Annotated in this window: 107 protein-coding genes and 1 riboswitch (2 of these 108 running past the window's edge); of the genes, 67 read left to right on the forward strand and 40 right to left on the reverse strand. The window is 68.9% G+C overall.

The window, feature by feature from the left end; genetic code table 11:
• A protein-coding gene (locus DBV35_RS27080; protein WP_108663543.1) for an SDR family NAD(P)-dependent oxidoreductase crosses the window boundary here: on the forward strand, positions 1-34 show its final stretch. The gene continues 722 nt to the left of window position 1, outside the view; 34 of the gene's 756 nt are visible here — the last part of the coding sequence; its start codon lies beyond the left edge, outside the window; it ends in the stop codon at positions 32-34.
• A complete protein-coding gene (locus tag DBV35_RS27085; protein ID WP_108663544.1) occupies positions 31-1,401 on the forward strand; it encodes a dipeptidase in 1,371 nt (456 codons plus the stop codon). The genes DBV35_RS27080 and DBV35_RS27085 overlap by 4 nt, the downstream gene beginning before the upstream one ends.
• 75 nt (positions 1,402-1,476) lie before the next feature.
• Here the strand turns inward: DBV35_RS27085 and DBV35_RS27090 are convergent, their stop codons facing one another.
• Positions 1,477-3,648, reverse strand: coding sequence for an esterase-like activity of phytase family protein (locus DBV35_RS27090; RefSeq protein ID WP_108663545.1), 2,172 nt, complete (start codon positions 3,646-3,648; stop codon positions 1,477-1,479).
• 206 nt (positions 3,649-3,854) lie between these two features.
• Between DBV35_RS27090 and DBV35_RS27095 the strand changes: the two genes are divergently transcribed.
• Positions 3,855-4,349, forward strand: coding sequence for a GNAT family N-acetyltransferase (locus DBV35_RS27095; RefSeq protein WP_108663546.1), 495 nt, complete (start codon positions 3,855-3,857; stop codon positions 4,347-4,349).
• Between the two features lie 39 nt (positions 4,350-4,388).
• Here the strand turns inward: DBV35_RS27095 and DBV35_RS27100 are convergent, their stop codons facing one another.
• The 8 genes from DBV35_RS27100 to DBV35_RS27135 form a co-directional block, all read right to left on the reverse strand.
• The gene (locus DBV35_RS27100; protein ID WP_108663547.1) at positions 4,389-6,119 is read right to left on the reverse strand and encodes an ABC transporter substrate-binding protein; all 1,731 of its coding nucleotides are present in this window, start codon (positions 6,117-6,119) and stop codon (positions 4,389-4,391) included.
• Between the two features lie 88 nt (positions 6,120-6,207).
• On the reverse strand, positions 6,208-6,489 hold the full coding sequence (locus tag DBV35_RS27105; protein ID WP_108663548.1) for a DUF2160 domain-containing protein: 282 nt from the start codon (positions 6,487-6,489) through the stop codon (positions 6,208-6,210).
• 63 nt (positions 6,490-6,552) lie between these two features.
• Positions 6,553-7,305 (reverse strand): carbohydrate ABC transporter permease, encoded by a 753-nt coding sequence (locus DBV35_RS27110; protein WP_245944131.1) that lies wholly within the window; start codon positions 7,303-7,305, stop codon positions 6,553-6,555.
• Between the two features lie 119 nt (positions 7,306-7,424).
• Positions 7,425-8,300, reverse strand: coding sequence for a carbohydrate ABC transporter permease (locus DBV35_RS27115; RefSeq protein WP_108663549.1), 876 nt, complete (start codon positions 8,298-8,300; stop codon positions 7,425-7,427).
• A complete protein-coding gene (locus DBV35_RS27120) occupies positions 8,297-9,364 on the reverse strand; it encodes an ABC transporter ATP-binding protein (protein ID WP_108663550.1) in 1,068 nt (355 codons plus the stop codon). The genes DBV35_RS27115 and DBV35_RS27120 overlap by 4 nt, the downstream gene beginning before the upstream one ends.
• Before the next feature lie 3 nt (positions 9,365-9,367).
• Positions 9,368-10,453: an ABC transporter ATP-binding protein gene (locus DBV35_RS27125; RefSeq protein ID WP_108663551.1), complete on the reverse strand. Its 1,086-nt coding sequence runs from the start codon at positions 10,451-10,453 to the stop codon at positions 9,368-9,370.
• Between the two features lie 158 nt (positions 10,454-10,611).
• Positions 10,612-12,135, reverse strand: coding sequence for a glycerol-3-phosphate dehydrogenase (glpD, locus tag DBV35_RS27130; protein WP_108663706.1), 1,524 nt, complete (start codon positions 12,133-12,135; stop codon positions 10,612-10,614).
• Between the two features lie 131 nt (positions 12,136-12,266).
• Positions 12,267-13,037, reverse strand: a complete 771-nt coding sequence (locus DBV35_RS27135) for a DeoR/GlpR family DNA-binding transcription regulator (protein WP_245944132.1) — start codon at positions 13,035-13,037, stop codon at positions 12,267-12,269.
• Between the two features lie 226 nt (positions 13,038-13,263).
• On the opposite strand from DBV35_RS27135, the gene DBV35_RS27140 reads away from it, so the two are divergent.
• The 12 genes from DBV35_RS27140 (at position 13,264) to DBV35_RS27195 (ending at position 24,503) form a co-directional block, all read left to right on the forward strand.
• Entirely contained in the window at positions 13,264-13,695 is a 432-nt protein-coding gene (locus tag DBV35_RS27140) for a Fur family transcriptional regulator (RefSeq protein WP_108663553.1), read from the forward strand.
• Between the two features lie 320 nt (positions 13,696-14,015).
• A complete protein-coding gene (locus tag DBV35_RS27145; RefSeq protein WP_108663554.1) occupies positions 14,016-15,074 on the forward strand; it encodes a sensor domain-containing diguanylate cyclase in 1,059 nt (352 codons plus the stop codon).
• Positions 15,075-15,339: 265 nt separating this feature from the next.
• A complete protein-coding gene (gene torT / locus DBV35_RS27150) occupies positions 15,340-16,413 on the forward strand; it encodes a TMAO reductase system periplasmic protein TorT (protein WP_108663555.1) in 1,074 nt (357 codons plus the stop codon).
• A 19-nt stretch (positions 16,414-16,432) separates the two neighbouring features.
• Positions 16,433-17,947, forward strand: a complete 1,515-nt coding sequence (locus DBV35_RS27155) for a sugar ABC transporter ATP-binding protein (RefSeq protein ID WP_108663556.1) — start codon at positions 16,433-16,435, stop codon at positions 17,945-17,947.
• Positions 17,947-18,942: an ABC transporter permease gene (locus tag DBV35_RS27160; RefSeq protein ID WP_108663557.1), complete on the forward strand. Its 996-nt coding sequence runs from the start codon at positions 17,947-17,949 to the stop codon at positions 18,940-18,942. Before DBV35_RS27155 ends, DBV35_RS27160 begins: the two co-directional genes overlap by 1 nt.
• A 14-nt stretch (positions 18,943-18,956) precedes the next feature.
• On the forward strand, positions 18,957-19,685 hold the full coding sequence (locus DBV35_RS27165) for a LamB/YcsF family protein (RefSeq protein WP_108663558.1): 729 nt from the start codon (positions 18,957-18,959) through the stop codon (positions 19,683-19,685).
• Between the two features lie 84 nt (positions 19,686-19,769).
• Positions 19,770-20,006 (forward strand): acetyl-CoA carboxylase, encoded by a 237-nt coding sequence (locus tag DBV35_RS27170; RefSeq protein ID WP_108663559.1) that lies wholly within the window; start codon positions 19,770-19,772, stop codon positions 20,004-20,006.
• Positions 20,007-21,368 (forward strand): acetyl-CoA carboxylase biotin carboxylase subunit, encoded by a 1,362-nt coding sequence (locus DBV35_RS27175; RefSeq protein WP_108663560.1) that lies wholly within the window; start codon positions 20,007-20,009, stop codon positions 21,366-21,368.
• 13 nt (positions 21,369-21,381) lie between these two features.
• Complete coding sequence (locus DBV35_RS27180) at positions 21,382-22,251, forward strand: 5-oxoprolinase subunit B family protein (RefSeq protein ID WP_108663561.1); 870 nt, start codon at positions 21,382-21,384, stop codon at positions 22,249-22,251.
• The gene (locus tag DBV35_RS27185; protein WP_108663562.1) at positions 22,248-23,219 is read left to right on the forward strand and encodes a 5-oxoprolinase subunit C family protein; all 972 of its coding nucleotides are present in this window, start codon (positions 22,248-22,250) and stop codon (positions 23,217-23,219) included. The genes DBV35_RS27180 and DBV35_RS27185 overlap by 4 nt, the downstream gene beginning before the upstream one ends.
• A gap of 9 nt (positions 23,220-23,228) precedes the next feature.
• The gene (locus DBV35_RS27190) at positions 23,229-23,813 is read left to right on the forward strand and encodes a biotin transporter BioY (RefSeq protein ID WP_205648908.1); all 585 of its coding nucleotides are present in this window, start codon (positions 23,229-23,231) and stop codon (positions 23,811-23,813) included.
• Between the two features lie 12 nt (positions 23,814-23,825).
• Positions 23,826-24,503 (forward strand): phosphoribosylanthranilate isomerase, encoded by a 678-nt coding sequence (locus DBV35_RS27195; RefSeq protein WP_108663564.1) that lies wholly within the window; start codon positions 23,826-23,828, stop codon positions 24,501-24,503.
• Between the two features lie 9 nt (positions 24,504-24,512).
• On the opposite strand, the gene DBV35_RS27200 is transcribed toward DBV35_RS27195, so the two are convergent.
• Positions 24,513-24,989 carry an Lrp/AsnC family transcriptional regulator gene (locus DBV35_RS27200; protein ID WP_108663565.1) on the reverse strand — a complete coding sequence of 159 codons (477 nt, stop codon included), beginning with the start codon at positions 24,987-24,989 and terminating at the stop codon, positions 24,513-24,515.
• Between the two features lie 147 nt (positions 24,990-25,136).
• Between DBV35_RS27200 and cysG the strand changes: the two genes are divergently transcribed.
• The 6 genes from cysG to DBV35_RS27230 are packed head-to-tail and all read left to right on the forward strand — an operon-like array spanning position 25,137 to position 30,477.
• Positions 25,137-26,534 carry a siroheme synthase CysG gene (gene cysG / locus DBV35_RS27205; protein ID WP_108663566.1) on the forward strand — a complete coding sequence of 466 codons (1,398 nt, stop codon included), beginning with the start codon at positions 25,137-25,139 and terminating at the stop codon, positions 26,532-26,534.
• Complete coding sequence (locus DBV35_RS27210) at positions 26,534-26,842, forward strand: DUF2849 domain-containing protein (RefSeq protein ID WP_108663567.1); 309 nt, start codon at positions 26,534-26,536, stop codon at positions 26,840-26,842. Before cysG ends, DBV35_RS27210 begins: the two co-directional genes overlap by 1 nt.
• A 15-nt stretch (positions 26,843-26,857) precedes the next feature.
• Complete coding sequence (locus DBV35_RS27215) at positions 26,858-28,525, forward strand: nitrite/sulfite reductase (protein WP_108663568.1); 1,668 nt, start codon at positions 26,858-26,860, stop codon at positions 28,523-28,525.
• Complete coding sequence (locus DBV35_RS27220) at positions 28,512-28,916, forward strand: DUF934 domain-containing protein (protein WP_108663569.1); 405 nt, start codon at positions 28,512-28,514, stop codon at positions 28,914-28,916. The genes DBV35_RS27215 and DBV35_RS27220 overlap by 14 nt, the downstream gene beginning before the upstream one ends.
• Positions 28,917-28,960: 44 nt before the next feature.
• Positions 28,961-29,743 (forward strand): ferredoxin--NADP reductase, encoded by a 783-nt coding sequence (locus DBV35_RS27225; protein ID WP_108663570.1) that lies wholly within the window; start codon positions 28,961-28,963, stop codon positions 29,741-29,743.
• A 29-nt stretch (positions 29,744-29,772) separates the two neighbouring features.
• Positions 29,773-30,477 (forward strand): phosphoadenylyl-sulfate reductase, encoded by a 705-nt coding sequence (locus tag DBV35_RS27230; RefSeq protein WP_108663571.1) that lies wholly within the window; start codon positions 29,773-29,775, stop codon positions 30,475-30,477.
• A 485-nt stretch (positions 30,478-30,962) separates the two neighbouring features.
• Here DBV35_RS27230 and DBV35_RS27235 read toward each other — a convergent pair whose 3' ends face one another.
• The 9 genes from DBV35_RS27235 to DBV35_RS27275 all read right to left on the reverse strand — a co-directional run bounded on the left by DBV35_RS27235 (position 30,963) and on the right by DBV35_RS27275 (position 39,156).
• On the reverse strand, positions 30,963-32,003 hold the full coding sequence (locus DBV35_RS27235; protein WP_108663572.1) for an alpha/beta hydrolase family protein: 1,041 nt from the start codon (positions 32,001-32,003) through the stop codon (positions 30,963-30,965).
• 86 nt (positions 32,004-32,089) lie between these two features.
• Complete coding sequence (locus tag DBV35_RS27240) at positions 32,090-32,536, reverse strand: DMT family transporter (RefSeq protein ID WP_157962009.1); 447 nt, start codon at positions 32,534-32,536, stop codon at positions 32,090-32,092.
• Positions 32,537-32,600: 64 nt separating this feature from the next.
• Positions 32,601-33,383 (reverse strand): glutathione S-transferase family protein, encoded by a 783-nt coding sequence (locus tag DBV35_RS27245; protein WP_108663574.1) that lies wholly within the window; start codon positions 33,381-33,383, stop codon positions 32,601-32,603.
• 2 nt (positions 33,384-33,385) lie between these two features.
• Positions 33,386-34,420 carry a branched-chain amino acid ABC transporter permease gene (locus tag DBV35_RS27250; protein WP_108663575.1) on the reverse strand — a complete coding sequence of 345 codons (1,035 nt, stop codon included), beginning with the start codon at positions 34,418-34,420 and terminating at the stop codon, positions 33,386-33,388.
• Positions 34,417-35,298, reverse strand: coding sequence for a branched-chain amino acid ABC transporter permease (locus DBV35_RS27255; RefSeq protein ID WP_108663576.1), 882 nt, complete (start codon positions 35,296-35,298; stop codon positions 34,417-34,419). The genes DBV35_RS27250 and DBV35_RS27255 overlap by 4 nt, the downstream gene beginning before the upstream one ends.
• Positions 35,298-36,026 carry an ABC transporter ATP-binding protein gene (locus DBV35_RS27260; protein ID WP_108663577.1) on the reverse strand — a complete coding sequence of 243 codons (729 nt, stop codon included), beginning with the start codon at positions 36,024-36,026 and terminating at the stop codon, positions 35,298-35,300. The genes DBV35_RS27255 and DBV35_RS27260 overlap by 1 nt, the downstream gene beginning before the upstream one ends.
• Positions 36,026-36,769 carry an ABC transporter ATP-binding protein gene (locus tag DBV35_RS27265; protein WP_108663578.1) on the reverse strand — a complete coding sequence of 248 codons (744 nt, stop codon included), beginning with the start codon at positions 36,767-36,769 and terminating at the stop codon, positions 36,026-36,028. The genes DBV35_RS27260 and DBV35_RS27265 overlap by 1 nt, the downstream gene beginning before the upstream one ends.
• A 62-nt stretch (positions 36,770-36,831) precedes the next feature.
• Positions 36,832-38,106, reverse strand: coding sequence for an amino acid ABC transporter substrate-binding protein (locus DBV35_RS27270; protein ID WP_108663579.1), 1,275 nt, complete (start codon positions 38,104-38,106; stop codon positions 36,832-36,834).
• A 72-nt stretch (positions 38,107-38,178) separates the two neighbouring features.
• Positions 38,179-39,156 carry an NAD(P)-dependent oxidoreductase gene (locus DBV35_RS27275; protein ID WP_108663580.1) on the reverse strand — a complete coding sequence of 326 codons (978 nt, stop codon included), beginning with the start codon at positions 39,154-39,156 and terminating at the stop codon, positions 38,179-38,181.
• 289 nt (positions 39,157-39,445) lie between these two features.
• Here DBV35_RS27275 and DBV35_RS27280 point away from each other — a divergent pair, with 289 nt between their 5' ends.
• From DBV35_RS27280 to DBV35_RS27315, 8 genes are all read left to right on the forward strand, one after another.
• Positions 39,446-40,492, forward strand: a complete 1,047-nt coding sequence (locus DBV35_RS27280) for a LacI family DNA-binding transcriptional regulator (RefSeq protein ID WP_108663581.1) — start codon at positions 39,446-39,448, stop codon at positions 40,490-40,492.
• Positions 40,493-40,679: 187 nt separating this feature from the next.
• Positions 40,680-41,978, forward strand: coding sequence for a M24 family metallopeptidase (locus tag DBV35_RS27285; protein WP_108663582.1), 1,299 nt, complete (start codon positions 40,680-40,682; stop codon positions 41,976-41,978).
• A gap of 11 nt (positions 41,979-41,989) precedes the next feature.
• Positions 41,990-42,997: a thiamine pyrophosphate-dependent dehydrogenase E1 component subunit alpha gene (locus DBV35_RS27290; RefSeq protein ID WP_108663583.1), complete on the forward strand. Its 1,008-nt coding sequence runs from the start codon at positions 41,990-41,992 to the stop codon at positions 42,995-42,997.
• A 278-nt stretch (positions 42,998-43,275) separates the two neighbouring features.
• Positions 43,276-44,271, forward strand: a complete 996-nt coding sequence (locus DBV35_RS27295) for an alpha-ketoacid dehydrogenase subunit beta (protein ID WP_108663584.1) — start codon at positions 43,276-43,278, stop codon at positions 44,269-44,271.
• Positions 44,261-45,352 carry a biotin/lipoyl-containing protein gene (locus DBV35_RS27300; RefSeq protein ID WP_108663585.1) on the forward strand — a complete coding sequence of 364 codons (1,092 nt, stop codon included), beginning with the start codon at positions 44,261-44,263 and terminating at the stop codon, positions 45,350-45,352. Before DBV35_RS27295 ends, DBV35_RS27300 begins: the two co-directional genes overlap by 11 nt.
• A 91-nt stretch (positions 45,353-45,443) precedes the next feature.
• Positions 45,444-45,920 carry a RidA family protein gene (locus DBV35_RS27305; protein WP_108663586.1) on the forward strand — a complete coding sequence of 159 codons (477 nt, stop codon included), beginning with the start codon at positions 45,444-45,446 and terminating at the stop codon, positions 45,918-45,920.
• A gap of 124 nt (positions 45,921-46,044) precedes the next feature.
• On the forward strand, positions 46,045-47,475 hold the full coding sequence (locus tag DBV35_RS27310) for an NAD-dependent succinate-semialdehyde dehydrogenase (protein ID WP_108663587.1): 1,431 nt from the start codon (positions 46,045-46,047) through the stop codon (positions 47,473-47,475).
• A gap of 5 nt (positions 47,476-47,480) precedes the next feature.
• Positions 47,481-48,368, forward strand: a complete 888-nt coding sequence (locus tag DBV35_RS27315; protein ID WP_108663588.1) for a 2-oxo acid dehydrogenase subunit E2 — start codon at positions 47,481-47,483, stop codon at positions 48,366-48,368.
• A gap of 46 nt (positions 48,369-48,414) precedes the next feature.
• Here the strand turns inward: DBV35_RS27315 and DBV35_RS27320 are convergent, their stop codons facing one another.
• Positions 48,415-49,017, reverse strand: a complete 603-nt coding sequence (locus tag DBV35_RS27320) for a flavin reductase family protein (RefSeq protein ID WP_108663589.1) — start codon at positions 49,015-49,017, stop codon at positions 48,415-48,417.
• A 51-nt stretch (positions 49,018-49,068) separates the two neighbouring features.
• Positions 49,069-49,632, reverse strand: a complete 564-nt coding sequence (locus tag DBV35_RS27325) for a nitroreductase family protein (protein ID WP_170135053.1) — start codon at positions 49,630-49,632, stop codon at positions 49,069-49,071.
• A 166-nt stretch (positions 49,633-49,798) separates the two neighbouring features.
• Between DBV35_RS27325 and DBV35_RS27330 the strand changes: the two genes are divergently transcribed.
• The gene (locus DBV35_RS27330) at positions 49,799-50,773 is read left to right on the forward strand and encodes a collagen binding domain-containing protein (RefSeq protein WP_157962010.1); all 975 of its coding nucleotides are present in this window, start codon (positions 49,799-49,801) and stop codon (positions 50,771-50,773) included.
• Positions 50,774-50,806: 33 nt separating this feature from the next.
• Here DBV35_RS27330 and DBV35_RS27335 read toward each other — a convergent pair whose 3' ends face one another.
• The 7 genes from DBV35_RS27335 to DBV35_RS27365 form a co-directional block, all read right to left on the reverse strand.
• Positions 50,807-51,478 carry a superoxide dismutase gene (locus tag DBV35_RS27335; protein WP_108663591.1) on the reverse strand — a complete coding sequence of 224 codons (672 nt, stop codon included), beginning with the start codon at positions 51,476-51,478 and terminating at the stop codon, positions 50,807-50,809.
• Between the two features lie 75 nt (positions 51,479-51,553).
• On the reverse strand, positions 51,554-52,255 hold the full coding sequence (locus DBV35_RS30390) for a hypothetical protein (protein WP_157962011.1): 702 nt from the start codon (positions 52,253-52,255) through the stop codon (positions 51,554-51,556).
• Between the two features lie 175 nt (positions 52,256-52,430).
• On the reverse strand, positions 52,431-53,276 hold the full coding sequence (locus DBV35_RS27345) for an ABC transporter permease (protein WP_108663592.1): 846 nt from the start codon (positions 53,274-53,276) through the stop codon (positions 52,431-52,433).
• A gap of 4 nt (positions 53,277-53,280) precedes the next feature.
• A complete protein-coding gene (locus tag DBV35_RS27350) occupies positions 53,281-54,573 on the reverse strand; it encodes an ABC transporter permease (protein ID WP_108663593.1) in 1,293 nt (430 codons plus the stop codon).
• A 233-nt stretch (positions 54,574-54,806) separates the two neighbouring features.
• Entirely contained in the window at positions 54,807-55,895 is a 1,089-nt protein-coding gene (locus tag DBV35_RS27355; protein WP_342752402.1) for an ABC transporter substrate-binding protein, read from the reverse strand.
• 76 nt (positions 55,896-55,971) lie between these two features.
• A complete protein-coding gene (locus tag DBV35_RS27360) occupies positions 55,972-56,997 on the reverse strand; it encodes an ABC transporter ATP-binding protein (protein WP_342752403.1) in 1,026 nt (341 codons plus the stop codon).
• 426 nt (positions 56,998-57,423) lie between these two features.
• Positions 57,424-59,181: an acyl-CoA dehydrogenase family protein gene (locus tag DBV35_RS27365; protein ID WP_108663596.1), complete on the reverse strand. Its 1,758-nt coding sequence runs from the start codon at positions 59,179-59,181 to the stop codon at positions 57,424-57,426.
• Between the two features lie 229 nt (positions 59,182-59,410).
• On the opposite strand from DBV35_RS27365, the gene DBV35_RS27370 reads away from it, so the two are divergent.
• The 12 genes from DBV35_RS27370 to DBV35_RS27420 all read left to right on the forward strand — a co-directional run bounded on the left by DBV35_RS27370 (position 59,411) and on the right by DBV35_RS27420 (position 69,302).
• Complete coding sequence (locus DBV35_RS27370; protein WP_108663597.1) at positions 59,411-60,427, forward strand: L-threonylcarbamoyladenylate synthase; 1,017 nt, start codon at positions 59,411-59,413, stop codon at positions 60,425-60,427.
• Positions 60,424-61,350 (forward strand): histone deacetylase family protein, encoded by a 927-nt coding sequence (locus tag DBV35_RS27375; RefSeq protein ID WP_108663598.1) that lies wholly within the window; start codon positions 60,424-60,426, stop codon positions 61,348-61,350. The genes DBV35_RS27370 and DBV35_RS27375 overlap by 4 nt, the downstream gene beginning before the upstream one ends.
• A gap of 11 nt (positions 61,351-61,361) precedes the next feature.
• Positions 61,362-61,640, forward strand: a complete 279-nt coding sequence (locus DBV35_RS27380) for an exodeoxyribonuclease VII small subunit (RefSeq protein WP_108663599.1) — start codon at positions 61,362-61,364, stop codon at positions 61,638-61,640.
• 71 nt (positions 61,641-61,711) lie between these two features.
• Positions 61,712-62,074 carry a PRC-barrel domain-containing protein gene (locus tag DBV35_RS27385; RefSeq protein WP_108663600.1) on the forward strand — a complete coding sequence of 121 codons (363 nt, stop codon included), beginning with the start codon at positions 61,712-61,714 and terminating at the stop codon, positions 62,072-62,074.
• A 199-nt stretch (positions 62,075-62,273) separates the two neighbouring features.
• A complete protein-coding gene (locus DBV35_RS27390; protein ID WP_108663601.1) occupies positions 62,274-63,680 on the forward strand; it encodes an MFS transporter in 1,407 nt (468 codons plus the stop codon).
• Positions 63,681-63,685: 5 nt separating this feature from the next.
• Positions 63,686-64,354 (forward strand): SCO family protein, encoded by a 669-nt coding sequence (locus DBV35_RS27395; protein WP_157962012.1) that lies wholly within the window; start codon positions 63,686-63,688, stop codon positions 64,352-64,354.
• Positions 64,351-64,482, forward strand: coding sequence for a hypothetical protein (locus DBV35_RS31340; protein ID WP_281262254.1), 132 nt, complete (start codon positions 64,351-64,353; stop codon positions 64,480-64,482). Before DBV35_RS27395 ends, DBV35_RS31340 begins: the two co-directional genes overlap by 4 nt.
• Before the next feature lie 3 nt (positions 64,483-64,485).
• Positions 64,486-65,205, forward strand: a complete 720-nt coding sequence (locus DBV35_RS27400) for a TlyA family RNA methyltransferase (protein WP_108663603.1) — start codon at positions 64,486-64,488, stop codon at positions 65,203-65,205.
• On the forward strand, positions 65,205-66,326 hold the full coding sequence (locus DBV35_RS27405) for a class I SAM-dependent RNA methyltransferase (protein WP_108663604.1): 1,122 nt from the start codon (positions 65,205-65,207) through the stop codon (positions 66,324-66,326). Before DBV35_RS27400 ends, DBV35_RS27405 begins: the two co-directional genes overlap by 1 nt.
• Positions 66,323-67,390, forward strand: coding sequence for a class I SAM-dependent methyltransferase (locus DBV35_RS27410; RefSeq protein WP_108663605.1), 1,068 nt, complete (start codon positions 66,323-66,325; stop codon positions 67,388-67,390). Before DBV35_RS27405 ends, DBV35_RS27410 begins: the two co-directional genes overlap by 4 nt.
• A gap of 130 nt (positions 67,391-67,520) precedes the next feature.
• Positions 67,521-67,844, forward strand: a complete 324-nt coding sequence (locus DBV35_RS27415; RefSeq protein ID WP_170135054.1) for a hypothetical protein — start codon at positions 67,521-67,523, stop codon at positions 67,842-67,844.
• Between the two features lie 174 nt (positions 67,845-68,018).
• Positions 68,019-69,302: an O-acetylhomoserine aminocarboxypropyltransferase gene (locus tag DBV35_RS27420; RefSeq protein ID WP_108663708.1), complete on the forward strand. Its 1,284-nt coding sequence runs from the start codon at positions 68,019-68,021 to the stop codon at positions 69,300-69,302.
• Between the two features lie 37 nt (positions 69,303-69,339).
• On the opposite strand, the gene DBV35_RS27425 is transcribed toward DBV35_RS27420, so the two are convergent.
• Positions 69,340-70,389 (reverse strand): COX15/CtaA family protein, encoded by a 1,050-nt coding sequence (locus DBV35_RS27425; protein WP_205648909.1) that lies wholly within the window; start codon positions 70,387-70,389, stop codon positions 69,340-69,342.
• A 59-nt stretch (positions 70,390-70,448) separates the two neighbouring features.
• Between DBV35_RS27425 and DBV35_RS30395 the strand changes: the two genes are divergently transcribed.
• From DBV35_RS30395 to DBV35_RS27445, 4 genes are read left to right on the forward strand one after another with little or no spacing between them, the layout of a single operon-like run.
• Positions 70,449-70,811 (forward strand): DUF2842 domain-containing protein, encoded by a 363-nt coding sequence (locus DBV35_RS30395; RefSeq protein WP_157962013.1) that lies wholly within the window; start codon positions 70,449-70,451, stop codon positions 70,809-70,811.
• Between the two features lie 52 nt (positions 70,812-70,863).
• Positions 70,864-71,193, forward strand: a complete 330-nt coding sequence (locus tag DBV35_RS27435) for a hypothetical protein (RefSeq protein WP_108663609.1) — start codon at positions 70,864-70,866, stop codon at positions 71,191-71,193.
• Positions 71,194-71,219: 26 nt separating this feature from the next.
• The gene (smpB, locus tag DBV35_RS27440) at positions 71,220-71,699 is read left to right on the forward strand and encodes an SsrA-binding protein SmpB (protein WP_108663610.1); all 480 of its coding nucleotides are present in this window, start codon (positions 71,220-71,222) and stop codon (positions 71,697-71,699) included.
• A 2-nt stretch (positions 71,700-71,701) separates the two neighbouring features.
• Positions 71,702-72,643: an SDR family NAD(P)-dependent oxidoreductase gene (locus tag DBV35_RS27445; protein WP_157962014.1), complete on the forward strand. Its 942-nt coding sequence runs from the start codon at positions 71,702-71,704 to the stop codon at positions 72,641-72,643.
• A gap of 114 nt (positions 72,644-72,757) precedes the next feature.
• Here DBV35_RS27445 and DBV35_RS27450 read toward each other — a convergent pair whose 3' ends face one another.
• The 3 genes from DBV35_RS27450 to DBV35_RS27460 all read right to left on the reverse strand — a co-directional run bounded on the left by DBV35_RS27450 (position 72,758) and on the right by DBV35_RS27460 (position 82,590).
• On the reverse strand, positions 72,758-74,146 hold the full coding sequence (locus DBV35_RS27450; RefSeq protein WP_108663612.1) for an aminotransferase class I/II-fold pyridoxal phosphate-dependent enzyme: 1,389 nt from the start codon (positions 74,144-74,146) through the stop codon (positions 72,758-72,760).
• Positions 74,143-81,486, reverse strand: coding sequence for a type I polyketide synthase (locus DBV35_RS27455; protein ID WP_108663613.1), 7,344 nt, complete (start codon positions 81,484-81,486; stop codon positions 74,143-74,145). The genes DBV35_RS27450 and DBV35_RS27455 overlap by 4 nt, the downstream gene beginning before the upstream one ends.
• A gap of 162 nt (positions 81,487-81,648) precedes the next feature.
• Positions 81,649-82,590, reverse strand: a complete 942-nt coding sequence (locus tag DBV35_RS27460) for a PfkB family carbohydrate kinase (protein WP_170135055.1) — start codon at positions 82,588-82,590, stop codon at positions 81,649-81,651.
• Positions 82,591-82,702: 112 nt separating this feature from the next.
• Here DBV35_RS27460 and DBV35_RS27465 point away from each other — a divergent pair, with 112 nt between their 5' ends.
• From DBV35_RS27465 to DBV35_RS27550, 18 genes are all read left to right on the forward strand, one after another.
• Entirely contained in the window at positions 82,703-83,557 is an 855-nt protein-coding gene (locus DBV35_RS27465) for a PaaX family transcriptional regulator (protein ID WP_170135056.1), read from the forward strand.
• Between the two features lie 77 nt (positions 83,558-83,634).
• Positions 83,635-84,633 (forward strand): 1,2-phenylacetyl-CoA epoxidase subunit PaaA, encoded by a 999-nt coding sequence (gene paaA, locus DBV35_RS27470; protein WP_108663615.1) that lies wholly within the window; start codon positions 83,635-83,637, stop codon positions 84,631-84,633.
• Positions 84,634-84,762: 129 nt separating this feature from the next.
• On the forward strand, positions 84,763-85,047 hold the full coding sequence (gene paaB, locus DBV35_RS27475; protein WP_108663616.1) for a 1,2-phenylacetyl-CoA epoxidase subunit PaaB: 285 nt from the start codon (positions 84,763-84,765) through the stop codon (positions 85,045-85,047).
• A gap of 6 nt (positions 85,048-85,053) precedes the next feature.
• The gene (paaC, locus tag DBV35_RS27480) at positions 85,054-85,827 is read left to right on the forward strand and encodes a 1,2-phenylacetyl-CoA epoxidase subunit PaaC (RefSeq protein ID WP_108663617.1); all 774 of its coding nucleotides are present in this window, start codon (positions 85,054-85,056) and stop codon (positions 85,825-85,827) included.
• Positions 85,827-86,348, forward strand: coding sequence for a 1,2-phenylacetyl-CoA epoxidase subunit PaaD (gene paaD / locus DBV35_RS27485; protein WP_108663618.1), 522 nt, complete (start codon positions 85,827-85,829; stop codon positions 86,346-86,348). The genes paaC and paaD overlap by 1 nt, the downstream gene beginning before the upstream one ends.
• A complete protein-coding gene (gene paaE, locus DBV35_RS27490; RefSeq protein WP_245944126.1) occupies positions 86,339-87,460 on the forward strand; it encodes a 1,2-phenylacetyl-CoA epoxidase subunit PaaE in 1,122 nt (373 codons plus the stop codon). Before paaD ends, paaE begins: the two co-directional genes overlap by 10 nt.
• A 155-nt stretch (positions 87,461-87,615) precedes the next feature.
• Positions 87,616-88,509, forward strand: a complete 894-nt coding sequence (locus DBV35_RS27495; protein WP_170135057.1) for a Gfo/Idh/MocA family protein — start codon at positions 87,616-87,618, stop codon at positions 88,507-88,509.
• A gap of 10 nt (positions 88,510-88,519) precedes the next feature.
• Positions 88,520-89,677, forward strand: a complete 1,158-nt coding sequence (locus DBV35_RS27500; RefSeq protein ID WP_108663620.1) for a DegT/DnrJ/EryC1/StrS family aminotransferase — start codon at positions 88,520-88,522, stop codon at positions 89,675-89,677.
• Positions 89,678-89,773: 96 nt separating this feature from the next.
• Positions 89,774-90,478 (forward strand): glutathione S-transferase N-terminal domain-containing protein, encoded by a 705-nt coding sequence (locus DBV35_RS27505; RefSeq protein WP_108663621.1) that lies wholly within the window; start codon positions 89,774-89,776, stop codon positions 90,476-90,478.
• Between the two features lie 344 nt (positions 90,479-90,822).
• Entirely contained in the window at positions 90,823-92,397 is a 1,575-nt protein-coding gene (locus DBV35_RS27510) for an arylsulfatase (protein ID WP_170135058.1), read from the forward strand.
• A 105-nt stretch (positions 92,398-92,502) separates the two neighbouring features.
• Entirely contained in the window at positions 92,503-92,841 is a 339-nt protein-coding gene (locus tag DBV35_RS27515; protein ID WP_108663622.1) for a hypothetical protein, read from the forward strand.
• A 174-nt stretch (positions 92,842-93,015) separates the two neighbouring features.
• A complete protein-coding gene (locus tag DBV35_RS27520; RefSeq protein ID WP_245944133.1) occupies positions 93,016-93,969 on the forward strand; it encodes an AAA family ATPase in 954 nt (317 codons plus the stop codon).
• A 32-nt stretch (positions 93,970-94,001) separates the two neighbouring features.
• A complete protein-coding gene (locus tag DBV35_RS27525) occupies positions 94,002-94,961 on the forward strand; it encodes a DUF58 domain-containing protein (protein WP_211100060.1) in 960 nt (319 codons plus the stop codon).
• Positions 94,958-95,440, forward strand: coding sequence for a DUF4381 domain-containing protein (locus DBV35_RS27530; protein ID WP_108663625.1), 483 nt, complete (start codon positions 94,958-94,960; stop codon positions 95,438-95,440). Before DBV35_RS27525 ends, DBV35_RS27530 begins: the two co-directional genes overlap by 4 nt.
• Positions 95,437-96,420, forward strand: a complete 984-nt coding sequence (locus DBV35_RS27535; RefSeq protein ID WP_108663626.1) for a VWA domain-containing protein — start codon at positions 95,437-95,439, stop codon at positions 96,418-96,420. The genes DBV35_RS27530 and DBV35_RS27535 overlap by 4 nt, the downstream gene beginning before the upstream one ends.
• Complete coding sequence (locus tag DBV35_RS27540; RefSeq protein WP_108663627.1) at positions 96,417-97,967, forward strand: VWA domain-containing protein; 1,551 nt, start codon at positions 96,417-96,419, stop codon at positions 97,965-97,967. Before DBV35_RS27535 ends, DBV35_RS27540 begins: the two co-directional genes overlap by 4 nt.
• The gene (locus DBV35_RS27545) at positions 97,964-99,226 is read left to right on the forward strand and encodes a BatD family protein (protein WP_108663628.1); all 1,263 of its coding nucleotides are present in this window, start codon (positions 97,964-97,966) and stop codon (positions 99,224-99,226) included. Before DBV35_RS27540 ends, DBV35_RS27545 begins: the two co-directional genes overlap by 4 nt.
• Positions 99,223-101,151, forward strand: coding sequence for a multiheme c-type cytochrome (locus DBV35_RS27550; protein WP_211100061.1), 1,929 nt, complete (start codon positions 99,223-99,225; stop codon positions 101,149-101,151). The genes DBV35_RS27545 and DBV35_RS27550 overlap by 4 nt, the downstream gene beginning before the upstream one ends.
• Positions 101,152-101,232: 81 nt before the next feature.
• Here DBV35_RS27550 and DBV35_RS27555 read toward each other — a convergent pair whose 3' ends face one another.
• The 6 genes from DBV35_RS27555 to DBV35_RS27580 form a co-directional block, all read right to left on the reverse strand.
• The gene (locus DBV35_RS27555; protein WP_108663629.1) at positions 101,233-101,916 is read right to left on the reverse strand and encodes an energy-coupling factor ABC transporter permease; all 684 of its coding nucleotides are present in this window, start codon (positions 101,914-101,916) and stop codon (positions 101,233-101,235) included.
• A gap of 53 nt (positions 101,917-101,969) precedes the next feature.
• A riboswitch (cobalamin riboswitch) is annotated at positions 101,970-102,181 on the reverse strand.
• 59 nt (positions 102,182-102,240) lie between these two features.
• The gene (locus tag DBV35_RS27560) at positions 102,241-102,897 is read right to left on the reverse strand and encodes an ABC transporter permease (protein WP_108663630.1); all 657 of its coding nucleotides are present in this window, start codon (positions 102,895-102,897) and stop codon (positions 102,241-102,243) included.
• A complete protein-coding gene (locus tag DBV35_RS27565) occupies positions 102,894-103,508 on the reverse strand; it encodes an ABC transporter permease (RefSeq protein ID WP_108663631.1) in 615 nt (204 codons plus the stop codon). Before DBV35_RS27565 ends, DBV35_RS27560 begins: the two co-directional genes overlap by 4 nt.
• On the reverse strand, positions 103,505-104,488 hold the full coding sequence (locus DBV35_RS27570) for an ATP-binding cassette domain-containing protein (protein ID WP_108663632.1): 984 nt from the start codon (positions 104,486-104,488) through the stop codon (positions 103,505-103,507). Before DBV35_RS27570 ends, DBV35_RS27565 begins: the two co-directional genes overlap by 4 nt.
• 3 nt (positions 104,489-104,491) lie before the next feature.
• A complete protein-coding gene (locus DBV35_RS27575; RefSeq protein ID WP_108663633.1) occupies positions 104,492-105,646 on the reverse strand; it encodes a hypothetical protein in 1,155 nt (384 codons plus the stop codon).
• A 34-nt stretch (positions 105,647-105,680) separates the two neighbouring features.
• Entirely contained in the window at positions 105,681-106,571 is an 891-nt protein-coding gene (locus DBV35_RS27580) for an ABC transporter substrate-binding protein (RefSeq protein ID WP_108663634.1), read from the reverse strand.
• Between the two features lie 122 nt (positions 106,572-106,693).
• Here DBV35_RS27580 and DBV35_RS27585 point away from each other — a divergent pair, with 122 nt between their 5' ends.
• Positions 106,694-107,932 carry a hypothetical protein gene (locus tag DBV35_RS27585; RefSeq protein WP_108663635.1) on the forward strand — a complete coding sequence of 413 codons (1,239 nt, stop codon included), beginning with the start codon at positions 106,694-106,696 and terminating at the stop codon, positions 107,930-107,932.
• 6 nt (positions 107,933-107,938) lie between these two features.
• Here DBV35_RS27585 and DBV35_RS30770 read toward each other — a convergent pair whose 3' ends face one another.
• Positions 107,939-108,130, reverse strand: a complete 192-nt coding sequence (locus DBV35_RS30770) for a hypothetical protein (protein WP_108663636.1) — start codon at positions 108,128-108,130, stop codon at positions 107,939-107,941.
• Between the two features lie 320 nt (positions 108,131-108,450).
• On the opposite strand from DBV35_RS30770, the gene DBV35_RS27595 reads away from it, so the two are divergent.
• A complete protein-coding gene (locus tag DBV35_RS27595) occupies positions 108,451-109,626 on the forward strand; it encodes a PepSY-associated TM helix domain-containing protein (protein WP_108663637.1) in 1,176 nt (391 codons plus the stop codon).
• Between the two features lie 78 nt (positions 109,627-109,704).
• A complete protein-coding gene (locus tag DBV35_RS27600) occupies positions 109,705-110,643 on the forward strand; it encodes an IS481 family transposase (protein WP_108663638.1) in 939 nt (312 codons plus the stop codon).
• Positions 110,644-110,718: 75 nt separating this feature from the next.
• Here the strand turns inward: DBV35_RS27600 and DBV35_RS27605 are convergent, their stop codons facing one another.
• On the reverse strand, positions 110,719-113,068 hold the 3' portion of the coding sequence (locus DBV35_RS27605; protein WP_108663639.1) for a heavy metal translocating P-type ATPase. Its footprint extends 8 nt past the window's final position; 2,350 of the gene's 2,358 nt are visible here — the last part of the coding sequence; its start codon lies beyond the right edge, outside the window; it ends in the stop codon at positions 110,719-110,721.

Raw genomic sequence — 113,068 nt, forward strand, 5'->3', positions numbered from 1 at the left:
CCAGATCCTTTCGGTCGACGGGGGCCGGTCGTGACCGATCCCGTCCTCGCGCGCCTCAAGGCCGACGAGGGGATCCTGCCCCGCCTCGTCGACTATGCGCGCCTCCCCTCCGTCAGCACGGACCCCGCCTATCGCGACGGGATGGCCGCAACGCGCGCCTTCCTGAAGGCCCGCCTCACCGAGATCGGCTTCAACCATGTCGGCGAGATCGAGGCGGGGGGCCATCCGGCCGTCGTCGCCGAATGGTGCGGCCTGCCGGGCGCCCCGACCTATCTCGTCTACGGCCATTATGACGTGCAGCCGCCCGACCCGGTCTCCGCCTGGCACACCCCTCCCTTCGAGCCGACGGTGCGCAACGGTCGCCTCTACGGACGCGGCGTCGCCGACGACAAGGGACCCGTCGCGACCGCCATCGAGGTGCTCGGCGCTTTCCTCGCCCTCGAAGGCGCGCTGCCGGTCAATGTGCGCATCCTCCTCGAAGGGGAGGAGGAGATCGGGTCGGCGACGCTTGGCGCGCTCTGCGCGGCCCATCGCGACCGCCTCATCGCCGACGCGGTGATCTCGGCCGACGGCTCGCGCTGGCGGGCGGACCTGCCCACCGTCAATGTCGGCACGCGCGGGAACATGGCGCTGGAGCTCTCGCTGCGCACGGCGGTGAAGGACCTTCATTCCGGCCGCTATGGCGGGGCCGTGCCGAACGCGCTCCACGTGATGGCGGCGCTTCTCGCGAGCCTCCACGACGCGGACGGGCGCATTACGGTCCCCGGCTTCCTCGACGAGGTGGAGGTCGCGACGATGGAGGAACGCGCCGCCATCGCCACCCTCCCCTTCGACGAGGTGAGCTGGTTCGACGGCATCGAGGCCGCGCCGCACGGCGAAATCGGCTACTCGACGCTGGAGCGGCTCTGGATCCGCCCGACGCTCGAGATCAACGGGATGTGGGGCGGCTATACCGGCGCGGGCGGCAAGACGGTGACGCCCGCCGAAGCCTTCGCCAAGCTCACGACGCGCCTCGTGCCCGGCCAGACGCCGGCCCATGTGCGCGACGTGCTGACGGCACATCTCAACCGGATGTGCCCGCCTTTTGCGCGACTCACCCTTCATCTCGACGATGCCGGGACGCCCGCCTATCTCGTGCCGCCGGACCTGCCGCTCCTCGGCGCGGTGGAGGACGCGATCGAGGCGACGCTCGGCAAGCGGCCGCTGCGGGTGCGGGTCGGGGCGACGCTGCCGCTCTCGCCGATCTTCCGCGAGACGCTCGGCATGGAGACGGTGATGTTCTCCTTCGCGACGGCCGACGAGGACTATCACGCGCCCAACGAGTTCTTCCGCCTCAGCGCCCTCAATGAGGGACTCGCGGGCTGGGTCCATCTCATGCGCCGCCTCGGGCGGGGCAGATAGAAAGGGCGCCCGGCGCACCGGACGCCCTTTGGGACGAGGGGGGACGAACGAGGGCCGAGAAGCCCCCGCGCGCCGTCAGTTCGTGAAGGCGTCGACCGACCAGAAGAAGGTCTCGCCCGAGGAATCGTCCACGCCGTCATTGTCGGTGACGAAATAGGCGGTGCCGTCGGCGTCGATCGTGAAGCCTTCGAGCTTGTCGACGACGTAGCCGTTCCAGGCCTTGAGGTCCGGGATCACGTCACGCACCAGCTCTTTCGTGACGACCGGCAGCGTGCCGCCGATCTCGGCCGGCTTCAGCTCGGCGACCGGGACGCGATAGATGCGCTTCACCTTCGCGGCCGAGCCGATCTGGTTGTCGCGCTCGATGATGTAGACGAAGTCGCCGAACGCGGCGATCTCGGAGAGGCCCATCCAGCCGGTCTCCGGGGTCTCCAGCGGATAGTGGACCGCGCCCCATGCCTTCGCCTTCGGGTCATAGCTCAGAAGCTTGACCATGCCCTTCGGGTCGTCGCCCCACTCGCGCTGCATCGCGATCCACAGGACGCCGTCGATCATCGTGATGCCCTCGGCGCCGAAGCGCTTCTCGCCGGCCAGCAGCGCGGGCGGGAACGGGATCTCGGCCTTGATCGCGCCGGTCTTGTCGAGGTGGTAGAGCGCGTGCGGGACGAGCTTCGCCGCGTTGCCCTCGGAGGCGACCCAGAAGCCGCCCTTGCCGTCGGCGACGACGCCTTCGAGGTCGAGCTTCTGTGCCGGCATCCCGTCGCGGGTGACGCGCAGCGCGTCGACGATCCTGGCCGGCTTAACGGTGGCGTCGATCACGAAGATCGAGGGCTGCATCGCGTAGAAGGAATCGTTGATCGCGTAGACGCGGCCCGGCGTCTCGGGGTCGACGGCGAGGCCGGAGAGCGCGCCCCAACCCATCGGCGCAGCGCCTTCGCCGGCGCCGGCGGAGGTGATCGTCGGATAGGCCGCCGGGGCGTCCTGAAGCTCATAGATCATGACGTGGGAGCGCACGCCGCCGTCCTCGATGAGGTCGGTCTCGTTCGCCGTCACGAAGAGGTTGCGCGAGGGGATCGCGACCGCGCCTTCCGGGCCGATGCCGGAGGGAAGGAGGCCGACGAGTTCGGGCTCGCCCTCGCCGACGCTGTAGACGCCGACCGCCGAGCCGCGCTCGGACATGACGAAGATGTAGGTGGTGTCGCCGAAGGTCGCGACCTCGAGGCCCTCGGGCTCGACGCCCTTGTTGCCCGAGCGCTTCTCCGGATAGTGGCCGATCTCGGTGAGCGCATACTCGAAGCCAAGGCCGGACTCGAAGACGACATTGCCGTCGCGGTCGAAGATGGTGAAGCCGCGCGAGCCGCCCTCATAGTCGCCTTCATTGGCGATCACGAGACGGTCCTCGCCAACCCACTTCACCGCGTCCGGTTCGCGCTTGGCGGTGATGGTGTTGTCGAAGGTGAGCGCACCCTCTTCCTCGGTGTCCACGCGCTCGAGCGTCACGCTGCCGGCCGGGAAGTGGCTCTTCACCGCGCCCGTGCGGTCGAGGATGACGATGTGGTTGTTCTCCTGGAGGGTGAGCGCGATGTCGCCCGCCGCATTGATGGAGACGAATTCCGGCTCAGGATCCTCCGGCGCGATTTCGGCCAGGCCCGTGACGTCGGCGGCGATCATCGCGTCGCAGTCGGGCGCGCCGTCCGCGAGCGGGATGATCACGAGGTTGCCTGCGGGCATCTGCGGGATCACGCCGTCATTGAGGTCCTCGTCGCGCTCGTTCTCGATCGCGATGGCGAGGAAGGTGCCGTCCGGCGCAATCGCGATCGAGTCGGGCTGACCGCCGAGATCGCAGCTCTCGGTCACGTCCTTGGAGGCGATGTCGACGAGCTTCAGGATGCCCGACGGGTTCGTGTAGCTCTCCGAGGTGTTGACGGCGACGAAGGCGGTCCCGCCGAGGACGCCGACCGAGGTCGGCTCGCCGTCCATCATGACCGCGCCGCCCGCGACGGGGTTCGCCGGATCGGTGATGTCGATGAAGCCGACCGCGCCGAGTGGGCTGTCGGAATAGACGAGGGTCATCCCGTCCTCGGTCGCCGCGATGATCTCCGACGATGTCGCCGTCTCGGGTGCGGTGCCTTCGGGCAGGTTGGCCGTCACCTCGAAGGCGGCGATCCGGTTGAAAGTCTCGGCGTGCGCCGTGAGCGCCGTGCTCGCGAGCAGGGCAGCCGAGAGCGCAATGTGGCGGATGGTCATGCGGTTCCTCGCAGGTTTTGGCTGCGAAGCTACCGGCAGTCCTTGATACTCTTGTGACACTTCAAACGTCTGTTAAGGCATCGAATCTCGGCGATGGACATTGTCGGGCAAAACCCGGCTAAGTCGTCTTCGTCCAACACGTGAACCGTGCCGACGGCGTCGCCGGCCGGGCGCCCCCACCGAGACCGAGCCCCCATGTTGATCCGATGACCATCCGGCACGCCACCCTCACCGACGCGGCGGCCATCGCCGAAATCTGGAACGCGGCGATCCGTGAGCCGCACATCACCTTCACCACGATCCTGAAGACGACGGAGGGCACCGGGGCGCTGATCGCCGAGCGGCAGGCCGCGGGCGAGCCCGTCTTCGTCGCCGAGCTCGACGGGAAGGTCGTGGGGTTCGCGACCTACAGCACCTTCCGTGCCGGGCCCGGCTACCAGCGCACCAAGGAGCACTCGATCAACCTTGCCCCGGCGGGGCGCGGAAAGGGGTTCGGCCGGGCGCTGATGGGGGCGCTGGAGGCGCACGCGGCTGAGGCCGGTGTCCACTCCCTCATCGCCGGGATCAGCGGCGCGAACCCCGACGGGATCGCCTTCCACGAGCGTCTCGGCTTCACCCTGGTCGGCACCATCCCGGAGGCCGGGTGGAAGTATGGGGAGTATCTCGATCTCGTGCTGATGCAGAAGCGCATCGGCTGGTGAGGAGACCCCGGCGCGGCGCGCCGGGGCTGGGGTCGCGGCTTACTGCCAGCGCTTGATCAGCTCTTCATAGGCGATCGTCTCGCCCTGCGGCTTCTCGTTGGCGAGCTTGGGCTTCGGCGCGCCGGGCTGCTCCAGCCAGTATTCGGCGTCGCGCTCCTCGTTGAGGCGCGGGCCGCAGCCGCCATAGACGTTGGCCTTTTCGTCGGCCACCTGCATGCGGGCCATGATCTGGTCCATTTCGCCGGCGAGACGGTCCATCGCTTCCTGCGGGGTGAGGTTCCCCGAGTTCACGTCACCGATATACTGCCACCAGAGCTGGGCGAGCTTCGGATAGTCGGGGACGTTGACGCCCGTCGGGGTCCACAGGACGCGGTCGGGCGAGCGGTAGAACTCCACGAGGCCACCGAGCTTCGGCGCACGCTTGGTGAAGCTGTCGTGGTGGATGGTGGAGTCGCGCACGAAGGTGAGCCCGACATGGCTCTTCGTCACGTCCACGGTCTTCGAGGTCACGAACTGGGCGTAGAGCCAGGCGGCCTTCAGGCGATCCTCGGGGGTCGACTTCAGGAACGTCCAGGAGCCAGCGTCCTGGTAGCCGAGCTTCATCCCTTCCGACCAGTACGGGCCGTGCGGCGAAGGCGCCATCCGCCACAGCGGATTGCCGTCATCGTCGACCGTGTTGTTGCCCTCCGATTTCGGCTTCACCATGTCGGCGGTGAAGGCGGTGTACCAGAAGATCTGCTGAGCCGTGTTGCCCTGGCTCAGCGCCGGGAGCGACTGGTAGAAGTCGTAGGACGCGGCCGCCGGGGGCGCGTACTCGCGCAGCCACTCGTCCCACTTCGCAATCGCGTAGACGGCGGCCGGGGAGTTCGTGCCGCCACCGCGCGTCACCGAGGCGCCCGCGGGGTTGCAGGAATCCTTCTCCATCCGGATGCCCCACTCGTCGACAGGACGGCCGTTCGGCAGGCCCGGATCGCCCTCGCCCGCCATGGAGAGCCAGGCGTCGGTCATGCGCCAGCCGAGGTCGGGCGCGCGCTTGCCGTAGTCCATGTGGCCATAGACGCGGACGCCGTCGACCTCCTTCACGTCGTTGGTGAAGAACTCCGCGATGTCCTCATAGGCGGACCAGTTCACCGGCACGCCGAGATCGTAGCCGTACTTCTCCTTGAACTTCGCCTTGTTGTCCGCGTCGTCGAACCAGTCCTTGCGGAACCAGTAGAGGTTCGCGAACTGCTGGTCGGGGAGCTGCCACACCTTCCCGTCCGGCCCGGTCGTGAAGGAGATGCCCATGAAGTCCTCGATGTCGAGGGTCGGGCTCGTCACGTCCTTGGCGTCGCCGGCCATCCAGTCGGTGAGGTTGATCGCGCTCTGGAGGCGGGAGTGGGTGCCGATGAGGTCGGAGTCGTTGATGTAGGCGTCATAGAGGTTGCGGTTCGTCTGCATCTGCGTCTGAACCGCCTGGACCACCTCGCCCTCGCCGAGAAGCTGGTGGTTCACCTTGATGCCGGTGATCTCCTCGAACGCCTTGGTGAGGGTCTCCGACTCGTAGGAGTGCGTGGGGATCGTCTCCGAAAGGACGTTGATCTCCATGCCCTGATAGGGCTTGGCGGCGTCGATGAACCACTGCATCTCCGCGACCTGCTCGTCGCGCGAGAGCACTGATTCCTTGAACTCGTTGTCGATCCAGCGCTCGGCGGCGGCGATATCCGCCATCGCCGGAACGGACGTCACCAGCGCGGCTGCGCAGGTGGAGGCCATCAAAAGGCGTTTCATTATTTCTCCCTTCCGTTTTTATGGCGGCCCTTTTCGGAGGCCGTCGCGTCACGCCGCGTCGTTGCGCGACCGTGATGGGGTGTCGCCTTCAGACGAAGGCGAAGACGAGGAAGGCGACGGCGATCGCGATCAGCGAGGCCCACCAAAGGGGTCCCGTCGCGAAGGCCAGCCAGCCGAGATGGATGTAGGCGGCGGCGAGGAGCGAGATGAACAAGCGGTCGCCGCGCGTCGTGAAGAGGCCGAGGACGCCGATCCGCGGGTTGCCGCCCGGCCGCGCATATTCCCAGAGCGACATCGCCCCGAGCAGCGCGGCGATCGACGCGAAGAAGAGCGCCGTCTGCCAAGTCCAGGCCATCCACGACAGGCCCATAACACCCTCCACCAAGCTCTGTTCGGCGCGATGCTGGAACGCTCGCGCTCATTTTGTTTCGAACTACACGCGACCGAGGGCGAATCCCTTGGCGATATAGTTACGGACAAAGTAGATCACGATCGCGCCGGGGATGATGGTCAGAACACCCGCGGCAGCGAGAAGGCCGAGCTCGTAGCCCGACGTCGAGGCGGTGCGCGTCATGACGGCCGCGATCGGCTTCGCGTCCACCGAGGTCAGCGTCTTCGCGAGCAGCATCTCGACCCACGAGAACATGAAGCAGAAGAAGGCGGTGACGCCGATGCCGGACGCGATCAGCGGCATGAAGATCTTCACGAAGAAGCGCGGGAAGGAGTAGCCGTCGATATAGGCGGTCTCGTCGATCTCCTTCGGCACGCCCGACATGAAGCCCTCCAGGATCCAGACCGCGAGGGGGATGTTGAAGAGGCAGTGGGCGAGCGCGACGGCCCAGTATGTGTCGAAGAGGCCCATCGACGAGTAGAGCTGCAGGAAGGGCAGCGCGAACACCGCGGGCGGCGCCATGCGGTTGGTGAGGAGCCAGAAGAAGAGGTGCTTGTCGCCGAGGAAGCGGTAGCGCGAGAAGGCATAAGCCGCCGGCAGCGCGACGCTCACCGAGATCACCGTGTTGATGACGACGTAGATGATCGAGTTGATGTAGCCCCAGTACCAGACGGGGTTCGTCAGGATCTCGACATAGGACGCGACGGTGAAGCGCTGCGGAAACGGGCTGAAGCCGGCGAGGATCTCGTTCGTCGTCTTGAAGCTCATGTTGATGAGCCAGTAGATCGGCAGCATCAGGAAGATGATGTAGAGCGTCGGGACGATCCAGCGCAGCTTGACGCGGCGCCGCGCGGGCGCGGCGGCAGCCACGGTGACGGCCTTGGCGCGCGGCGGCGTGGAGGCGATCGTGTCGGTCATCCCGCATTCTCCTTCGCGTCGCGCTGCGTCATCAGCGTGTAGAAGAGCCAGCAGACGAGAAGCGTCATCAGGAAGTAGATGATCGACATCGCCGCCGCGATCCCGAGGTTGAACTCGCCGAGCGCGGCCTTCACGAGGTCGATCGACAGGAGCGTCGTCGCGTTGCCGGGCCCGCCGCCGGTGAGGACGAACGGCTCGGTGTAGATCATGAAGGAATCGATGAAGCGCAGCAGGATCGCGATGATCAGCACCTGCCGCATCTTCGGAAGCTGGATGTAGCGGAACACGGCCCAGCGCGAGGCGCCGTCGATCTTCGCGGCGCGGTAGTAGGCGTCGTCGATCGAGCGCAGCCCCGCGAAGGCGAGGAGGACGACGAGAGAGGTCCAGTGCCACACGTCCATCAGGATGATGGTCGCCCAGGCCGACACCGGCTGGTTCGTGTAATTGTAGTTGAAGCCCAGCGCGTTGAGGCCCCAGCCGAGGAGGCCGATGTCCGGCAGCGCGAAGATGTTCCACATCGCGCCGACGACGTTCCACGGGATCAGCAGCGGCAGCGCCATGAGGACGAGGCACACGCTCGACCACACCCCGGCGCGCGGCATCGCGAGCGCGATCGCGACGCCGAGCGGGATCTCGATGAGCAGGATCATCCCGGTGAAGGCGAACTGGCGCAGCAGCGCGCTGACGAACCGGTCCGACATCAGCACCGAGACGTAGTTCGAGGTCCCCGCCCAGAAGAAGAGGTTGTCGCCGAAGGTTTCCTGGACGGAATAGTTCACCACCGTCATCAGCGGGATGATCGCGTTCATCGCCACCAGGAGGAGGACGGGGAGAACGAGGAACCAGGCGCGGTTGTTCTGTGTCTTCGTCATGACAGATACTCGATGCGCCAATCGTCGGCATAGAGGTTGATGCCGTCCTGCCGGAAGAACGCGCGCGGCATGTCGGGCACGGTCCCCTCCTCCGGCACGATCGCGGAGACGGGGCGGCCGGCGATGGTGCCGTGGACGATCCGCTCACGCCCGACATCGTCGACGCGGGTGATCCTGAAGGGCATCCCTTCATGGCCGAGGACGACGAATTCGGGCCGCACGCCGAGCTCGATCCGCGCCCCGCGCGGCGCGGCAACGGGGGCCGGCAGGGCGATCCGCTCATCGCCGAGGTGCGCCGTCGCCCCGTCCACGGTGACGGGCAGCACGTTCATGCCGGGCGAGCCGATGAAGTAGCCGACGAAGGTGTGGCGCGGCCGCGCGAACAGCTCCTCGGGCGAGCCCACCTGCACCACCTCCCCGCCCACCATCACCACCACGCGGTCGGCGAAGGTGAGCGCCTCGGTCTGGTCGTGGGTGACGTAGACCATCGTGTGGCCGAACTCGCGGTGGAGCGTCTTCAGCTGCGTCCTGAGCTGCCACTTGAGGTGCGGATCGATGACGGTCAGCGGCTCGTCGAAGAGGATCGCCGAGACGTTCTCGCGCACCATCCCGCGACCCAGCGAGATCTTCTGCTTGAGGTCGGCCGTGAGGCTCGCCGCCTTCTTGCCGGCGACCGCGCCGAGGTCGAGCATGTCGATGATGTTGGCGACGCGCGTCTTGATGTCGGCTCGCCTCACCCCGCGATTTTTCAGCGGAAAGGCGAGATTTTCGGCGACCGTCATCGTGTCGTAGACGACCGGGAACTGGAACACCTGGGCGATGTTGCGCGCCTCGGGCGGCAGGTGGGTGACGTCCACCCCGTCGAAGAGGATGCGCCCCTCGGTCGGCGTGATGAGGCCGGAGATGATGTTGAGGAGCGTCGTCTTCCCGCAGCCCGACGGGCCGAGGAGCGCGAACGCGCCGCCGTCGGTCCACACATGGTTCAGCGTCTTCAGCGCGTAATCGTCCGGGTCGCGGACCGGGCCGTAGGCGTGGCGGATGTTGTCGAGAGTGATCTCTGCCATCGGTCAGGCCGCGATCTTGGCGGGTGCGGCGACGGCGGCGCCGTCGGCATCGAACACCATGAGGTGGCGCAGCGGCAGGTAGATGCTGATAGGCGTCGCGGGCGGGAGGTCGTGGACGCCGTGGGTGAGGAGGACCCAGTCCTCGTCGAGGACGCGCATATGGATGAAGCTTTCCGAGCCCGTGATCTCGGTGATGGTGACGGTCGCGGCGAGATGCGCCGCGTTCGGCACGTCGGCGAGCGTCAAATGGTGCGGGCGCACGGCGACAGCGTAAGGCCCGTCGCGCAGCCCCTCATAGGGGGCGGGCACCGGGATCGGCGCGCCCTTGGCCGCGACCGGGTGGAACGCCGCGCCACGCTTCTCCACCCGCACGACATTGAGCGGAGGGTCGGAGAAGATGCGCGCGGTCTTCAGCGTGTTCGGCCGGCGGTAGATCTCGACGGTCGGCCCGAACTGGGTGACGCGCCCCTCCGACAGCGTCGCGACATTGCCGCCGAGGAGGAGCGCTTCCTCCGGCTCGGCCGTCGCGTAGACGAAGATCGCGCCGGACGCCTCGAAGATCTTCGGCAACTCGGCGCGCAGCTCTTCGCGCAGCTTGTAGTCGAGGTTGGCGAGCGGTTCGTCGAGGAGGACGAGGCGCGCATCCTTGGCGAGCGCGCGGGCGAGCGCGGTACGCTGCTGCTGGCCACCGGAGAGCTGGAGCGGCATCCGGTTGAGATAGGGGGTGAGCTTGAGGAGTTCGGCCACGCGCTCCACCGTCGCCTTGATCTCGGCCTTGGGCTTGCGCGCGATGCGCATCGGGGAGGCGATGTTCTCATAGACGGTCATCACCGGGTAGTTGATGAACTGCTGGTAGACCATCGCGACATCGCGCTGCTGGACGGGCACGCCGGTGACGTCGATGTCGTTGACGAGGATCTGACCGGCGGTCGGCCTGTCGAGCCCCGCCATGACGCGCATGAGGCTCGTCTTGCCGGACAGGGTCGGCCCCAGGAGCACGTTGAGCGTGCCCGGCAGGAGCATCATCGATATGTCGGCAAGGTGCACGGAGGCACCGACGCGCTTCTCCACGTCCAACAGCTCGAGCATTCGCCCTCCCCTGTGGCCTCTTCGGGCCGGCTGACCGGTGAACCCGGCCTAGTCGTGTCGTCGGCCCGTTCTTCGGGGCCGTATCGCTCTCGGGCCGGTCGTTGCCGGCCCGTCGTCCGCGCGGCCGCCGGGCGCTCTGCCCGCCGGGCCTTCGCCGCCTACTCGGCCGCCAGGCTCACCGCCGGGGCCGCCTCGGCCATGTAATTTTCGAGCGCCTTGACCTCGTCGGCGCTGAAGCGGAGGCCGAGCTTGGTCCGCCTCCACAATACATCTTCTGCTTTTGTTGCCCACTCAAATGCAATCAGATAGCGCACTTCCCGCTCGTAGAGATCGGCGCCGAAATGGCGGCCGAGATCGGCCATCCGGGTCGCCCCTTCGAGGATCGCCTGGGCGCGCAGGCCGTAGAGGCGCGCAAGGCGCCGGGCGAGCCTTTCGGGCAGGAACTGGTAGGTCTCGCGCAGCGCCGCGCCGTAGTTGGCGGCCGCCTCCAGCGGCATGTGGCCGCCAGGGAGCGGGGCGCCGGCGGTCCACGCCTTGCCGCGCGGGCCGATCAGCTCGCCGACCTTCGCCGCCGCCGCCTCGGCGAGCTTGCGATAGGTGGTGAGCTTGCCGCCGAAGACGTTGAGGAGCGCGGCCTCGCCGTGCCCGCCTTCGGTTCGCAGCACATAGTCGCGCGTCGCCTCCTGCGCCTTCGAGGCGCCGTCATCGAAGAGCGGGCGCACGCCGGCGAAGGACCACACGATGTCCTCGTGGCGGACCGGGCGCTTGAAATATTCGCTCGCGCTTCGAAGGAGATAGGCCGTCTCCTCCGGGGTGATCGCCGCCGCGTGCGGGTCGCCCTCATAGTCGCGATCGGTGGTGCCGATGAGGGTGAACTCCTCCTCATAGGGGATCGCGAAGATGATCCGCTGGTCGGCGTTCTGGAAGATGTAGGCGCGGTCGTGGTCGAAGAGCTTGCGCACCACGATGTGGCTGCCCTGGACGAGGCGGACATGGTGCGCGTCGGGCCTGCCGAAATCGCGCTTCAGCACATCGTCCACCCACGGGCCGGCGGCGTTCACCACCATGCGCGCGGAGACCGTGCGGCGCGCGCCGTCGCCGGTCGCGAGCGTCACCGTCCAGGCCGCGCCCGCCTGCTCCACCTTCACGACCTTGGTGCGGGGGAAGATCTCGGCCCCGCGGTCGGCCGCGTCGCGCGCATTGAGGACGACGAGGCGCGCGTCGTCCACCGCGCAGTCCGAATATTCGAAGCCGCGGACGAGATCGTCCTTCAGCGGGGCGCCGGCGGGGTCGGTCCTGAGGTCGAGCGTGCGGGTCGCCGGCAGGCGCTTCCGGCCGCCGAGATTGTCATAGAGGAAAAGGCCGAGCCGCAGGAGCCAGGCGGGCCGCAGCCCCTTGTGGTGGGGCAGGACGAAGCGCAGCGGGCGGATGATGTGCGGGGCCATGCCCCACAGGACCTCCCGCTCGATCAGCGCCTCGCGCACCAGACGGAACTCGTAATGCTCTAGGTAGCGCAGGCCCCCGTGGATGAGCTTGGTGGACCAGGACGAGGTGCCGGAGGCGAAGTCGTTCATCTCCGCAAGGGCGACCGTGTAGCCGCGGCCGACGAGGTCGCGCGCGATGCCGCACCCGTTGATGCCACCGCCGACCACGAAGACGTCCACCACCGCAGGCTCGGCCACCGCGCCCTCCATCACACGTTGAAACTGTTCATCGAAAGCAAATGAATGTCAAACGAAACATACAGGCAATTCGAGGGGAGTAAACGACATCGCGGCGAAAGCCTGCCATGCCGTGCCGGAGGGAGCGGCTCTCAGCGGCCCCTGGCCATCGTGCTCGTTTCGAGGAGACGCACCTCGTGCTCCCGGCAGACGGCGCGCAGAGGCTCGCTGCAATGGTCGGTCACGAAGGTGTGGACCTGGGACAGGTGGCCGACGCGCACCGGCGCGGCGCGGTCGAATTTCGTGGCGTCGGAGACGAGGATCACATGCCTTGCGTTCGCGATGATGGCTTGCGCGACTTTCACTTCGCGAAAGTCGAAATCCAGGAGCGAGCCGTCGCGGTCGATCGCCGAAACGCCGATGACCGCATAGTCCACTTTGAACTGGCGGATGAAATCGCCCGCCGCCTCTCCCACCACGCCGCCGTCCGAGCCGCGCACGACGCCGCCCGCAATCACCACCTCGAACTGCGGATAGAGGCGCATCCTGTTGGCGACATTGATGTTGTTCGTGATGACCATCAGCGAGGCGTGGCCGAGGAGCGCCTCGCTGACGGCCTCGGTCGTGGTGCCGATATTGATGAAGAGGGAGGCGTCGTCCGGAATGAGGGAGGCGGCGACCGTGCCGATCGCGCTCTTCTCCACGGACGCCATCATCCGCCGCTTCTCATACTCCACGTTCGCGGTGCCGGACGGGCTGACGGCGCCGCCATGGACGCGCATCACCAGGCGGCGCGCGGCGAGATCGTTGAGATCCTTGCGGATCGTCTGCGGGGTCACGTTGAAATGCGCCGCGAGCCCGTCGACGCTGACGCGCCCTTCCAGCTTGGCGAGGTTGGCGATCGCCTCCTGCCGCGCCAGCACGTCGACGGCCTTGCCGCCCTCACCCCCATCCGCTGCCACGTTCGCCCCGTCGCTTTCGTTTTCCAGCAAACTACCCCAGAATCGAAAACGACGAAATGCCCAATTCGCGCGCATCCGCCGGCGCGGCCCGGCGCGGGGGCCAAGAAAGTTGCCCGCCGGACGCGGCGTTGCTAGGCACGGCAGCCGATTTGTTCTCGGACGCGGAACTCTCTAATTTCAGGGCAACATGACTGACGCGATCGCCTCGGCCGAAAAACTGGAGCAAGCCCTGCGTGCGGACGGCGTCCGCATCACGCGCCAGCGCGCCGCGATCCTGAAGGTCCTGTCCGAGTCCGCCGACCATCCGGACGCGACCGAGCTCCACCGTCGCGCGCGCGAACTCGACGCCTCGGTGTCGCTCGCGACCGTCTACCGTACGCTCGCGGCGCTGGAGGCGCAGGGCATCGTCCACCGCCATTCATTCGAGGGGACGCCCGCCCGGTTCGAGACGGCGGACCTGCCCCATCATGACCACATCATCGACATCGACACCGGCGAGGTGGTGGAATTCCGTTCCGACAAGATCGAGCGTCTCCAGGCGGAAATCGCCAAGGAACTCGGTTATGATGTCGTGCGCCATCGTCTCGAGCTCTACTGCCGCCGCAAGGACCAGGATTGATCACGCGCCGCGCCGATCCCCGGCGCGCGGCCCGGCATCCGGACCGCAATTTCGCAAGCGTGAATTGAACCTCGTGGTTAAACTTTCAAAGTTAAAATAGTCTGCGCAGTGACAGAATCCTGACATAAAGTTGCCACAGTTTGCATCAATATCATTGCCAGTTCGCCGCCGACACCGGCACGATTTGAGCGACCGGCGGCGACCATCAAGGCCGATAAGACAACAGGCATCGTGGCTCTGGAGGGAGACCCGCGGCGCCGTCATAGAAATCGTTCGCCGCGGCGTGTTGGCCGTGGTTCTCGCAATCCCTGGGGTGGTGCGTGCTCGACGAAATCTCAGATGCCATCCGATCCCTCGACCAGTCTGCGCCGTCCCTCGCCGGTGACTCGGCCGACCATCCGTTCGCCCATATCCTCGACACGCTGAAGATCATGCTGAACGCGCCGGTTGCTGGCGTGTCGGTGATCGAGAGCTCCAAATACGGCTTTTCGGCGGCGCCCGGCCGCGCCGCCCTCACCGTCAGCACCGAGCCGACGCCCGAACTCTGCCTCGAGACGATCAAGCGGCGCGACCCGCTCCTCATCGAGGATCTGCGCGCCTTCCGCGACGGGTCGAGCGCGGTCGGCGCGCCGCCGATGCGCGCCTATGCCGGCGTCCCGCTGCTCGGCTATGGCGAGGCCCCGCTCGGCATCCTGTGGGCGATGGACACGCGCCCGCGCACGTTCGACGGGCCGTCCATCACGGTTCTCCAGAATCTCGCCCGCTGCGTCGTCCACGAGCTCCTGCTGCGCGAGCGCGCGGAACTCGACGATCTCACCCATCTCCTGCGCCGCCGTCCCTTCATGGGCCGCCTGCGCGTGATGGTCGACGACTTCCAGCGCCGCACCTCGCCCGCCGTCCTCGCGATCTTCGACCTCGATTTCTTCAAGTCTGTGAACGACCGCTTCGGCCATCAGGCCGGTGACGCGGTCCTCGCGCGCGTCGCCAAGCTCTGCCGCGACAAGCTCGGCCCCGATGTCGCGACCGCGCGCCTCGGGGGCGAGGAGTTCGCCGCCGCCTTCCACGAGACGAGCGTCGGCGACGCCACCGCGCGGCTGCGCGAACTGCGCAACGCCCTTGCCGAGATGCGCTTCCCGGACCTTCCGGGCCTCTCCATCACCGCGAGCTTCGGCGTCTGCGGGCTCAGCGACACGGTCGTCAACGCGTCCGTCTGGTGCAAGATGGCCGACGCCGCGCTCTATGGCGCGAAGGCCGCCGGCCGCAACCAGATCCTCGTCTACCATCCGACCACCGCGGTCGCCGCCGACGAGGACGTGACGCCCGTCGGCGATCCGGTGCGCACCGGCACCTTCGCGCGCCACCTGCGCGGCGCGGCCTGACACGCCTTGGTCCGGGTGGACGCCATCGAGCGCCCCCGGACGACGCCGCTCCCGCCGCGCCCGTCCGGCACGTCTGCGACCGCCTCACCCGCACAGATTTTCCCGTCCCGCCGCCCCTCGTGCAATGAACCTGCACGAGCAGGGATGACATGAGTAATTGAATTTGTGAAAACTTGAGTTAGCGCAATGATGTAGGAAAGCGGAACCGGCAACACTGATCAGAGACGAAAACACCGGTCCGTTCCACAGTGAGGAGCCACGCTCGATGTCTATTGCCTCCCGGTATCTGACGGCCACCGCGCTGGTGGCTGCGTTCGCGACCACGCCCGCCCTCGCCCAAGACTGGTTCCCCTACGAGGTCGAGGTCTGGGACCCGCCCTTCGACATGGCGAGCCCGCGCACCACGACCGACTACACGCCGCTCGAAAAGGCGAAAGAGGCCTACGAGATCTGCGTGTCCTTCCCGCACATGAAGGACGCCTACTGGCTCGGCGTCGATTACGGCGTCACCGAGGAGGCCAAGCGCCAGGGCGTGAAGCTCCAGGTCGTCGAGGCCGGCGGCTACACCGAGCTGCAGAAGCAGATCAGCCAGATCGAGGACTGCGTCGCGGCCGGCGCGGACGCGGTGATCATCGGCGCGATCTCCTATGACGGCCTCAACAATCTTGTCGCCGAGATCCGCGGCAAGGACATCCCCGTCATCGACGTCATCAACGGCATGTCCTCGCCGGAATTGTCGGCGAAGTCGCTCGTCTCCTTCGGTGAGATGGGCTCCAAGACCGGCGCCTATCTCGCCGAGCTGCACCCGGCCGGGTCGGACGCGGTGAAGGTCGCCTGGTTCCCCGGACCCGCGGGCGCGGGCTGGGTCGAGGCCGGCAACACCGGCTTCCAGGAGGCCATCAAGGACTCCGCCGTCGAGGTGGTGGAGACGAAATATGGCGACACCGGCAAGGAGGCGCAGTCCGCCCTCATCGAGGACACGCTCGGCGCCCATCCGGACCTCGACTATGTCGTCGGCACCGCGGTGACGGCCGAGGCGGCGATCCCGATCCTGCGCTCGCGCGGCCTGACGGACCAGATCAAGGTCCTCTCCTACTACTATACGCCGGGCGTCCATCAGGGCATCCGCCGCGGCCAGATCCTCGCCGCACCGACCGACTCCACCGTCATCCAGGGCCGCATCGCCGTGGACCAGGCGGTCCGGATCCTCGAGGGCGAGGACTATCTGAAGCATGTCGGCCCGGCGATCTTCGTCGTCACGTCCGAGTCCGTGAACGATTTCGACACCTCGTCGACGCTCGCGCCCGACGGCTTCCGCCCCGTCTTCCGCGTCGAATAGGCCAAGGGCCGACGCCGGGATGACGGAGGCGAGCCCCCTGCCCGCGCTCATCGAGGTGCGCGGGCTTTCCAAGCGTTATCCGGGCGTCCTCGCGCTCGACAATGTGAGCCTCGATCTGAAAGCCGGAGAGGTTCACGTCCTCTTCGGCGAGAACGGAGCCGGCAAGTCGACGCTGATCTCGATCCTCGCCGGCGCCAACCAGCCGAGCGCCGGCGAGATCCTCTTCCGCGGCGAGCCGGTCCGGATCGCCTCGGTCCACGACGCGCGCGCCCGCGGCATCTCGGCCGTGTTCCAGGAATTCTCGCTGGTGCCACAGATGAGTGTCGCCGAGAACCTCTTTCTCGGCTCCGAGATGACCTGCGGCGGCCTCCTCGCGAAAGGCGCGCTGAAGCGCGCCGCGCGCGAGATCATCGACCGCCTCGGCTTCCCCCTGAAGCCCAACGCCAAGGTGGAGGCGCTGTCGCGCTCCGAGCAGCAGATGGTCGAGATCGCGAAGGCCTTCCGCGCCGAGCTCAACGTCCTCATCCTCGACGAGCCGACCGCCTCGCTGACCGACCGCGAGACCGACCAGCTCTTCGCGCTGATCGCGCGGCTGAAGGCCGATGGCGTCGGCATCGTCTACATCACCCACCGCATGCAGGAGATCCGCCGCATCGCGGACCGGATCACGGTGCTGCGCGACGGCAAATTCATCGCGACCGAGCCGGCGGGCGTCGCCGAGTCGCGCCTCATCACGCTGATGACCGGGCGCGAGATCGCGGAGCTGTTCCCGACGATCCGCTCCGTGCCGGGCGAGACGCGCCTCACCATCGCGAACCTCACCACCGCGCGCCATTCCGTCGTCGACGCCTCGCTGGAGGTGAAGGCGGGCGAGATCCTCGGCCTTGCCGGCCTCGTCGGCTCGGGCAAGAGCGAGGTGATGCGCGCCGCCTTCGGGCTCGACCGGATCCAGTCCGGCACCGTGCGCCTCGACGGGGAGGACGTCACCGGCCTCGAGCCCGGCAGAATGATGGATCGCGGCCTCTTCTATGTCCCGCCCGACCGGCGCGACGAGGGGCTCGTGATGATCCGGCCCGTGCGCGAGAACATCACGCTCGCCGCCCTCGCCGAGCCGCCGCTCGCCAAGGGGCCGGGGCTCGACCGGCGCGCGGAGGCGCGCCTCGCCGCCGCCCTCGCCGAGCGCATGGAGCTGCGCCCGATGCGCATCGAGCGCGCCGTCGACCATTTCTCCGGCGGCAACCAGCAGAAGGTGCTGCTCGCCAAGTGCCTGACGCGCGAGACCAAGGTCTACGTCTTCGACGAGCCGACCGTCGGCGTCGATGTCGGCACGCGCGCGGCGATCTATCGCTTCATCGCCGACCTTGCCGAGGCGGGCGCGGCGGTCGTGCTGATCTCGTCCGACCTTCCCGAGATCCTCCACCTCTCCCACCGGGCCATCGTCTTCTATCGCGGCCGCATCCGGGCCGAGTTCACGGGCGAGGCGATCACCGAGGAAGCGCTGTTGTCCCATTTCTTCGAGCGTGAGGCGGCCTGATGGCAACGACGAGCCACACCCTGAAGCGCGTCTTCGTGACCGTCGGCGTCCTGCCCTTCCTGCTGATCGCCGCGCTCATCGTCTTCACGATGGCCTCGGACAATTTCCTCACGGTGCAGAACCTCACCAACGTGGTGCGCCAGTCGGTCTATCTGGTGATCGTCTCGCTCGGGCAGATGTTCGCGCTGCTGACCGGCGGCTTCGACCTCTCGGTCGGCACGATCCTCGCGATCACCTCCGTCGTCGGCGCGCTCACCATGTCGACGGTCGCGGGCGCGGTGCCCGACGCGCCGTGGATCGCGATCCTCGTCGGCACGCTCGGCGGCGTCGCGGCCGGGGCGACCATCGGCATCGCGAACGGCATCGGCGTCGCCGTCTTCGGCGTCTCGCCCTTCATCATGACGCTCGGCATCTCCTCGGTCGGCTTCGGCATCGCGCTCTACCTCACCGGCGGGACGCCCGTTTACGGGATGCCGCAGACCTTCGGCGACGTGTTCGGCTTCGGCACGCTCTGGGGCATCCCGGTGCCGATCTATTTCGCCGTGCTCCTCATCGTCGTCGCCTGGCTGATCGTGAACTGGACCCGCCTCGGCCGCTATTTCTACGCCGTCGGCGGCAACACGAAGGCGGCCGCCCTCTCCGGCATCAACACCAAGGGCGTCCTCTTCGTCACCTACATCATCTGTGCGACGATGACGGCGATCGCGGGGATGCTGCTCACCGCCCGCCTCGACACGGGCGAGGCCAATATCGGCGCCTCGATGCCGCTCGAATCCATCGCCGCCTGCATCATCGGCGGCGTGTCGCTGCGCGGCGGCGTCGGGCGGGTGGAGAATGTCGTGCTCGGCGCGCTCTTCATCGTGCTCGTGCAGAACGGGATGAATCTCGCGCGCATCGAGAGCTATCTGCAGACGGTCGTCCTCGGCGGACTTCTCATACTCGCGGTCATTGCGGATCGCATGAGGATCCGCATGATGGCCTCGCTGCAGGATTGATTGGAGGACCCCTCATGACCGTGATCAACTGCGACATGGGTGAGAGCTTCGGGCTCTACAGATTGGGCGACGACAAGGCGCTCATGCCGCTCATCAGCGTGGCGAACGTCGCCTGCGGCTTCCACGCCTCCGACCCGAACCACATGCGCGAGACGGTGCTGCTCGCCAAGAGGCACGGGGTGAAGGTCGGCGCGCACCCGTCCCTGCCCGATCTCCAGGGCTTCGGCCGGCGCGAGATGAAGATGAGCCGCGAGGAGATCGCGAACGCGCTCATCTACCAGATCGGCGCCCTCTCCGGCTTCCTGAAGGCGGAGGGCATGGAGATGAGCCACATCAAGCCGCACGGCGCGCTCTACGGCATGGCCGCGCGCAACGAGCACGTGGCGAACGCGGTCGCCGACGCGGCGGAGATCTTCAACCTGCCGGTGATGGGCATGGTCAACACGCTCCACGAGGTGATCTACCCCTCGCGCGGGCTGAAATTCATCGCCGAGTTTTACGCCGACCTCGATTATGGCGATGACGGCTTCATCATCATCACGCGCGAGCACGAGGCGATGGACCCTGCCGAGGCCGCCGACCGCTGCCTCATCGCGGTGCGCGACGGGGTGACGAACACCGTCACCGGGCGTGAGATCAAGGTGAAGGCCGACGCGATCTGCGTCCACTCCGACACGCCGAACGCCGTGGAGATCGCGGCGGCGGTGAAGGACGCGGTGACACCCTGGCTCGACGCCGCCTGAGGCCGCGGCGCCGCTTCGCCGCGGCGCCATCGGCTCGACACGATCCTCCCCCATCAACACATCAAGAAGACGCTGGACACGAAGATGGCTGAAATCCGCTCCCCCCTTCCGGGCACCTTCTACCGCAAGCCCGCGCCCGACCAGCCGCCCTTCAAGAACGAGGGGGACACCGTCGCGGTCGGCGACGTGATCGGCCTCGTCGAGGTGATGAAGACCTTCACGGAGGTGAAGTCCGACGTCGCGGGGACGATCACCAAATTCCTCGCCGACAACGAGGAGCCGATCATGGCGGGCATGCCGCTCGCCGAGGTCGACGCCTAAGTGGCGATCGGAACCCTCTTCGTCGCCAACCGGGGCGAGATCGCCGTGCGGATCATCCGCGCGGCCCGCGCGCTCGGCATCCGCACCGTGCAGGCCCATTCGGCCGCGGACGCGACGAGCCTCGCCGTGCAGATCGCCGACGAGGCGGCCCTCATCGGCCCGCCCGCCGCGGCGAAATCCTATCTCAACATCGACAACATCATCGAGGCGGCGAAGGCGGCCGGCGCCGACGCGATCCATCCGGGCTACGGCTTCCTCGCCGAGAACGCGACCTTCGCGGCGCGCGTCGCCGAGGCCGGGATGATCTTCGTCGGCCCCTCGGCGGACGTGATCTCGAAGATGGGCGACAAGGTCGCCGCGCGCGAGGCCGCCAAGGCCGCCGGCGTGCCGACCGTCCCCGGCAGCGAGGGGCGCGTCCCCACGCTCGAGGAAGGCCGCGCGATCGCCGATTCCATCGGCTATCCCGTCATCATCAAGGCGGCGGCCGGCGGCGGCGGGCGCGGCATCCGCGTCGCCAACGACGCGGCCGAGTTCGAGCGCCTCTTCGCCCAGGCGAGCGGCGAGGCCGCGGCCGCCTTCGGCGATGGCGGGCTCTATGTCGAGAAGGTCGTCTACCCGGCCCGGCACGTCGAGGTGCAGATCCTCGGCGACGGGACGCGCGCGGTCCACCTCTTCGAGCGCGAGTGCTCGCTCCAGCGACGCCGCCAGAAGGTGTGGGAGGAGGCCCCGTCCGCCGCCCTCTCGCCCGACGTGCGCGCCGCCCTCACCGCCTCCGCCGTCCGGCTTGCGCAGGACGTCGGCTATTCGGGCGCCGGCACGCTCGAATATCTCTATGACGAGGAGAGCGGCGACTTCTATTTCATCGAGATGAACACCCGCATCCAGGTCGAGCACCCGGTGACGGAGTTCGTCACCGGCATCGACCTCGTCGGCGCGATGCTGAAGATCGCGGGCGGATCGCCCCTCCCCTACCGGCAGGACGAGATCGCCCTCAAGGGACACGCGATCGAGGTGCGGCTGAATGCCGAGGACCCGGCGAACAATTTCATGCCCTTCCCCGGCAAGATCGAGGATCTGCGGGTGCCGGGCGGGCCGGGCGTCAGGTGGGACTCGATGCTTTTCACCGGCTACGACGTCCCGCCCTTCTACGATTCCCTTCTTGGCAAGCTCATCGTGTGGGGCGAGGACCGCGAGGCCGCGCTCGACCGGCTCGGCGCGGCGCTCTCCGAGCTCACTATCGCCGGCCTCAAGACGACGCAGCCGCTCTTCACCGCCCTCCTCAAGGCGCCCGAGGTGCGGCGGGGCGAGGCGCACATCACCTGGCTCGAGACCTGGTTGGAAAACAATGCCAAACACCTGTGACGGAGAAGCTTGAATGAGCGCGCGCTACAGTTTCGGAGGCGATGAGCAGATCTTCGTCGAGGTCGACGAGGCGATGAGCCTCGACGCCTTCTTCAAGTCTCTCGCGATCACGAACGCGGTGCGGGACGCCGCGATCGACGGGGTCACGGAGATCTGCCCCGCGAACGCGTCCTTCCAGATCGGCTTCAACCCGGACAAGATCCATCCCGAGGCCCTCCTCGAGCAGCTGAAATCGATGGAGAGCGTCGCCGACAGCGCCGAGTCGCGCATCGCGACGCGCATCATCGAGGTGCCGGTCTATTACCAGGACCCGTGGACGCACGAGACGCTGATGCGCTTCCGCGAGCGCCATCAGGATCCGGGCGCGACCGACCTCGAATATGCCGCCCGCATCAACGGCTACTCCTCCGTGGAGGACTTCATCGCCGCGCACGCCGGTTCGCCCTGGTTCGTGTCGATGGTGGGCTTCGTCGCGGGCCTGCCCTTCCTCTACCAGATGGTCGACCAGGCACGGCAGATCGAGGTGCCGAAATATCTGCGCCCGCGCACCGACACGCCGAAGCTGACGGTCGGCTATGGCGGCTGCTTCTCGTGCATCTATTCGGTGCGCGGCGCGGGCGGCTACCAGATGTTCGGCATCACCCCGATGCCGATCTTCGACCCGACCCAGACCGCCCCCTATCTGCGCGAGTTCATGGTCTTCTTCCGCCCCGGCGACATCGTGAAATTCACCCCGATCGACCGGGCCGCCTATGACGATCTCGTGGCCGAAGTGGCGGCCGAGCGCTTCGTGCCGAGAATGGCCGAAGTGAATTTCGATCTCGACGACTTCAACAAGGGGATCGACGCCTACAATGCCAAGCTTCTGGAGGCGCTGAAGTGACTGTCACCGTCATCAATCCGGGGCTTCTCACCACCATCCAGGACCTCGGCCGTCCGGGCTATTTCCATCTCGGCATCCCGGTCGGCGGCGCGATGGACCGCCGCGCGCTGATCGCGGCGAACCTCCTCGTCGGCAACCCTGAAGGGGCTGCGGGGCTCGAAGCCGTCTTCATGGGGCCGGAGCTCGAGTTCGCGGACGACCGCATCGTCGCGGTGTGCGGGGCGGACCTGCCGCCGAAGGTCGACGGCAAGGAAATGCCGACCTGGACGAGCTTCCGCGTAAAGGGCGGCCAGCGCCTCACCTTCGACTATCTGCGCGAGGGGGCGCGGGCCTATATCGCGATCTCGGGCGGCATCGACACGCCGATCGCGCTCGGCAGCCGCTCCACCTATCCGATCGGCGCGCTCGGCGGCTACAAGGGCCGCGCGCTCGCGGCCGGGGACGAATTGCCGATCGGCCATTCGGATCTGCCGAAGGAAGGCATCGCCCTCCCCCCGCTTCTGCGGCGCGTGCCGCACGGCGACGTGGAGCTGCGCGTCCTGCCCGGCCTCTATATCCACCGCATCACGCCCGCCTCGCAGACCGCCTTCTTCCAGGACACCTGGAAGGTGGCGCCGGAGGCGGACCGGATGGGCTACCGCTTCCGCGGCGGCCGGCCGATGGAGTTCGTGGAGCGCGAGCAGCCCTTCGGCGCGGGCTCCGACCCCTCCAACATCACCGACGCCTGCTACCCCTACGGCTCCATCCAGATCCCCGGCGGGACCGAGCCGATCGTGCTGCATCGCGATGCAGTGTCCGGGGGTGGCTATTTTATGGTCGGAACTGTGATTTCTGCGGACATGGACTTGATCGGCCAGCTCCAACCGAACAAGAGCGTACGGTTCGTTGCGGTCACCATGGACGAAGCGCTCTCGGCACGGCATGAACAGGCCACCGAGTTCGCCAAGATCCGCGACACACTCGCCTGAGGACCCTTTATGACAACGCGTACCAACATGCTCCTGGCCGACACGCTCGTTTCGCCGAGCCTCGCCCGAAACATCTTCCTCGCCGTCGCGGGCTCGGTGGCGCTCTGGATCTCGGCGAAGATCCACGTGCCGATGTACCCGGTGCCGATCACCATGCAGACCTTCATGGTGACCGTGATCGGCATGGCCTATGGCTGGCGTCTCGCGGGTGCGACCGTGCTTCTCTATCTCGCCCAGGGCGCGATGGGTCTTCCGGTCTTCTCCGGCACGCCCGACCGTGGCATCGGCCTCGCCTACATGATGGGCCCGACGGGCGGCTACCTCCTCGGCTTCTTCGTCGCCGCCGTCGTCGTCGGCTGGCTCGCCGAGCGTGGCTGGGACCGCAAGGCGCTCACCACCTTCGCCGCGATGACCATCGGCACGGCCATCATGCTCGGCTTCGGCGTCATCTATCTCGGCGCCGTCATCGGCTGGGATAAGCCGGTCCTGGCGCTCGGCCTCACGCCCTTCCTCGCGGGTTCCGTGGTGAAGATCGCGCTCGGCACCGCCGTGATGCCGCTCGCCTGGTCGCTGATCTCCCGCCTCGACCGCTGAGGCCTCGGACGGATGCAACGGACACGCGTCAAGATCTGCTGCATCCGCTCGCATGAGGAAGTCGCGCTCGCGGTCGCCGCGGGCGCGGATGCGGTGGGGTTCGTCGGCCCGATGCCGACCGGCCCCGGCCCCGTTCCCGACGAGCTGACGCGTGACGTCGCGGCGCGCGTGCCGGCCCCGGTCGCGCCCTGGCTCCTCACCTCGGAGACGCACGCCGAGGCGATCGTCGCCCACGCCGAATTCTGCGCCGTCACCACCGTCCAGATCGTCCAGCACGTCGCGCCGGAGGTTCACGCCGACCTCGCGCGGATCGCCCCGTGGCTGCGTCGCGTCCAGGTGATCCATGTCGAGGGCCGCGACGCGCTCGACCTCATCGCCGCCTATGGCGACGGGCCGCACACTTATCTCCTCGATTCAGGCCGTCCCTCGGTCGACGAACTCGGCGGCACGGGCCGTGTGCACGACTGGTCGGTTTCGGCCGATATCGTGAAGGCCGCCGCGGTGCCCGTCTTCCTCGCCGGCGGGCTCGACCCCGCGAACGCGGCCGACGCGATCCGCACCGTGCGCCCCTTCGGCCTCGACATCTGCTCGGGCCTGCGCCCCAACACGGCGCTCGACCCCGATCTCCTCGCCGCCTTCGTGACCGCGATGCGGCGCGCCGACGACGAGATCTACCACCGCGCCGCCTGAGCGCGCCGGTCAGCCCTCCGCCGCGCCGCGCTCCTCGTCGAGCGGGATCGCCGTCGTCTCCTTCAGCGTCTCCATCGACAGCATCGAGGTGACCGAGAAGAGGTCCACCTCGGCGACGAGGCGCTTGTAGAAGCTGTCGAAGGCGCGGGTGTCGCGCACGCGGACCTTGAGCAGATAGTCGATCTCGCCCGCGAGGCGGTGCGCCTCCTGCACCTCCCCCATCCGCGCGATCGCGGCCGCGAAGCGCTCCAGCCAGTCCTTCGAGTGGCTCGACGTCTTGATCGTGACGAAGAAAACCTCGTCCCGGCTGACCTTCGCCGGGTCGAGGATCGCGACCTGCCGGTCAATGATCCCCGCCTCGCGGAGCTTCCGGATTCGCGCCCAGACGGGCGATTTCGACGAGTTCACCATGACCGCGACCTTCTCCACGGGGAGGGTCGCGTCCTCCTGCAGGACGTTGAGGATCCTGCGGTCGAGATCATCCATCAGACAATTTCCATCCAGAAGCGCCAATAACGGGAAAAAGGTGCGCTTGGTACCGTCTACCGATACCGATTGCCTTATTCCATCCCGCATATTGTTCCAAACGCGGGACAACGCCATCCTCCAGTGACTGTCGAGCCGGGGGAGTCCGTGAAAACATTTCCGATCTTCTGGTCCGTCGAAGGGCGCACCGTCCTCCTGTTCGGGGGCGGCGGCGAAGCGGCGGCCAAGTTGCGTCTGCTCAAGAAGACCGCCGCGTCCATCGTGGTGGTGGCGGACGCGTTCGAGCCCGACATCATCGACCTTTCCGGCGTGGAAGCCATCGTGGCCGACCCGCTGACCGTGACGCTGCCCCAGAATGTCGCCCTCGCCTATGCCGCGACGGGCGATGCCGCGCGCGACGCCGCCCTCGCGGGCCGGATGCGCGCCGCGGGGATCCCCGTGTGCGCTGCCGACCAGCCGGCGGTGAGCGACTTCATCACCCCCGCGATCGTCGACCGCGACCCGGTCGTCGTCGCGATCGGCACCGAGGGCACGGCCCCCGTGCTCGCGCGGGAGATCAAGGCGCGCGTCGAGCGGCTCCTTCCCACACATCTCGGCCGCGTCGCCACCAAGGCGAATGCGCTGCGCGAGCATGTCGCCCGCGTCCTCGCCCCCGGCGAGCCGCGCCGCCGCTTCTGGCACGGCCTCTTCGGCCCCGCGCTGGAAGGCGCGTTCGAGAATGAGAGCTTCGGCCGCGCCGCGCGCCGTCTCCTCGATGTCGGCGCGACCAAGCCCGAGGGCGCGGTCAGCTTCGTCGGCGCCGGCGCGGGCGGGGCGGACCTCCTCACCGAGCGCGCGCGCCTCCGGATCGACCGGGCCGACGTCGTCCTCTTCGACGCGCTCGTCGCGCCCGAGATCCTGGAGCTCGCCCGGCGCGAGGCGGTGATGGTGAATGTCGGCAAGCGCGCCGGCCGCCACGCCCTCTCGCAGGACGAGATCAACGCCCTCATCGTCGCCCATGCGCAGGACGGCGCTCGCGTCGTCCGCCTGAAGGGTGGCGACCCCTCCATCTTCGGCCGCCTCGCCGAGGAGATCGACGCCGTGCAGGCCGCGGGCCTTCCGGTCGAGATCGTCCCCGGCGTCACGGCCGCGAGCGTCGCCGCCGCGAGCACGCTCTCCCCGCTCACCGAGCGCGGGCAGGCGCAGGAATTGCGCATCATCACCGCGCACGGCGCCGAGGGCGAGGACGATATCGAGTCCGTCGACTGGCGCGCCGCGGCCGGGAACGCCCCGCTCGCCGTCTATATGGGCCGGCGCAATGCCCCCCGCGTCGCCGCGCGCCTCCTCGCCGAGGGCCGCGATCCCGCAACGCCGGTGGTGCTCGTGGAGAATGCCGGGCGGGCCGACGAGCGCGTCGCGCACGGCACGCTCGCCGACCTTTCGGCCACCGTTGCCACCTTCGGCGGCACCGGCCCGCTCATGATCCTCATCGGAATGCGCTCGCGCGCGCTCGCCGCCTCGCGCGGCCTTGTCGCGACGCGCGTGGAACTCAAGGAAGCCGCCTGATGGCCAAGATCCGCCGCCCCGACGGGCCGAGCGTCCTCACAGCGAACGAGATCATGACGGGTGGCGTCGTGTTCTGGACGGGCAACGCCTGGTCCCTTTCGCTCGACGACGCCGTCTATGTCAGCAACGACGATCTGCGCTCCGACCTCGAAGCGATCGGCAAGGCCGAGGAGGCCGCCGACCGCGTGGTCGGCGCCTATCTCGTCAATTTCGACGCCGTGACCCGCCTCCCGATCGAACTGCGCGAGCGCCAGCGCCTCGCCGGCCCCTCGATCGCCCTTCCCCAGACGACGCTCCGCGCGGCCTGACGCCACGAGGCACCGATGTACCAATATGATGGATATGATCAGGCGTTCGTCGCCGCCCGCGCCGCGGAGTTCCGCGACCAGGTCGGCCGCCGTCTCGCCGGTCAGCTCACCGAGGACGAGTTCAAGCCGCTGCGGCTGAAGAACGGCCTCTACCTCCAGCTTCACGCCTACATGCTGCGCGTGGCGATCCCCTACGGCGTCCTCTCGTCCGACCAGATGCGCACCCTCGCCCATCTCGCCGAGCGCTACGACCGCGGCTATGGCCACTTCACGACGCGCCAGAACATCCAGTTCAACTGGACGCAGCTGAAGGACGTGCCGGACATGCTCGACATTCTCGCCGAGGCGGGAATGCACGCGATCCAGACCTCCGGCAACTGCATCCGCAACGTCACGACCGACGCCTTCGCCGGCGTCGCGGGGGACGAGGAGGTCGACCCGCGCGCGACGTGCGAGCTCCTGCGCCAGTGGTCCTCGCTCCACCCCGAGTTCGCCTTCCTGCCGCGCAAGTTCAAGATCGCGGTGATCGGGGCGGATGCCGACCGTGCGGCGATGAAGTTCCACGATATCGGCCTGCGCGCCCGGCCGGGCGAGGACGGCCGTCCGCGCTACGACATCTGGGTCGGCGGCGGTCAGGGCCGCACGCCGCGCGTCGCGCAGCTCTTCGAGGAGGACGTCGCGTTCGAGCGGATGCTCCCGACGCTCGACGCGATGCTGCGCGTCTACAATCTGCTCGGCCGGCGGGACAACAAGTACAAGGCCCGCATCAAGATCCTCGTCGCCGAGATGGGTCTCGAGGCCTACCGCGCCGAGGTCTATGCCGACCTCGACGGGCGTGACCTCACCCCGTTCGCGGCGGCCGGTGCCGAGTATGACCGCATCGCCGCCCACTTCGACGACGCTTCCGTCTCCGCCGCGGCCGACGAGCGCATCGCCGCGAAGGGCGCGTTCGCCGAATGGCTCGACCAGAACGTCACCGCGCACAAGGTGGCGGGCTATGCGGTCGTCTCCATCTCGCTGAAGGCGCGCGGGGCGATCCCGGGCGACGCAACGGGCGAGGACATGCGCGCCGTCGCCGACCTCGCGGACGACTTCTCGCGCGGCGAGATCCGCGTGACGCACCGCCAGAATCTCGTGCTGCCCTTCGTGCCGAAGAGCGCGCTGCGCGAGGTCTATGAGCGGCTCGTCGATGCGGGGCTCGAGACCGGCAATATCGGGCTCAGCAGCGACATCATCGCCTGCCCCGGTCTCGATTATTGCGCGCTCGCGACCGCCCGCTCGATCCCGATCGCGCAGGCGCTGTCGGAGACGCTGCGGGCGCGCGAGATCCGTGTGCGTTCGGCCGGCGGCGACCCGTCCGGGCCGACGCTCAACATCTCCGGCTGCATCAACGCGTGCGGCCACCACCACGCCGCCAATATCGGCATTCTCGGCCTCAACAAGGCCGAGCGCGAGAGCTACCAGATCACCCTCGGCGGCCGCGCCGACGAGGGCGCGTCGATCGGCGAGATCCTCGGCCCCGGCTTCAGCGCCGACGAGGTTCCGGACGTCGTCTCGCGCATTCTGGACACCTGGGACGCCAACCGCGTCGCGGGTGAGGCCTTCGCCGACACCTACGCACGGCTCGGCAAGGACGTGTTCAAGGCTGCGATCTACGAGGAGCGCCTCAATGTGGCTGCTTGAGGATGACGGCACGTTCGACCACCACGAGGCGGTCGACACCGGCCACGAAATCGCCGGCGAGGCGGCGCCGCGGGACCTGCCGAACCACGCGGTGATCACCGTGCGCTTCGGCGGCTACGCCGACGGGCGCGGCTTCTCCACCGCGAACCGGCTGCGCGCCATGGGCTTCGGCGGCCGCCTCATCGCGGCGGGGCCGCTCGCGCCCGACCAGGCGCGCCACGCCTTCCAGTCGGGCTTCGATGCGATCCTCGTCGAGGACGCGACCGCGAACCGGCATGGCGAGGCGTCCTGGCGCTTCGCGATCCGCCACTCGGTCGGCGACCTCTACGTCTCGGGCGTCGGCTCGCGCGGGCCCGAGCGCGGCATCTGGCGCGCCCGGCACGACCACTGATCCTATCCTTCCAATAAGGGGCGGGCTTTCAACCCGTGCATCTTATGACCACCATTCCCTCCGAGACGGTGCTCGAGACGCGTCATTATACCGACGATCTCTTCTCCTTCCGCACCACCCGGCCTCAGTCCTTCCGCTTCCGCTCCGGCGAGTTCGCGATGCTTGGCCTGCCGCAGGAGAACGGCAAGCCGCTCCTGCGCGCCTACTCGATCGCGAGCCCGAACTGGAGCGACGACCTCGAATTCTTCTCCATCAAGGTCCCGGACGGGCCGCTCACCTCGCGCCTCGCCAACGTGAAGCCGGGCGACCAGATCCTGCTCCGGCCGAAGCCGACCGGCACGCTGGTGCTCGACGCGCTCTTGCCCGGCCGCACCCTCTGGCTCGTCTCGACCGGCACGGGCATCGCGCCCTTCGCCTCGGTCGCGCGCGACCCGGAGACCTATGAGCGCTTCGAGCGCGTCGTCCTCACCCACACCTGCCGCAAGGCGGACGAGTTGCAGTACGGCATCGACGTCGTCGACGGCATCCGGCGCGACCCGATCCTGTCGGAGATCGTCGGCAACCGCCTCAGCCACATCGCCTCCGTCACGCGCGAGAACGCGGGACCGGGGACGCTGGAGGGGCGCGTCACCGATCTCATCCGCTCGGGCGAATTGTTCGAGGCGAGCGAGCTCCCCGCATGGTCGCCCGAGAACGACCGCGTGATGATCTGCGGCTCGACCGCCATGATCGCCGACACCCGCGCGCTTTGCGAGGACGCCGGTCTCGAAGAAGGCTCCAACTCCGCGCCCGGCCGCTTCGTGGTCGAAAAGGCGTTCGTCGGCTGAGGCCGGCGCGCCGCGCAGGGAACATCCCAATGCTCGACATTCCTGGCCGCACGGTTCGCGCGCTCGCAACCGACCTCGACGCGCGCTACGGCAACCTCGCTCCCGAGGACGTCCTCGACGGCGTGATCCATTGCTTCGGCGACCGGATCGCGCTCGTCTCCTCCTTCGGCGCGGACTCCATCGCGCTCCTCCACCTCGTGGCCGAGGTGAAGCGGGACATTCCCGTCCTCTTCCTGGAGACGGGGATGCATTTCGAGGAGACGCTCCGCTATCGCGACGACGTGGCGAAGCGGCTCGGCCTCACCAACGTGATCGACCTCGAGCCGGTCTTCATCGAGCTCTCCCGCGAGGATCCGGCGGGCGATCTCCACATCTCCGACCCGGACGCGTGCTGCTCGCTGCGCAAGGTGCGTCCGCTCAACGAGGCGCTGAAGAACTATGACGCCTGGATCACCGGGCGGCGCCGCCACCAGACCTTCGCGCGCAGCACGATGGCGGTGGTGGAGCCCGACGGGCCGCGCATCAAGGTGAACCCGATCGCGTCCTGGGAGCAGTCCGACGTCGACGCCTATATCGACGCCCACGCGCTGCCGCGCCATCCGCTCGTCGCGGAAGGCTTCCCCTCGATCGGGTGCGCCGTCTGCACGGTGCGGCCGGGCGCGGGCGGCGACGCGCGTGATGGCCGCTGGAAGGGCTTCACGAAGACGGAGTGCGGGATTCACTTCTCGCGCTGAGGCGGGCCCCAAGGGGTCGGTCGCCTCGCCGAACGATCGCGATTGTTCAGCGAGGCGCCAACCTCACCCAGACTTCGGTTCAGCTGTGGGAGAGGCGCCGAAACCGCAGCCGGTGGGAAGAGAGAGACGGGTCCGCAGACAAACGGACACCAACAAAGGTTGTACCGCGAATTCACATCCGCACGATGAAGATGTCAACCATTTATAGAAGAAATGGAATTTTTGCGTCAGATATCGCGTGAAAGTGCTTCGCCAATTCGTTCACTTTCCGACCATTGGGTTTCACGAAATCGTTGATCCGTCGCGCCAATCTCGACTCAAAATTGCTAACTCGGCACAGCGATACCACCGGCGTCCGGCCGATACCGGTGGCGCATCCGTTCCAGATTTCCCCCGAATGTCCCGAAAAAGCGCCGTCCGCCGCCCTCTGAGGCTGGCGGCATGACGACGCATCACCCTCTCTCTCCCCCGGCTCCGGCGCGTCGTTAGAGGCGGTCGGCGATCCAGTCTGCCACCATCGGGCGGTAGTGCCAGGGGATGTTGTTGCAGACGTGGTTGCCGTCCGGGAAGATGTGGAGCGCGGCCGAGCCGCCCGCCCAGTCGGCCTGCCGCTTCGCCTCTTCCGGCGGAAAGATCCGGTCCCGCCCGCCGTGGAGCACCAGCGCGGGACAGGCCGGCGGCGGCGCGCCGGCGAGGGTGAAGGCGGCGGCCCGCGCCTCGGCATCCGCCGCGTCCACTCCACCCAGCGCGTAGCGCATGTTGTCCCGGTAGACCGGCGGGAAGGCCGGCCACATCCCGGCGAGTTCGAAGAAGCCGTTGATGGAGACGACCGCCGCGAGCTCCGGCAGCGCCGCCGCCGCGCGCAGCGCGAGGTGCCCGCCGAACGCCATCCCGACGAGGCCGACCCCGCCATAGCGCGCCGCGTCGGTGAGCGCGTCGAGGAGCGCGCGGAGCGCGGACGAGATGTCCGCCCTCAGCGGCCCGAGCGCCCGCCCCTCCCCCTGCCCCGGCCCGTCGAGCGAGACCGTCGCCATCCCGCGCTTCAGGAAATTCTCCTCCAGCGCGCCGAACTCCTCCTTTGTGGAATCGGAGCCGGGGACGAGGATCACCGTGCCGCGCGGGGCGGCCGGGACGCGCTGATAGGCGTGGAGCGCGTCGCCCTCGAAGGGGATCGTGAGGCGGTGCGCGGGCGGGGCGAGGAAGGGCGCGGCGCGCTCATAATAGGCGAGCTTGCGCGTCGTCGCGGCGGCCTTCTGGTCGAGATCGTCGAAGAACATGAACTGCGCGAAGTGGTTCATGAGGGCGGCGCGCGCGTAGGCCTCGCCGGCCGTCAGCGTGTGGCCGGCAGCCTCGGCCCGTGCGCCGATCGCGGCGTGGTGCTCGGCCGCCTCCGACCAGGCGCGGCACCAGTTCTCCCAGGTCCCCGCCTCGTCCATCACCGCGCGCGCGGTGGCGGACGGGATGCCCGCGACCTCCATCCGGGGCAGCCAGTGCCCCGCGACCTCCGTGAGACGGTTCTCCGCCATTCTCGTTCCTCCCGTTGCGCCGGACGAGGATCCGGCGCGTGAGCCGGGCCGGCCCGACGGGATCCGGGCGGGCCGTCCGGCGATCTTTATCCGCGCTGCACGAGGATCGCTCCGGCAAGGACCATCGCGAGACCGAGGAGGCGCATCATCGTCATCGGCCGCATCTGGAGGCCGAAGGCGCCGAAATGGTCCGCGATCATCGCGCCGACAAGCTGCCCGCCCACGACGCACACGAAGAAGAGAAGCGCGCCGATCACCGGCGCGATCGTGACGCCCCCCGCGACGAAGATCGCGCCGACGGTGCCGGCGAGGTAGATCCACCACGGCACGGAGGTGAGCGCGGCACGGCTGAAATCGGCGTGGCGCCCCATGAAGGCGAAGAGGACGATCGCGCTGAGGAACGCGACGAAGACGGAGATGGCCGACGCGCCGATCGGGCTATGAACGGCGCGCGCCAGGACGGAGTTCATCGCCGGCTGGATCGAGATCAGCCCGCCGATGACGACGGCCGCGAGCATGTATGCCCATGCCATGGAAGGTATCCTTTGGAGGAAGAAGACAAACGGAAGGGGCCGCACCCGGACCCCTGCCCGAATGTCAGCGGGCGGACATTGCCCGCGCAACCCGCCTCTCGGCAAGGTGGGGATACTTTTCGGTGAGGAGCGCGCCGAAATAATAGGTCGTCGCGAAGGCCGGGGTTTGCCGCAAGGCATCGAACCAGCGGGCAACGGCGGGCTTGTCGGCCCAGCTCGTCTCGAGGTCGATGTCGGCCATGCGCACGATCACGGGCATGATCGCGATGTCGGCGAGCGTCAGCCTCTCGCCCATCAGCCACGGGCCGCCCGACTGGTCGAGCCACTCGGCCATGCGCGTGACGGCGCGGTCGAGCCGGCCGAGCGCCTCGTCCATCTCCGCCTTCGGGAAGCCGGTGCGGCCCATCTTCATCAGGAACTCGCGGCGCAGCGGCTTGGAATCGCACAGCGCCTGGAACTCCGCCTCGCTCATCGCCTGGAAGTGGGGGAGGAAGGCGAGATTGTAGGAGGGGACGCGCACGGCCGGCGTCGGCACCTCGTCGATATAGCGGATCATCGCGCGCATCCGCGCCCGCTCGACCGGATCGTCCGGCACCAGCGGGACGGCGTGATCGATCTCGTCGAGATATTCCATGATCACGGCCGAATCGATCACCGGCCGGCCGTCATGCAGGAGCGTCGGCACGACCCCGTTCGGGTTGATCGCGAGATAGTCCGGCTTCAACTGGTCGCCGGCGAAGAGGTCGAGCTTGACCTCCTCGAACGGCGCCCCCTTGGCGTTCAGCGTGTAGCGCACGCGCTGGCTGCAGGTGGATTGGGGCGCGTTGTAGAGGACGAATTCGGCCATCGTCAGTCCCAATTCAAGATGCGCGGCAGGCGGCCCGACTTTGCGAGCGTGCCCACGATGCCGAGGGGGAAGAACATCAGGGCGAGCGCCATGATGAGGCCGGTCGCGAGGACGTTGATCTCGGACGCGCCGAACATCGCGACGCAGAATTCGTTGAAGGCGACGATGAGGATCGCGCCGATCACCGGCCCCGCGATCGTCCCCTTCCCGCCGAGGATGCACATGAGGACCATGTTCACCGAGACGAGGATGATGAGGAAGATGTTGGGGCGGATGTAGGAGAGATATTCGCCCCACACCGCCCCCGCCATGCCGACGAAGAAGGCCGAGATCGCGAAGGCGAGCGTCTTGTAGAAGCGCGTGTCGATGCCGGCGCTCTCGGCCTTGATCTCGTCCTTGGAGATGGCGCGCAGGCCGAGCCCGAACTTCGAGTGCTTGATGCGGTAGGTGACCCACACCGTCACCGCCGCCATCACGATGAACGCGTAATAGTAGGGCAGCTTCGACCAGACGACCGGCAGGTCGATCTGCGGGATCGAGATGCCCGCCGCCCCGCCGACGAAGTGCCAGTTGTCGAAGAGGATGCGCGCGATCATGACGAGGGCGAGCGAGGAGATGATGAAGGACGGCCCGCGCACCTTCAGCGAGATGCGCCCGATGCCGTAGCCCACCGCCGCGCACACGAGCCCGGCGAGCGGGGCGGTGATCAGCGTCGTGATCCCGTAGCGCGCGAAGATCATCCCCGCGAAATAGCCGCCAATCGCGAAGAAGACGTTGTGGCCGAGCGAGACGTAGCCCGCGAAGCCGCCCAGGATGTTCCAGCCGGACGCCATCACCACGTACATCGCCGTGTAGAGCGTGAGGTGGATGACGTAATTGTAGTTCGTGCCGGTGAGCTGGAGGAGCGGCAGCGCCAGGAGGACGACGAGGAGCGCGATCGGAAACCAGGTGGCGCGCGTCTTGTCGGCCTTCGCGGCGAGCTTCTCGTTGTAGGCCCGCCGCGCAGCGAGCACGGAGGACTGGTCCATCACAGTCATGATGCAAGCTCCGGTTTCTCGCCGAACAGGCCCTCCGGGCGGACGATGAGGATGACGAAGAGGGCAAGGAAGAAGGTCAGCGTCGACCAGGTCGCCCCGACCCACGCGCCGACGAAGGCCGCGATGACCGACAGGAGGAATGCGGCGACGACGGTGCCGAGGATCGAGCCCATGCCGCCGAGGACGACGAGCGACATCAGGATCGCGATCCACTCCCAGTGCTTGGCCGGGAAGAAGGAGAAGACGAAGGAGACGAGCGCGCCCGCCGCCCCCGCGAGCCCCAGCCCGATCGCAAAGCTCACCATCGAGACGCGGTTGACGTTGACGCCGAGGAGCGCGGCCGCCTCCCGGTTCTGCGTCGTCGCCCGGATCGCGTAGCCGAAGTGCGAATATTTCAGGAAGAGGGCGAGGCCGACGATGATGACGAGCGAGACGATCCCGGCATAGAGCTGGCCGGTCGGGATGAAGACGTCGCCGATGAAGATCGCGTCGGTCGCGTAGTCCGGCGAGGTGACGCGCTGCGTGTTGGAGAAGGCCGTGCCGAGCCCGCCCTCCACGATCATCGCGATCGCAAAGGTGAGGAGCACCGTCATCTCCGAATAGGTCGCCGCCTGCGCCTCGCGCTCGAAGACGAGCTTGTAGAGGATGATGCCCGTCGCCGCGAGGATGACGACCGACACCGGCAGCATCACGAGCGGGTCGATCCCGTAGAGGCGGAAGCCCCAATAGGCGACATAGGCCCCGCCGATGATGAGCGCGGGGTGGGCAAGGTTCACGATCCGCATCACGCCGAAGACGAGCGAGAGGCCGGAGCCCATCAGCGCGAAGACGCCGCCGAGCGCGAGGCCGAGGATCAGGATCTGGATGACCTCTCCCATCACGCCGCCCTCTTCCCGCCGAGATAGAGTTCCTGGATGCGCTCGTCGGAGAGGACCTCGCGCGCCGGCCCCTCGAAAAGGGTGCGGCCGAGATCGAGGACGACGCCCCAGTCGGCGTTACGCAGACCCCAGAGCGCATTCTGCTCCACGAGCAGGATGGTGATCCCGTCGCGCGCCATCATCGCCATGATGTCGAACATCTCCTGCACGATCTTCGGGGCGAGGCCGAGCGAGGGCTCGTCGAGCATCACGATCGCGGGGCGGATGATCATCGTGCGCGCCATCGCGAGCGTCTGCTGCTGGCCACCGGACATCGTCCCGGCGCGCTGGTGGGCGCGCTCCTTCAGGATCGGGAAGCGCTCGCACACCTCGTCGATGCGCCGCTCAAGCTCGTGCTTGTCCTCCAGGATGTAGCCGCCCATGCGCAAATTCTCGCGCACGGTCATCTTCGGAAAGAGCGCGCGCTCCTGCGGGACGAAGGCGATGCCGCGCCGCATGATCTGGTCCGGCCGCAGCCCGTTGAGGCGCTCGCCCTTGAAGCGGACCTCGCCCTTGCGGATCTTCAGCATCCCGGCGATCGCCTTCAGGAGCGTCGACTTGCCCGCCCCGTTCGGGCCGATGATGCAGTGGACCTTGCCGGGCTCCACGGTGAGGTGGGCGCCGTCGAGGATCGCGGGCCCGTCGCCATAGCCGGCGGTGATGTCGGTGACTTCGAGGAGCTCGCCCATCAGGCCGCCTCCTCGAGCGCGCCGCCGAGATAGGCCTCGAGGACCAGCGGGTCCTTGCGCACCTCGTCCGGCGTCCCGTCGGCGATGACCTGCCCCTGCGCCATCACCACGACGTGGTGCGACAGGCGCATGATGAGGTCCATGTTGTGCTCGACGATGAGGACGGTGAGGCCGGCCGCGTTCAGCTTGCGGATGTGGCCGATGATGTCTTCGAGGAGCGAGGGGTTCACCCCGCCGGCGGGCTCGTCGAGAAGGACGATCTTCGGGTCGCTCATCAGGAGCGCGGCGAAGTCCATCAGCTTCTTCTGCCCGTAGGAGAGGTTGTGCCCGTCCTCGTGGGCGAGGCGCGTGATCCCGAGGAAGTCGAGGATCCCCATCGCCTTGTCGACCTCCTCCGGCGACATCGCCGGACGCAGGAGGTCGCGCCATCCGCTGACTTTCGCCTGGCAGATGATGTTTTCGAGCACGGTCATGTCCGCGAGATTTCGCGAGATCTGGAACGTGCGCGACAGCCCCTTCTCGGTCACCTTGTGCGGGCGGAGCTGGTCGATCCGCTCGCCGTCCAGCCACACCTCGCCCGAGGTCGGGGTCATGGTGCGGCTGATACAGTTGAAGGCGGTGGTCTTGCCGGCGCCGTTCGGGCCGATCAGCGCCGTGATCTCGCCCTTGCGCGCGGTGAAGGAGCAGTCGTCGACGGCGCGGATCCCGCCGAAATGCTTGCAGAGTTTCTTGACCGTCAGCATCGCTTCGATCCCCTGTCGGAGGGAAGGGGGACCCGGCCCTCAGGCCGGGTCGGGTCCGATCGTCAGAAGCCGCCCTTCGGGTAGCTCATCTTGGCGACGCCCTCGAACTCGTCGGTCGGATAGACGAACTGCAATTCGCCGTTGTTCCACTGAGTCATGAGGAAGGGCTTGTCGACGGGAAGGCCGATCTCGTCCCAGGCGAAGCGGCCGAGGATGGTGCGCACGGGCTCGGCCTTGGTGCGCGCCGACAGCCATTCGCCGAGCTTGGCATTGTCGGTCGTCTCGGCTCCGCGCATCGCCTGCTCGATCGCCTGGCAGACCGCGAACGGGATCGCGCTGTCTTCGTCGGGCGCCTCGCCGAACTGCTCTTGAAACGTTTCAACGAAGTCGGCGTTGGAGAATTCCTCCCCCGCGAGAAGCGAGGTGAAGGGCGCGGCCTGGTGCCATGATGTGTGGATCAGGATCCCGTCGCCGGCCGTTCCCGTGCCCTCGTGGAACTCGGCCTGCGTGCCTTGGCTGAGATAGACGAGCTTCGGCGTCGCCCGCACCGTCTTCAGCGCGCGGGTAAGCTGCACCGCCTCTTCGGCCGACGCGGTGAGGCCGATGATGAGGTCGGCGCCCGACTGCTTGATCGAGTTCGCAAGGTTCAGCCAGTCGTTGAAGCCTTCTTCGGGCCACTTCTCGGAGAACACCACCTCGATCCCCGCATCGGCGAGATAGCCGGGGGCGAGGTCGGCGACGACGCTGCCGTTCGCCGGGTCCGTCACCGTGGAGCCGAGGAGCCCCGCCTCGATCGCGTTCGCGAAGAAGTCGTCGGCGGAGACAACGGCGGCCGTCTTGGGCGCGTCGTCGGCGGGGACGAGGTCGCGGATCACGTCGCGCAGGCTGGAGCCCACATATTCGGCGGCGTTCGGCTGGAAGTAGAAGAGGTTCTTGTGACCCTGCGTGTAGATCCGCAGCGCGCCGCCGGCCGGGATCGGGTGCACCATGTTGTACTTGTTGAGGATGTTCGCGACCGGGAATGTCAGCCGCGAGGAGAAGGTCCCGTAGACCGCATCCACGCCGTCGACATTGATGAACCGCTCATACTGATTGATCGCGGTCGCCGGATCGGAGCGATTGTCCGAAACGATCAGGTCGATCTTCTTGCCGAGAACGCCGCCCCTGTCGTTGATGAGGTCGACACAGAGTTGATATCCCTGGCGATGCTTCTGACCGGCGATCGAGAAGTTCCCGGTCAGCGGCAGAGACGCACCAATCTTGATCGTATCCTGTGCTTGCGCGGCGCCCGTGATGAGAAACGCGGCGGCGGCAAGTAGCCCGGTCGTTCTAAGCATGGATTTCCTCCCCTGGAAATGACGGTGCGGCGCCCGAATTATCGATCTCGGGTCACCGCGAGCGGCTCTTCTCTATTCGGCGGCCTCCGCAATCACTTCGAGACCTGTCGGCATGGGTCGCTCCTCGCTTTCGAGCGTGACGCCCGCCCCGAGCGCGACGGTCTCGAGAAGGGCGGCGAAGTCTTTCTGAAGGTAGGCGTCCGGGTCGTCCTGCAGCGTCGCTGCGCCGAAATGGGCCTGCAGCGCCTCGCGCGTCGCCGCCGTCACCGGCATCGGCACGTCGAGATCGCGGCCCGCGGCGAGCCCCAGATCGAGGTCCTTGCGCAGGAGAGCGGGTGTGAAGGTCGTCGTCCAGTCGAGATTGACGAAGGCGTTCGTCTTGTAGCGGGTGAAGATCGAGCCCATCACCGAATCGTTGATGAATTCGAGGAAGGCGGCGCGCGGGACGCCCGCCTTCTGGGCGAGGATCGTGATCTCGGCGAGGTTTTGCGTCACGACGCCCAGAAGCACGTTGTGCGCGATCTTGCAGAAGCGCGAGAGCTCGCCCTCCCCCACATAGGCGCAGCCGCGCGGCGCGAAGCACTCGATGAGGTCCTTCACCTTGTCGTAGGCCGCGCGCGGGCCGGAGGCGACGGCCGACAACTTGCCGGCCTTCACGCACTTGCCGTTGCCCGACACGGGCGCGGCGACGAGAACGGTGCCGAATTCGCCAAGGCGCGCGCGGATTTCGGCCGACTGGTCGACCCCGATCGACGAGCAGTCGACGAAGATCTTCGGCACCTTGCCGCCTTTCCCGCCCGACAGCACGCCGTCCGGACCGAAATAGACAGCCTCCACGTCCTTGCCGGTGGAGACCATGGTGAAGAGCACGTCGCATCCGGCAAGGTCGCGCGGGCTGTCCACCAGCACCGCGCCCTTGGCCGCGAGCGGCGCCGCCTTTTCCCGCGTCCGGTTCCAGATGTGGACCACATGCCCCGCCTTCACGAGGCGCTCGGCCATCGGATAGCCCATCCGACCCATGCCGATCCAACCGATCGTCAGATCACCCATCACACGCTCCTTCGGTCGTTCTACCGGTCCGCCCGTCGTGCGGCGGCTCGCCAATTCTTCTCGCGGACGACGCGGCGTCCTTGTTCTTTTTGTCCGGCGCGGCGGACCGGCGCGTCGCCGTCCCCCGCCCTCCCTTCGGCGCTCCGGCCGGCCCGTCCGGGCCGCGGCCAAAGAGCCTTGCAAACGATTGCACCGACGTTACCTCGCGTAAAACGACACGTCAATCGTTGATGCAACCGATTGCATCTGACATGAATCGCGAAGCGTTCCAGACTTCGCGTGAAAGGCCATGAACAAGCGCGTCACCCTCAAAGACATCGCCAGGGCGACCGGATTCCACGTCTCCACGGTCTCGCGCGCGCTCGATCTCAACTCGCGCATCACCCTCACCGAGGACGTCGTGCGGCAGATCCGCGAGGCGGCGGACGCGATGGGCTACCGGCGCAACCGCGTCGCCTCCGGCCTCAGGACGAACCGCACCATGACGATCGGCGTCGTCATCCCCGACATCACGAACGACCTCTTCCCGCCGATCGTGCGCGGGATCGAGAGCGTGCTGGAGCCGGAGGGCTACGCCTCCATCATCGTCAACACGGACAATCTGCCCGAGCGCGAGATCCGCCTCGTCGACGTGCTCACCGAGCGCGGGGTGGACGGGATCCTCCACGCCGCCCCGCTGCGCACCGACACCAGCATTTCAGGGCTCCTGCGCCAGGGCATCCCCGTCGTCACCCTCAACCGCCGCATCGAGGGCTCGACCGTCCCCTATGTCGTGAACGACGAGCGGGCCGGCATCGAGATGATGCTGCGCCACCTCCACGAAGCGGGCCACCGCAGGATCGCCCACATCGCCGGCCCCCAGGCGCTCTCCACGGGCGCGGTCCGCCTCGAAGCCTTCCGCGACACCTGCGCCGCGCTCGGCCTCGACGAAAAGGCCTGCCCCATCGCCGTCTCGGAACGGTTCGACGACGACGAAGGCCGCCGCTGCGCGGCCGAGCTTCTCGACGGCAAGGCCGCCTTCACCGCGATCCTCGCCGCGAACGACCGCCTCGCCCTCGGCGCGATCGACACCTTGAAGAAGGCCGGGCGCGCCGTTCCGACGGACGTCTCCGTCACCGGCTTCAACGACCTCCCCTCGCTCCAGCTCATCGAGCCGAAGCTCACCACCATCCGCATCCAGCATTTCGAGGCGGGCCGCGCCGCCGCGCGCATCCTCCTCTCCATGCTCCTCCACCCGGAGGAAGAGATCGCGACCGAAACCGTGCTCCCGGTCGAGATCGTCGCGCGCGAAAGCGTGGCGCCGCCAGACAATCGCAAAGTCAAAAAGCAGGCTTGATCCTTCGCTTTTTGCAGATCGGACAAGCCGAAACATCCAGACTGGATATCTAGCGAGTTGACTTCATCCGGTCACAGTGGGATTTGTGGACGTAAACTTGTGCGAACGATTGCACGCCAAGTGCATTCGCGCCGCCACCCTCGATCGTGACCACACGACAGGGCACACGAACACCGGAGGACGCCCGATGAACAAAGCTCTCAACCCGCGCATCCTGCAGCCCGGCGACGCCGATCCGAACTGGGCGTGGGAGCGGCACATCCCGTCCCTCGGCCACACGGCGACCGACTTCGAGCGCCGCGTCGACTTCGACCGCCTGCGCGCCTACCGCCTCAGCCGGGCGAAGGACGCGCTGAAGAAATCCGATTGCGGCGCCCTCCTCCTCTTCGACGTGAACAATATCCGCTACGTGACCGGCACGAAGATCGGCGAATGGGAGCGCGACAAGCTCTGCCGCTTCGCGCTGCTCGCCGGGGACGCGGAGCCGTATGTGTGGGATTTCGGCTCGGCCGCCGTCCACCACCGCCTCTATGCCGACTGGCTGAACCCCGACCATTGCCGCGCCGGCGTCGTCGGGATGCGCGGCACGATCCCGCCCTCCTTCGGCCTCATGAAGCACTATGCCGAGGAGATCGCGGATCTTCTGCGCCAGGCGGGCGTCGGCGACATGCCCGTCGGCCTCGACATCGCCGAGACCGCGATGTTCTTCGAATTGCAGAAGGCCGGGATCAACATCGTCGACGGCCAGCAGGTCATGCTCGACGCGCGCGAGATCAAGAATATCGACGAGATCCAGCTTCTGAACCAGGCCGCCTCGATGGTCGATGGCGTCTATCACATGATCTACGAGGAGCTGAAGCCGGGCATCCGCGAGAACGACATCGTCGCGATGGCCAACAAGATGCTCTACGAGATGGGCTCGGACGACGTGGAGGCGATCAACGCGATCTCCGGCGAGCGCTGCAACCCGCACCCGCACAACTTCACCGACCGCTATTTCCGCCCCGGCGACCAGGCCTTCTTCGACATCCTGCAGTCCTATCAGGGCTACCGGACCTGCTACTATCGCACCTTCAATGTCGGCCGCGCGACGCCCGTCCAGAACGACGCCTATGTGCGCTGCCGCGAGTGGCTCGACGCCGCGATCGCGCTGATCCGCCCCGGCGTCGGGACCGACGAGGTGGCGAACGCGTGGCCGGCCGCCCCCGAATTCGGCTTCCCTGACGAGCTCTCCGCCTTCGGCCTCCAGTTCGGCCACGGGCTCGGCCTCGCCCTCCACGAGCGCCCGATCATCAGCCGCGTGTGCAGCCTCGAGAACCCGATGGAGATCAAGACCGGCATGGTCTTCGCGCTCGAGACCTACTGCCCCGCCGCCGACGGCTACTCGGCCGCCCGCATCGAGGAGGAGGTCGTCGTCACCGACAAGGGCTGCCAGGTGATCAGCCTCTTCCCGGCCGAAGACCTCCCCATCGCGAACCGCTACTGAGGAGGCCGGCGATGGCAGACACGATAGCCTCCACCGTGGACGGGGCGGCGCGCGAAAATGCCGAGGCCTATCTGCGCATGTTCCGCCAGATGGTGAAGATCCGCACCTTCGAGGACAACGCCAACGAGCTCTACCTCACCGCAAAGATGCCCGGCCTCACCCACATGTATTCGGGCCAGGAGGCGGTGGCGGTCGGAATCTGCGAGGCGCTGGAGCGCACCGACAAGATCACCTCGACCCATCGCGGCCACGGCCATTGCGTGGCGAAGGGCGCCGAGTTCAAGGCGATGTTCTGCGAGCTTCTCGGCAAGGCGGAGGGCTATTGCCGCGGCAAGGGCGGCTCGATGCACATCGCCGACCAGGACAACGGCAATCTCGGCGCGAACGCCATCGTCGGCGGCTCGGCGGGGATCGCGACGGGCGCGGCCCTCGCCGCCAAGCGCCTCAAGACCGGCGCCGTCTCGGTCTGCTTCTTCGGCGACGGCGCGCTCGGCCAGGGCCTCCTCTATGAGTGCATGAACATGGCCGCGCTCTGGTCGCTCCCGGTGATCTACGCCTGCGAGAACAATCTCTATGGCGAGTACACCAAGGTGGAGGAGATGGCCGCCGGCGCGCTGACGGCCCGCGCGAAGGCCTTCGGCATCGAGACGCACGAGGTCGACGGACAGGACGTCCTCGCCGTGAACCGCCTCGCCGCGAGCCTTGTCGGCCGCGCCCGGCAGGGTGAGGGCCCCTTCTTCGTGGTCCTCAACACCTACCGCTATCACGGCCACCATGTGGGCGACATCAACCGCGACTATTACCGCTCGAAGGCCGAGGAGGCCGAGTGGCGGCGCGACCGCGACCCGATCACCAATTTCGGCAAGTGGCTGACCGCACAGGGCATCGCGAGCGCGGACGAGCTCGACACCATCACCCGCACGATCGGCGAGGAGGCGAAGGCCGCCGTCGACTACGCCCTCGCCGCCCCCTATCCGGGCGCGGAGGAGGTCACGATGCACGTCTACGTGGCCGCCTGACGATGCCCGCTCCCCTTCCATCGCGGACGGGGGCGCCTTCCGGGCACGCCCGCGCCGCCATCCCCCTCCCGTTCCGGTGGTGGGACACCACCCTGGCGACGTTCCGGCGGAGCCGACACCTTCAGGACCGCGCCGAAGGCCGCGCGGGTCAAGGCCGAAGAGCGCAGCGTGCCTTGAGGCGCGCGGCCTTCGGCGCGAGAATTCTCCAACCGGGTCGCCCCATGGCACGACGCACGGTCCGCCGCGCGCGCCTTGCGGACGGCGGAAACGGCTAGACCATGCGCGAACTCACATTATCGAAGGCCGTCAACGAGGCGATCGCCGAGGAGATGCGGCGCGACCCGACCATCATCCTGATGGGGGAGGACGTCGCGGAGGCCGGCACGCCGTTCAAGGTGCTCTCCGGCCTCGTCGAGGAGTTCGGCACGGAGCGCATCGTCGACACGCCGATCTCCGAGCCCGGCTTCACCGGCATCGCCGTCGGCGCCGCGATGACCGGGATGCGCCCGATCGTCGACATCATGTTCGGCGACTTCCTCTTCCTCATCATGGACCAGCTCTGCAACCAGGCCGCCAAGACGCACTACATGTCCGGCGGCAAGCTCTCGGTCCCGCTGACGGTGCGCACCAACATGGGCGCGACGCGCCGCTCGGCCGCGCAGCACTCCCAGTCGCTCCACGCCCTCGCCGCGCACATTCCCGGCCTCAAGGTCGCGATGCCCTCCTCCGCCTACGAGGCGAAGGGGCTTTTGAAGACCGCGATCCGCGACAACAATCCCTGCATCATCTTCGAAGACAAGCTGATGTATCAGGACAAGGCGCCGGTGCCGGAGGAGGAATATCTCATCCCCTTCGGCAAGGCCGAGGTGCTGCGCGAGGGGCGCGACATCACCTTCGTCGCCACCTCCTCCATGCGTCAGGTCGCCGAGAAGGCGGCTGTGCTCCTCGAAAAGGACGGGGTGTCGGCCGAGATCATCGACCCGCGCACCATCGTCCCGCTCGACGAGGAGACGATCCTCGCCTCGGTGCGCAAGACCTCCCGCGCCATCGTCATCGACGAGGGCCACCAGAGTTTCGGGGTGACGGCCGAGATCGCCGCGCGCATCAGCGAGAAGGCCTTCTATCATCTCGACGCCCCGGTCGGGCGGATGGGCGCGATGGACGTGCCCGTCCCCTTCTCTCCCGCCCTCGAGGACCTCACCGTGCCGACGCCCGAGCGGCTCGTGGAGCGCACGATGGCGACGCTGCGCGGGGAGCCCTTCCATGGCGCATGACGTGCTGATGCCCCAGCTCGGCATGGTCCAGGACGCGGGGCTGATCGTCGCCTGGCACAAGAAGCCGGGCGACACGGTCGCGGCCGACGACGTGCTGATGGAGGTCGAGACCGACAAGGCGACGATGGAGGTGCCCGCCGGCCGCGACGGCATCCTCGCCGAGATCCGCGCCGAGGCCGGCACCGAGGTGCCGGTCGGCGACATCATCGCCGTCATCGCCGCCGACGCCGCCGAGGCGAAGGCCCTGCCATCGGCCGCCGCACCGGCCGCCCCCGCCGCCTCGCCCGCCGCCCCGGCGGAGCCCGCCAGATCCGCGAGCCCGGCGGAGCCGGCGCGGTCCGCGCCCACTGCCACCCCGGCGAAGCCGCCGGCACCTCCATCCGCGCCGACCGCGAACGGCCGCACCAACGGCGCGGCGCCGGCCGAGGCCGCGCCGCCCGCATCCGGCGGCCGCGTGTTCGCGACGCCGAAGGCGCGCCGCCTCGCGGCCGAGCGGGGCATCGACCTTGCCGCCCTCCTGAAGGCGGGCGCGCGCGAGCCGATCCTCGCCGCCGCCGTCGCCGCCGCGCCTGAGCCGGCCCTCACGCCCATCCAGGCGGCCCGCCCCGCCGCCGCACCCACCTCGTCCCTGAGCACCCTCGTCGCGACCGCCCCGCGCGCCGCCTTCGAGGTCCTTCTTGCGGAGGCCGATCCCGCGCCGCCGCGTGCGGCCGCCCTCGCGGCCTTCGCGGCCGGCGCGTGGCGTGCCGCGCACGAGGATGCCCCGCGCGTCACCATCGCCTGCCGGGCGCTCTCCGCCCCACCGATCGTCCTCACCGACCCGGACCGCCGCCCCCTCTCCCGCCTGGCCGCGGACGAGGCACCGGCCGCCCCCGACATCGCCCTCTTCGACCTCACCGGAAGCCGCCTCAGCGGCTACAGGCCCGCCGGGGCGGAAACCCTCTTCACGGTCACCCGCGAGGGGGAGACCTATTCGATCACCCTCAGCTTCGACGAGGAGACGCTCCCGCTGGAGCGCGCCGCCACCCTCCTCGACGATTTCGCGCGCCGGATCGAAGACCCGATCCGCCAGCTCCTCTGATGGCCCGCAGGCATCACCCCCCGATGGCCCCCGCCTTGCAGCCGGGCGAGCGCCCGCGCCAGCGGCGGGCGATCATTCCCAGGGGAAATCCATGACCAGATTCACGCGCGCCAGCCTCGCCCTCGCCCTTCTTCTGACGCCCGCCATCGCCGCCGCCGACGACATGGTCTCGCCGAACGGGGTGAAGACGCTCGCCCCCGAGGGCATGTTCGAAACGACAGGCACCTGGAATCTCGGCACCCGCGCCGGCGACTTCGTCTATGTCGCGGGGATGCGCGGCATCGTGCCGGCGACGAACCAGCTCGCCGAAGGGCCCGAGGCGCGCATCCGCCAGGGGTTCGAGAACATGAAGGCGATCGCCGAATCGGAGGGCGCAAGCCTGCGCGACGCGGTCCGCATCGTCGTCTACGTCACCGACATGTACCGCTATCGCCCCATCGTGAACAAAGTGCAGGAGGAGATGTGGGGCGGCAGCGGCTACCCGCCGCGCACCATCATCGAGGTCGACCGCCTCAATCAGGACGACATCTTCGAGGTTGAGGGTACATTCTACGCCCCGCTGAACTAACTCTTGGGTGTCGCGGCCGATGTCCCGCCGACCTTGACGACCCCGGCCAGGGCGCATCGCCCTGGCCAGCCACGCGGGACGCGACCATAAGATCCGGCACTCTCTCGAACGGACGGAGCACGTCATGAAACACACCCAACTCTATATCGGCGGCCAATGGCGCGACGCGTCGGACGGCGGCACCTTCGACGTGCTCAACCCGGCCGACGAATCCGTCCTCGCGACCGTCGCCTCCGGCACCGTCGCCGACGCCAAGGCCGCGCTCGACGCCGCCGACGCCGCCTTCGAGGATTGGCGCAGCCGCACCCCGCGCCAGCGCGCCGAGATCCTGCGCAAGGCGTTCGAGCTCTTCTCCGCCCGCCTCGACCATTTCGCCCGCATCATCACGCTGGAGAACGGCAAGGCGCGCAGCGACGCGATGGGCGAGGCCGCCTACTCGGCCGAATTCTTCCGCTGGTATTCGGAGGAGGCCGTCCGCGCCGAAGGCCATGTCGGCATGGCGCCCTCCTCCGGCGCGCGCATCGTCGTCCACCAGAAGCCGGCGGGCATCGCGGTGCTCGTGACGCCGTGGAACTTCCCGGCCGCCATGGGCACGCGCAAGATCGCCCCGGCGCTCGCCGCCGGCTGCCCCGTCGTCATCAAGCCCGCGTCCGAGACGCCGCTCACCATGCTGGAGCTGATGCCGCTCCTCGAGGAGGCGGGCGTGCCGCCGGGCGTCGTCAACGTGCTGCCGAGCCGCTCCTCGGGCGCCGTCGTCGGCGCGATGCTCGAAGACCCGCGCGTGCGCGTCATCTCCTTCACCGGCTCGACCGAGGTCGGCCGCAAGCTCCTCCACGCCGCGGCCGACAATGTCGTGAAGCCGGCGATGGAGCTCGGCGGCAACGCGCCCTTCATCGTCTTCGAGGACGCCGACCTCGACGCCGCCGCGGACGGGCTGATGCTCGCCAAGATGCGCAATATCGGCGAGGCCTGCACCGCCGCGAACCGCATCTATGTGCATGAGGCGGTCGAGGAGCCGTTCGTCGCCAAATATGCCGAGCGGATGGCCAAGCTGAAGATGGGCAATGGCCTCGAAGACGGCATCGATGTCGGCCCGCTCGTCAACGCCGAGACGCGCGACAAGGTCGCCCATTTCGTCGACGACGCCGTCTCCAAGGGGGCGAAATTGCGCCTCGGCGGCCAGCGGCCGAACGTGAAGGGCTTCTATTATCCGCCGACGATCCTGACGGCCGTGCCCGACAATGCCGAGTGCCTGCAGGACGAGATCTTCGGCCCGGTCGCCGCGATCCAGACCTTCACCGACGAGAAGGAGATCGTGAAGCGGGCGAACGACACGATCTACGGCCTCGTCGCCTACCTCTATACGGGCGACATGCGGCGCGGCCTGCGCGTCTCCGAGGCGCTGGAGTTCGGGATGATCGGCCTCAATCGCGGCCTCGTCTCTGACCCGGCCGCCCCCTTCGGCGGCGTCAAGCAGTCCGGCCTCGGCCGCGAAGGCGGCAAGGAAGGGATGCAGGAGTTCATGGAAACCCAATACATCTCAACGACCTGGTGAGGATCATGGACGTTGCCGCAGCCCCGAGCGTTCGCCGCTACGCCCTCGAAATGGGCGTCGACATCAACCGCCTCGGCGCCGAGCTTCAGTCGGGCACCGTGACGCGTCGCGATGTCGAGCGGAAGGCGGCGGGCGGCAGCGTCCCCTCCACCGGGGCTGACCCCGCCGCCTACTGGCGGGTCGACCACGCGGCCTGGGGGCCGGTCTCCGAGGAGGCCGTTCCCCGCCGCGACCAGGTCGCCGCCGCCAACCTTGCGGCGGCGCAGGCGATGATCCCGGCCGTCACCCATCACGACCGCGCCGACATCGGCGCCGTCGATGCGGCGCGCGCACGGCTGAAGGACGAAGCGGCCGCGAAAGGCGCCCGCCTCACCGCCCTCGCCTTCCACGTGAAGGCTCTGGCGCGCACGCTCGCCGCCTTCCCGCGCTTCAACGCCTCGCTCTCGGCCGACGGCACGCGCCTCACCCTCAAGCACTATGTCCATGTGGGCATCGCCGTCGACACGCCGCACGGGCTGATGGTGCCCGTCGTGCGCGACGCCGACAGAAAGGGCCTCTTCGCCATCGCGCGCGAGATCGCGGATCTCGCCGAGCGCGCGCGGGTGCGCAAGCTCCGCCCGGAGGAGATGGGCGGCGGCTCCATGTCGATCACCAATCTCGGGGCCATCGGCGGCATGGCCTTCACGCCGATCGTCAATCCGCCGGAGGTCGCGATCCTCGGCCTCACGCGAACCGAGACCGTGCCGATCTGGGACGGCGCGGCCTTCGTGCCCCGCCCGATGGTCCCGATCGACCTCTCCTATGATCACCGCGTGATCAACGGCGCGGAGGCGGCCCGCTTCACGAGCCACTATGTCCGCCTGATCGAGGCGCCGCACCGCCTCCTCCTCTGACGGACGACGCCGCGCCCCGCGAGGGGGGCGCGACGCGTCGGGCCGCTCAGGTCGCGGGCCGCGCCATTTTGAAGAGCTCGCTCACATGGGCGTATTCCATGTAGCCGCAGCGGGCGATCGGCTCGGCCGCCGCAAGGCTCACGAAACCGTCCTTGATGATCGCGTCGTCGATGTGGATGTGGACGACCTCGCCGATCACCATGGTGTAGCGCGCCTCCTCGCCCTCGAGGTTGAAGAGCGGCTGCACCTTCACCGTCTTGCACTCGAGCGCGACCGGGCTCGCCGCGACCCGTGGCGGCTTCACCACAACCGAGGGCGCACGCTCCAGCCCCGCGAGCTCGAACTCCGACTCCCCCGCGGGCGCTGGCGCGGACGTGATGTTCATGGCTTCGCGCAAGGCATAGGTGGCAAGGTTGCACACGAACTCGCCCGTCTCCTCCGCGTTCGCCCAGCTGTGCTTGCGGCCCATGGAGGAGAACATCACGAGATGGGGATGGTCGCTGACGGCGTTGAAATAGCTGTACGGCGCGAGGTTCGCCCGCCCGTCCGTGTCGAGGGTCGAGATCCACCCGATCGGCCGCGGCGCCACGAGGGCCTTGAAGGGATCGCGCGGCAGACCGTGGTCGTTGCGCCTCGGATCATAGTGCATGGGAGGGTTCTCGAACTGTAACGGAAGGGAATGGACGGGGCGGTGTGCGAATCATTCCGCGGCAAAGCGCGTGACGATTTTGTCCATGTCGGGGCGATCGCGGTCCGTCGGGGCAATCTCGGGCACGCCGATGTGGATAAAGCCGGCGATCCGCTCGTCCGGGCCGACGCCGAGCGCGGCGGCGGCGTCCTTGTCGTACGCGAACCACTCGGTGATCCACTGGCCGGCATAGCCGAAGGCGGACGCGGCGTGGAGAAGGTTGAGGCAGACCGCCCCCGCCGACAGGACCTGCTCCCACTCCGGGATCTTGGGGTGCGGCTTTGCCGCACTCACCACCGCGACCACCGTCGGGGCGCGCAGGAAGCGGTTTCGCTCGAATTCCAGATCCGCGCCGTTTCCGGCCGTTTCCGCGACCTTGGCAATCGCCTCCCCGGCCGCGCGGCGGGCGTCCCCCTCGAACACGATGAAGCGCCATGGGGCGAGTTTTCCATGGTCGGGAACCCGGGCCGCTATGGTCAGCATGGCGCGAAGTGTGTCATCACCTGGTCCGGGGCCAGCGAGAAAGGCCGGCTGAACAGAGCGTCGCGTTGCCAAATAGTCACGCATTGTCACCATTCTGGTGCATCTCCTTGCAGCATGATGCGCTTATCGCTCAATCCGCTGCGATCGTTGAAATAGAGTGTCAACCTAGGCAGTGTGTCAGCGCGATGCGAGTGAGCGCTGAACGACGTGGTGCGGCATCCCCGCGCTCCGTCGATAATCGCCATGAGGGTTTGAGAACATGAAACACTTGGCAACCTGGACCCTGTCGGCGTTCTTCGTGTTTCCCTGCGTCGCGGCCCATGCCGCGGCACCCATACCGAAGCCCAAGCCCCTCAGCGCGGCGCAAGCCGATCCCCAGTCCGCGATCACGCGACTGGTGGATCCGGATGCCACGCTCGGCAACGCGGTCGCAGCCTACGCTCCCGCAAATGCCCCCGAGATGATGCCCGCCGCGACCGACGAGGTCGCCGTCTATCTGGTCGGCAAGCTGACCACCCAAGGCGGTCCCATCAGCGACGGGATCGTATGGCGGATCTTCCGCGAAATTCCTGGGCCGGACGGTGAGCTTCCCCTCGTCCACAAGGCCAGCGGCGGCGATCTCGAGCTCCGCCTGAAGCCCGGCCGATATATCGTCCACGCCAGCTACGGACGCGCCGCCCAGACCCGCACGATCGATCTCACCCGCCCCGTCAATTCCGAGACGTTCGTCATGAACGCGGGCGGCCTTCTCCTCACCGCCGTGCTCGACGAGGACGAGAAGCCCGTTTCCAAGGATACCGAGTTCGAAGTCTACATGCTCGAGAACGGCACGCGTCAGCCGATCGGGCAGATCACCGCCGGGGCCATCGCCCGCCTCCCCGCCGGCAGCTATCACATCGTCAGCCGCTATGGCGGCGTGAACGCGGTCCGCACGGCGGACGTCGCGGTCGAGGCCGGCAAGCTCACCCGCGTGTCCATGCGCCACCAGGCCGGCACCGTCCGCCTCAAGCTCGTGCGCGACCAGAATGGCGAGGCCATCGCCGACACGCGCTGGGCGGTCTATGGCAGCGACGGCACCCTCATCTACGAACGCGCCGGCGCGCACGCGAACGTCACCCTCGCCGCCGGCGACTACAAGGTCGTCGCCCGCCATCGCGACAACGAATTCGCCCGCTCCTTCACCGTCGATTCCGGTGAGGACGAGGACGTGGTCGTCCTCGCCCAGCGTCTCTAGTTCAGGCGGCCCCAGCGCCGTCCGTCGTCTCGTTCAGGCGAAGCGCTCGCTGACGCGCTCCCAGTTGACGAGATTGGTGAGCACCGCCGCGAGGTGCTCCTGCATCCGGTTCTCGTAATCGAGATAGTAGGCGTGCTCCCACAGATCGATGCCGAGCAGCGGCGTCGTCCCGGTCGGCAGCGGATTGCCGGCATCCTCCATCGCCATGATGTCGAGCGCGTCCCCGTCGCCGACGAGCCAGACCCAGCCCGTCCCGAAGACGGTGCCGGCCGCCTCGCGCATCGCATCGATCACCCCCTCGACCCCGCCATAGTCCCGCCCCAGCGCCTCGGCGAGATAGTCGACCGGCTCGCGCGGTCCGCCGGCGAACTGGTCGAAATAGAGGATGTGGTTGTAGGCCTGTCCGGCATTGTTCGCGATCGCGACGTCGCCGTTCTCGAGCGCGGTCACATAGACGTCTTCCAGCGCCATGTCGGTGTAGTCGGTGCCGCCGACGAGACGGTTCAGCCGGTCGAAATAGGCCTGGTGGTGCGCGCCGGAATGGAGCTCCACCGTCCGCTTCGAGATGGTGGGCGCCAGCGCGTCGGGCTCGAAGGGGAGCGGCGGCCGCTCGAACGGCGCCGCGGCGCGGGCGATATAGGGACGGGCGAGCGTCGCGGCGGCGGTCGCCCCCGACAGCGCGAAGAATGTTCGACGCGAGATCATTCGAGCCTCCAACCCATGATGGGTGTCGGCCGCAATCTCGGGTGTCGCCGCGAACGGCGCAAGATGGCCTGACGGTCAGCGGCCGCCGGAGATCTGGAGGATCATCGTCACGCGGCGCACGATGTCGCCGGCCCCGTGCGCGTCGAGCCGGGTGGTGAGGCTCTCCCACAGCGCCTTCGCCTCGACGACATCGAGACCCCGCCCGGCGGCGAAGGCGTCGAAATCGTCGCCGCGATAGACGGCGAGCGCGGCTTGCGCCTCGATCTCGCTGAGGCCGTAGAGGGAGGTGAGGCGCGCCTGGACGCTCGTCGAGGCGCCATATTCCTGCATGAGATGTACGATCACCGCGGCGGGCGTCGGGGCGCGGCGACGGTCCTCGTTGCGCTGCGTCTTCGGCGCGAGGCGGGCGATGGAGAGGAAGAGCGTGCCGGGGCCGCACCCCTCCCCGAGGCTGAGACATTGCGCGCCATGGATCAGCGCCGCCGCGATCGCGCTGTCGATGAGGGCCTGATCCATCGGGGTCGCCGCCTCGATCGGCGCACCGGCCTCCGCAACGAGCACGCCGCCGGCGCACAGGAGCCGCGCCGCTTCGTTGACCGCGCGGACGATCCCCTCGTCATCCACCAGCAGGGCCGCCGTCGGCAGCCGCTCTACGACGCCCACCGCCCCCGCGATCCGCGCCGTCGCGAGCGCGCGTGCGGAAAAATCCTCGTACGTGGAGGGCGGGTCGGCGGGATCGCGCCCATCGGCGGCCGACATGGCGGACACGTTCGGCATGAGAGCCGTCTCCGCAGGCCGTCTGCGCGTGTCCTTCATCACGATTCTGTCCCAGGCTTCGAGAGGTTCAAAACCCAGTTAGGATCGATGTTGCCAACTTGAAATATAGCCGGTGAAATATTTCGACACATTCCTGCCACGCACGTGGGGCGCGCGTGGCGGGATTGGTCGCCCTTCAGAAGCCGCTGCGGTGGCGTTCGGTGCGGCGGCGCAGGAGTTCCATCGTGGTCAGGAGCGCGATGGAGAGCGCGACGAGGATCGAGGCGAGCGCCAGGATGGTCGGGCTGATCTCCTCGCGCAGGCCCGAGAACATGCGCACCGTCATCGGCGTCTGTTCGGGGCCGGCGAGGAAGAGCACGACCACCACCTCGTCGAGCGAGGTGATGAAGGCGAAGAGGCCGCCCGCGATGATGCCGGGCAGGAGCAGCGGCAGGATCACCTTGAAGAAGGTCGTCGCCTGGTTGGCGCCGAGCGACTGGGAGGCGCGGATCAGCTGATTGTCGAAGCCCGACAGCGCCGCCGTCACGGTGATGACGACGAAGGGCGCCCCGAGCACCACGTGGGACATGATGATCGAGAAGTAGGTCTGCGACAGGTTCGCCCGCGCATAGAAGGAGAAGAGCGCGGCGGCGGTGATGATCAGCGGCACGATCATCGGCGAGATCAGGAAGGCGGTGATCGCGGCGCGCGCCGGCATCTCGCGCCGGGAGAGGCCGAGCGCGGCGAGCGTGCCGAGCGTCGTCGAGATGACGGTCGACGTCGTCGCGATGAAGAACGAGTTCTGGATCGAGCTGATCCATTCGTCGCTCGACAGGAGGTCGTCGTACCAGCGCAGCGAGTAGCCGTCCGGATTAAGGGTCAGCATCTCCGTCGTGAACGTGAAGTAGGGCGTCGCGTTGAACGACAGCGGGATGATCACGATGATCGGGGCGACCAGGAAGAAGAAGATCAGCCCGCAGATCACGAGATAGGTGCGGTGCCAGGCGCGCTCGAGGCGGGTGGCGTGTTCCGGAAGTGCCATCGGATCACCCAAACTTCAGCCGCTCGACACCGACGAGCCGGTTGAAGAGCCAGTAGAGGACGAGGACGCCGACGAGGAGGATCGTGGCGAGCGCCAGCGCGAGGCGGAGCTGTGACAGCGAGCCCGTCATCCGGTCCGCGATGAGGTTCGAGATGAAGATGCCGCCTTCGCCGCCGACGAGGGCCGGGGTAATATAGTACCCGATCGCCAGGATGAAGACGAGCAGCACCCCCGCCGCGAGCCCCGGAATGGTCAGCGGCAGATAGACGGTGAGGTGCGCCCGCAGCGGTGTCGCGCCCATGGAGCGGGCGGCGCGGGTAAGGCTCGGCGGGATTGTCTTCATGACCGAATAGAGCGGCAGGATCATGAACGGCAGGAGGATGTGCGTCATCGCGATGATCGTGCCGATGCGGTTGTAGATCAGCCGCACGCGCTGGTCGTCGTCGACGATGTGCAGGAAGACGAGGAGATTGTTGACCACACCTTCCTGCTGGAGAAGCACGATCCAGGCCGACGTTCGCACCAGGAGCGAGGTCCAGAACGGCAGGAGGACCAGGATCATGAGGAGGTTCGCCCGCTTGAGGGGCAATGTCGCGAGAAGGTGGGCGACCGGATAGCCGAGCAGGATGGTGAGCACGGTGATGAGCCCGCTCATCCACGCGGTCTGGAAGAAGATCGACCGGTAGACCTGCAATTCGGGCGGGCGCTGGACGATGTTGCCGTTCTGGTCGTACTCGAAATCGACCGCGCGCAGATAGTAGGCCGGGGTGATCTCGCGCGTTTCGCGCTTGATCAGCGTCCACAGGCGCGGGTCGCCCCAATCGTCGTCATCGGCGAGGAGGGCCTCCTTGAAGGGGGCCTGGAACTCGTCGGCGGAGCGCATCGCACCCATCATGGTGGAGCGGATGCCGGCCATCTCGGTGTTGAGGCGGGCGGCCACACGGCCGATCGTCGCCCGGCCGCCATTCTTGAGGTCCTGCGCCATCGCGGCGAAGACCGGCTCGTCCGGGAGCCCCTCCCCGTCCCAGTCGCCGATCGCGGCCGACGTCGCCGGCAGATTGGTCGCGACCTCGGGGTTCATCACCGAGCGCGCCATCATCTGGATGATGGGGATCGTGTAGGTGAGGAGGAGGAAGAAGAAGAGCGGAGCGACGAGGAACATCGCGTTGCGCCGCGCGCGGGAGTTGGCGCGCCGCAGGGCGGCCTTCAGCGGCTTGCCGTCCGCCGTCGTCAGGGGCGCGGCTTTGGCGTCCTTTCGGTCGAGGCCCATCCCGGGAGAAACCGCTGCGTCCGTCATCGCGCCGTCTCCTCCGTTTCGATCCCGCTCAGGGAGATCGCTAGCCTCTGCCGATCCGTCATAAGCAAAGCGTCGTCCGTTCTTGTCGTGGGCTCACGCGCGGGGTGTCCGCGCGGCGGTCGATTGCGGGGCGGCGGAGCACCGCCGCGGCCGTCCGGAGAGGGAGGCGGCGGAGGACCGCCGCGGCTCCCGGAAATCGAGGCGGCGGAGAACCGCCGCCTCGGGATCATCCCTTACGAAGAGAGCCAGGCGTTGAAGCGCTCTTCGATCGCGTCGCCATAGTCGGCCCAGAACTCCACGTCGAACCGGATCGCGGTGTCGAAATTGCCGGGCGAGGTGGGCATGTGGGGCTTCATGTCGACGCCCGTCGCCTCGTGCGTGCCGACGAGGGGCACCGACGATTTGCGGGCCGGCGCGTAGGCGATGTACTTCGCCTGGTCCGCGAGGCGCTGCGTGTCGGTCGCGAAGTTCAGATAGTCCTTGATGAGGTCCAGCTTGCCGGTCTCGACCGGGACGACCCAGCCGTCGACCTCGAACATCTGCGCGTCCCACATGATCTCGAACGGCTGGTTCTCGTTGACCTGCGCGTTGAAGATACGGCCGTTATAGGCGGAGGCGATCGTCACTTCGCCGTCGGCGAGGAGCTGCGGGGGCTGCGCGCCGGCATCCCACCAGATCACGTGATCCTTGATCTCGTCGAGCTTGGCGAAGGCGCGGTCCTGGCCTTCCTGGGTGGCGAGAACCGTGTACACCTCGTCATGCGGCACGCCGTCGGCGATCAGCGCCCATTCGAGGTTCTTCTGCGGGATCTTCTCGAGCGAGCGGGTGCCCGGGAACTTCTCGAGGTCCCACACGTCGGCGATCGTCTTCGGACCACCGTCCGGGAAGGCCTTCGTGTTGTAGGCGAACATCGTCGCGTAGAGGATCTGCGGGACGAAGCAGTCGCCGGTGGTGTTCTCGATGAAGTCTTCCGAGGCGGGCGTGCCGTCCGGAGCCTTGGCGAGCCAGTTGTCGAAGTCGATCTCGACGAGCAGGCCCTCATCGCACGCACGCTGGGCGTCGGCCTGGAGCATGTCGACGACGTCCCACGTGACGTTGCCGGCCTCGACCTGGCTGCGGATGCCGGCCAGCGCCTGGTTCGACTTGTCCTCGTGGAAGATCTTGGTGCCGGTCTTCTCGGTGAAGGGCTCGTCGTAAGCCTTCAGCTGGCTTTCCGAGTACGCGCCGCCCCAAGACACGATCGTCAGGCTGTCGTCCTGAGCCACGGCGGCGGTGATTGCCATCACCGACGCGGCGGTTGTGAGTGCCAATTGCTTCAGCAAGTCTCGTCTCCCTCATTGCTGCCACCAGCCTTTCGGCGGCAATTCATTGATCGGCCCTTGCGGGCACTTCGGGTCTTTACGCGGCGATGGGATCGAGGGCGTGGCAGTCGGCCGTCGCCCATCCGACGGTGACCGACGCGCCTTCCGAGAGCCTCGTCTCCGAACCGCGGTTCGGGACCTTCACGATGAATTGGTCGTTCCCAGCCACCGTGAGGCGCACCCGGATCGTCTCACCCAGATAAATGAGCTCCTCGACGACCCCATCGAGTGTATTTTCGACCGCGTCGCCATCGATGTACACGCGCTCGGGGCGCAATGACAAGGTCGTGCGCGAACCCGACCCATCGACATTCACAGCGAGAGCGCGCACCACGCCGCCGGAATCGAGGGTCACGTCACATTGACCGTTGGCTATATTTGATACCGTTCCCGAAAGCTTGTTGTTCTCACCGATGAACTGCGCAACGAAAGAGTTCTTCGGGTTCTCGTAAAGCTCTTCGGGTGGCGACAATTGCTGGATCACGCCGTCATTGAACACGGCGACCCGGTCCGACATCGTCAGCGCCTCGGTCTGGTCGTGCGTCACGTAGACGACGGTCACGCCGAGATTGTCGTGGATGTGCTTGATTTCGTACTGCATCTGCTCGCGCAGCTGCTTGTCGAGCGCGCCGAGCGGCTCGTCCATCAGGACGAGGTTCGGCTCGAACACCAGGGCGCGGGCGACGGCGACGCGCTGCTGCTGGCCGCCGGAGAGCTGGGCCGGACGCCGTCCGCCGAAGCCGGACAGCTCGACCATCGAGAGCGCCCGGTCCACCCGCTGGCGGATATCGGACTTCGACATGCCCCGCACCTTCAGCGGATAGGCGAGATTCTCGCCGACCGTCATGTGCGGAAAGAGCGCGTAATTCTGGAAGACCATGCCGATCCCGCGCTTGTGCGGGGGAAGCTGGCTGATCGCCTTGTCATCCAGATAAATTTCGCCGTGCGTGGGCGGTTCGAACCCGGCGAGCATCATGAGACATGTTGTCTTGCCGGAACCGGATGGGCCGAGCATCGTGAGAAACTCGCCCTCGGCTATCTTGAGGTTGAGATCCTTCACCACGAGGGTCTCCCCATCGTAGCTTTTTTGCACCCCGTCGAAGGTCACCGCAGCGCCTACGGACCGTTCCGATTTGTTGGCCAGGACCCGCCTCCGTTTTCATCTGCCACAAGTACGGCACGCCGCCTTGCTGATCGTCAACCCTTCCGAAACACCCGGCCCGAAACTCAGGCCGCCCGGCCTTGTCTGGCCCATGCCCGCGACGCCTGCCGGTTCGGCGACCGCGCTCAACCGTTGGATGTCGTAGCAAGCTTCGGGCCAGGACGGGTCGTCCCAACCGGTTGGGATCGCCACCATCGTGGCGGCATTGTGGCAATCCGGGGCGATCCGGCGTGCCGCAATATCGATGGGGCGGCCGCCCGCCCCGTCTTGCGCGGCGTGACGGGACAACCTCCAAACGCAGAGCCCGCGCGGCGCGCGGTCAGGCTGTCAGCGCGGCAGGAAGGCGGCGGCCGCGAGGACGTCGCGCGCCCCCGCGACGGCGGACGAAGCCTGCGCCGGCACCCCGCTCAGCATCGATTCGGCGTAGAATCGGGCGAGCGCCGCCCGCGCCGCACCACCCCCGTTGCTCGCCTCGAGGGCGGCCTTGCACAGGTAGGCGCCACCCGCCGTCGTGCCGAAGGCGCGCAGGAATGGCGTCGCACCCGCGAGCGCGCGGTCCGTCTCGCCGGCTGCGATTTCGGCCTGCAGCGCCGCCGAGGCGTCCGCGATCGCGGCGATCGCCGCGTCGAGGCGCGCCGCGACGGGCGCGAGATCCACCGCGTTCGCGCCGCGCGCCGCCTCCGCGATCGCCGAAAGCTCGGCCAGATAGGCCGCGAGCACGGCCCCGTCATCCAGCCCGATCTTGCGCCGCACGAGGTCGATCGCCTGGATCCCGTTCGTCCCCTCGTAGATCGAGAAGACGCGGACATCGCGATAATATTGGGCGGCGCCCGTCTCCTCGACATAGCCCATGCCGCCATGGACCTGGATGCCGAGCGAGGCGACCTCGACCCCCATGTCGGTCGCGAAGGCCTTGGCGATCGGCGTCAGGAGATCGGCGCGCTTCTGCCAGAAGGCGGCGTCCTCGTGGCCCGGCCGGCCGCGGTCGATCGCGACGGCGCAGGCATAGCAGATCGACCGCGCCGCCTCGGTGAGCGACTGCATGGTGAGCAGCATCCGCGCGACGTCCGGATGGTCGATGATCGCCGCCGGCGCGCCGTCGCTCGTGCGCCCCTGACGCCGCTCGGCGGCAAAGTGGAAGGCGCGCTGTCGGGCGCGCTCGGCGACCGCCGCCCCCTGCATGCCGACCTGGACGCGGGCGTTGTTCATCATCGTGAACATCGCGCGCAGGCCCTGGTTGGGCGCGCCGATCAGGTAGCCGATCGCCCCCTCTCCCGCTTCGCCATAGGCCATCGTGCAGGTCGGCGAGGCGTGCAGGCCGAGCTTGCCCTCCACGCCGACGCACCGCACGTCGTTGCGCGCGCCGAGGCTCCCGTCCGCCTCCACCAGGAATTTCGGCACGAGAAAGAGGGAGATGCCGCGCGTCCCTTCCGGCGCGTCCGGAAGGCGGGCGAGGACGAGATGGACGATATTCTCGCTGAGATCGTGCTCGCCATAGGAGATGAAGATCTTCTGGCCGAAGAGGCGGTAGTGGTCGCCCTCCGGCATCGCGCGCGTCGCAAGGCCGGCAAGGTCGGAGCCCGCCTGCGGCTCGGTGAGGTTCATCGTCCCCGTCCAGGTCCCGGCGATGAGCTTCGGCAGGTACACCGCCTTCAGCGCCTCGCTCGCGTGCGCCTGGAGCGCCTCGATCGCCCCGACCGTCAGCACCGGGTTCAGCGCGAAGGCGGCGTTCGCCTGGTTCCAGATGTCCGTCAGCACCACCTGGAGCGCCATCGGCAGGCCCTGCCCGCCATAGGCGACATCGCCCGTCAGCGAGCCCCAGCCGGCCTCCGCCCACGCCTCGTAGGCGGCGCGCCATCCCTTCGGCGTCGTCACGACGCCGTCCGCGAGGCGGCTGTGGGCGTGGTCGCCGCTCTCGTTCAGCGGGGCGAGCGCCGTCTCGGCGAAGCGCCCCGCCTCGGTGAGGATCGCCCGCACGTCTTCCGCGCCGAGTTCGCCGGCCGATCCCGCCGCGCGCGCCGCTTCGAGACCCGCGACCTTCTCCAGCGTGAAGATCATCTGCTCGACTTCAGCGGTGTACGACATGGCGGCCTCCCAACCTTTTCTTCCCCGACTTTTAGCGCGTCGCGGCGGGGCCCGCATCCGTCCTGTTCGCGCCAGGGCGGGCCGCCCGCCTCGACTTGTTGAAGGAGGGCCGAGGCGCTATCTGTGACATCCGCGGGTGCGTTGCAGAACGTGAGACAACCACGCCCTTTTTCGTATCGGCGCCCGCGACATCCAGCCCCGGACATCCCGCTTGTGACTGCGCGCCGACATGCCTGACCCCACCATCGCGACCCGCACGATCGCGCTCGAGCCGCAGGACGAGGCGGCGGCGCGGGCGGTCAGGGTGCTGGCGGAGGGCGGCCTCGTCGCGCTGCCGACGGAGACCGTCTATGGCCTGTGCGCAGACGCCGCCTCTTCCGAGGCCGTGGCGCGCCTCTACCGCGCGAAGGGCCGGCCGGCGGAGAACCCGCTGATCGTCCACGTCGCGAGCCTCGACCAGGCCGAGCGCATCGCTGAGATCCCGGTTCTCGCCGCCGCGCTCGCCCAGCATTTCTGGCCCGGCCCCCTCACGATGGTGCTCCCGCGCCGCATGAATGGTGCGGTGACGGATGCCGCCTGCGCCAATGGGCCGACCGTCGCCGTGCGCGTGCCGGACGTCGCGCTGATGCGTGCGGTCGCGGCCGAGATCGGGGGCATCGTCGCGCCAAGCGCCAACCGCTCGGGCCGCGTCAGCGCCACCTCCGCCGCCGCCGTGCGCGAGGAGCTCGACGGGCGGATCGATCTCATCGTCGATGGCGGCCCGAGCCCGATCGGGGTGGAATCGACCGTCATCGATCTCAGCGGCGCGGCGGACGAGCCCGTCCGTCTCCTGCGCCCCGGCGCGCTCCCCGCCGCCGCGATCGCCGCGATCACCGGCCCCCTCCTCGAAGGCGCGCCGACCGAGGGGCCGCTCCGCTCGCCGGGCCTTCTCGTCTCCCACTACGCACCGCGCGCGCGCATCCGCCTCGATGTCGCCGCCGCCGACGTGCGAGCGGACGAGGCCTGGCTCGCCCTCGGCAGCGAGCGGAGCGCCGCGCCGGAGGCCCGCACCGTCCGCCTGTCAGCGACCGGCGACCTCTCCGAGGCGGCGCGCAATCTCTATGCGGGCCTGCGCACGCTCGACGCCACCGGCGCCGCCACCATCGCGGTGTCGCCCATTCCCACCGACGGGCTCGGCGCTGCGATCCGGGACCGTCTCGCGCGCGCCGCCGCGCCCCGCCCCGAGCCGAGCGAGGCCCACGGATGACGACCCTCCTCTACACCGATCCCGCCTTCGCCCGGCACCAGACGCCGCGCGGCCACCCGGAGCGGGCGGAGCGGATGATCGCCGTGGAGCGCGCCCTCTCCGCCCCCGAATTCGACGTCCTCGTCCGCCGCCGGCCGACCCCCGCCCCCTATGAGGCGATCGCGGCCTGCCACCCGTCGGCCTATATCGAGAAGCTGGAGGCGCTGATCCCCGCCGAGGGGATGATCGCGCTCGATGCCGACACCAATGTCGGCCCCGATTCCATGATCGCGGCGCGCCTTGCGAGCGGCGCGATGATCAACGCCATCGACGCGATCATGGCGGGCGAGGCGCAGAACGCCTTCGTCGCCGGCCGCCCGCCCGGACACCACGCCGAGCGCGACCATGCGATGGGCTTCTGCCTCATCAACCACGTCGCCATCGGGGCCCGCCACGCGCAGAAGGCGCATGGGCTGGAGCGCGTCGCGATCGTCGATTTCGACGTCCATCACGGCAACGGCACGCAGGACATCTTCGAGACCGACCCGAGCGTCCTTTACGTCTCGACCCATCAGAGCCCCCATTATCCGGGCACCGGATCGCCGACCGAGCGCGGCGTCGGCAACATCGTGAACCTGCCGCTCGCGGCCGGCACGGACGGGCCGATGTATCGCAGCGTCTTCGAGGCGGTGGTGATGCCGGCCGTGCGCGCCTTCGACCCCGATCTCCTGATCCTGTCGGCCGGATTCGACGCGCACGCGGACGATCCGCTCGGCGACATCCGGCTCCTCGAAGACGATTTTGTGTGGATCACCGAGAGAATGATGGAGGTCGCCGACCGGTCCTGCCGGGGCCGCCTCGTCTCCTGCCTTGAAGGGGGCTACGATCTCGCCGCGCTCGGCCGCTCCGTGGCGGCCCACGTCGCCACCCTCGCGAAAGACTGAAGGACACAGCCATGCCCGACGCTCCCGCTGGGACCCGGCCCGTCGAAGAGCTCAGCTTCGAAGCCGCGATGGTCGAGCTCGAGACGATCGTCGACAAGCTCGAGAAGGGCAACGTCCCCCTGGAAGAATCGATCGCCTATTATGAGCGGGGCGAGGCGCTGAAGACGCGCTGCGACACGCTCCTCAAGAATGCCGAAATGCGGGTGGAGAAGGTGCGCCTGCGCGCCGACGGCGCGGCCGCCGGCACCGAGCCGCTCGACGGCGAGGCGCCCGACGACATCCCATTCTGACGCACCGCCTGTTCGGAACGGTGCGCGAATGCGATCCGTTTGAGGGCAAAGTCCATCGAAGGAGACCCGCCGTGACGGCGTCCACCGCCAAGGAAGACAATATCCGCGCAGGCCGCGTCGAAGGCACGCCCGTCTTCAGCACCAACGGCGAATATCTCGGCACGGTCGAGGATCTCGTCATCGGCAAGCGTGACGGCCGCGTGAAGTACGCGATCATGTCCTTCGGCGGCTTCCTCGGGATCGGCGAGGAATACCACCCCCTCCCCTGGGACATGCTGGACTATGACGAGGCCCAAAAGGGCTATGTCGTGCCGGTGACGAAGGAGCAGCTCGCCAGCGCGCCGCGATTCTCCGCCCGCGCCGAGCCCGACTGGCAGGACGAGGCCTACCATCGCGACGTCGAGGGCTTCTACGGCCAATCGCGCCGGCCCTGACCCCCGCGCCGCCGCGCGCCGGCTGAAGTGTCGCGCGCCCGCCCGGCGCAATCCCTGCGCCGGCCACCCTGGGGTTGAGCGCCCGCCAGCGGCCGTTCCCCACCGTCCCAACCCAGCCTTGATCTTTCGCGGGGTCGACAACGGCCTCCGTCCATCGTAACGCGCCCGCAACGAACCTCGATCGGTCTGGCGGTTTGCGATGGCAACGCGTTCGGTAAGCACACGGCAGGCACTCGCGCCGGTCACCGCCCTCCTCATCGGGGTGGGCCTTCTCTATCTCGGCTTCGGCCTGCAGACGACGCTGGTGCCGCTGCGCGCCGACGTCGAGGGCTTCAACCGATTCTCCATCGGCCTCCTCGGCTCCACCTATTATGCGGGCTTCGTCGCGGGCTGCATGTTCGCCCCGTTCGTCATCCTGCGCGCCGGCCACATCCGAGCCTTCGCGGCGATGGTGAGCCTCGTCTCCGCCGCCGCCCTCGCCTTCCCGCTCGTCATCGGCGAGATCGAGTGGATCGTCTTCCGCTTCGCGATCGGCTTCTGCATCTCGGGCATCCTCGTCATCGTGGAGAGCTGGCTGAACGAGAAGGCGACGAACGAGACGCGCGGCATCGTGATGAGCGCCTACGTCATCATCACGTACGTCACGATCACGATCGGTCAGCTCGGCATCACCACGATGCCGCTCACCAACTTCGCCCTCTTCTCGTTTTGCTCGATCATGCTGTCGCTCGCGGCCGTGCCCGTCGCGCTGACGCGGGCGAGCCAGCCTGTCGCGATCCCCGTGGTGCGCTTCCGCCCGCGCCTCCTCTTCACCGTCGCCCCCGCCGCCTTCGCCGGCGCCTTCATCAGCGGCGTGATGACGGGCTCGCTCTTCTCGCTCGGCGCGATCTATGCGGTCGATGTCGGCTTCACCGCGAACGAGGCGGCCTTCTTCGTCTCCGCCGCGATGCTCGGCGGCGCGCTCGGTCAATATCCGTTCGGCCGCGTCTCCGACTTCGTGGACCGCCGCCTCGTCATCCTGATCGCGGTCGGGGCGACGGCGGTGGTGGCGCTCGTCCTCACCATGTCCGCCTCTCTGCCGCAGCCGGTGCTGATCGTACTCGGCCTCGCGGTCGGCTTCACGATGCTGCCGGTCTATTCGCTCTCCGCCGCCCACGCCTTCGACTGGACGGACCCTGAGAACATGGTCGAGACGAGCGCGGCCATCATGCTCCTCTACGGCATCGGCTCTACGGCGGGCCCGCTGATCTCCGCGGCGATGATGGCGGTCGTCGGCCCCGGCGGCCTCTTCCTGATGATCGCCGTCGCCTCCGCCGCGCTCGCCGCCTTCATCGCGGTGCGCGTCATGACGCGCCAGCGGCCCGACGAGACGATGCGCAGCGACTTCGACATCTTCTCCACCGCGCCCGTCGGCGGCGCGCTGACGCCGGAGCCGATCCCAGAGGACGATCCGCTGCTGGAGACCCCGTATTTCGCCCCGAATCCCGAGCCCGTCCCCCCGTCCGGGGGCGAGGAACACGGCACGGCGGCCGGCGCGGACGCAGCGACGCACCCTCTCAACACCGCGTCCGAAACCGCCGATATGGAAGACAGCACACGAGGATGACTGCAATGAAGACGCTACGGATCGCCCTGTGGGCACTTGTTTTCGTGCTCGCGGCGATCGTCGGCGGTGTCTATGTCGGCAAGACGCTCGTGAACGAGCCGGCGATGGAGGCCTCCTCCTCGGTGGGCGCCGCCTTCATCCGCTCCCAATATGAGGGTGCCGGCGGCCCGTTCGAGCTGATCGACTACAACGGCAACCCGGTCAGCGAGGCGGACCTCGAGGGCAAGCCGCGCGCGATGTTCTTCGGCTTCACCCACTGCCCGGACGTGTGCCCGACATCGATGGTCGACGCCCATCAGTGGCTGGAGGAGCTGGGCCCGGACGCGGACAAATTGAACATCGTCTTCGTGAGCGTCGACCCGGAGCGCGACACGCCGGCGCTCCTGAAGCAATATCTCACCGCGTTCGACGAGCGGATCATCGGCCTCACCTCCGACAGCGTCGACACCGTCAAGGACGTCGCCGAGCGCTACAAGGTCCGCTTCGAGAAGGTGCCCTTCGCGAACGGCAGCTACACGATGAACCACACCGCCGACACGCTCCTCTTCGACGCGAAGGGAGACTATGCCGGCTACATTCCCTATATGCATCCGAACGTGCGGCAGAATGCCGAAATCGCCAGGAAGCAGGGGGATGCGGTGATCCAGCAGCTGAAGGATCTCGTCGGCGGATGAGCACGACCTCGGTCCTCTCCATCGGCGCGGCCGCCTTCCTCCTCGCGCTCGGGATCGTCCTGTGGTCCGAGAGCGCCGGGGCGATGTTCCGCGCCATGGTCGAGGCAGGCTATCTCATGTGCCAGTAGGCCATGCGGCTCGACCAGCTCCTCGTCGATCGCGGCCTCAGCCGGACCCGCAGCCAGGCGCGTGAAGCGATCCTGCGCGGCGCCGTCCTCGTCGATGGCGTGGTCGCGACCCGTCCCGGCCAGAAGATCGGCCCCGCCGCCGCCATCGAAGCCGAAGCCGACCCCTATGTGAGCCGCAGCGCGCACAAGCTCGCCGCCGCGCTCGACCATTTCGCCATAGACCCTGCCGACGCCGACGCGCTCGATGTGGGCGCCTCCACCGGCGGCTTCACCGAGGTGCTGCTGCGGCGCGGCGCGCGCCGCGTGATCGCGCTCGATGTCGGGCGCGATCAGCTCGATCCCTCGATCGCGAGCGACGCGCGCGTGACGGTGATGGAGGGCGTCAATGCCCGCCACATCGCACCCGACGATCTCCCGTTCGCGCCGGATTTCGTGGTCTCGGACGTGAGCTTCATCTCGCTCACCCTCGTGCTGCCCCCGGTCCTCGCGGCCACCGCGCCGCGCGCCCGTCTCGTGGCGCTCATCAAGCCGCAATTCGAGGTCGGGAAGGACCATATCGGCAAGGGCGGCATCGTGCGGGAGGATGCGCCGGTGGAGGCGGTGCTTGAGCGCGTCGCGGCGCTCGTGACGGCGGAAGGCTTCGCCGTCCTCGGCCTCATCCCGTCCCCGGTGCCCGGCGGCGACGGCAACCGCGAATTCCTGATCGCGGCCGAGCGGACGTGATGGCGCTCTCGGACGCGGAACGCGCCGCCGGCGAGGCGATCTGCAGCCTCTACGGACGCTGCGGCGGCTGCAACAGGCTCCACCTCTCCGACGAGGCCTACGCGGAGGAAAAGCGCGGCCGGGTGCGCGACGCGCTCGGCCAACGCGGTCTCGCGCCCGCCATCGAGCCGCTCCGCCGCGCTCCGCTCGCGAGCCGGCGGCGGGCGACCTTCACGGCGGTCGCGGGCACCGGCGGCGTCAAGGTCGGCTATCAGGCCGCCCGCTCGCACGAGGTGGTGGACGTCGTGACCTGCCCTGCGCTCGCGCCGGAGCTGAACGCGGCGCTCCCGGCGATCCGCAGCCTCGCCACCACGGCGGCGGGCGGCGCGGGCCGCGCGCGCCTCACGGCGACGCTCGGCTCGAACGGCATCGACGTGGCGGTCACGACGGAGGCCCCGCAGCGCCCGGTGAAGAAAGGCCGGCGGCCGACGCGGCGCGAGCGGCGCCCCTCGCCGATCCTCACAACCGACGCGCCCGCCATCATCCGCCTCAATGTGGATGGCGACCTTGCCTTCGCGCGCGAGACGCCGGTCGTGCGCTTTGACGGGGTCGACATCCCCCTCCCGCCCGCCTCCTTCCTCCAGGCGAGCCGCGAGGGGGAGGCGCACCTCATCGGCCTCGTCACCGCCGGCGCGGCGGGGACGGAAGCGCTCGCCGACTGCTTCTGCGGCCTCGGCACCTTCACCGTGCCCCTCACCCGCGTCGCCAAGGTGACGGCCATCGACGTCGACGGCCCGGCGCTCCGCGCGCTGGAGGACGGCCTCGCCCACGCCGCAGGACGGCGCGGCAGCACCATCGTGCGGCGCAACCTGATGCAGCACCCGCTCTCGGCGAAGGAGCTCGCCCAATTCGACACGGTGGTGTTCGATCCGCCCCGAGCCGGGGCGGAAGCGCTCTCGCACGCACTCGCCGCGTCCGCCGTCCCACGCGTCGTCGCCGTCTCCTGCGACCCGGACACGTTCGCGCGCGACGCCGCGATCCTCGTCGCGGGCGGTTACCTGGTCGACACGGTCGCACCCGTCGACCAATTCGTCGGCACCACACATATTGAGGCTGTCGCCGTCTTCAGGAGGCCCTCATGACGCCGATGTCCCGCGTCGTGCTGCGCACGCGCTTCAGCCTCAGCCAGGCCGCGCGCGTCGGCTGGTACGCCTCGCAGAGCTACGCCGCGACGCGCCTTGCCGCGCGCGTCGGCCCGACGCTGCCGCCGGTGCCGAAGCCGGTGATCGAGGCGCCGGCGGGCATTCCCTCCCGCGCGGTGCTGCTGCGCCACGTGCGCGCCCTCCTCGCCCGCGACCTCGAGAATGTGGAGAGCGGCCTCTACCCCTTCCCGCGCGACGAGCCGGACGGGCTGCCGGGGCTGCTCCGCCGCCGCCAGATCTATCTCGACGACCTGCCGAACATCCTGCGCCGCCGCGCGACGCAGAGCCACCAGGAGCTCGACCGCGAGGATTCCCGCCGGCCGCGCTACTACATGCAGAATTTCCACTTCCAGACCGATGGCTGGATGAGCGAGCGCTCGGCCGAGCTCTACGACACGCAGGTCGAGACCCTCTTCCTCGGCGCCGCCGCCGCGATGCGCCGGCAGGGCCTCGTGCCGATCGCGCAGATGGTGCGCGAGACCGACCAGCGCCGCATCCGCCTCCTCGACGTCGCCTCCGGCTCGGGCGCGTTCCTGCGCGACGTGCGCCGCGCCTTCCCGCGCCTCAACATCATCGCCTCGGACCTCTCCGAGCCCTACGTCGCGCGGGCCCGGAAGGCGGTCGGCCGGCGTGCCGGGTCGGGCGCGGTCGTCGCCGCCGCCGAGGGGCTCCCCTTCGCCGACGACAGCTTCGACCTCGTGTCGAACATCTACCTCTTCCACGAGCTGCCGCCGAAGGTGCGGCCGCGCGTCGCAGCCGAGATGGCCCGCGTCGTCGCCCCCGGCGGGCGAATCGTGCTCGTCGACAGCCTCCAGAGCGGCGATACGCCCGAACTCGACGGATTGCTGGAGCTTTTCCCGCAACTCTTTCACGAGCCCTACTATCGATCCTACTTGATCAGCGACATGCCTCGGGTGTTCTCTGATGCGGGGTTGGAGCTCGAATCGGTCTGGTCAGCGTTCGTGTCCAAGGTCTTCGTTTTCCGCAAAAGTGCGCGAGGCTGACGTCGCGTGCGTGTCACAACTCCACGATAAGAATCCCTGATCCGGGGGTGCCGCGCAGGCGGCAAGTGACTCGTTCATGAAAACAGTGACCAACAGGGCCCGTAAAACGGCTTTCCTGGCGTTGTCGATCGTGTGTCTGATCGTCGGTCTTCTGACGGTCTGGACCCCGCTGCCGACAGGCATTCCGCTCATCGCCATCGGCACCGTGCTCGCGGTGTCGGTCTCGTCCACCGCGCGAACGATGCTGAAATCGATGCGGCACCGTTCCGGCATCGTGGACCGCGGCCTCGTCATCGTGGAGACGAAGACGGGGCGCAACATGGCGACGATGCTGAAGCGGACGCGCCCGCTCTCGCGCAAGCTGGCGGCGAGATCCGCGCTCCAGGCCGCCAACGCCGCGCTGAAATCGCCGCGCGCCCGCCGCCTCGTCGACCCGTCAGACCCATCGGTCTGACGACCGGCGCCAGCGCGGGCCGCCAACCGCCTCCGCCCTCCGGGCGGCGCCGCACGCGTGCGCCGTTCTTCCCGGTTTCGTTGCCCCTCTTGCGTTGAAGCCGTGCGTATGAAGTCGTTTGACGGACGATCGCCGATGACGGACAAGGCGCAAGAAACGACGGAGGGAACAACGATGTCTGACGACACTATCGGCTTCGATACGCTTGCGATCCATGCCGGCGCGCAGCCCGACCCCACCACCGGCGCCCGCGCGACCCCGATCTACCAGACGACGTCCTATGTCTTCGAGAGTGTCGATCACGCCGCGTCGCTGTTCGGGCTTCAGGCCTTCGGCAACATCTACACCCGCATCGGCAACCCGACCTGCGCCGTGCTCGAAGAGCGCGTCGCCGCGCTCGAAGGCGGCACCGCCGCCCTCGCGGTCGCCTCGGGCCACGCCGCGCAGCTCCTGACGCTCCACGCCATGATGAGTCCGGGCGACGAGATCGTCGCCGCGAACAAGCTCTATGGCGGCTCGATCAACCAGTTCACGCACAGCTTCAAGAATTTCGGCTGGAATGTGAAATGGGCGGACGCGGACGATCCCTCCTCCTTCGCCGCCGCCATCACGGACAAGACGAAGGCGATCTTCTGCGAATCGATCGCCAACCCCGGCGGCGTGATCATGGACCTCGAGGCGATCGCCGCGGTCGCCAAGGACGCCAACGTCCCTCTCATCGTCGACAACACGATGGCGACGCCCTACCTCATCCGCCCGTTCGAGTTCGGGGCGGACATCGTCGTCCACTCCGCCACCAAGTTCCTCGGCGGGCACGGCAACTCGATCGCCGGCCTCATCGTCGACGGCGGCAGCTTCAACTGGGCGGGCGACAAGCGCTACCCGATGCTGTCGGAGCCGCGCCCGGAATATCAGGGCATGGTGCTCGCCGAGACGTTCGGCAACTTCGCCTTCGCGATCGCCTGCCGCGTGCTTGGGCTGCGCGATCTCGGCGCGGCCCTCTCGCCGATGAACGCCTTCCTCGTGCTCCAGGGCATCGAGACGCTGTCCCTTCGCATGCAGCGCCATTGCGAGAACACGCTCGCGGTCGCCGAATATCTCTCCAAGCACGAGAAGGTGTCGTGGGTCAGCTATCCGGGCCTTCCGGGCGACCGCTACCACACGCTCGCGCAGAAATACTGCCCGCACGGGGCGGGCGCCGTGTTCACCTTCGGCCTCAAGGGCGGGTATGACGCGGGCGTCGCGCTCGTCTCGAACCTGAAGCTCTTCTCGCACCTCGCCAATATCGGCGACACGCGCAGCCTCGTGATTCACCCCGCCTCCACCACCCACCGCCAGCTGACGGACGCGCAGAAGGTGGCGGCCGGCGCGGGGCCCGATGTCGTGCGCCTCTCGATCGGCATCGAGACGGTGGAGGACATCATCGCCGACCTCGACCAGGCGCTGGCCACCACCTGATCGGCGGACGGGCGGCCGCCGCGGGCCGCCCCTTCCCTCAGACCGCCGCGGCGGAGAGGCCGCTCGTCTCCGCCGCCGCTCCGCGCGGGCGCGCAAGGTGCGTCGCGTGCACCACCGAGACCCACAGGAGCACCGCCGCCACGAACTGGTGGAAGGCGGCAAGGTGCGGCGGCACGCGCCACACGATGACCCCGATCCCGACGGCGACCTGCGCGAAGACGAGGGCGAGGAGCGTCACCGCAAGGCCCGCCCCGCGTCCCGAGCGCACCGCCAGCACCGCGTGCCAGACGACGAGGATCGTCACGAGATAGGCGAAGACGCGGTGGTTGAACTGCACCGTGAGGTGGTTCTCGAACGCGTTGATCCACCCCGGCTCCAGCGTCCACATCCCCTCCGGAACGAGGAGCCCCTGCATCAGCGGCCAGGTGTCGGAGGCGTGCCCGGCATCGAGCCCGGCGACGAGCGCGCCGAGCGCGATCTGGAAGAGGATCGCAAACGGGATCAGCACAGCGCCGAGCCGCACCGCACCCGGTGCCGCGACGGAGCCCGCACGCCCTGCGAGGCGCACGGAGAGCCACACCGTCACCATGAGGATGATGCAGGCGAGCGTCAGGTGGGTCGCGAGGCGGTACTGGCTGACATCGACGCGGTCAACGAGGCCGGAGGCCACCATCCACCAGCCGACCGCCCCCTGCAGGCCGCCGAGCGCGAGGAGCGTGATCCCCCAGGGCTTGAACCAGTCCGGCAGGCGCCCGCGCACCCAGAAGAACACCAGCGGCACCGCGAAGACGAGGCCGATCGAGCGGGCGACGAAGCGGTGCGACCATTCCCACCAGTAGATGAACTGGAACTCGCCCATCGACATGCCGCGATTGATGAGCTGGTACTCCGGGATCTGCCGGTACATCTCGAGCGCGCGCTCCCAGGCCGCGTCCGTCATCGGCGGGATCACGCCGAGGATCGGCGCCCATTCCGTGATGGAGAGGCCGGAGTCGGTGATCCGCGTCGCGCCGCCGAGGACGAGCGTCGCGAGGACGAACAGCGCGACGACGCGCAGCCACCAGACGACCGGCATGTTGTTCTGCATGTGTTGTCTCCCGATCCGCGGCATCGCGCGGCGGCACCAGCCGGCCCCGAGATCGCGTCGTGCCGCGCCTGGCTGTGTACGACCAGGCTGACATTGCTCTAAAGGAAGGCTACTGCCTTGCCAAAGCCGGCCGCGACCGATGCGGCGGGCATGGTGTCGCGCGAGGCGTGATCGAACATGGACCCGCCGCGGCGCGCGCCACGGCGGTGTGGAGAAGAATGCACGTCCGCGTCAAGAAACTGATCGGCACAGGCCTCACGCTGGTCTTTCTGATCGTCTACTGCTTCCTGGCGATGCTGCTCGCCGCGATCCTGCTGCCGGGAACGAGCGGCATCGCGCAGCTTGCCTATTTCGCGGTCGCGGGCCTGTTGTGGATCGTCCCGGTCGGCGCGCTGATCGCCTGGATGCAGCGCCCGTCCTGACCCGCACGGCCGCGCGCGCTATCCTTCCCGGCGCACAGAAGGGAGCCGCCCGATGACAGTCCGCCTCCGCGCCGTCCTCCTCCCCGCCGCCCTCGCGCTCGCTTGGACAGACGGGGCCGCCGCGGCGGACGCCCGTTGCTTCAACAGCGATGACGGCACATATGCATGTCGGTTCGAGCCATTCGGCGGTGACGGGAGCTTCACCATTTCCGCGCCGATGCGCCCGAGCTACACCATCCTGATGGCCGGTCGCGGGGTCGCTGAGGGCTTTGCCAATTATGGCGAGCGCAACATTCCCCTCCCCGGCCCGTTTTTCAGGTCCGCCGCCGATCGCGCCTGCTGGGAATCCGACAGCACCGGCTTCACGATCTGCGCGTACTGAGACGACGACGACGCGCGAGAAGAACAATGGCCAAGCCGAACAATCCTGACCCGAATTCCCGCACGGTCGCCGAGAACCGGAGGGCCCGGTTCAACTACGAGATCCTCGACACGTTCGAGGCGGGCATCCAGCTCCACGGGACCGAGGTGAAGTCGCTCCGCCAGGGGCGGTCGAACATCGCCGAGTCCTATGCCGGCGCGTCGGGCGACGAGCTGTGGCTCTACAACGCCTATGTGCCGGAATATCTGGAGGCGGGGCGCTTCAATCACGAGACGAAGCGGCCGCGCAAGCTGCTGATGCACCGGCGTGAACTGAACAAGCTGACCGCCGCGGTCTCGCAGGAGGGGCTGACGCTCGTCCCGCTGCGGATCTATTTCAACGCGCGCGGCATCGCCAAGGTGCTGATCGGCCTCGCGCGGGGCAAGAAGACCCACGACAAGCGCGAGACCGAGAAGAAGCGCGACTGGCAGCGCGACAAGGCCCGCCTCCTGCGCGAGCGGGGTTGAGCGTGAGCGCCGACCCCGCCGCTCCGGGCGAGGCGCCGGTGGGCGGCGCCGCGCCGAGCCCGCCCGAGCCCTTCCCCTTCCCGACCTTCGAGGATGTGGCGGGGAAGCCGCCGCTCGTGATCCTGACCGGCGCGACGGGCGGCATCGGCCTCGCCCTTGCCGAGCGGATCGCGCGGCCGGGGCTTCATGTCGCCCTCGTCGGGCGCGACCCGGACGGGCTCCAGCGCGCGGCGGCGGCGGTGGAGGCGCGCGGCGGGCGGCCGGTGACGAGCCGTCTCGACATCACGACCGCCGCGTTCGACCACTGGGTCGAGGCCGCCGCCGAGCGCTTCACGCTGTCGGCCTTCTACGCCAATGCCGGCCTCTCCGCAGGCCCCCGCTCGCCGCGCGAACTGGAGAGCGCGGCCGACACCGAGCGCCTCGTGCGCACGAACCTTTTCGGCACGATCACCAGCGTGCGCGCAGTGGTGGAGCGGATGCGCGCCCAGTCGCGCGCGCCGAGCCCGATGCGCCATGTCGGCATCATCGCCTCGGTCGCGGGGCTCCTGCCGACGCCGGACCTTGCCGTCTACAGCGCCACGAAGGCTGGCCTCATCGCCTACGCGCATGGGGTGCGGCCGCGCCTGAAGCGCAACGGCATCTCGATGAGCGTCGTCTGCCCCGGCTTCGTGACGAGCCCGATGTCGGCCCGACACCACGGCGCGAAGCCGTTCGAGGTGAGCGCCGAGAAGGCCGCGCGCACGATCGTGAAGGCGGTCGAGGCCGGGCGGCGCACGACGATCTTCCCCCTCCCGTTCGCGCTGATGGCCTATCTCGCCCCCCTCGGCCCCGGCTTCCTGATCGACGCGCTGGTCCCGACCTTCCACGCCGATATCGAGCCCGACCCGCGCGTCGAGCCTCCCTTCACGCCGCGCCTCGACAAGCCGCGCCCGGACGAAGCCTGAAGCGGCCGCGCCACCCGCAGGTCCGCGCCGGACGCCCAAACGAAACAAGCCGCGCCCATCCGAGCGCGGCTTGTTTCGTTTTGATTGAACCGCCGGTGGCGGCCCGCCGCTTCGTCAGCGGCTGAGGCTGTCGGCGAGCTGCTTCAGGCCCTCGCCGTCGCTCAGCGTGCGCTGCAGGCACTCGGCCGTGATCGCGACGGCGGTGTCGATGTCCTCGGGGGAGTGCGTGGAGTTGATGAAGAAGCGCAGGCGCGCCGCCTTCTCCGGCACCGCCGGGTAGATGATCGGCTGCACGTTGACGCCGCGCTCGGCGAGGCGGTGCGAGACGACGGCGGCGAGGATGCTGTCCCCGATGATCACCGGCGTCACCGCGAGGCCCTCGCTGGTGCCGGTGTCGAGGCCGGCGGCCTTGGCCGCGGCAAGGAAGTGCTTGCCGTTCTCGACGAGCTTCGCGACACGCTCCGGCTCCGCCTCAAGCACGCGCAGCGAGGCGAGCGCGGCGGCCGCCGTCGCCGGCGCCATGCCGACGGAGAAGACGAAACCCGGCGCCGTCGCCTTCAGATATTCCACGAGCGCCGAGGAGCCCGCGATGAAGCCGCCGCACGAGCAGAGCGTCTTCGACAGCGTCCCCATCCAGATCTCGACCGCGTTCGGGTCGACCCCGTCACGCTCCGCGAGCCCGCGCCCGGTCTGGCCGAGCACGCCGAGCGCATGCGCCTCGTCGACGAGGAGCCAGGCGTCGTGGCGGTTCTTGAGGCGGACGAGGCGGCCGAGCGGCGGCGCGTCGCCGTCCATCGAGTAGAGCCCTTCGACCGCGATGAGGACGCGGTTGAAGCTGTGGCGGTTGGCCGTCAGCAGCTCTTCCAGATGGTCGAGATCGTTGTGGCGGAAGGTGAGGCGCGTCGCGCCCGCGAGCCGCACGCCCTCGACGATCGAATTGTGGATGAAGGCGTCGGTGAGGACGAGGTCCTTCGGGCCGAGGAGCTGGCCGATCGTGGTGACGTTGGTGGCGTGGCCGGAGACCATCACCACGGCATCGTCGACGCCGAGAAATTTCGCGATCTCCTGCTCGAGCTCGCGGTGGAAGGGGCGCTCGCCGGAGACGACGCGGCTCGCCGAGACGGACGTGCCGAAATGGTCCATCGCCTCGCGCGCGGCGGCGTTGACGCGCGGATCGCCGTTGAGGCCGCAATAGTCGTAGGAGGAGAAGTTGATCATCTCCCGCCCGCCGATGATCGTGTGGGCGGCGGCGCGCGTCTCGTGCGGCCGGAAGAACGGGTTCTCGATCTTCAGAAGGTCGGCGGCGACGCGCTGGATCTTCAGCTCGCGCACCTCGTCGAGCGTCGAGAAGTCGAACGCCGTCGTATGCGTGCGGCGCTCGGCCTCCTGCGGGACGATGCGGTCGAAGCGGCGTTCCAGCCCGGCCTTGCGCGATGCTCTTGCCGCCGCCAGGAGCTGGTCCTTGGCGACATCCTTCAGCGCGCCGATGCCACGCTTCTTCATATGATGGTCCTCATGCCCGCGGTCTTCTCACGGACGGCGGATTGCAGCTCGCCGAGCTGGTCGATGCCCTGCGCGTCGGCGCCGACATGGCGCGACATCAGGGCCTCCGCGACCTCGTCGGGCTCGGCCTCCTCGCCGCCGCGGCCACGCTGGACCACCTTGCGGGCGAGGTCGCTGAGCGTCGCACCGGCCGCGAGCGACATCAAGGGGATGTCGATGCCGAGGCGCTGCTCGGCTGCCATGCGCAATTCGACGCCCATCAGCGAGTCCATGCCGAGCGCGGTGAGCGGCTTGTGGACGTCCACCTCCGCGGCCGGGAGCTTCAGGATGCGCGAGATCTCGCCGGAGAGGAGCTTCGTAACCTCGGCCATTGCTTCCGAATCGGTGAGGCCCTTGAGGCGCTTGGCGAGATCGATCGTCCCCGCCTCGTCGCCATTGTCGGACGCCTCGTCGGCGAGATCCTCGAAGGTCGGCGTCGCGGCGAGCAAGAGGTCCTTGCGCGCGGCCATCCAGTCGACCTTGCCGATCATGCGCATCGCGGGACCGGAGGTCATCGCGCCGGCCTCGATCAGCGCCTTCAGCTTGGCGAGGCCTTCCGCCGCGGTGATCGCGTGGCGGCCGAGCTTGCGCTGGAGGAGCTCGTTCGTGCGCATGTCGCGGGCGAGAACGCCACGATCGGCGATCGCGCCCCAGGCGATGGCGAGCGCGGGCTTGCCCTCGGCCCGGCGGCGGCGCGCCACGGCCTCGAGATAGGCGTTCGCGGCGACATAGTTCGCCTGGCCCGGATTGCCGAGCTGCACCGTGATCGAGGAATAGACCACGAAGAGGTCGAGCGGGACGTTGGCCGTCGCCGCCTCGAGGGCGATGACGCCCGCGATCTTCGGGTTCAGCACCGTGCGGTAGCGGTCGGCGTCGAGCGAGGAGATCAGCGCGTCGTCGAGCACCATCGCCATGTGGAAGACGCCGCCGAGCGGGCGCGTCCCGGTGATGGACTGGACGAGGGCGCGCACCGCCTCGGGATCCGTCACGTCGAGCGGGGCGATCTCGATCTCGACACCGTTCGCGCGGTGCGCCTCGATCGCCTCGGCGACCGCCTCGTCCTTGACGCCGGAGCGGCTCGCGAGGACGAGATGGCGCGCGCCCTCCCCGATCAGCCACTCGGCCGTCGCGAAGGCGAAGCCGGAGGTGCCGCCGACGAGGAGATAGGCCTTCTCCGCCTCGATCGCCGGGGCGGGCACCGCCGCCGGCGCGGACGCGGGCTCGGGCGCCGTCACGATGATCTTGCCGATATGCCCGGCGTGCTGCATCAGGCGGAACGCGTCGCGCACGCCCTCCGGCGTGAAGCGGCGATAGGGCAGCGGGGTGAAGTCGCCGGTCTCGAAGAGGCCGATGATCTCGGTCAGGAGGCGCTTGGCGAGCTTCGGCCGGTGCTTCATCAGCTGGTCGGCGTCGATGCCGAAATAGCTGAGATTCTGGCGGAACGGCCGCAGGCCGAGCTTGGTGTCGGCGTAGAAGTCGCGCTTGCCGAGCTCCAGGAAGCGGCCGAACGGCTTCAGCGTCGCGATCGAGCGCTCCATCGCCTCGCCCGCGAGCGAGTTGAGGACCACGTCGACGCCCTCCCCGCCGGTCGCCTTCATGGCATCGTCGGCGAAGGTGAGCGAGCGCGAATCGAAGACCTCGTCCGCGCCGAGCTGCTCCAGGAGCGCCCGCTTCTCGGTCGTGCCCGCCGTCGCGAAGACGCGCGCGCCACGCCACTTGGCGATCTGGAGCGCCGCGAGGCCGACACCGCCGGCGCCGCCATGGATGAGGACGGTCTCGCCCTCCTCCAGCCCGCCGAGCGAGATCAGCGCATAATAGGCCGTGAGGAACGCGACCGGGATCGTCGACGCGGAGGGCGCGTCGAGCATCGCGGGCCGGCGCGCCACCGCCCCGGCATGAACCGTGACGTGGGAGGCGAAGCAGGCCGGCGCGAAGGCGATGACCGCGTCGCCGGGGGCGAAGTCCGTAACGCCCTCGCCCACCGCCTCGATCACGCCGGCGCATTCCATGCCGAGCGTCGGGCCGGCGAAGCCGTCCTGCAGCGCCTCATGCGGCAGCAGGCCGAGCGTCCACATGACGTCACGGAAGTTGAGGCCGGTCGCCTCGACGCGCATCCGCACGTCGCCCGGCGCGAGCGCCGGGTTGGAGCGGGTCTGCCACTCCAGGTGATCGATCGAGCCGCGGCGCGGGATCGCGAGGATCGTGGCATCGCCCGCGTGGGCCTTCGCCGGCGCGGCCGGGACGTAGCGCATCGCGGCGCGATTGTCGCTGGAGAGGACGATCTCGCGCTCCGCGTTCGGCTCGGCGAGCTCGGCGAAGATGCGCACCGCCGCCTCGCTGGCGTCGAAGCTGTGCGCGACGTCGACGATGCGCATGTCGAGGTGCGGGAACTCGTTGGCGGCGACGCGGCAGAAGGCGGAGAGCGCGGCAGCGGCCGGCCGCACCTCGTTCGCGCCGTCGACCTGGGCGCCGAACGTCACCATCGTGACGGACCGGGCCTCCTCGCCGAGCGCCATCAGGAAGGCGCCGAGGGCGGCGAGATCGTCGGACAGGCGGGCGGGGTCGGCCTCGTCGATGGCGACGAGGACGGGGCCCTCGGGCGCTGCCGAGAGGTCGTGCACGTCGGGCCGCTCGGGCACCATTGCGCTCAGCGCGACGCACATCTTGCGCGCGGCCTCGCCGACGGCGTGGAGGGACGGCAGGTCGAACTTGATCTCGACCGGGTTCGTCGCCCCGCGCATGGCCGCGATCATCAGCGCGTCGGTGTCGGTGGAGGCGAGCGGGGCGATCTTCGTCGCCTCGAAGCCGTTGTCGCTGAGGGCGGACGGCCATTCGTCGGCGCCGATCAGGCGGCCGACCGGGTTCTCCGCGTCGGAGGAGCCGGCCCACCAGTCGCCCTGGAGGCCGCCGACCGCGTCGGCGAAGAGGGACGGGGCGAAGGCGCCCGCGATCAGCGCGCCGCCCGGCTTCACGAGGGACGCGAGGGCGCTGAAATCGTGCGCGCCGAGGACCGGCGGCAGGACGATCGCGTCGAACGGGTGGCCGCCGGTGCCGAGATCGGCGAAGGCGGTGACCTCGACGCCGACCGTCTTCTCCCAGACGAGGCGGGCGCGCTCGAGCACGGCGTCGCTGCGATCGCTGATGACGAGGCGGGTTGTCGCCGGATCGATCAGCGCCGAAAGCTGGCGCAGGAAGGTGATGTTTGCCGCGCCGAGGACGCAGAGGCGCACCCCGCACCCCTTGCTGGTCGCGAGCATCGCGCGCGTCGCCTCGACGAGGGCGCCGAAGATCGGGGCCGCGAGCGGGCCGTCATTGACGAGCTGCGCCATCAGCGCGTCCGCGAGCGGACGGCTCGAGGCGGGGAGCCCGTCATGGAAGGCGGTGGCGAGCCAGCCCGGCATCGCGGCGAGGACGGCGGCCTCGGCAAGACGCTCCGGATGCTCGGCGATGAGGAGCGAGACGACGTCCGACACCTCGATCGCGTCGCCATGGACGGTCCAGCGGCCGTCCGCCTCCTCGGCGTTGCCTGAGGCCTCGAGCGCCATAAGGATGCGCGAGACGAGCGGCAGCGCGTTCGCGGCGAGCCGGCCGCCCGCCGCGAGATCGGCAAGGCGCGCGGGCTGGCCGAGGAGCGGGCGCAGCGCCTCTGCAGCGGCGGCCTGGACGCCGGCCTCGATGAGGAGCGCGGTCTCGGACGGCTCGACGCCGTCATCGGCGAGGAGCGCGGCCGGCAGCTTCGCCTCGACCGTCGCCTGCTCGGTCGCGCGGGTGATGCGCTTCAGGAGCGGGGCGGCGATGATCGTGTCGGCGCGGGCGTTGCGGCCGAGCGGGACCGCCTGGAAGCGGACCGCCGTCGCCGAGGCGACGAGCTCGCCCTCCGCGTCGCGCAGCACGAAATCCGCCTCGACGATGCCTTCGGTCGGCAGGCGCACGATGATGTCCGCCTCGATCGGCGCGCGGGCATCCTCGGCGAGGATGAGGCGGCCGAGACGGATCGGGAGGACCGCCGAGTCGCTTTCCAGCATCCGGTCCGCGAGGAACGCGAAGAGGGCGTGGAAGCAGGAATCGAAGAGGGTCGGGTCGAGCGCGAAATCGTAGCGCGCGGTGGCCGGATCGGCGGCGGCGAGGCGCACGTGCGCCCGCTCCTCGTCGATCAGCGTCACGAGGTTCGCGCGGCGGAAGACCGGCCCGTAGGGAAGCCCGAAGACCGTCGTCATCTCGTAGAGATGGGCGGCGGGGACCGTGGTCGCGCCTTCGGGGCGCGCGAACGGCTCCGCGCCGATCGGCCCGGACGGCGCGCGGCCGACGGTCGCCTTCACGTGCGGCGTCCACCCGTCCTCGCTGAGGCGCGTGCGGCTCTCGATCATGAAGGTCGAGGGCGACACCTCGCGCGTGCGCACCTCGCGCTCCGACTCCCCGTCGAAGACGAGGGGGGCGAAGATGTCGAGATCGCGCACCTCGACCGGGTGGCCGGGATGGAGGAGCCGGCCCGCGGCGAGCAGCATCTCGGCAAAGCCGGCGGCCGGGAAGACCACGGCCGCCTCGACCTTGTGGTCGCCGAGGAAGGGCAGCCGCTTGTGGTCGAGCGCGATGCGCCACTCGTGATCGTCGGACCGCAGGCGCTCGCCGAGGAGCGCGTGCTCGCGCCGCCGGTCGAGATGGATGCGCTCCACCGTCTCCGGAATGCGGAAATCGTCGTGCTGCCAGGCATAGTTCGGCAGAAGGTCGGGCGAGGCCGATTTCGGGCCGAAGAGCAGCGCGTCGTCGACGAGCGCGCCGTTCGCGAGCGCCGTGCGCACGACGGTGCCGACCGGGTCGGTGCCCGTGTCGTTCTGGCGGAAGGACGGGAGGACGACGGCCTTCACGTCCGACCCGCGCGCAGCGTCGTTGACGTAGGCGGTCAGCACCGGGCGGGGCCCGATCTCGACGAAGAGGCGGTGATTGGCGAGGGCGGCGACGATCGCGTCGGCGAAATGCACCGGCTGGCGGACATTGTGCCACCAATATTCGCCGTCGAGCTCCTCACCGTCGACGAGCGCGCCAGTGACCGTGGAGATCATCGGCAGCTTCGTCGCGCGCGGCTGGATCGCCTCCAGCGAGGCGAGCAGCGGGTCGCGGATCGGCTCGACGAGCGCGCAGTGGAACGGATAGTCGAGGTCGAGGCGCTTCACGGCCCAGCGCTTGGCGCGCGCGGCCTTCGCGAAGGCGGCGAGCGTCTCGCCCGGCCCGGAGATCGTGACCGAGCGGCTCGAATTGATCGCGGCGAGCTCCAGGCCCTGATAGGGCGCGATCGCGGCTTCGGCCTCGGCCGCGGGCAGGAGCAGCGCGGCCATCCCGCCGAGATGGCGCGTGACCTCCTGGTGGGTCGAGCGGGCGTGGATCACGCGCACCGCGTCGGAGAGGCTGAGCGCGCCGCTCGCCCATGCGGCGGCGACCTCGCCCACCGAGTGGCCGACGACGAGCGCGGGCGAGAGGCCCTGCTTGTCGAGCGCCTCGGTCATGGCGACCTGGAGGGCGAAGAGGAGCGGCTGCGCGATCTCGGTCCGCTCGATCTCGGTCTCGAGATCCTCGGAGAAGAGCATCGTGACGAGCGACCAGCCCGCCACCGACATGAAGAGGCGGTCCGTCCGGTCGAAGGAGAGGCGGAAATCCGTGTCGCCCTGGTAGGCGGTGCGGCCCATGCCGGCCCACTGGGAGCCGTTGCCGGAATAGCAGAAGACGGGCTTTTGCGGCGTCACCGCGGCCTCGCCCACGATGGCGAGCGGGTGGTCGCGCCCGGCCTCGATCGCGCGCAGCGCCTCGGCCATCTCCTTGGCGGGGGCGGCGGCGATCACTGCGCGGTGCGCGAGGCGCTGGCGGCGGTGGGCGGCGGCGTTGGCGTAGCGGCCGGCATCGCCCGCCGCCTCGAACGCGGCGGAGCTTTCGCCCGCGAGGCGCTGGAGGCTCGGCTTGCAGGCGGCGCTGACGACGAGCGGTGCGGCGCGCGAGGGCGCGGCCGCGGCGGCAGGCGCCGGCTCACCGTCGGCGATCACGACGTGCGCGTTGGCGCCGCCGAAGCCGAAGGAATTGATGCCCGCGAGGCGGAGCGCGTCGCTCGCGGAGAGCGGCCGCTGCTGGCCCGCCACCTCGATGTTGAGCTCCTGGAAGCGGATGTCGGGGTTCGGCGTCTCGAAGAAGAGCGAGGCCGGGAGAGTGTTTTTCTCCAGCGCGAGCTGCGACTTCAATACGCCGACGAGGCCGGAGGCGGGCTCCAGGTGGCCGAAATTGGTCTTCACCGAGCCGATCACGAGCGGACGCTCGCGGCGCACGCCGAGAACACGGCCGATCGCCTCGGTCTCGATCGGGTCGCCGACGCGGGTGCCCGTGCCGTGCGCCTCGACGAAGGCGAGGCGGTTGGGATCGATTTCCGCCGAATCGTAGACCTTGCGCAGCAGCGCCTCCTGCGCCGCCATCGAGGGCAGCGAGAGGCCGGCCGTGCGCCCGTCGGCGTTGATGCCGGAGGCGAGGAAGCGCGCGCGGATCGGGTCTTTGTTCTCGCGCGCGACGCTCTCGGCGCGCAGGACGAGCGCAACCGCGCCCTCGGAGCGGACATAGCCGTCCGCGCCGGCGTCGAACGCGCGGCAGCGGCCGTTCGCCGACAGCATCGAGGCGCGCGAGAAGCCGATGAAGGGGACGGGGTGGAGGAGCATCGACACGCCGCCGACGATGGCGGTGTCGATCCGCCCGGAGCGGATGTCCTCGATCGCGTGGTGGAGCGCGATCAGCGAGGAGGAGCACGCCGTGTCGACGACATAGCTCGGCCCGCGCAGGTCGAAGATATAGGAGAGGCGGTTCGCGATGATCGACAGCGTGTTGCCGGTCATCGATTGCGGCTCGATGGCGGCGGTGTCGATCTGGGCGTGGGTGCCGTAGTCGAGCGAGGACGCGCCGACATAGACGCCGACCTCCTCGCCCGCGAGCGAATCGGCGGGGATGCCGGCATTCTCCAGCGCCTCGACCGCGACCTCCAGGAGGACGCGCTGCTGCGGGTCCATCGCGGTGGCTTCGCGCGGGGAGATGCCGAAATAGAACGGATCGAAGGCGAACGGGCGCTCGAGCTGGCCGGCCGCGAAGGTCACGGCGCGGCCCGGCCGGTTGCGGTCCGGATGGCGGTGCTGCTCGGTACCGAAGCGCGACTGATCGAGCTCGGTGATCGTACACCGCCCGTTGATCAGCACATCCCAAAACGCATCGAGACCATGTGCCGACGGTAGACGGCAGGCCGAGCCAACAAGCGCGACCTTCGAGACGGACACGGTCATACGCACGTTCCTCTAGTCCGACCGACGAGACTTGACGGGGGCTTGATGCTCACCCGCAGGTGGCACGGTGCCGGTCGCCCGCGCTGCCCGGTCAGGGGATGGTCAGCGCAAGGCCGTAGACGCATAGGGGATTGCCTTTTGCGCTGCAAGAACACCTCCAAACTAGGCCACCGCTCCGTCTGCCGCGAGCGCGGCTTGATCGCCAGCCGAAATGTCGGCCGCCCGCGGCATGACGGCACCTTTTGACCGGCATGTAACCGCGGCGACACTCTGGGCGTAGGCCAGCAAGTCCTTAAGCGTCTCACCATCGAGGTGGCGTAGCCTCTCGTAGGACAACGATCCGTCCTTCTGCAACATCGCAAGTAGACCGCACATGAACGCATCCCCCGCCCCGACCGCGTCGACGATCGGCCCGAGGCGTGCCGGAACGTGGCTCTCCCCGGCCGCCGTCCACGCGAACGCGCCATCCTTCCCGGCGGTCAGCACCGCAAGCCCGGCGCCCGACCCGACGAGGTCGCGCATGTACGCGACCGGATCTTTTTCCCCGAGGATCTCGAGATCGGCAAGACTCGCCTTCGCGATGCCCGCACGGCGCGAGAGGCGCAGGAGGCGCGCGCGGTAGCCGGCGAGGTCGTGGATGGAGGGCGGGCGCACATTATAATCGATCGCGACGAGCGGCGCGGTCGCCGCGAGCGCCTCGATCGCGTGGGCGACGGGCTCGCGCGACAGAACCGCCGAGCCGATCACCAGGCAGGTCGCCCCGTTCGGCACGGCCGGCGGGGCCATCTCGTTCATCACCCGGTCCGGATCGGCGATGTTGTAGCGCGGCTCCTCGCCCGAGAGGTCCACCACGGCGACCGGCGTCGCGCGGTCGGTGAGACGCACGGCGGCGGTGACGACGTTTTCCACAGCCAACGCGCGCAGCAGGTCCTGGCCGAGGCTGTCATTCGACAACTCCCACAGGTAGCCCGCCTGTCCGCCGAGACGTGCAATGCCGAGCGCCACATTGTAAAGCGACCCTCCGAGCACCGGCCGATAGAGGATGGTCCCGTCCATCCGCTCCGGCATCAGATCCACGAGGGCTTCGCCGCACGTTACAATCACGCCACCCTTCTCCGAAGCTCCTCCTGGCCGCCCCAGCCTGACCGTACGATCCTGCACCCAACTTGAGACGGCTACCCTTGCCGTTAACGCCCGGATATCACGTTGTATTTCAATGCAAGAGGTTCTTACACGATTCTCCAGCTCACTTGATCACACGCCCGTCCGCGCCTGGTCCTTAATTGTCACAATCTATGGGGATTGTGTCATGCCGCGCGGCGGGGAATTGTGGCTCGGGACGCTGACGGAGCTGCTCGGCGCGCTCGACGTCGAGGCGGGCTCCACGCGCACGGCGATGAGCCGCCTCGCGCGCGACGGATTCCTGAAGCGCCGCCGGGTCGGGCGGACGAGTCACTATGCGCTGTCGGCGGACGCGATGGCGCGCTCCCACCGGGCCGAGGCGGTCATCTACCGCACGCACGCGCCGCAGGCCGCGCCGGGCTGGGACCTCGTGGTCGCCCTCCCCCCGGCCCGGCCAGACCGCAAGGCGCTCGCCGAGGCCGGCTATCAGAGCCTCTCGCCCGGCCTCTTCGTGCGCCCGCACCACGCAAAGGGCGTGCGCTTTCCCGGCGCGATCCACCTGTCGGCCACCGGCGACGACGCGCTCCTCGCCCAGACCGTCTACGCGCTCGACGACATCGCGGCGCGCTACCACACCTTCATCGAGGCAAGCCGCGTCCTCGCCCGCCACGCCGAGGGGGCGGCGCCGCTGGAGGCGCTCGCGATCCGCGTCGCGCTCGTCCACGCCTTCCGCCGCATCACCCTGCGCGATCCGCACCTTGCCGCGAGCGCGCTTCCCGCCGACTGGCCGGCGGACGAGGCCTACGCCGCCTTCGCCGCCCTCTATCACACCGTCCGCCCCGCCTCGGAGCTGTGGCTCGACGCGCACGGCCAGAACGCCAAGGGCCCCCTCCCCCCGCCCGACATCGCGCACCGCTTCGCAGACGCCCCGGAGGAGGCCGACGCCTGAACATGTGACAGTTTTCAGCTTGACGCAGCTCAACTCGTCACACATCTTACGTTGGGGAGAAAACGAAGGGGCGGCCGATGTACACGCAAGCCTTGAACAACCTCGACCTCAATGAGGACGGCGCGGTCGATCCGCGTGAGGCCCGCTTCATGGCCCGGGTCGACGCCGAGGAGCGCATCGAGCCCAACGACTTCATGCCCGAGGGCTACCGCAAGACGCTGGTGCGCCAGATCGCACAGCACGCCCATTCCGAAATCATCGGGATGCTGCCGGAGGGCAACTGGATCACCCGCGCGCCGTCGCTGCGCCGGAAGGCCGCGCTCATCGCCAAGGTGCAGGACGAGGGCGGACACGGACTCTATCTCTATTGCGCGGCCGAGACGCTCGGCAAATCGCGCGAGGAGATGATGGACGAGCTCGTCGAGGGCCGCGCCAAATATTCCTCGATCTTCAATTATCCGACGCTGACCTGGGCCGATATCGGCATGATCGGCTGGCTCGTCGATGGCGCGGCGATCATGAACCAGATCCCGCTCTGCCGCTGCTCGTACGGCCCCTATGCGCGGGCGATGATCCGCATCTGCAAGGAAGAGAGCTTCCACCAGCGCCAGGGCTACGAGCAGATCATGACGCTCGCCGCCGGCACGCCGGAGCAGAAGGCGATGGCGCAGGACGCGCTGGACCGCTGGTGGTGGCCCTCCATCATGATGTTCGGCCCGCCGGACGCGGCCTCGATCCACTCCGCGAAGTCGATGGCCTGGAAGATCAAGCGCTTCACGAACGACGAGCTGCGCCAGAAATTCATCGACGCGACGGTGCCGCAGGCGCACCGGATCGGCCTCGAAATCCCCGACCCCGACCTCCGCTTCGACGAGGAGAGCGGCCACTGGGTGATCGGCGAGATCGACTGGGACGAGTTCAACCGCGTCCTTGCCGGCGACGGCCCCTGCAACGCCGACCGCGTCGCGACGCGCAAGGCCGCACAGGAGAGCGGCGCCTGGGTGCGCGAGGCGGCGCTGGCGCACGCCGAAAAGCGCGCCCGCCGCGATGCTGCCGAGGCGAAAGCGGCCGCCTGAGGCCCCGCCTCCACCAACAACAACCGCCGGCGAATTGCGGCCGGGACGCGCAAGCCTCAGACGCGACCGCGCCCCCCGCCCGACCGGCAGAGACCAGCGCGGTGCGCCGCGCGCCCTGGGAAACACCCGATGAGCAGCCTCACGCCCCTTTGGGAAGTCTTCATCCGCACCCGCAACGGCATGGCCCACCGCCATGTCGGCTCGGTGCACGCAGCCGATTCGGCGCTCGCCCTCCAGGCCGCGCGCGACGTCTACACCCGGCGCGGCGAAGGGCTCTCGATCTGGGTCGTCCCGTCGAGCGTGATCACCGCGTCCGACCCGTCCGACAAGGAGGAGATGTTCGAGCCGACGGCCTCGAAGGTCTACCGCCACCCGAGCTTCTACGACATCCCGGACGACATCGAGAATATGTGAGGCCGCATGTCGACGCTCGTCCTCTCCTCCCCCTCGCCGCACCTTAACTACTTGCTGCGCCTCGCGGACGACCAGCTCATCCTCGGCCATCGCCTGTCGGAGTGGACGGGGCACGCGCCGATGCTGGAGGAGGACATCGCGCTCGCGAACATCGCGCTCGACCATATCGGCGCCGCCCGCTCCCTCTATGACCGGGCGAGCGAGATCCATGGCGAGGGGCTGACCGAGGACGACTACGCCTATCGGCGCGATGCGCGGGCCTATCTGAACTGCCTCCTGGTGGAGCGGCCCAACGGCGACTTCGCCCACACCATCGTGCGCCAGCTCTTCTATTCCGCCTTCGCCCTTCCGCTCTGGGAGGCGCTCACCCGCTCGGCCGACGAGACGCTCGCCGCGATCGCGGCGAAGTCGGAGAAGGAGGCGCGCTACCATGTGCGCCATTCGGGCGACTGGTTCATCCGCCTCGGCGACGGCACGGACGAGAGCCGCGCGCGCATGGAGGCAGCGATCGCCTCGCTCTGGCCCTATACGGGCGAATTGTTCGAGGCGGACGCGGTCGTGACCGGGCTCGTCGGCGAAGGGATCGCGGCCGATCCGGCGGCGATCGAGCCCCTGTGGCGCGAGACCGTCGCCGCCGCCTTCGAGGAGGCGGGGCTCGCGATGCCGATCGCGCGGGGCGCGCAGACCGGCGGGCGCAGCGGGCGGCACACCGAGCATCTCGGCTTCATCCTCGCCGACCTGCAATATCTCCAGCGCGCCTATCCGGGAGCGTCGTGGTGATGGCCGCCGTCCCCTCCGCGCCCGCCGCGACGCGCACGCCCGACGAGGCGCGGGCCTGGGCGGCCGCAGCGACCGTGATGGACCCGGAGGTCCCGGTCCTCACCATCGAGGATCTCGGCGTCCTGCGCGCCGTGCGCGAGGAGGACGGGCGCATCGTCGCGACCATCACCCCCACCTATTCGGGCTGCCCGGCGATGGACATGATCGCGATCGAGGTCGAGATCGCGCTGCGCAATGCCGGCTTTCGTGACGTGAAGGTCGAGCGCGTCCTCTCCCCGGCCTGGACCACCGACTGGATGAGCGCGGACGGGCGGCGCAAGCTCGCCGCCTACGGGATCGCCCCGCCGGCAGAGGGCGCCGGCAGCGGGCGCAGCGCCCTCTTCGGCACCGCCGCCATCGCCTGCCCCCGCTGCGGCAGCACCCACACGACAAAGATCTCCGAGTTCGGCTCAACCGCCTGCAAGGCGCTCTATCGCTGCGAGGCGTGCCGCGAACCCTTCGACTATTTCAAATGTCACTAGATCCGACCGACGACACCGAGACGCTGTCCGAGCCGATGCTCCGGCCGCGCTTCCATCCGCTGAAGATCCGCGACGTGCGGCACGAGACGGAGGACGCGGTCTCGATCGCGTTCGACGTGCCGGACGACCTCGCCGACCGCTTCCGCTTCGCGCCCGGTCAGTACCTGACTTTGCGCCGCACGATCGGCGGGGAGGAGGTGCGCCGCTCCTACTCGATCTCCTCCGGGCTCGACGAGGGCGAGATCCGCATCGCGGTGAAGCGCGTCGATGGCGGCCTCTTCTCCGCCTTCGCGAACGAGGAGCTCGGCGCGGGCGACATCATCGAGGTCATGCCCCCGGCGGGTCGCTTCGTGCTGCCGGAGGCGACCGGGCCGCGCACGATCGTCGCCTTCGCGGCCGGGTCCGGCATCACGCCGGTCTCCTCCCAGATGCGCACCGTGCTGGTGCGCGAGCCGCAATCGCGCGTCTTCCTCTTCTACGGCAACCAGACCTCGCGCTCGATCATCTTCCGCGAGGCGATCGAGGATCTGAAGGACCGCTATATCGACCGCTTCTCGGTCCACAATGTCCTCTCGCGCGAGGCGCAGGACGTTCACGCCCTCAACGGGCGGATCGACGGGGAGAAGGTCGCGGCCTTCATGCGCCACATCGTGCCGCTGGAAACGGTCGACCATTTCATCCTGTGCGGGCCGACGGAGTTTCTCGAAGGCTGCATCGGCGCGCTCCAGGATCTCGGCGCGCCGCAGGAGGCGATCCTCGTGGAACGCTTCACCACCGAGGACGGACCTGTGCGAAGGCGCGGGCCCATCCCGCCGGTGGTCGACGAATCAGAGAAGGCGCGTGTATCGCTCACCCTCGACGGGGTGACGACCGAGCTTCGCCTCGCGCCGGGCGAGATCATTCTCGACGCCGCCATCGAAGCCGGGCTCGACGTGCCCTATAGTTGCCGGGGCGGGATGTGCTGCACATGCCGTGCGAAGGTGACCGAGGGCGCCGTCTCCATGGCCCTCAACTACTCGCTGAGGCCGGACGAGCTGGCGGACGGATTCGTCCTCACCTGCCAGTCCACGCCCACAACCGGGACGGTGGCTGTGGACTATGATGCTGCCTAAAGGCGTGATATCGCGGCTAAAAACTGTGTGATCCGGGTGACTGTAACGTGCTGCAACAGCAATTGAGCGCGTTTTGGCCACCAATTGGTTCCTGGTAACTCCTTCGTTGCCTTCTGCGTGTTACTTCAGTTGGCATGCAAACGATTCATGTTGGCGTGGTCGGTACCGGGTCGTTCGGTCGTCACCATGTCCGCCATCTCAGTCAGCATCCTCGGGTCCGCCGCGTCACGGTCGTCGATCTCGACCGCGAGCGTGCTGAGGCCGTCGCGGCACCGCACGGCGCGTCGGTCGAGACCGATCTCGACGCGCTCGAGGTCGACGCCGCCGTCGTCACCGTCCCGACCGAGCATCACCGCAGCGTCGCCGAACGGCTGATCGCGCGGGGCGCGCACGTCTTCATCGAGAAGCCGATCGCGGGCACCGACGCCGACGCCGCCGCCCTCGTCATGGCGGCCGAGCGCGCCGGGGTGGTCGTCCAGGTCGGTCACATCGAGCGCTTCTCCACCGTGTTCCAGGCCCTCGCGGCGCGTGCGTCCGGGACCACGAAGATCATCGCGCGGCGGCACAACATGCCCCGCCCCGTCCCGCCGACGGCCGACGTCGTCCTCGATCTCATGATCCACGACATCGACCTCGCGCTGACGCTCGCCGGCGCGCCGGTGCGCGAGGTGATCGCCACCGCGCCGGACGGCGCCGAGGGCGAGGCCGCCGCCGCCACGCTGCGCTTTGCCAATGGCATCGTCGCTGAGATTTCCGCGAGCCGCCTTGCCGCCGAGACGGAGCGCACCCTCACGGTCCACGACAGCGCCGGCCTTCTGAGGGCCGACCTTGGCGCGGGCACCCTCTCCCGCGAGGCCGATGGTCTCGCGGTGCCTCAAGAACTGCCCGTCGCGCACGACAATCTCGCCGTCGAGATTGACGAGTTCGTGCGCGCGGCGCTTGGCGAGGCGACCCCCAGTGTCGACGGCAGGGCCGCGTGTTCCGCCCTCGTCGTCGCCAACCGCGTCCGCGCGGCCCTTGCCAACTCCAAGCTTCAGCTGACTGCCTAGAGGTCGACACATGACTGCCATTCTCGCACGGGTACCGGCGACTGAGTCCCAGCCGATCCCGCTCTTCGACCTGAAGCGTCAGCAGACGAGGCTTCGCCACGACATCGACCGGCGCATCGCCCGCGTGCTCGACCATGGCCAGTTCATCCTCGGCCCCGAGGTCACCGAGCTCGAAACCGAGCTTGCCGCCTTCGCGGGCGTCAAGCACTCGATCGGCGTCTCCTCCGGCCGCGACGCGCTCATCATGGCGCTGATGGCGATGGGCGTCGGCCCCGGCGACGCGGTTCTGGTCCCCGCCTTCACCTTCTCGGCGACCGCCGCGGTGGTGATCTCGGTCGGCGCGACGCCCGTCTTCGTCGACGTCGACATCGTCACCTACAACATGGACGCCGACGCGATCGGCCCGGCCGTCGCGGACGCCAAGAGCCGCGGCCTCACCCCGCGCGCGGTGATGCCGGTCGACCTCTTCGGCCGCCCCGCCGACTATGTCGCGCTGAAGGCCGCCGCCGACGAGCACGGCCTGCCGCTGATCGCGGACGCCGCGCAGAGCTTCGGCGCCTCCACCGCGGGCGGCCGGGTCGGCGCGCTCGCCCCGATCACCTGCGTCAGCTTCTATCCGACGAAGCCGCTCGGCGCGTTCGGCGACGGCGGCGGCATCCTCACCGACGACGACGACCTCGCGAGCGCGGTGCGCCAGATCCGCACCCACGGCCGCCAGGGCGACGGCGACGAGGCGATGCGCATCGGCATGACCGGTCGCCTCGACACGATCCAGGCCGCGATCCTCCTGTCGAAGCTCTCCGTCTTCAAGGCCGAGCTCAACCGCCGCGCCGAGATCGCCGCCATCTACGATTCGCGCCTCGAAGGCGTCTGCGGCCTGCCGCCGGTGGACGTTGCCGAGACGCGCTCGGCCTGGGCGCTCTACACCATCCGCGTCCCCGATCGCGACCGCGTGCGCGCCGCGCTCGCCAGCCGCGATATCGGCACCGCCCTCTTCTATCGCGTGCCGCTCCACCGCCACCCGGCCTTCAAGGGCCTCCTCAGCGGCAACGAGCGTCTCGATGTCGCGGAGCGGCTGTCGAACGAGGTTCTCAGCCTGCCGATGGGCCCGGATCTCACCGACGAAGAGGCCGATTTCGTCGCCGACGCGCTGATCGCCAGCCTCTGATCAAGGCCTGATCGCCAAAAGGTGACATAGCACGCATTGTCCGGCACAGTGTCCCGAACCATGTAGCGATCGGGACAACCCTGGAGCATTTGCCGGATGAGCGAAAAACCCATCGACCTTTATTACTGGCCGACCCCCAACGGCTGGAAGGTCTCCATCATGCTCGAGGAGCTCGGCGTTCCCTACAACGTCATCTACGTCAACATCGGCGCGGGTGATCAGTTCAAGCCAGAGTTCCTCGCCATCTCCCCCAACAACCGCATGCCGGCGATCATCGATCATGACGGCCCGGACCACCGGGAGATCTCCGTCTTCGAGTCCGGCGCGATCCTCCAATATCTCGGCCGCAAGTCCGGGAAATTCTACCCAACCGACGAGCGCAAGCGGGTCGAGGTGGACGAGTGGTTGATGTGGCAGATGGGCGGTTTCGGCCCGATGCTCGGCCAGAACCACCACTTCAACGTCTACGCCCCCGAAGACCTGCCCTACGCCAAGAAGCGCTACACCGACGAGACGCACCGCCTCTATGGCGTGCTCAACAAGCGCCTCCAGGGCCGCGAGTTCATCTGCGGCGACTATTCCATCGCGGACATGGCCTGCGTCGGCTGGGCGAACGGGTGGGAGCGCCAGAAGATGGACCTCGAGGAGTTCCACAACGTGAAGCGCTGGCTCGCCGCCGTGACGGCGCGGCCCGCCGTGCAGCGCGGCATGGCGCTCGGCAAGGAAGAGCGCGCGCGGTCGAACCTTGCCACCGACAAGGCCGCGCAGTCGGTCCTCTTCGGCCAGCGCGCCCGCGCCTGAGGCCAATACAGCGCCGCCCACACTGGGTGGCATCGGACAGAACAAACGGGCCGCGGCGCTTCCTCGCCGCGGCCCGTTCTTTTATGCGCCCGGCCGTCGGCGCTCGCTCCGAAAGCACGAATTGCCAAAGTTTCGTGCAGCATTCACGCTGCGCAAGAACCGGGCATCCAGTCTCCAGCGTGTGTCAAAGCCTTTTTCGAACCAACTCCCCGCGAAACAACGAAATTTCTGCTCGTTTTTAGCTGACAAAAAAGTAAGATTCGGGTTGCGAGCCCGTAACTTCAGCACTCGCGCCCCAACAAAACTTTGATGTTGGGCGGCGCTAAATAAACGCGGAGGAATATATGCGTGCCTTGAACACCGTCGCGATCCTCGCGATGGCTTTCGCCTGTGGCACAGCGGGAGGCAGCGCCCTCGCGCAAGATGCTTCAGCGGACAAGCCGAACATCCTCGTGATCTGGGGTGACGATATCGGGCAGTCCAACATCTCGGCCTACACTTTCGGCCTGATGGGGTACCGCACGCCCAATATCGACAAGATCGCCGCGCAGGGGATGATGTTCACCGATTACTACGGCGAACAATCCTGCACGGCGGGCCGCTCTTCATTCATCATGGGCCAGTCGGTCTTCCGCACCGGCCTCTCCAAGGTGGGCCTGCCGGGCGCCGAGCTTGGCATGCGCATCGAAGACCCGACCATCGCGGGTCTTCTGAAAGGCGAGGGCTACGCCACCGGCCAATTCGGCAAGAACCATCTCGGCGACCGGGACGAGCACCTGCCGACCAATCACGGCTTCGACGAATTCCTCGGCAACCTCTACCACCTCAACGCCGAGGAAGAGCCGGAGAATCTCGACTATCCGGGCGACCTCGTGATGCCCGACGGGCGGACCTTCCGTGAGCGCTTCGGCCCGCGCGGTGTCATCAAGTCCTCGGCCGACGGCGAGATCGAGGACACCGGCCCGCTGACGCGCAAGCGCATGGAGACGGTGGACGACGAGACCGTCGCCGCCGCCCTCGACTTCATCCAGCGCAAGACCGATGAGGGCGTGCCCTGGTTCGTCTGGTGGAGCGGCACGCGGATGCATTTCCGCACCCACGTGAAGCCGGAGCTTCGCGGCATCTCGGGCCAGGACGAATACGCCGACGGCATGGTCGAGCACGACATGCACATCGGCCAGTTCCTCGACAAGCTCGACGAGCTCGGCATCGCCGACAATACGATCGTGTTCTACTCGACCGACAACGGCCCGCACATGAACTCGTGGCCCGACGCCGGCATGACTCCGTTCTGGAGCGAGAAGAACACCAACTGGGAAGGCGGCTGGCGCGTCCCGGCAATGGTCCGCTGGCCGGGCCACATCGCCGAAGGGGCGGTGAACAACCAGATCGTCCACCACATGGACTGGCTGCCGACCTTCCTCGCCGCGGCCGGCAACGACCACATCAAGGAAGACCTTCTCACCGGCGTGACGATCTCCGAGCTCGGGCGCGACTACAGGGTCCACCTCGACGGCTACAACATCCTGCCGATGCTGACCGGCGAGACGGACACGAGCCCGCGCGAAGAAATCTTCTACTTCTCCGACGACGGTGACATCATGGCGCTGCGTTGGCGGGACTGGAAGCTCGTCTTCATGGAGCAGAAGGCGTGGGGCACGCTGCGCGCCTGGATCGAGCCGATCACCCCGCTGCGCATCCCGCTGATCTTCAACCTGCGGCGCGACCCGTACGAGCGGTCCTACCGCACGTCCAACACCTATTATGACTGGCTGCTGGACCGGGCCTACTTCCTCGTCCCCGCCCAGCAATATGTGGGGAACTTCCTCGACACCTTCACCGACTACCCGCCGCGCCAGAAGGCGGCGAGCTTCTCGCTCGACCAGGTTCTGGAGAAGCTGTCCGCCCCCGCCCAATAAGGCGCGATGCTCCGGCGGCCCCCGCCGGAGCCCCGACATCGTGCGGACGCCGCGCCCCCGGCCCGGCGCCCGCCTTTTCTGCGATACAAGATGGGAGGCAAAACGATGACGCAGCTCCTGTCCGGCTGCGATATCGCGATCCTTGAAGCCTGTATGCGGGCGTCATTGGACGAACGGGTGTTCGACCGGGAAGAATTTCACACCATAATGGGTGTCGACCCGTCGCAGATGAGGGATATCCTCGACGATATGCCGGACGTCGACCTTAGAAAGGATGCTGTCGTTGTCGCGATAAACAACGCGACCCTGAATATTATCGGCTACCCGCATCGTAATTCCAGAGAAATTGAGTCTATATTAGGCCGATCGATTGGAGACATCGAACTTGTGTTCGAGAGATGGCGTAAATTCGTTGGCTGCAAGCCGGCCTCGTTTTGCGACTGAACGCTGGCTCGTCTCCCCGCGTGCGCACGGGCGGCGGGGATCACACCCGGATCTTGGCATGACCGCTCGGGAAAGCGGACGACCTTCATGCCGCACGAACCAATGGATGAGCAGGTGACTGAGACCTTGGACACGGACGCCGCGCGCGCCGGGATCGAGACGCTGCGGGCGCGGATGGGCGAGGCGATCGTCGGCCAGCGCGAGGTGATCGAGCGGCTGATCATCGGCCTCCTCGCCAACGGCAACCTCCTCGTCGAGGGCCTTCCGGGCCTTGCCAAGACGCGCGCGATCAAGGCGCTCGCGCGCAATCTCGAATGCGATTTCAGCCGCATCCAGTTCACGCCCGACCTCCTCCCCTCGGACGTCACCGGCACCGAGGTCTATTATCAGGCCGAGGGCGGCGGTTCGTTCCGGTTCGAGGAGGGGCCGATCTTCGCCAACATCGTGCTCGCCGACGAGATCAACCGCGCGCCGGCGAAGGTCCAGGCCGCGCTGCTCGAGGCGATGGAGGAGCGGCAGGTCACCGTCGCGGGCAAGACGCACAAGATGCCGCCCCTCTTCATGGTGATGGCGACGCAGAACCCCATCGAGCAGGAAGGCACCTATCCGCTACCCGAGGCGCAGATGGACCGCTTCCTGATGCACGTGATGATCACCTACCCGCCCGTCGAGGACGAGGTGGCGGTGATCCGCATGGTGCGCGCGGAGGAGATCGCCGCGAACGCGCCGCCCGCCGAGGACGCCAAGCCGGCCGCCGCCATCGCGCCGCTCTCGCAGGAGGTGGTCTTCGCGGCGCGGCGCGCGATCGGCGCGGTGCACGTCGCCGACGCGATCGAGCGCTACATGGCCGACCTCGTGAACGCGACGCGCGCGCCCGAGGCCTTCGGCGACGACCTCAAGCGCTGGATCGAGGTGGGGGCGAGCCCGCGCGCCTCGCTGGCGCTCGACCGGTGCGGCCGCACCCACGCCTTCCTCGCCGGGCGCGACTATGTCGACCCCGAGGACGTGCGCGCCATCGCGCCCGACGTGCTGCGCCACCGGCTCGGCCTCAGCTACGAGGCGCAGGGCGAAGGGGTGAGCGCGGACGCCGTCGTCGCCGAGATCATCCGCCAGGTGGCGCTGCCATAGGGGGACCGGCGATGCGGGACCGCGCGGCACGGATGAGGACGGGGACGCTGCCGGGCGCACGCGCGGCCGCGGCGGAGGACCCGCGCATCCGCGTGAGCCTCCCGCATCTGCGCGCCCTCGAAGGGCAGGCGCGGCGGCTCAGCTTCCTGCCCCGCCAGCCGGCGCGCTCGGTGCTGAACGGCCGCCACGCCTCGCGCCTCAGGGGACGGGGCCTCAATTTCGAGGAATTGCGCGACTATCTCCCCGGCGACGACGTGCGCTCGATTGACTGGAAGGTCACCGCGCGCACCGGCACGCCGCACGTGCGCGTGATGACGGAGGAGCGCGACCGGCCCGCCCTCATCGTCGTCGACCAGCGCATGTCGATGTTCTTCGGCTCGGTGCTGAACATGAAGGCGGTGACGGCGGCGGAGGCCGCGACGCTCGCCGCATTCCGCATCCTCGACCAGGGCGACCGGGTCGGCGGCATCGTGTTCGGCGATGCCGCGATCGCCGAGATCCGCCCGCAGCGAAGCCGCCGCGCGCTCGACCGCTTCGTCACCGCGCTCGCCGACGCGAACGGCCTCCTCTCCGCAGAAGCCCCCGCCGTGGAGCCGATGTCGCTCACCGAAGTCCTGCGGCGGGTCGCCCGCATCGCCACGCGCAACCACCTCGTGATCGTGATCAGCGACTTCGACGTGGTGGATGAGGAGACCGAGCGCCTCGTCGCGGCGATCGCGCGCCACAACGACCTCGTCCTCGCCCTCGTGAGTGACCCGTTCGCCGACGCCGTGCCCCCCGGCCAGCGCATCGTCGTGTCGGACGGGATGCTCCAGGCCGAGATCGACACCGGCGACCGCACCATCCACCGCCGCCTGGCGGAGATGTCGTCCGGCCGGATCGCCGCGATCCTCGATTGGCAGCGCCGCTTCGGCGTCCCGGTCCTGCCGCTCTCCTCGGCGGAGGAGACGCTGCCGCAGATGCGACGCCTGATGGGGCTCGCGCCCGGATGAACGGGGATGTGCCGCACGTCGACAATCTCGTCGACTATATCAACCGCCTCGCCGAGCCGCCGGTCCCCGCCCCCGTGCCGCTGACGCCGGAGACCGGAGGTTGGGTCGTGCTCGCAATCCTCCTCGCCCTCGCCCTCCTCGCGCTTGTCTGGTGGGTGGTGCGGCGACGCCGGGCGAACGCCTACCGCCGCGCCGCGCTTATCGCGCTCGCCGCCGCGGGGGACGACCCGGCCGAGATCGCGGCGATCCTGCGCCGCACCGCGCTCGCCGCCTGGCCGCGCACCCGCGTCGCGAGCCTCACGGGCGAGGCCTGGCTCGGCTTCCTCGACGCCTCCGGCGGCGACGGCGCGTTCAAGGCGGGGCCGGGCCGCGCGATCGTCGAGGCGCCCTTCCGCGCCGACGCCGCGCCCGCGCCCGGCCTCGCGGAGGCCGCCGAGCAATGGGTGCGCCACCACCGGCACGGGGCGGACGGGCCATGATCTCGCTGGGCCTGCCTTGGGCGCTCCTCCTCCTGCCGCTGCCCCTCCTCGTGTGGTGGCTCGTCCCGCCTCACCGCGAGGCGGTGCCCGCGCTCCGCTTCCCTTTCTTCCGCAGGATCGTGGAGACGAGCGGCGCGGCGCCGGGGCCGGGCGCCGTGGTGCTCACGCGCCGCCGCCTCCAAATGGCCGCCGCGATCGCGGTCTGGGCGCTCCTCGTCCTCGCCCTCGCCGAGCCGGAGCGGGTCGGCGCGCCGGTCGAGATCACCCGCGCCGCCCGCGACGTGGTGCTCGCGATCGACATCTCCGGTTCGATGGACACGCGCGACTTCCGCGGCACCGACGGCGCGCCCCAGCAACGCCTCGCCGCGGTGAAGACGGTGCTGCGCGGCTTCGTGGAGGGCCGCGAGGGCGACCGCATGGCGCTGATCGTGTTCGGCTCCAAGGCCTATGTGCAGGCCCCGCTCACCGACGACCTCACCACGATCCTCGAACTCCTCGACGACACCGCGGTCGGGATGGCCGGTCCGCACACGGCGCTCGGCGACGCGATCGGCCTTGCGATCCGCACCTTCGAGGCGAGCGACATCGAGCAGCGCCTCCTCATCCTCCTCTCCGACGGCAGCGACACGGCGAGCCGGATGAGCCCGGTGAACGCGGCCGAGATCGCGGCGGACAAGGGCGTCGCGATCTTCACCATCGGCGTCGGCGACCCGAACGCGTCGGGCGAGAACCGGGTCGACCTCGACGCGCTGAACGACATCGCGCGGCGGACCGGCGGCGAATATTTCTACGCCGCCGACGAGGCCGCGCTCGACGCCGTCTACGATCGCATCGACACGCTCGCCCCGCGCGAGGTGGAGACGCTCTCCTACCGCCCGCGCCAGTCGCTCGCTCACATCCCGCTCGCCCTCGCCGCGCTGATCGGCCTCCTGTCGACCGCCTTCCTGCATTTCACCTCCCGCCGGAGGGCCCTCGCATGAGCGAATTCGCCCTGGCGCTCGACGCGTTCCACTTCATCCGGCCGGCCTGGCTTCTCCTCCTCCTGCCGATCGCCGCGCTCTGGTGGCACGTGCGGCGCCATCGCGGGCAGCGGGCGCTGCCGCAGGCGGGCCTCGCCCCGCACCTCCATGCGGCGCTGACGGTCGGCGGTGGCGGCCGGCGACGCTTCGTGCCTATCGACGGGGTCACGCTCGTCCTCGCGCTCGCCACCCTCGGTGCGGCGGGGCCGACATGGTCGCGCGTGCCGGACCCGTTCGTCGCCCAGTCCGCGCCCCTCGTCGTCGTCCTCGAAGTGACGCCCTCGATGGAGACGAGCGACATCGCCCCCTCGCGTCTCGCGCGCGGCAAGCAGAAGATCCGCGACCTCCTCGACCTGCGCGCAGGGGCTCGCACCGCGCTCGTCGCCTATGCCGGGACGGCGCATAGTGTGGTGCCGATGACGGAGGATCCGGGCGTGATGGTCCCCTATCTCGAAGGGCTCGACCCCGCCGTGATGCCCCAGGAGGGGAACCGCGCGGCCGCCGCCCTCACCCTCGCAACCGGCATCCTCGCCGGGGAGGACGGGCCGGGCGGGATCCTCTTCGTCACCGACGGGATCGATCCCGCCGACGTCGCCGCACTCGACGGCGCGCCGGCGCTGGCGGCCCTCGCGATGCTGCCCGAGGGCGTCGCCGACAGGGGCCTCGATACGCTGTCGGCGCCGGTGATCCGCGTGAGCCCGGACGGGTCGGACGTCGCCCGGATCGACCGGACGCTGAACGCCGCCTACCGCGAGGCGATGCTCCAGAACAGCGACCAACCATGGGAGGACCGGGGCAACTGGCTCGCACTCCCCGCCGCCCTGCTCGGCCTCCTCTGGTTCCGCCGGGGGTGGACGATGCGCTGGGCCGTCCTCGCCCTCTTCCTGGCGCTCGCCCCGCCGCCGGCCGAGGCCGGGCCGATCGACTGGTTCCTGACGCCCGACCAGCAGGGCCGCCTCGCCTTCGAGAACCGCGAGTACAAGCGCGCCGCGACCCTCTTCACCGACCCGCTCTGGCGCGGCTACGCCCTCTATCGGGACGGGCAATACAAAGAGGCGATGGACGTGCTCGGCCGCCTCGACACGGCCGAGGCCGCGTTCATCGCGGGAATGGCGGCGATCAAGGGGCAGACCTATCGCGACGGGGTGCGCGCGTTCCAGACCGCGCTCGACCGCGATCCGGACTATCCGAACGCCGCGGAGAATCTCGCCGTCGCGAAGGACATCGTCGACTACATCGAGCGGGTGCGCGAAGCATCCGATACCGGCGAGGATCGCGGCATCGGTGCGGACGATGTCGTCTTCGACAACGAGTCGGGCCGCGGGGCGGAGACCGAGATCGAGGGGCCGGACGATGGCGGCCCCGCCATCCTCACCACCGAGGAGTGGATGAACACGGTCGACACCCGCACCGGCGACTTCCTGCGCCAGCGCTTCGCGATGGAGGCGAACCGCAAGCCCCAGGCGGACACGGCGGGCACGGCGGGCGCGGCGGAGACACCGCGATGATCCGCGCGCTCCTCCTCCTCCTCGCCCTCCTCGCCCCGCACCCGGCGTGGGCGCAGGACGACACCGCCCCGCGCCTCACCATGGACGTCGACAAGACCGAGACGGTGCCGGGGCAGGCCGTCTCGATCCGCCTCACCGTGCTGGTGCCGACCTTCATGCCCAACCCGCCGATCTGGCCGAGCTTCGAGGCGCCGAACCTCCTCGTGCGCGTCGCCTCGACCGGGCCGACGAGCCAGCGCATCGGCGGGGAAACATGGGCCGGCATCAGCCGCCGCTATCTCGTGACGCCGATGGTGCCGGGCCGCGTGACGCTGCGCTCCGCCGCCGTGACCGTCACCTATGCGGACCCGGAGACCAACGCGCCGGTGAAGGCGACGCTTCCGGCCGAGCCGATCACCCTCACCGGAACGATCCCGCCGGGCGCGGAGGGGCTCGACCCCTTCCTCGCCGCAGACGCGGTGAGCCTCAAGGAGACCGTCGAGGGGACGCCGGACGCGATGGTGCCTGGCGACAGCGTGACCCGCACCGTGGTCGCGAGCATCCGCGGCACCTCCCCGATGTTCCTGCCGACCCTCCTCCCGCCGACGCCGATCGACGGGGTGCGGCTCTACCCCGACGAGCCCGTGCTGGAAGAGAAGAACGAGCGCGGCGCGATCACCGGGACGCGCACCGAGCGGGTGACGATGGTGGCCGAGGGCGGCGGATCCGGCGCGGCGGCCCCCGTCGCGCTCGACTGGTTCAACCTGCGCACCGGCAAGGTGGAGACCGCCCGCGCCGAAGGCTTTGCGGTGAAGGTCGACGGCCCGCCGGCCGCCTCCACGCTGCCGGCCGAGCCCGTCGACTGGCGCGCCGTCGCGCTCGCCGCCATTCTCGGCCTCGCCCTGGTGGGGGCGCTCGTCGCGCTCGTGCGCCGGGTCGGCCCGCCGCTTCTCGCCGCGATCCGCGTCCGGCGCGCGGCCCGCCTCGCCTCCGAAGCGCACGCCTTCTCCGTCCTGATGCGCACCATCGCGGCGCACGACCATCCGGCCCTGCGGCCCGCGCTCGACACCTGGGCCGCCCGCGCCCACGGCCCCGACCCGCGCGAGGACCCCGGACTCGCCGCAGCCCTCGCCGCCCTCGGCGCCGCCCGCTACGGCACGCGGACCGGCGACGATGCCGACGCCTGGCAAAAGATCCGCGCCGCGCTGCAAGACGTGCGACAAAGGCAGGCGGACCACCGCATCACGACCGCCCTTCCTCCATTGAACCCGGCCGTATGAAATTGAAACTGTCCCTCACCGCCCTCCTCGTCGCTCTGTCGACCTTCCTCGCGCCGATGGCGGTGGGCCAGGACGCGCCGGATTATGTGGGCTCAGCGACCTGCGCGACCTGCCATATGGACGTCACCGAGCGCTGGGCCGGATCCGACCACGCGCTCGCCTGGACGAAGCCGACGGCCGAGACGGTCAAGGCCGATTTCCACGGGACGGAGTTCACCCACGACGGGATGACCGCGCGCTTCCGGGTCGAGAAAGGATCCTACTACGTCACCGTCACCGAGAAGGACGGCACGACGCGGGACTATCGGGTCCACTCCGTCGCCGGGGTGAAGCCGCTCCAGCAATATCTGATCGAGACCGAGCCGGGGCGCCTCCAGAGCTTCGATGTCGTCTGGGACACCGAGAAGGGCGGCTGGTTCCACCTCTATCCGGACCAGAACCTGCCGCCGTCCGACGCCCTGCACTGGACCGGCCCCTACAAGAACTGGAACGGGCGCTGCGCGGTCTGCCACGCGACGGGCTTTGAGAAGAATTACGACCCGCACGCGAAGACCTTCGCCTCGACCGCGGTGGAGATCAGCGTCGGTTGCGAGGCCTGCCACGGGCCGGGGAGCGCGCACGTCGACGCAGCGAGGGCGCCCGGCGGCGCGGCGTCTCCCGTCCCGCTCCTGATGTCGAAGGCGACCGAGCCGCAGGCGATGATCGAGCAGTGCGCCGGATGCCATTCGCGCCGCGCCGCCTACGAGGCCGACAGCCCGACACCCGGCACGCCCTATCACGACAGCTACCAGCTCTCGGTGCTGCGCCCCGGCCTCTACCATGCCGACGGGCAGATCCTCGACGAGGTCTATGTCTATGGCTCGTTCCTGCAGTCGAAGATGTATGCGCGGGGGGTGACCTGCCTCAACTGCCACGACCCGCACTCGACCGAGCTGAAGGCCGAGGGCAACGCCGTCTGCACCCAGTGCCACAACCCGGCCGGCAACCCCGCCTTTCCGACGCTGCGGCCCGCCGACTATGACAGCCCCGCCCACACCTTCCACGCCGAGGGCACCGAAGGCGCCGCCTGCAAGAGCTGCCACATGGTCGAGCGCGTCTACATGGGCAACGACTGGCGCGCCGACCATTCGTTCCGCATCCCGCGGCCGGATCTCTCGGCCGCGACCGGCGCGCCGGACGCCTGCACCACCTGCCACACCGACCGCGACGCCGCCTGGGCGGCGGACCAGATCGCGGCCTGGTACCCCGACCCGCGCAATCGCGGGCCGCATTACGGCACGGTCTTCGCGCGCGGGCGCGAGAACCCGGCCGCGGCCGCGGGCGACCTCGCCGCGATCGTGGAGGACGAGGGGCAGTCCGGCATCGTGCGCGCGACGGCGCTGTCGCTCCTCGAAGGGTCGGGCGATGCCGCGATCGCGGAGCGCCTCGCCACCTATCTCGCGGACGATGACCCGCTGGTGCGCAGCGCCGCGGTGAGCATCCAGCGCCTCGCCCCGCCGCAGGACCGGGTGCTGCGCCTCCTCGACCTCCTCGACGATCCATCCCGCTCGGTGCGGATGGAGGCCGCGCGCGCCCTCCTCGACGCGCCGATCGCCCGCCTCCCCGGCGTCCACGCGCAAAATCTGCAGAACGCGCTCGCCGAATGGCGGGCCTCGCTCGCGAGCAATCTCGATTTTCCGGAGACCCACCTCCAGCTCGGCGGCCTCGCGCTCGTGATGCGCAATGCGCCGGCGGCGAGCGCAGCCTTCCGCGAGGTGGTGGAGATGGACCCGCAGCGGATCGACGCCTGGGTGATGCTCGCGCGCATCGCCGCCTCGACCGAGGGGACGAACGCCGCGACGCAGATCCTGCGGGACGCGCACGCCGCGAACCCGGACGATCCGACGATCCGGGCCTATCTCGGGTTGCCGGCCGGGGCGAACTGAGCCCCCGCCGGCCTTGGTGCCGCCCCGCACCCATCGGCGCGGGGCGTTCGCGGACCTCAGGCCGCGATCGTCATGCCGGCCTTAGGCCGCGGCGTGGTGGAGGCGCTGCGTGAAGACCGGCGAGCGCGTCGCGCCCGAGAGCGCCTTCGCCCCGGCGAGGATCGCGAGATCGACGAGCGGCTCCAAGAGGATCACCGTCATGTAGGCTCCGCCGAAGGAGGCGACGGCGGTGAGGTTCGCGGCCGTGAAGCCGCCCCCATAGAGCGCCCAGAAGGCGACCCAGGCGACGATCCCGCCCTGATAGGCCGTCGAGAGGGAGAGGGCCTGGAGGTAGGTCACCTCCACATAGGGCGTGCGCGGCGCGATGATGCGGCGCGCGAGCAGGCTGAGCCCCCAGAGCGGCACGATGAGCGTCGTGACGTTCATGCCGTATTGGGGCAGGTCGAACGGGGCGAAGAAGAGGCCCTGGATGAGGAGCCCCAGCGCGAGCCCGATCGAGGCCGCCCCGGCGCCGAACATCAGGAAGAGCGTGGAGCCGAGGATGAGATGGACCTCGGACACGCCGACCGGATGATGCGGCAGGATCTCGAAGAAGCCGAAGACGAGCGCGGTCGTCGCGAGGCTGCGCACCGCGAGCGCGGCGAGGCCGCCATCGTTGCGGATGCTGTCGGCCGCCATCTTGCCGATGAGGGCGAACGAGGCCGCCGCCGTCGCATAGGAGAGCGTGATCTTGGCGCCGTCGACGACGCCAGGTTCAATGTGCATGGATTGTCCTTTCCGCACCCACCGTGCGGTTTTGCTTCAGGTTGCCATGAGACGTCATGGCGCGCCGATGGCAGGTCTCCTGGCTTGCGGGTCCTCGCTCGCCCCACCTTCCCGGCCGTCGGCCAGTGGCGTTTCGGGGTTCGCTCGCCGCTCACAGTTGCGGGGGCAGCCGCGGATTAGAGTCCCGGATTGGGTCCCTCTCACCGCGTTCCCTTTTCATCTCCGGAGCTTCTGCTCGTGGAGAACCATCGGGCGCGACTATCCTGGATCGGGCGCGCCGCTTCAAGGCCCTGCCCGCTTCGTTTCGTGGGGATGTGGATGCGTCTAGGCCAAGGCGCGGCGGCGCACGCCGAGACCGCGCGCGGCGAGCCGCTCCACCAAGGCGAGGCCGAGCTCGATCGTCATCGCGAGGAGCGCCGCCGGGAGCGCGCCGGCGAAGAGGCGCACCGGGTCCATCATGGCGATGCCCTGGAGGATGAGGTCGCCGAGCCCGCCCGCCCCGACAAAGGCGGCGAGCGTCGTCACCGCGACGCCCTCCACCGCCGCCGTCCGCACGCCGCCGAGGATCGCGGGGAGCGCGAGCGGCAGGCGCACGAGGAGGAGCGACTGGCGCCGGTCGAGGCCGAGGGCGAGGTCGGCCTCGGCAAGGGCAGGGTCGATGCCCTTCAGCCCCGTATAGGCATTCAGATAGATCGGCAGGAGCGCGCGCAGCGTCAGCGCCACGATCGCCGGGGCGAATCCGATGCCGAAGATCGGCACGGCGAGGCCGAGGAGCGCGATCGAAGGCACGCACTGGGCAAGGTTCGCGAAGGCGAGCGACCAGCGCGCGACGGACGGGATGGACACCGAGGCGATCGCGAGCGGCAGGCCGATCGCGATCGCGAGACCGATGGCGCTCGCCGTCAGCGCGATGTGGTCACCGGTGAGCCTCAGGATTTGCGTCTGGTGGGACGCGAAGAAGTCGAGGAGATCGCCGATCATAGGCGGCCCGCGAGCCGTTCGAGCTGGCGCAGCGCCGCGTCGAGCGCGAGCGCCAAGAGGACGATCGGCAGCACCCCGGCGACGATCGTGTCGTTGTCGAGCGTCGCGATCCCGCGGAAGACGAGCCGGCCGAGCCCGCCCGCCCCGATATAGGCCGCGATCGTCGCGATCCCGACGCCCATCACGGCCGCGACGCGGATCCCGGCGACGATGAGGGGGAGCGCTGCGGGAAGGTCCACCATGCGCAGGCGCTGCCAGTCGGAGAGGCCGAGCCCGATCGCGGTCTCGCGCTGGGCCGCCGGCACCCCGGCGAGCCCGACCGCGGTGTTGCGGGTGATGACGAGCAGCGAATAGACCGCCTGCCCGATGATGGCGGTGTCCGTCCCGAGCCCGGTGATGGGAATCAGGAAGGCGAAGAGGGCAAGGCTCGGCGTGATGTAGAGGAGGCCGGTCACGAGGAGGACCGGCATCTCCAGCCGCCGGAACCGGTCGACGAGGATGCCGAGCGGCACCGCGATCACCACGGCGAGGAGGATCCCGCCGAACACGATGGCGGCGTGCTCGCCGAGGAGCTTCAGGATCTGGTCGGGGTGGGCGAGGATGTAGTTCACGACGGGTCGGCCCGGCCGATCGCCGCGACGATGGCGTCGAACACGGCGGCGATCGCGACGGGTCCCTTGCCCGCGGGCACGAGGTCGATCCGGGCCGGGAGCGGCTCGCCCGCCGCGAACCGGGCGAGAAGCGCGGCGAGCGTCGTCGACGCGGGGACGCTCATCGCTGGGCCCGAGAGGTCCACCGGCGCGCGCGGCAGGTCCGCGATCTCGGTGAGCCGCACCACCTCCGACGCCCCGACCTGCTGGAGGAAGCGCTGCACGAAGGGGCCGCTCGGCTTCAGGAGGAGATCGCGCGGGCTCGCCTGCTGGACCACCCGCCCCTCATCCATCAGCACGATGCTGTCGGCGAGCGCGAAGGCCTCCGACAGGTCGTGGGTGACGAGGATGATCGTCTTGCCGAGCCGGCGCTGGATCGCCTTCAGCTCGGACTGGAGCTGGGGGCGCAGGAGCGGATCGACCGCGCCGAACGGCTCGTCCATCAGGACGATGTCGGGATCGGCCGCGAGCGCGCGGGCGACCCCGACGCGCTGCTGCTGCCCGCCCGAGAGCTCCGCCGGATGACGGTCGATGAGCGCGTCGGAGAGGCCTACCAAGGTGAGGAGCTCGGCCGCCCGCGCTCGCCGCCGCGCGCGCCCCTCCCCCGCAAGGCGGAGCGGGAGGGCGATGTTCGCCCCCACCGACATGTGCGGAAAGAGGCCGACCTGCTGGATGACGTAGCCGATGCTGCGCCTCAGCCGCACCGGGTCGAGCGACTCGATGTCCTCGCCGCGCACGCGGATGGTGCCGCCGTTCGCCGGGACGACGCGGTTGATCATCTTCAGCGTCGTCGTCTTGCCGCAGCCGGAGGGGCCGATGAGGACGCAGATCTCCCCCTTGCCGACCGAGAGCGACACGTCGCGCACCGCCTCGAACGCGCCGAAGCGCTTGTCGACGCCGACGAGCTCGACCGCGAAGGGGGAAGAGACGACGTCCCGCAACGCTCAGTGCACCTTCATCGCGATGCCGTGCTTCTGGCCGAGCACGCGCAGGCGCGCCGACAGATCGCGCGCGATCTCGAGACTGTCCTCCAACGGATAGCGGTCGATCTCGAAGTCGAAGAGGGTCTTCAGCGTGTCCTTGGCGACGTCGGTCAGCACCATCGCGCCGTCATCCTCGAAGCGCTCGATCCCCTCCGCCTTCTGCGCGGCGACATTCACCGCGATCGCCGCCTCGCGCGTGACGCCCTGCGGCAGGGCGAGGGTGGGCTCCGGCCACAGCACCACCGGATAGCCGCCGACCATCCCGTCCGGCCCCGGCACGTGCACCACCTCGCCCGAGCCGTTCAGCCAGGCCGTCATCGTGCTCATGGCGGAGGCGGCGACGACCCATGTCGCGCCGGACGCGCCGGGAATGCGCGCAGTGTCCGGCACCTTCGCGAGGAGGGCCGGAATGTCGAGCATGTCGGTCACGTCCGTGCCGTCGAGCCCGATGCGGACGACGAAGTCGAGCCCGCGGCTGTTGCCGTGCATCAGCACATTGTAGGCGTGGAAATGGTGGGCGACGACGTGGACATCGACCCGCGCCATCGAGACCGAGAGCGCCTTCGCCGCGAGATGGCGCAGCGGCGCGATGAGGAGGTCGCCATTGCCGATCCCGGCGAGCGGGGCGAGGCCTGCCCGCGCGAGCGCCGGGTTCGTCCCGTCCGGATAGGCCGAGTTGATGACGGCGACGGTGATGCCGGAGGCCTTCACCGCCTTCATCAGGCGGTAGGCGAGCGCGGCGTGGCCGGGCGCCCAGATCCCGGACCCCGCCCCGACCGCGTGAAGCTGGGCCTTGACGGATTCGGGCAGGAGATCACGCAGCCACCAGCTCGCGAGCGTCGTCGCGTTGAAGATGAGGTCGGGCTTCTCCTGCCCGATCAGCGCGGCGGTCGCGTCGATTTCGGCGAGGTTGCCGTGCCGGAAGACGACGTCCGGCGTGTGGCCCCAGCAGAGCGCGCCCTGAAGGACGGAGTTCATCTTCCGCATCCCGTGGTCGGCGTCGACATCGACCCCGACGATGCGGCCGCGGAAGGTCGGGGACCGGGCGAGAAGCTCGGCGACCAGTCCGCCGAGCTCCCCGAGCCCCATGATCATCACGCATTGGTGGGCCTTCATGCCGACGGCTCCGCCAGAACCCGAACCCGCTCGCTCACTCGATGACCCCTTTGGCCTTCAGGGCTTCCGCTGCGACCTCCTCGGCCGGGCGCTTGTCGATATCGACGGCGGCGTTGAGCTCGATCATCTCGGCCGCGGTGAAGAGGCCGCCGAGCTTCTCGAGCGCCTCGGCGACCGCCGGGTTCTCCTTGACCGTCTCCATCCGGATGACCGGCGTGAGGTAGTAGGGCGGGAAGAACATCTTGTCGTCTTCGAGGACGACGAGGTCGTTCGCCTTGATGCGCGCGTCGGTGGTGAAGACGGAGATGACGTCGACCGCGCCCGACGCGATCGCCTGGTAGACGAGGCCCGGATCCATGCCGCGGCTGTCGCCGAACTTCATGCCGTAGGTGGATTCAAGGCCCGGCAGCGCGTCCGGCCGGACGAGGAATTCCTGCGTCGAGCCGATGGTGAGGTCGCCCGCCTTCTCGACGAGGTCCGACATCGTCTTGAGGCCGAGCTCTTCGGCCTTCTCCCGCTTCATCGCGAGGGCGTAGGTGTCGTTGAAGCCGAACGGGGAGAGCCAGGTGCTCTCGAACTGCCGCTCATACTCTTCCTTCACCGTGTCGTAGACGACGGCCGGATCGTTGTTCACCGGGAGCTTCAGCTGCACGAGCAGCGCGGTGCCGGTGTATTCGGGGTAGGTGTCGATCTCCCCCGACAGGAGCGCCTGGTGGATCACCCCGGTGCCGCCGAGGCCGATCTGGCGCTCGACCGGGATCCCCGCCGCCTCCAGCGCATCGGCCATCATGTGGGCCGCGAGGATGCTCTCGGTGTAGTTCTTGGACGCGACGATCACCGCGTCGGCCGCGTTCGCCGCGACGGGGGCGAGGAGGATGGCCGCGCAGGCCAAGCCGTTCAGCAGGAAGGATCGACTGTTCCGCATGGGATGGGCTCCGCTTCTGACGGGCCTAGCGAACGGCCGGCGGGGGCCTTCAGGCAAGCCGCCAAAGTGACGTCACTTTGGCGACTTGCGCCGTCGGGCGCGGCGTGGCCTCCTCGTCTCGTATGCCCGATCCGTCTTCCCCGACCGAAGGAGAGAGCGCGCCGACCGGCCTGCCGAGCTGGCCGGAGGAGCGCCTCACGCTCATGCTGGTCGGCCTCGGCGAGGTCGGCACCCGCCTCCTCCACGCCCTCGCCTCGCGCGTGCCGGACCATGTGCGGATCGTGGTCGTCAGCCGCGACCGGGGGCGCGCGCGTCCGAAGGTGTCGGCGGCGCGGCTCGCGGCGAGCTATGTCGAGCGGTACCCGGAGATCGACCTGCGCTGTCTCGACATCGCCGACGCCGCCCGCCTCGTCGATCTCATCGGCGAGAGCGCGCCTTCGGTGATCGTCAACACCGCCTCGCGCTCGCCCTGGTGGGCGCGGGCGCTGCTCCCGGCCCCGATCCGCGCCCGCCTCGAGATGGTCGGCGCGGGGCCGGGCCTCTGGGCGCCCGGCCACCTCGCCCTCACCGCCCGCCTCGTCGCCGCGCGCGACGCCGCGGCGCCCGGCACAATGCTCGTCAACACCGCCTATCCGGACGTCGTGAACCCGGCGCTCGCCCGGCGGAGCGTCGGCCCCATCGTCGGCGCGGGCAATCTCGACCTCCTCGTCCCCGCGGCGCGCAGCGTCATCGCGCGCGGCCTCGGGTGCCCGACACGTGATGTCCGCCTCGCCCTCGTCGCGCACAATTTCCACTCTTCCGGAATCCTGACGGGGAGCCCGATCGGGGACCTCCGGCCGCTGATGCGCCTCTATGTCGACGGTGCGGACCGGACGGGGACGGTCGACACCGAGATCCTGTGGCGCCGGATCAAGGACGAGGCGCCGATCCCGCAGGGCTCGGCCGCGGCGACGGTCCTCGTCGGCTCGCTGGTGCGGATGCTGCGCGGCCTCCTCTCCGCCACCCCCGTGCGCACCCATGCACCGGGGCCGAACGGGCTTGCGGGCGGCTATCCGGTCCGGGTGAGCCGAACCGGGATCGAGATCGACCTGCCGCCCGAGATCAGCCTCGAGGCCGCCATCGACGTCAACCGCGCCGGCCAGCGCGCCGAGGGAATCGAGTTCATCCGCGAGGACGGGGCGCTGGTGCTGACGGAGACCGCGCGCGAGGTGCTCGGCGAGGTGTTCGGCCTTAGCCGCGACGCGATCCCGCCGGACGAGGCGGAGGATTTCTCGAGCCGCCTCCTCGCGAGCCTCGACGAGCTCGCGCGGCGGTACGGCATCTACCTCCCCGCCTTCGACCCGCAGCGGCAGGCCGGCTGAGCCCGCTCAACGTTCGCGATCGAGAAGCTCGCGCTGCAGCTTCTCGCTGATCGCCTCCAAGATCCAGGTGTTCCGAGACACGTATCCGGCGCGATTTCGCAAGGAACGGTCAATCTGGTCGAAGACGAACCGTGCCGCACGGAGCGTAAAACGAATCTCCTCCAGGTCACGATCCGACCGTTCCGGTTTTTCGCTCACACTCGACCGACTATTTTCGAGGGATAGGGCGCAATTCGCTGCACGGGCTGCGGTTGGCGAAGGTGCGATTGCTCCGGATGTCTGTCAAGTTCGCAGGGTGAGACCGGCGCACCGGAACCACCGCGCGGCCCGCTCGGCGCGCCTCGGCGCCGCGCCGCCCATAGGCATCGGCGAAAATTTGTCTCCAATTGTCGCGGCCGCGCGGATCGCCCCATTTTGCGACAAAGCTCTTGCTGATCGCCCCCGGCGCCCCGGCCTATCGTCGTGCGCATCGCCCGGCTCCGGGCGCACGACCATCACACGCAAAATCGAGAGGCTCGATGTCCATTCGGCGCATCATCTTCTGGGCGCATCTCATCGCGGGCGTCGCGGTGGGGCTCGTCGTCCTCGTCCTGTCGGCGACCGGCGTCCTCCTCACCTACGAGCGCCAGATCATCGCCTTCGCCGAGCATCAGGCGTTCGCGGTCAACGATCCGGACGGGACGCGCCTCGGCATCGACGCCCTCGGCGAGGCGGCGCGCGCGGCGCTCGGCGACGGCGGATCGCTCGTCATCACGCGCGATCCGGAGGGCCCGGTCAAAGCCGTCGCCGGGCGGCGCGAGCAGGTCTTCCTCGATCCCGCGACGGGCGCGGTGATCGGCACCGGGGTGGAGGCGGTGGAGACTTTCTTCGGCGCGGTCACCGCGCTGCACCGCTGGTTCGCGCTGGAGGGCGAGGCGCGCTCGGTCGCGCGCACGGTCACGGGCGCGGCGAACCTTGTCTTCCTCTTCATCATCCTGTCGGGCCTCTTCCTGTGGTTCCCGCGGCGCTGGCGCTGGCCGCTCCTCAAGACCCATCTCGTCTTCCGCCGCGGCCTGCCGACCGCGAAGGCGCGCGACTATAATTGGCACCACGTCTTCGGGATCTGGGCGATCGCGCCGCTCTTCCTCATCATCGTGTCGGGGGTCGTCATCTCCTATCCGTGGGCGAGCGACCTCGTCTTCAAGGCCTACGGCGAGGCGCCGGTGCGCGGCCGCGGCGGCCCGCCCGCGGGCGGGGGCGGCGACCGGACCCCCGCCTTGCTCGCGCCCGTGACGGACCCGATCTCACTCTCCGCCGCCGTCGAGGCCGCGTCGGAAGTCCATCCCGACTGGCGCACGCTGACCGTCACGCTCCCCGCCGCGGACGCCGCCACCGTCCGCGTCGCGATCGACCGGGGCAACGGTGCGCAGGCGGCGTTGCGGGACACCGCGCTCGTCTCGCGCGCCGACGGCGCGGTCCTGTCGGTCACAGGCAACGAGGCGGATTCGCCGGGGCGCAAGGCGCGGGTCTGGATGCGCTTCATCCACACCGGCGAGGTCTACGGCCTCGTCGGGCAGACGATCGCCGGGCTCGCCTCTCTCGCCGCGTGCTTCCTCGTGTGGACCGGCCTCGCCCTCGCCTGGCGCCGCCTCGTCCAACCGATGCTGCGCCGGCGCGCCCGCACCAAGGCCGAGCCGGCGACGGCAAGCCGCTAGCTGTGAACTCTCAGGAGGTTGTTCACCCGCATCGGGGTTAGGCTGGGATCGCCAAACCTCCAGTCGGACCCTGATGGGATGAACAACCCGCACAAGAATGCGCGCACGACGGTTCACAGTCGAGCGCTGATCGTGACACGACGGGCCGAAGGACGGCCGGTCAGGCGGATCGCGGAAGAGCTCGGGATCTCGGAGCGGACGGTCTTCAAATGGCTGCGGCGCCACCGCGAAGGCGGGGTGGAGGCGCTGGCCAACGGCGCCAGTGCCGCGCCGCCCGCCGCCTGCCTGAACGCTTCGGTTGCGGCAGCTGTGCGCTTGCGACGCGAGTATCGCCTCACGGCCGCCGAGATCGCGCACAAGCTGCGCCTGGCGCGCTCCACCGTGGCGCGATGGCTCCACCGCGCAGGCCTCGGCCGCTTGAAGGCGCTCGAGCCGAAAGAGCCGCCGAGGCGCTATCAACGCGAGCGCCCGGGCGAACTCATCCACCTCGACATCAAGAAGCTCGGACGGTTCGAGCGGGCAGGCCATCGCGTCACCGGTTCCCGTCAGGGGCACCGCAACAGGGGAGCCGGCTGGGACTTCGTGCACGTCGCCATCGACGACGCCACGCGGCTCGCCTATGTCGAGATCCTCGCCGACGAGAAGCGCGGCACCACGACGGGCTTCCTCGTGCGCGCACTCCGTTGGTTCCGCAGCCGCGGCGTGCGCGTGGAGCGCGTCATGACCGACAATGGCTCGGCCTATGTTTCCAAACTCTTTGCCAAGGCTCTGCGTTGGCTCGGCATCCGCCACATCCGCACGCGGCCCTATACGCCGAAGACCAACGGCAAGGCCGAGCGCTTCATCCAGACGCTCCTGAGGGAATGGGCCTACGCTGTTCCCTATCCCTCTTCAGCCAGCCGCGCGCGCGATCTGCCGAGGTGGCTCATGTGGTACAATCGCAATCGCCAACACGCCGCGCTCGCCGGCCTATCTCCCGAGACTGCGCTGAACAACCTCGCGAGAAATCACAGCTAGCGCGCTTGCCGCTCAGGTTGAATCAACCTGAGCGAAGAGCAATCGCGCCAGACCAATGGAGCGAAAGACGGCGGCTCAGAGATCGAGCCGCCGCAGCCGCAGCGCGTTGGTGATGACCGAGACGGAGGAGAGCGACATCGCCGCCGCCGCGATCATCGGCGACAGGAGGAGGCCGAAGACCGGGTAGAGGACGCCCGCCGCGATCGGCACCCCGGCGGCGTTGTAGACGAAGGCGAAGAAGAGATTCTGCTTGATGTTGCGCAGCGTCGCCCGCGCGAGCTTGCGCGCCCGCACGATGCCGACGAGATCGCCGCCGAGGAGCGTGAGCCCCGCGCTCTCCACCGCCACGTCCGCCCCGGTGCCCATCGCGATGCCGACATCGGCCGCGGCGAGCGCCGGCGCGTCGTTGACCCCATCCCCCGCCATCGCGACCGAGCGGCCCGCCGCGTGAAGCTCGTCGACGAGGCGCTTCTTGCCCTCCGGCAGCACCCCGGCGCGCACCTCGTCGATGCCGAGCTTGCGGGCGACCGCCTCGGCGGTGCGCTGGTTGTCGCCGGTCGCCATGATCACGCGCAGCCCCGCGGCGTGGAGATCGCGCAGCGCCGCGACGCTCGTCGCCTTGATCGGGTCGGCGACCGCGACGATGCCGACGAGGCGCCCCCCCTCCCCGACGAACATCGCGGTCTTGCCGTCGGTCCTGAGCCGGTCGGCGGCCTCGTCCGCCGCTTCCGGGTCGATGCCGAGCCCCTCCATCAGGCCGCGATTGCCGAGCGCGACGCTCTTCCCGGCGACGCGGCCGGTGACGCCCTTGCCGGTGACCGCCTCGAAATCCTCCGCCTTGTCGAGCGCGATGCCGCGCGCGGCCGCCCCCGCCACGATCGCCTCCGCGAGCGGGTGCTCCGAGCCGCGCTCCAGAGACGCGGCGAGCGCCAGCACCTCGGCCTCGGAGAGGTCGGCGAGGGGCACGATGTCGGTGAGGGTCGGCTTGCCCTCCGTCAGCGTCCCCGTCTTGTCGACGATCAGCGTGTCGACGCGCGCCATCCGCTCGAGCGCCTCGGCGTCCTTGATGAGGACGCCGGCCTGCGCGCCCCGTCCGGCGGCGGTGGTGATCGAGATCGGCGTCGCGAGGCCGAGCGCGCAGGGGCAGGCGATGATGAGGACCGACACCGCGGCCGCCATCGCGAACACGAAGGCCGGGCTTGGGCCGAGCACCAGCCAGGCGACGAACGCGAGGAGCGCGACGCCCACCACGGTCGGCACGAAGATCTCCGACACGCGATCCGCGAGCCCCTGGATCGGAGCGCGCGAGCGGCGTGCCCCGGCCACCATGTCGACGATCTGGGCGAGCACCGTGTCCGACCCGACGGCGGTGGCGCGAATCGCGATCGTGCCGTTCTTGTTGATCGTGCCGCCGGTCACGCGGTCGCCCTCGACCTTCTCCACCGGGACGGGCTCGCCGGTGATCATGCTCTCGTCGACCGACGAGCGCCCCTCCACCACCTCCCCGTCGACGGGCACGCTGTCGCCCGGCCGCACGCGCAGAAGGTCGCCCGCGACGACATTCTCGAGCGGGGCGTCATATTCCGTCCCGTCCGCGAGGATGCGGCGCGCGGTCTTGGGGGCGAGGTCCATGAGGGCGCGGATGGCATCACCCGTGCGCTCGCGCGCCCGCAATTCCAGCACCTGGCCGACGAAGATCAGCGCGACGATCACCACCGCCGCCTCGTAGTAGGTGCCGACCATGCCGCCGGCCCGGTACTCTTCGGGAAAGACCCCCGGCAGGAAGGTCGCGACCAGCGAATAGACGTAGGCCGCGCCGACGCCGAGCGAGATGAGCGTCCACATGTTGGGGGAGCGGTTGCGGACCGAATCCCAGCCGCGGCGGAAGAAAGGGAGCGCGGCCCACAGGACGATCGGCGTCGCGAGCACGAATTCCACCCAGATGGCGGCCTCGTGCCCGATCCAGTCGCGCACCGGCAGGCCGAGCATCCCGCCCATGGTGAGGATCACGAGGGGGACCGCCGCCGCGACGCTCACCCAGAGCCGGCGCGTGAAGTCCGTGAGCTCGGCGCTCGGCTCGTCGGAGGGGACCATCGGCTCCAGCGCCATGCCGCAGATCGGGCACGCGCCCGGACCGTCCCGCACGATCTCGGGATGCATGGGGCAGGTCCATTTTGTGCCCTCGGCCACCCGCTCGCCCGCCGCCGCGGCATGGCCGGAGGCGTAGAAATAGGGGTCCGCCGCGAACTTCGTCTCGCAGCCCTCGGAGCAGAAATAATAGGTCTCGCCGCCGAAATCGGCCTTGCGTGCGTCGGGTTTGATCGCGACCGACATGCCGCAGACGGGATCCTTCGCCGTCGGCCCGCTCGTTGGTTCCGCCCCGTGGGAGCCGTGCCCCGCGTGGTCGTGATGATGGGGGTGTGTG

It is taken from the genome of Acuticoccus kandeliae (assembly GCF_003073115.1).

Excerpts from the sequence above, each read along its gene's own strand:
- DBV35_RS27225 (WP_108663570.1), top strand. The coding sequence starts at position 28,961 with ATGACCACCATTCCCTCCGAGACGGTGCTCGAGACGCGTCATTATACC.
- DBV35_RS27555 (WP_108663629.1), bottom strand. The coding sequence starts at position 101,916 with ATGCACATTGAACCTGGCGTCGTCGACGGCGCCAAGATCACGCTCTCC.
- DBV35_RS27300 (WP_108663585.1), top strand. The coding sequence starts at position 44,261 with ATGGCGCATGACGTGCTGATGCCCCAGCTCGGCATGGTCCAGGACGCG.
- DBV35_RS27510 (WP_170135058.1), top strand. The coding sequence starts at position 90,823 with ATGCGTGCCTTGAACACCGTCGCGATCCTCGCGATGGCTTTCGCCTGT.
- DBV35_RS27450 (WP_108663612.1), bottom strand. The coding sequence starts at position 74,146 with ATGAAGAAGCGTGGCATCGGCGCGCTGAAGGATGTCGCCAAGGACCAG.
- DBV35_RS27435 (WP_108663609.1), top strand. The coding sequence starts at position 70,864 with ATGACAGTCCGCCTCCGCGCCGTCCTCCTCCCCGCCGCCCTCGCGCTC.
- DBV35_RS27190 (WP_205648908.1), top strand. The coding sequence starts at position 23,229 with ATGACAACGCGTACCAACATGCTCCTGGCCGACACGCTCGTTTCGCCG.
- DBV35_RS27180 (WP_108663561.1), top strand. The coding sequence starts at position 21,382 with ATGAGCGCGCGCTACAGTTTCGGAGGCGATGAGCAGATCTTCGTCGAG.
- DBV35_RS27290 (WP_108663583.1), top strand. The coding sequence starts at position 41,990 with ATGGCAGACACGATAGCCTCCACCGTGGACGGGGCGGCGCGCGAAAAT.
- DBV35_RS27425 (WP_205648909.1), bottom strand. The coding sequence starts at position 70,389 with ATGCAGAACAACATGCCGGTCGTCTGGTGGCTGCGCGTCGTCGCGCTG.
- DBV35_RS27125 (WP_108663551.1), bottom strand. The coding sequence starts at position 10,453 with ATGCTCGAGCTGTTGGACGTGGAGAAGCGCGTCGGTGCCTCCGTGCAC.
- DBV35_RS27260 (WP_108663577.1), bottom strand. The coding sequence starts at position 36,026 with ATGGGCGAGCTCCTCGAAGTCACCGACATCACCGCCGGCTATGGCGAC.
- DBV35_RS31340 (WP_281262254.1), top strand. The coding sequence starts at position 64,351 with ATGAGCACGACCTCGGTCCTCTCCATCGGCGCGGCCGCCTTCCTCCTC.
- DBV35_RS27170 (WP_108663559.1), top strand. The coding sequence starts at position 19,770 with ATGGCTGAAATCCGCTCCCCCCTTCCGGGCACCTTCTACCGCAAGCCC.
- DBV35_RS27455 (WP_108663613.1), bottom strand. The coding sequence starts at position 81,486 with ATGACCGTGTCCGTCTCGAAGGTCGCGCTTGTTGGCTCGGCCTGCCGT.
- DBV35_RS27220 (WP_108663569.1), top strand. The coding sequence starts at position 28,512 with ATGTGGCTGCTTGAGGATGACGGCACGTTCGACCACCACGAGGCGGTC.
- DBV35_RS27505 (WP_108663621.1), top strand. The coding sequence starts at position 89,774 with ATGAGCGAAAAACCCATCGACCTTTATTACTGGCCGACCCCCAACGGC.
- DBV35_RS27245 (WP_108663574.1), bottom strand. The coding sequence starts at position 33,383 with ATGGCCGAATTCGTCCTCTACAACGCGCCCCAATCCACCTGCAGCCAG.
- DBV35_RS27215 (WP_108663568.1), top strand. The coding sequence starts at position 26,858 with ATGTACCAATATGATGGATATGATCAGGCGTTCGTCGCCGCCCGCGCC.
- DBV35_RS27250 (WP_108663575.1), bottom strand. The coding sequence starts at position 34,420 with ATGACTGTGATGGACCAGTCCTCCGTGCTCGCTGCGCGGCGGGCCTAC.
- DBV35_RS27240 (WP_157962009.1), bottom strand. The coding sequence starts at position 32,536 with ATGGCATGGGCATACATGCTCGCGGCCGTCGTCATCGGCGGGCTGATC.
- DBV35_RS27230 (WP_108663571.1), top strand. The coding sequence starts at position 29,773 with ATGCTCGACATTCCTGGCCGCACGGTTCGCGCGCTCGCAACCGACCTC.
- DBV35_RS27500 (WP_108663620.1), top strand. The coding sequence starts at position 88,520 with ATGACTGCCATTCTCGCACGGGTACCGGCGACTGAGTCCCAGCCGATC.
- DBV35_RS27540 (WP_108663627.1), top strand. The coding sequence starts at position 96,417 with ATGAGCGAATTCGCCCTGGCGCTCGACGCGTTCCACTTCATCCGGCCG.
- DBV35_RS27405 (WP_108663604.1), top strand. The coding sequence starts at position 65,205 with ATGGCGCTCTCGGACGCGGAACGCGCCGCCGGCGAGGCGATCTGCAGC.
- DBV35_RS27320 (WP_108663589.1), bottom strand. The coding sequence starts at position 49,017 with ATGCACTATGATCCGAGGCGCAACGACCACGGTCTGCCGCGCGATCCC.
- DBV35_RS27305 (WP_108663586.1), top strand. The coding sequence starts at position 45,444 with ATGACCAGATTCACGCGCGCCAGCCTCGCCCTCGCCCTTCTTCTGACG.
- smpB (WP_108663610.1), top strand. The coding sequence starts at position 71,220 with ATGGCCAAGCCGAACAATCCTGACCCGAATTCCCGCACGGTCGCCGAG.
- DBV35_RS27550 (WP_211100061.1), top strand. The coding sequence starts at position 99,223 with ATGAAATTGAAACTGTCCCTCACCGCCCTCCTCGTCGCTCTGTCGACC.
- DBV35_RS27165 (WP_108663558.1), top strand. The coding sequence starts at position 18,957 with ATGACCGTGATCAACTGCGACATGGGTGAGAGCTTCGGGCTCTACAGA.
- paaD (WP_108663618.1), top strand. The coding sequence starts at position 85,827 with ATGGCCGCCGTCCCCTCCGCGCCCGCCGCGACGCGCACGCCCGACGAG.
- DBV35_RS27575 (WP_108663633.1), bottom strand. The coding sequence starts at position 105,646 with ATGAAGGCCCACCAATGCGTGATGATCATGGGGCTCGGGGAGCTCGGC.
- DBV35_RS27335 (WP_108663591.1), bottom strand. The coding sequence starts at position 51,478 with ATGATCTCGCGTCGAACATTCTTCGCGCTGTCGGGGGCGACCGCCGCC.
- DBV35_RS27595 (WP_108663637.1), top strand. The coding sequence starts at position 108,451 with ATGTCCATTCGGCGCATCATCTTCTGGGCGCATCTCATCGCGGGCGTC.
- DBV35_RS27345 (WP_108663592.1), bottom strand. The coding sequence starts at position 53,276 with ATGGCACTTCCGGAACACGCCACCCGCCTCGAGCGCGCCTGGCACCGC.
- DBV35_RS27375 (WP_108663598.1), top strand. The coding sequence starts at position 60,424 with ATGACGACCCTCCTCTACACCGATCCCGCCTTCGCCCGGCACCAGACG.
- DBV35_RS30390 (WP_157962011.1), bottom strand. The coding sequence starts at position 52,255 with ATGCCGAACGTGTCCGCCATGTCGGCCGCCGATGGGCGCGATCCCGCC.
- DBV35_RS27235 (WP_108663572.1), bottom strand. The coding sequence starts at position 32,003 with ATGGCGGAGAACCGTCTCACGGAGGTCGCGGGGCACTGGCTGCCCCGG.
- DBV35_RS27310 (WP_108663587.1), top strand. The coding sequence starts at position 46,045 with ATGAAACACACCCAACTCTATATCGGCGGCCAATGGCGCGACGCGTCG.
- DBV35_RS27295 (WP_108663584.1), top strand. The coding sequence starts at position 43,276 with ATGCGCGAACTCACATTATCGAAGGCCGTCAACGAGGCGATCGCCGAG.
- DBV35_RS27265 (WP_108663578.1), bottom strand. The coding sequence starts at position 36,769 with ATGCTGACGGTCAAGAAACTCTGCAAGCATTTCGGCGGGATCCGCGCC.
- DBV35_RS27600 (WP_108663638.1), top strand. The coding sequence starts at position 109,705 with ATGAACAACCCGCACAAGAATGCGCGCACGACGGTTCACAGTCGAGCG.
- DBV35_RS27285 (WP_108663582.1), top strand. The coding sequence starts at position 40,680 with ATGAACAAAGCTCTCAACCCGCGCATCCTGCAGCCCGGCGACGCCGAT.
- DBV35_RS27350 (WP_108663593.1), bottom strand. The coding sequence starts at position 54,573 with ATGACGGACGCAGCGGTTTCTCCCGGGATGGGCCTCGACCGAAAGGAC.
- torT (WP_108663555.1), top strand. The coding sequence starts at position 15,340 with ATGTCTATTGCCTCCCGGTATCTGACGGCCACCGCGCTGGTGGCTGCG.
- DBV35_RS27255 (WP_108663576.1), bottom strand. The coding sequence starts at position 35,298 with ATGGGAGAGGTCATCCAGATCCTGATCCTCGGCCTCGCGCTCGGCGGC.
- DBV35_RS27155 (WP_108663556.1), top strand. The coding sequence starts at position 16,433 with ATGACGGAGGCGAGCCCCCTGCCCGCGCTCATCGAGGTGCGCGGGCTT.
- DBV35_RS27420 (WP_108663708.1), top strand. The coding sequence starts at position 68,019 with ATGTCTGACGACACTATCGGCTTCGATACGCTTGCGATCCATGCCGGC.
- DBV35_RS27195 (WP_108663564.1), top strand. The coding sequence starts at position 23,826 with ATGCAACGGACACGCGTCAAGATCTGCTGCATCCGCTCGCATGAGGAA.
- DBV35_RS27520 (WP_245944133.1), top strand. The coding sequence starts at position 93,016 with ATGGGCGAGGCGATCGTCGGCCAGCGCGAGGTGATCGAGCGGCTGATC.
- DBV35_RS27160 (WP_108663557.1), top strand. The coding sequence starts at position 17,947 with ATGGCAACGACGAGCCACACCCTGAAGCGCGTCTTCGTGACCGTCGGC.
- DBV35_RS27315 (WP_108663588.1), top strand. The coding sequence starts at position 47,481 with ATGGACGTTGCCGCAGCCCCGAGCGTTCGCCGCTACGCCCTCGAAATG.
- DBV35_RS27380 (WP_108663599.1), top strand. The coding sequence starts at position 61,362 with ATGCCCGACGCTCCCGCTGGGACCCGGCCCGTCGAAGAGCTCAGCTTC.
- DBV35_RS27210 (WP_108663567.1), top strand. The coding sequence starts at position 26,534 with ATGGCCAAGATCCGCCGCCCCGACGGGCCGAGCGTCCTCACAGCGAAC.
- DBV35_RS27465 (WP_170135056.1), top strand. The coding sequence starts at position 82,703 with ATGCAAGAGGTTCTTACACGATTCTCCAGCTCACTTGATCACACGCCC.
- DBV35_RS27395 (WP_157962012.1), top strand. The coding sequence starts at position 63,686 with ATGAAGACGCTACGGATCGCCCTGTGGGCACTTGTTTTCGTGCTCGCG.
- DBV35_RS27515 (WP_108663622.1), top strand. The coding sequence starts at position 92,503 with ATGACGCAGCTCCTGTCCGGCTGCGATATCGCGATCCTTGAAGCCTGT.
- DBV35_RS27545 (WP_108663628.1), top strand. The coding sequence starts at position 97,964 with ATGATCCGCGCGCTCCTCCTCCTCCTCGCCCTCCTCGCCCCGCACCCG.
- DBV35_RS27530 (WP_108663625.1), top strand. The coding sequence starts at position 94,958 with ATGAACGGGGATGTGCCGCACGTCGACAATCTCGTCGACTATATCAAC.
- DBV35_RS27330 (WP_157962010.1), top strand. The coding sequence starts at position 49,799 with ATGAAACACTTGGCAACCTGGACCCTGTCGGCGTTCTTCGTGTTTCCC.
- DBV35_RS27200 (WP_108663565.1), bottom strand. The coding sequence starts at position 24,989 with ATGGATGATCTCGACCGCAGGATCCTCAACGTCCTGCAGGAGGACGCG.
- DBV35_RS27105 (WP_108663548.1), bottom strand. The coding sequence starts at position 6,489 with ATGGGCCTGTCGTGGATGGCCTGGACTTGGCAGACGGCGCTCTTCTTC.
- DBV35_RS27525 (WP_211100060.1), top strand. The coding sequence starts at position 94,002 with ATGAGGACGGGGACGCTGCCGGGCGCACGCGCGGCCGCGGCGGAGGAC.
- DBV35_RS27140 (WP_108663553.1), top strand. The coding sequence starts at position 13,264 with ATGACTGACGCGATCGCCTCGGCCGAAAAACTGGAGCAAGCCCTGCGT.
- DBV35_RS27390 (WP_108663601.1), top strand. The coding sequence starts at position 62,274 with ATGGCAACGCGTTCGGTAAGCACACGGCAGGCACTCGCGCCGGTCACC.
- paaE (WP_245944126.1), top strand. The coding sequence starts at position 86,339 with ATGTCACTAGATCCGACCGACGACACCGAGACGCTGTCCGAGCCGATG.
- paaC (WP_108663617.1), top strand. The coding sequence starts at position 85,054 with ATGTCGACGCTCGTCCTCTCCTCCCCCTCGCCGCACCTTAACTACTTG.
- DBV35_RS27100 (WP_108663547.1), bottom strand. The coding sequence starts at position 6,119 with ATGAAACGCCTTTTGATGGCCTCCACCTGCGCAGCCGCGCTGGTGACG.
- paaA (WP_108663615.1), top strand. The coding sequence starts at position 83,635 with ATGTACACGCAAGCCTTGAACAACCTCGACCTCAATGAGGACGGCGCG.
- DBV35_RS27270 (WP_108663579.1), bottom strand. The coding sequence starts at position 38,106 with ATGCTTAGAACGACCGGGCTACTTGCCGCCGCCGCGTTTCTCATCACG.
- DBV35_RS27280 (WP_108663581.1), top strand. The coding sequence starts at position 39,446 with ATGAACAAGCGCGTCACCCTCAAAGACATCGCCAGGGCGACCGGATTC.
- DBV35_RS27090 (WP_108663545.1), bottom strand. The coding sequence starts at position 3,648 with ATGACCATCCGCCACATTGCGCTCTCGGCTGCCCTGCTCGCGAGCACG.
- paaB (WP_108663616.1), top strand. The coding sequence starts at position 84,763 with ATGAGCAGCCTCACGCCCCTTTGGGAAGTCTTCATCCGCACCCGCAAC.
- DBV35_RS27110 (WP_245944131.1), bottom strand. The coding sequence starts at position 7,305 with ATGCTGCCGATCTACTGGCTCATCAACATGAGCTTCAAGACGACGAAC.
- DBV35_RS27560 (WP_108663630.1), bottom strand. The coding sequence starts at position 102,897 with ATGATCGGCGATCTCCTCGACTTCTTCGCGTCCCACCAGACGCAAATC.
- DBV35_RS27120 (WP_108663550.1), bottom strand. The coding sequence starts at position 9,364 with ATGGCAGAGATCACTCTCGACAACATCCGCCACGCCTACGGCCCGGTC.
- DBV35_RS27410 (WP_108663605.1), top strand. The coding sequence starts at position 66,323 with ATGACGCCGATGTCCCGCGTCGTGCTGCGCACGCGCTTCAGCCTCAGC.
- DBV35_RS27400 (WP_108663603.1), top strand. The coding sequence starts at position 64,486 with ATGCGGCTCGACCAGCTCCTCGTCGATCGCGGCCTCAGCCGGACCCGC.
- DBV35_RS27585 (WP_108663635.1), top strand. The coding sequence starts at position 106,694 with ATGCCCGATCCGTCTTCCCCGACCGAAGGAGAGAGCGCGCCGACCGGC.
- DBV35_RS27115 (WP_108663549.1), bottom strand. The coding sequence starts at position 8,300 with ATGACGAAGACACAGAACAACCGCGCCTGGTTCCTCGTTCTCCCCGTC.
- DBV35_RS27325 (WP_170135053.1), bottom strand. The coding sequence starts at position 49,632 with ATGGTGACAATGCGTGACTATTTGGCAACGCGACGCTCTGTTCAGCCG.
- DBV35_RS27095 (WP_108663546.1), top strand. The coding sequence starts at position 3,855 with ATGACCATCCGGCACGCCACCCTCACCGACGCGGCGGCCATCGCCGAA.
- DBV35_RS27535 (WP_108663626.1), top strand. The coding sequence starts at position 95,437 with ATGATCTCGCTGGGCCTGCCTTGGGCGCTCCTCCTCCTGCCGCTGCCC.
- DBV35_RS27370 (WP_108663597.1), top strand. The coding sequence starts at position 59,411 with ATGCCTGACCCCACCATCGCGACCCGCACGATCGCGCTCGAGCCGCAG.
- DBV35_RS27365 (WP_108663596.1), bottom strand. The coding sequence starts at position 59,181 with ATGTCGTACACCGCTGAAGTCGAGCAGATGATCTTCACGCTGGAGAAG.
- DBV35_RS27275 (WP_108663580.1), bottom strand. The coding sequence starts at position 39,156 with ATGGGTGATCTGACGATCGGTTGGATCGGCATGGGTCGGATGGGCTAT.
- DBV35_RS27580 (WP_108663634.1), bottom strand. The coding sequence starts at position 106,571 with ATGCGGAACAGTCGATCCTTCCTGCTGAACGGCTTGGCCTGCGCGGCC.